This window comes from Capnocytophaga haemolytica, assembly GCF_001553545.1.
Classification (GTDB): Bacteria; Bacteroidota; Bacteroidia; order Flavobacteriales; family Flavobacteriaceae; genus Capnocytophaga; species Capnocytophaga haemolytica.
The window spans coordinates 2427975-2527500 of record NZ_CP014227.1 but is presented as its reverse complement, the minus strand read 5'-3'; the positions used below and the strand labels follow the sequence as shown (position 1 = coordinate 2527500).

The 99526-nt window shown below is 42.5% G+C and carries 76 protein-coding genes, 2 rRNA genes and 5 pseudogenes (1 of these 83 running past the window's edge); 55 read left to right on the top strand and 28 right to left on the bottom strand.

Annotation, left to right across the window (positions count from 1 at the left end):
* Together AXF12_RS11120 and rrf are read left to right on the top strand one after the other, a co-directional pair.
* A 23S ribosomal RNA gene (locus tag AXF12_RS11120) occupies positions 1 to 1823 on the top strand (it extends 1023 nt beyond the left edge of the window).
* Between the two features lie 112 nt (positions 1824 to 1935).
* Positions 1936 to 2043, top strand: a 5S ribosomal RNA gene (gene rrf / locus AXF12_RS11115).
* Between the two features lie 300 nt (positions 2044 to 2343).
* Here the strand turns inward: rrf and AXF12_RS11110 are convergent.
* On the bottom strand, positions 2344 to 3714 hold the full coding sequence (locus AXF12_RS11110) for a GH39 family glycosyl hydrolase (protein ID WP_066431238.1): 1371 nt from the start codon (positions 3712 to 3714) through the stop codon (positions 2344 to 2346).
* A gap of 427 nt (positions 3715 to 4141) precedes the next feature.
* Between AXF12_RS11110 and ligA the strand changes: the two genes are divergently transcribed.
* The 5 genes from ligA (at position 4142) to AXF12_RS11085 (ending at position 12021) form a co-directional block, all read left to right on the top strand.
* Complete coding sequence (gene ligA / locus AXF12_RS11105; protein ID WP_066431235.1) at positions 4142 to 6133, top strand: NAD-dependent DNA ligase LigA; 1992 nt, start codon at positions 4142 to 4144, stop codon at positions 6131 to 6133.
* A gap of 315 nt (positions 6134 to 6448) precedes the next feature.
* Positions 6449 to 9055, top strand: coding sequence for a T9SS type B sorting domain-containing protein (locus tag AXF12_RS11100; RefSeq protein ID WP_066431232.1), 2607 nt, complete (start codon positions 6449 to 6451; stop codon positions 9053 to 9055).
* A gap of 218 nt (positions 9056 to 9273) precedes the next feature.
* A complete protein-coding gene (gene hemN / locus AXF12_RS11095) occupies positions 9274 to 10638 on the top strand; it encodes an oxygen-independent coproporphyrinogen III oxidase (protein ID WP_066431230.1) in 1365 nt (454 codons plus the stop codon).
* A gap of 158 nt (positions 10639 to 10796) precedes the next feature.
* Positions 10797 to 11417 carry a recombination mediator RecR gene (gene recR / locus AXF12_RS11090; RefSeq protein WP_066431212.1) on the top strand — a complete coding sequence of 207 codons (621 nt, stop codon included), beginning with the start codon at positions 10797 to 10799 and terminating at the stop codon, positions 11415 to 11417.
* A 22-nt stretch (positions 11418 to 11439) separates the two neighbouring features.
* On the top strand, positions 11440 to 12021 hold the full coding sequence (locus AXF12_RS11085; RefSeq protein WP_066431211.1) for a DUF3109 family protein: 582 nt from the start codon (positions 11440 to 11442) through the stop codon (positions 12019 to 12021).
* A 111-nt stretch (positions 12022 to 12132) separates the two neighbouring features.
* Here the strand turns inward: AXF12_RS11085 and AXF12_RS11080 are convergent, their stop codons facing one another.
* Complete coding sequence (locus AXF12_RS11080) at positions 12133 to 14823, bottom strand: putative LPS assembly protein LptD (RefSeq protein ID WP_095114493.1); 2691 nt, start codon at positions 14821 to 14823, stop codon at positions 12133 to 12135.
* Between the two features lie 407 nt (positions 14824 to 15230).
* On the opposite strand from AXF12_RS11080, the gene nrfH reads away from it, so the two are divergent.
* The 8 genes and pseudogenes from nrfH (at position 15231) to AXF12_RS11040 (ending at position 24195) form a co-directional block, all read left to right on the top strand.
* Positions 15231 to 15884 (top strand): cytochrome c nitrite reductase small subunit, encoded by a 654-nt coding sequence (nrfH, locus tag AXF12_RS11075; protein WP_066431205.1) that lies wholly within the window; start codon positions 15231 to 15233, stop codon positions 15882 to 15884.
* Positions 15884 to 17382: pseudogene (nrfA, locus tag AXF12_RS11070) on the top strand (ammonia-forming cytochrome c nitrite reductase). Before nrfH ends, nrfA begins: the two are co-directional and overlap by 1 nt.
* A gap of 346 nt (positions 17383 to 17728) precedes the next feature.
* Positions 17729 to 18757, top strand: coding sequence for a rod shape-determining protein (locus tag AXF12_RS11065; RefSeq protein WP_066431202.1), 1029 nt, complete (start codon positions 17729 to 17731; stop codon positions 18755 to 18757).
* 114 nt (positions 18758 to 18871) lie between these two features.
* A complete protein-coding gene (gene mreC, locus AXF12_RS11060) occupies positions 18872 to 19705 on the top strand; it encodes a rod shape-determining protein MreC (RefSeq protein ID WP_066431199.1) in 834 nt (277 codons plus the stop codon).
* Positions 19702 to 20208, top strand: coding sequence for a rod shape-determining protein MreD (locus AXF12_RS11055; RefSeq protein ID WP_066431197.1), 507 nt, complete (start codon positions 19702 to 19704; stop codon positions 20206 to 20208). The genes mreC and AXF12_RS11055 overlap by 4 nt, the downstream gene beginning before the upstream one ends.
* The gene (gene mrdA / locus AXF12_RS11050) at positions 20205 to 22067 is read left to right on the top strand and encodes a penicillin-binding protein 2 (protein WP_066431194.1); all 1863 of its coding nucleotides are present in this window, start codon (positions 20205 to 20207) and stop codon (positions 22065 to 22067) included. Before AXF12_RS11055 ends, mrdA begins: the two co-directional genes overlap by 4 nt.
* An 84-nt stretch (positions 22068 to 22151) precedes the next feature.
* Complete coding sequence (locus tag AXF12_RS11045; RefSeq protein ID WP_143325068.1) at positions 22152 to 22616, top strand: hypothetical protein; 465 nt, start codon at positions 22152 to 22154, stop codon at positions 22614 to 22616.
* 811 nt (positions 22617 to 23427) lie between these two features.
* The gene (locus AXF12_RS11040; RefSeq protein ID WP_066431188.1) at positions 23428 to 24195 is read left to right on the top strand and encodes a DUF6261 family protein; all 768 of its coding nucleotides are present in this window, start codon (positions 23428 to 23430) and stop codon (positions 24193 to 24195) included.
* A gap of 72 nt (positions 24196 to 24267) precedes the next feature.
* On the opposite strand, the gene AXF12_RS11035 is transcribed toward AXF12_RS11040, so the two are convergent.
* Positions 24268 to 25554 carry a replication-associated recombination protein A gene (locus tag AXF12_RS11035; RefSeq protein ID WP_066431185.1) on the bottom strand — a complete coding sequence of 429 codons (1287 nt, stop codon included), beginning with the start codon at positions 25552 to 25554 and terminating at the stop codon, positions 24268 to 24270.
* A gap of 182 nt (positions 25555 to 25736) precedes the next feature.
* Here AXF12_RS11035 and AXF12_RS11030 point away from each other — a divergent pair, with 182 nt between their 5' ends.
* Positions 25737 to 26270 carry an autotransporter gene (locus tag AXF12_RS11030; protein WP_066431179.1) on the top strand — a complete coding sequence of 178 codons (534 nt, stop codon included), beginning with the start codon at positions 25737 to 25739 and terminating at the stop codon, positions 26268 to 26270.
* Positions 26271 to 26377: 107 nt separating this feature from the next.
* On the opposite strand, the gene AXF12_RS11025 is transcribed toward AXF12_RS11030, so the two are convergent.
* Together AXF12_RS11025 and AXF12_RS11020 are read right to left on the bottom strand one after the other, a co-directional pair.
* Positions 26378 to 26620: a type II toxin-antitoxin system HicB family antitoxin gene (locus AXF12_RS11025; protein ID WP_066431176.1), complete on the bottom strand. Its 243-nt coding sequence runs from the start codon at positions 26618 to 26620 to the stop codon at positions 26378 to 26380.
* A gap of 47 nt (positions 26621 to 26667) precedes the next feature.
* Positions 26668 to 28101, bottom strand: coding sequence for an ATP-dependent DNA helicase (locus AXF12_RS11020; RefSeq protein WP_066431173.1), 1434 nt, complete (start codon positions 28099 to 28101; stop codon positions 26668 to 26670).
* A gap of 124 nt (positions 28102 to 28225) precedes the next feature.
* Here AXF12_RS11020 and AXF12_RS11015 point away from each other — a divergent pair, with 124 nt between their 5' ends.
* The 11 genes from AXF12_RS11015 to AXF12_RS10965 all read left to right on the top strand — a co-directional run bounded on the left by AXF12_RS11015 (position 28226) and on the right by AXF12_RS10965 (position 38312).
* Positions 28226 to 28900: a hypothetical protein gene (locus tag AXF12_RS11015; RefSeq protein ID WP_066432016.1), complete on the top strand. Its 675-nt coding sequence runs from the start codon at positions 28226 to 28228 to the stop codon at positions 28898 to 28900.
* Complete coding sequence (locus AXF12_RS11010) at positions 28869 to 29714, top strand: DUF3822 family protein (protein WP_066431167.1); 846 nt, start codon at positions 28869 to 28871, stop codon at positions 29712 to 29714. Before AXF12_RS11015 ends, AXF12_RS11010 begins: the two co-directional genes overlap by 32 nt.
* Before the next feature lie 5 nt (positions 29715 to 29719).
* Positions 29720 to 30433, top strand: coding sequence for a hypothetical protein (locus tag AXF12_RS11005; protein ID WP_066431166.1), 714 nt, complete (start codon positions 29720 to 29722; stop codon positions 30431 to 30433).
* Positions 30434 to 30463: 30 nt separating this feature from the next.
* Entirely contained in the window at positions 30464 to 31165 is a 702-nt protein-coding gene (locus tag AXF12_RS11000; protein ID WP_066431165.1) for a DUF4197 domain-containing protein, read from the top strand.
* A 126-nt stretch (positions 31166 to 31291) separates the two neighbouring features.
* Positions 31292 to 33307 carry a M3 family metallopeptidase gene (locus AXF12_RS10995; RefSeq protein ID WP_066431163.1) on the top strand — a complete coding sequence of 672 codons (2016 nt, stop codon included), beginning with the start codon at positions 31292 to 31294 and terminating at the stop codon, positions 33305 to 33307.
* A gap of 169 nt (positions 33308 to 33476) precedes the next feature.
* Positions 33477 to 34481, top strand: coding sequence for a BtrH-related acyltransferase DarH (gene darH / locus AXF12_RS10990; RefSeq protein ID WP_066431160.1), 1005 nt, complete (start codon positions 33477 to 33479; stop codon positions 34479 to 34481).
* Positions 34482 to 34701: 220 nt separating this feature from the next.
* Positions 34702 to 34962 (top strand): hypothetical protein, encoded by a 261-nt coding sequence (locus AXF12_RS10985; RefSeq protein ID WP_066431157.1) that lies wholly within the window; start codon positions 34702 to 34704, stop codon positions 34960 to 34962.
* A 23-nt stretch (positions 34963 to 34985) separates the two neighbouring features.
* Positions 34986 to 35669, top strand: coding sequence for a nicotinamide riboside transporter PnuC (gene pnuC, locus AXF12_RS10980; RefSeq protein WP_066432014.1), 684 nt, complete (start codon positions 34986 to 34988; stop codon positions 35667 to 35669).
* Positions 35669 to 36208 carry an AAA family ATPase gene (locus AXF12_RS10975; RefSeq protein ID WP_066431155.1) on the top strand — a complete coding sequence of 180 codons (540 nt, stop codon included), beginning with the start codon at positions 35669 to 35671 and terminating at the stop codon, positions 36206 to 36208. Before pnuC ends, AXF12_RS10975 begins: the two co-directional genes overlap by 1 nt.
* Positions 36208 to 36684: a DUF6714 family protein gene (locus AXF12_RS10970; protein ID WP_066431151.1), complete on the top strand. Its 477-nt coding sequence runs from the start codon at positions 36208 to 36210 to the stop codon at positions 36682 to 36684. The genes AXF12_RS10975 and AXF12_RS10970 overlap by 1 nt, the downstream gene beginning before the upstream one ends.
* 80 nt (positions 36685 to 36764) lie before the next feature.
* Positions 36765 to 38312 (top strand): DUF4301 family protein, encoded by a 1548-nt coding sequence (locus tag AXF12_RS10965; protein WP_066431146.1) that lies wholly within the window; start codon positions 36765 to 36767, stop codon positions 38310 to 38312.
* A gap of 63 nt (positions 38313 to 38375) precedes the next feature.
* Here the strand turns inward: AXF12_RS10965 and flxB are convergent, their stop codons facing one another.
* The 3 genes from flxB to AXF12_RS10950 all read right to left on the bottom strand — a co-directional run bounded on the left by flxB (position 38376) and on the right by AXF12_RS10950 (position 41594).
* Positions 38376 to 39110, bottom strand: coding sequence for a flexirubin biosynthesis SDR family reductase FlxB (flxB, locus tag AXF12_RS10960; protein ID WP_066431143.1), 735 nt, complete (start codon positions 39108 to 39110; stop codon positions 38376 to 38378).
* Entirely contained in the window at positions 39107 to 40603 is a 1497-nt protein-coding gene (gene flxA / locus AXF12_RS10955) for a flexirubin biosynthesis tyrosine ammonia-lyase FlxA (protein ID WP_066431141.1), read from the bottom strand. The genes flxB and flxA overlap by 4 nt, the downstream gene beginning before the upstream one ends.
* Positions 40604 to 41159: 556 nt before the next feature.
* Positions 41160 to 41594, bottom strand: a complete 435-nt coding sequence (locus AXF12_RS10950; RefSeq protein ID WP_231909901.1) for an LIC11966 family surface protein — start codon at positions 41592 to 41594, stop codon at positions 41160 to 41162.
* 399 nt (positions 41595 to 41993) lie between these two features.
* On the opposite strand from AXF12_RS10950, the gene AXF12_RS10945 reads away from it, so the two are divergent.
* The 5 genes from AXF12_RS10945 (at position 41994) to AXF12_RS10930 (ending at position 50445) form a co-directional block, all read left to right on the top strand.
* A complete protein-coding gene (locus AXF12_RS10945; protein WP_066431138.1) occupies positions 41994 to 42938 on the top strand; it encodes an NAD(P)H-dependent flavin oxidoreductase in 945 nt (314 codons plus the stop codon).
* A 258-nt stretch (positions 42939 to 43196) separates the two neighbouring features.
* Positions 43197 to 43757: a carboxypeptidase-like regulatory domain-containing protein gene (locus AXF12_RS12590; protein WP_236853723.1), complete on the top strand. Its 561-nt coding sequence runs from the start codon at positions 43197 to 43199 to the stop codon at positions 43755 to 43757.
* The gene (locus AXF12_RS10940) at positions 43708 to 46491 is read left to right on the top strand and encodes a SusC/RagA family TonB-linked outer membrane protein (RefSeq protein WP_236853721.1); all 2784 of its coding nucleotides are present in this window, start codon (positions 43708 to 43710) and stop codon (positions 46489 to 46491) included. Before AXF12_RS12590 ends, AXF12_RS10940 begins: the two co-directional genes overlap by 50 nt.
* A 28-nt stretch (positions 46492 to 46519) precedes the next feature.
* Positions 46520 to 48271 carry a RagB/SusD family nutrient uptake outer membrane protein gene (locus AXF12_RS10935; protein WP_066431136.1) on the top strand — a complete coding sequence of 584 codons (1752 nt, stop codon included), beginning with the start codon at positions 46520 to 46522 and terminating at the stop codon, positions 48269 to 48271.
* A 29-nt stretch (positions 48272 to 48300) separates the two neighbouring features.
* Entirely contained in the window at positions 48301 to 50445 is a 2145-nt protein-coding gene (locus AXF12_RS10930) for a SusC/RagA family TonB-linked outer membrane protein (RefSeq protein ID WP_335338861.1), read from the top strand.
* On the opposite strand, the pseudogene AXF12_RS11965 reads toward AXF12_RS10930, so the two are convergent.
* From AXF12_RS11965 to AXF12_RS10920, 4 genes and pseudogenes are all read right to left on the bottom strand, one after another.
* Positions 50415 to 50654, bottom strand: a pseudogene (locus AXF12_RS11965) (DUF421 domain-containing protein); the annotation flags it as partial. The gene AXF12_RS10930 and the pseudogene AXF12_RS11965 sit on opposite strands and share 31 nt — an antisense overlap.
* A 40-nt stretch (positions 50655 to 50694) precedes the next feature.
* On the bottom strand, positions 50695 to 51477 hold the full coding sequence (locus tag AXF12_RS10925) for a DUF481 domain-containing protein (RefSeq protein ID WP_066431135.1): 783 nt from the start codon (positions 51475 to 51477) through the stop codon (positions 50695 to 50697).
* A 572-nt stretch (positions 51478 to 52049) separates the two neighbouring features.
* Positions 52050 to 52193: a hypothetical protein gene (locus AXF12_RS12745; protein WP_159429723.1), complete on the bottom strand. Its 144-nt coding sequence runs from the start codon at positions 52191 to 52193 to the stop codon at positions 52050 to 52052.
* 41 nt (positions 52194 to 52234) lie between these two features.
* Positions 52235 to 53050, bottom strand: a complete 816-nt coding sequence (locus AXF12_RS10920; protein ID WP_066431133.1) for a leucine-rich repeat domain-containing protein — start codon at positions 53048 to 53050, stop codon at positions 52235 to 52237.
* A 232-nt stretch (positions 53051 to 53282) separates the two neighbouring features.
* Here AXF12_RS10920 and AXF12_RS10915 point away from each other — a divergent pair, with 232 nt between their 5' ends.
* The 3 genes from AXF12_RS10915 to AXF12_RS10905 all read left to right on the top strand — a co-directional run bounded on the left by AXF12_RS10915 (position 53283) and on the right by AXF12_RS10905 (position 58706).
* Complete coding sequence (locus tag AXF12_RS10915) at positions 53283 to 54671, top strand: hypothetical protein (protein ID WP_066431131.1); 1389 nt, start codon at positions 53283 to 53285, stop codon at positions 54669 to 54671.
* A 58-nt stretch (positions 54672 to 54729) separates the two neighbouring features.
* Positions 54730 to 57021, top strand: coding sequence for a tetratricopeptide repeat protein (locus tag AXF12_RS10910; RefSeq protein WP_066431129.1), 2292 nt, complete (start codon positions 54730 to 54732; stop codon positions 57019 to 57021).
* 95 nt (positions 57022 to 57116) lie between these two features.
* Positions 57117 to 58706 (top strand): DUF5018 domain-containing protein, encoded by a 1590-nt coding sequence (locus AXF12_RS10905; RefSeq protein ID WP_066431126.1) that lies wholly within the window; start codon positions 57117 to 57119, stop codon positions 58704 to 58706.
* A gap of 128 nt (positions 58707 to 58834) precedes the next feature.
* On the opposite strand, the gene ilvA is transcribed toward AXF12_RS10905, so the two are convergent.
* The 6 genes from ilvA to smpB form a co-directional block, all read right to left on the bottom strand.
* Positions 58835 to 60022, bottom strand: a complete 1188-nt coding sequence (ilvA, locus tag AXF12_RS10900) for a threonine ammonia-lyase (protein ID WP_066431121.1) — start codon at positions 60020 to 60022, stop codon at positions 58835 to 58837.
* 125 nt (positions 60023 to 60147) lie between these two features.
* Complete coding sequence (locus AXF12_RS10895) at positions 60148 to 60801, bottom strand: porin family protein (RefSeq protein ID WP_066431119.1); 654 nt, start codon at positions 60799 to 60801, stop codon at positions 60148 to 60150.
* Between the two features lie 110 nt (positions 60802 to 60911).
* Complete coding sequence (locus AXF12_RS10890) at positions 60912 to 61715, bottom strand: leucine-rich repeat domain-containing protein (protein WP_074861033.1); 804 nt, start codon at positions 61713 to 61715, stop codon at positions 60912 to 60914.
* Positions 61716 to 61747: 32 nt separating this feature from the next.
* A complete protein-coding gene (locus AXF12_RS10885; RefSeq protein ID WP_066432012.1) occupies positions 61748 to 62560 on the bottom strand; it encodes a leucine-rich repeat domain-containing protein in 813 nt (270 codons plus the stop codon).
* A gap of 700 nt (positions 62561 to 63260) precedes the next feature.
* Positions 63261 to 64097: a leucine-rich repeat domain-containing protein gene (locus AXF12_RS10880; RefSeq protein ID WP_066431115.1), complete on the bottom strand. Its 837-nt coding sequence runs from the start codon at positions 64095 to 64097 to the stop codon at positions 63261 to 63263.
* A 135-nt stretch (positions 64098 to 64232) separates the two neighbouring features.
* A complete protein-coding gene (gene smpB, locus AXF12_RS10875; protein ID WP_009410605.1) occupies positions 64233 to 64688 on the bottom strand; it encodes an SsrA-binding protein SmpB in 456 nt (151 codons plus the stop codon).
* 76 nt (positions 64689 to 64764) lie between these two features.
* On the opposite strand from smpB, the gene AXF12_RS10870 reads away from it, so the two are divergent.
* Complete coding sequence (locus tag AXF12_RS10870) at positions 64765 to 65367, top strand: M15 family metallopeptidase (protein WP_053580750.1); 603 nt, start codon at positions 64765 to 64767, stop codon at positions 65365 to 65367.
* A 71-nt stretch (positions 65368 to 65438) separates the two neighbouring features.
* Here AXF12_RS10870 and AXF12_RS10865 read toward each other — a convergent pair whose 3' ends face one another.
* Positions 65439 to 66617, bottom strand: coding sequence for a glycoside hydrolase family 6 protein (locus tag AXF12_RS10865; protein ID WP_066432010.1), 1179 nt, complete (start codon positions 66615 to 66617; stop codon positions 65439 to 65441).
* 80 nt (positions 66618 to 66697) lie between these two features.
* The gene (locus tag AXF12_RS10860; protein ID WP_066431108.1) at positions 66698 to 67750 is read right to left on the bottom strand and encodes a glycoside hydrolase family 6 protein; all 1053 of its coding nucleotides are present in this window, start codon (positions 67748 to 67750) and stop codon (positions 66698 to 66700) included.
* Between the two features lie 557 nt (positions 67751 to 68307).
* On the opposite strand from AXF12_RS10860, the pseudogene AXF12_RS10855 reads away from it, so the two are divergent.
* Positions 68308 to 69223, top strand: a pseudogene (locus tag AXF12_RS10855) (IS982 family transposase).
* A 32-nt stretch (positions 69224 to 69255) separates the two neighbouring features.
* Here AXF12_RS10855 and AXF12_RS10850 read toward each other — a convergent pair.
* Positions 69256 to 70041 carry a porin family protein gene (locus AXF12_RS10850; RefSeq protein WP_066431107.1) on the bottom strand — a complete coding sequence of 262 codons (786 nt, stop codon included), beginning with the start codon at positions 70039 to 70041 and terminating at the stop codon, positions 69256 to 69258.
* 5 nt (positions 70042 to 70046) lie between these two features.
* Between AXF12_RS10850 and AXF12_RS10845 the strand changes: the two genes are divergently transcribed.
* Positions 70047 to 70940 (top strand): IS5 family transposase, encoded by an 894-nt coding sequence (locus tag AXF12_RS10845; RefSeq protein WP_231909903.1) that lies wholly within the window; start codon positions 70047 to 70049, stop codon positions 70938 to 70940.
* A 131-nt stretch (positions 70941 to 71071) separates the two neighbouring features.
* Here the strand turns inward: AXF12_RS10845 and AXF12_RS10840 are convergent, their stop codons facing one another.
* From AXF12_RS10840 to AXF12_RS10825, 4 genes are all read right to left on the bottom strand, one after another.
* Complete coding sequence (locus AXF12_RS10840) at positions 71072 to 71875, bottom strand: class I SAM-dependent methyltransferase (RefSeq protein WP_066431106.1); 804 nt, start codon at positions 71873 to 71875, stop codon at positions 71072 to 71074.
* 59 nt (positions 71876 to 71934) lie between these two features.
* The gene (locus AXF12_RS10835) at positions 71935 to 73158 is read right to left on the bottom strand and encodes a hypothetical protein (protein WP_066431105.1); all 1224 of its coding nucleotides are present in this window, start codon (positions 73156 to 73158) and stop codon (positions 71935 to 71937) included.
* An 11-nt stretch (positions 73159 to 73169) separates the two neighbouring features.
* Entirely contained in the window at positions 73170 to 73841 is a 672-nt protein-coding gene (locus AXF12_RS10830; RefSeq protein ID WP_066431104.1) for a DUF6796 family protein, read from the bottom strand.
* Between the two features lie 200 nt (positions 73842 to 74041).
* Positions 74042 to 76366 (bottom strand): TonB-dependent receptor, encoded by a 2325-nt coding sequence (locus AXF12_RS10825; protein WP_066431097.1) that lies wholly within the window; start codon positions 76364 to 76366, stop codon positions 74042 to 74044.
* Positions 76367 to 76669: 303 nt separating this feature from the next.
* Between AXF12_RS10825 and AXF12_RS10820 the strand changes: the two genes are divergently transcribed.
* Together AXF12_RS10820 and AXF12_RS10815 are read left to right on the top strand one after the other, a co-directional pair.
* Positions 76670 to 77626 (top strand): helix-turn-helix domain-containing protein, encoded by a 957-nt coding sequence (locus AXF12_RS10820; protein ID WP_066431088.1) that lies wholly within the window; start codon positions 76670 to 76672, stop codon positions 77624 to 77626.
* A 134-nt stretch (positions 77627 to 77760) separates the two neighbouring features.
* A pseudogene (locus AXF12_RS10815) lies at positions 77761 to 78676 on the top strand (IS982 family transposase).
* Positions 78677 to 78847: 171 nt separating this feature from the next.
* Here AXF12_RS10815 and AXF12_RS10810 read toward each other — a convergent pair.
* Positions 78848 to 79330, bottom strand: a complete 483-nt coding sequence (locus tag AXF12_RS10810) for a hypothetical protein (RefSeq protein WP_066431086.1) — start codon at positions 79328 to 79330, stop codon at positions 78848 to 78850.
* Positions 79331 to 79353: 23 nt separating this feature from the next.
* A complete protein-coding gene (locus AXF12_RS10805; protein WP_066431083.1) occupies positions 79354 to 80205 on the bottom strand; it encodes an AraC family transcriptional regulator in 852 nt (283 codons plus the stop codon).
* A 552-nt stretch (positions 80206 to 80757) separates the two neighbouring features.
* Between AXF12_RS10805 and AXF12_RS10800 the strand changes: the two genes are divergently transcribed.
* The 15 genes and pseudogenes from AXF12_RS10800 (at position 80758) to AXF12_RS10735 (ending at position 99222) form a co-directional block, all read left to right on the top strand.
* Positions 80758 to 81045: a hypothetical protein gene (locus AXF12_RS10800; RefSeq protein ID WP_143325035.1), complete on the top strand. Its 288-nt coding sequence runs from the start codon at positions 80758 to 80760 to the stop codon at positions 81043 to 81045.
* A 44-nt stretch (positions 81046 to 81089) separates the two neighbouring features.
* Positions 81090 to 81524, top strand: a complete 435-nt coding sequence (locus AXF12_RS12580) for a LamG domain-containing protein (protein WP_231909904.1) — start codon at positions 81090 to 81092, stop codon at positions 81522 to 81524.
* A 129-nt stretch (positions 81525 to 81653) separates the two neighbouring features.
* Positions 81654 to 81881 (top strand): LamG domain-containing protein, encoded by a 228-nt coding sequence (locus tag AXF12_RS12575; protein ID WP_335338860.1) that lies wholly within the window; start codon positions 81654 to 81656, stop codon positions 81879 to 81881.
* A 127-nt stretch (positions 81882 to 82008) separates the two neighbouring features.
* Positions 82009 to 83931 carry a beta-galactosidase gene (locus AXF12_RS10790; RefSeq protein ID WP_169792833.1) on the top strand — a complete coding sequence of 641 codons (1923 nt, stop codon included), beginning with the start codon at positions 82009 to 82011 and terminating at the stop codon, positions 83929 to 83931.
* Positions 83932 to 83962: 31 nt separating this feature from the next.
* On the top strand, positions 83963 to 87061 hold the full coding sequence (gene lacZ, locus AXF12_RS10785; protein ID WP_066431064.1) for a beta-galactosidase, LacZ type: 3099 nt from the start codon (positions 83963 to 83965) through the stop codon (positions 87059 to 87061).
* 126 nt (positions 87062 to 87187) lie between these two features.
* Positions 87188 to 91238: pseudogene (locus AXF12_RS10780) on the top strand (hybrid sensor histidine kinase/response regulator transcription factor).
* Positions 91239 to 91566: 328 nt separating this feature from the next.
* Complete coding sequence (locus tag AXF12_RS10775) at positions 91567 to 92619, top strand: NAD(P)/FAD-dependent oxidoreductase (RefSeq protein ID WP_066431057.1); 1053 nt, start codon at positions 91567 to 91569, stop codon at positions 92617 to 92619.
* A gap of 2 nt (positions 92620 to 92621) precedes the next feature.
* Complete coding sequence (locus AXF12_RS10770; RefSeq protein ID WP_066431054.1) at positions 92622 to 92957, top strand: 2Fe-2S iron-sulfur cluster-binding family protein; 336 nt, start codon at positions 92622 to 92624, stop codon at positions 92955 to 92957.
* A gap of 147 nt (positions 92958 to 93104) precedes the next feature.
* Entirely contained in the window at positions 93105 to 93734 is a 630-nt protein-coding gene (locus AXF12_RS10765) for a hypothetical protein (RefSeq protein ID WP_066431051.1), read from the top strand.
* Between the two features lie 78 nt (positions 93735 to 93812).
* Complete coding sequence (locus AXF12_RS10760; RefSeq protein ID WP_066431049.1) at positions 93813 to 94136, top strand: winged helix-turn-helix domain-containing protein; 324 nt, start codon at positions 93813 to 93815, stop codon at positions 94134 to 94136.
* A gap of 242 nt (positions 94137 to 94378) precedes the next feature.
* Positions 94379 to 95719, top strand: coding sequence for a cell envelope integrity protein CreD (gene creD, locus AXF12_RS10755; protein WP_066431047.1), 1341 nt, complete (start codon positions 94379 to 94381; stop codon positions 95717 to 95719).
* Between the two features lie 354 nt (positions 95720 to 96073).
* A complete protein-coding gene (gene ubiE, locus AXF12_RS10750) occupies positions 96074 to 96808 on the top strand; it encodes a bifunctional demethylmenaquinone methyltransferase/2-methoxy-6-polyprenyl-1,4-benzoquinol methylase UbiE (RefSeq protein ID WP_066431046.1) in 735 nt (244 codons plus the stop codon).
* A gap of 29 nt (positions 96809 to 96837) precedes the next feature.
* A complete protein-coding gene (porT, locus tag AXF12_RS10745; protein ID WP_066431044.1) occupies positions 96838 to 97548 on the top strand; it encodes a type IX secretion/gliding motility protein PorT/SprT in 711 nt (236 codons plus the stop codon).
* Positions 97549 to 97553: 5 nt separating this feature from the next.
* A complete protein-coding gene (locus AXF12_RS10740; RefSeq protein WP_082752996.1) occupies positions 97554 to 98177 on the top strand; it encodes a DUF2911 domain-containing protein in 624 nt (207 codons plus the stop codon).
* On the top strand, positions 98149 to 99222 hold the full coding sequence (locus AXF12_RS10735) for a DUF3810 domain-containing protein (protein WP_066431042.1): 1074 nt from the start codon (positions 98149 to 98151) through the stop codon (positions 99220 to 99222). Before AXF12_RS10740 ends, AXF12_RS10735 begins: the two co-directional genes overlap by 29 nt.
* Here AXF12_RS10735 and AXF12_RS10730 read toward each other — a convergent pair.
* The gene (locus tag AXF12_RS10730) at positions 99219 to 99515 is read right to left on the bottom strand and encodes a thioredoxin family protein (protein ID WP_066431033.1); all 297 of its coding nucleotides are present in this window, start codon (positions 99513 to 99515) and stop codon (positions 99219 to 99221) included. The genes AXF12_RS10735 and AXF12_RS10730 overlap by 4 nt on opposite strands.
* Positions 99516 to 99526: the final 11 nt, after the last annotated feature.

The following is a 99526-nucleotide window of genomic DNA, read 5'->3' as shown; positions in this document are numbered from 1 at the left end:
TATCAGCTAAGGTCCCCAAATATATGCTAAGTTGACCAAACGCGGTCTGATTGCAGCGACAGCTAGGATGTTGGCTTGGAAGCAGCCATACATTTAAAGAGTGCGTAACAGCTCACTAGTCGAGGAGTTAGGCATGGATAATAAACGGGCATAAGCATATTACCGAAGCTATAGACCTGTGCAATAGCACAAGTGGTAGGGGAGCATTCTATCGTCGTTGAAGCAGTGTTGTGAGACATTGTGGAGGTTATAGAAAAGAAAATGTAGGCATAAGTAACGATAAGGCAGGCGAGAAACCTGCCCGCCGAAAGATCAAGGATTCCTCAGCTATGCTAATCAGCTGAGGGTTAGTCGGGGCCTAACGCGAATCCGAGCAGGAGAAGTGGATGGACAACAGGTTAATATTCCTGTACTTTCATACTGATAAAAGTGACGGAATGAGGTAAGAGTTGCGTACTGACGGAATAGTACGTTGAAGGTGCTGTTATGGCACTGATAGTACACTAAGGCTTCGGCTGCGGTGATAATGCTCTAAGAACATTTCCAAGAAAAGCGAAGTATGAAACCCGTACTGTAAACCGACACAGGTGATCGGGAAGAGAATTCTAAGGCGCTCGAGAGATTCATGGCTAAGGAACTAGGCAAAATAGACCTGTAACTTCGGGAGAAAGGTCGCCTATTGCAAAACAATAGGTCGCAGTGAAAAGGTCCAAGCGACTGTTTAACAAAAACACAGGGCTCTGCGAAATCGAAAGATGAGGTATAGGGCCTGACACCTGCCCGGTGCTGGAAGGTTAAGAGGAGAGTTTAGCAGTAATGCGAAGATTTGAATTGAAGCCCCAGTAAACGGCGGCCGTAACTATAACGGTCCTAAGGTAGCGAAATTCCTTGTCGGGTAAGTTCCGACCTGCACGAATGGTGTAACGATTTGGACACTGTCTCGGCCATGAGCTCGGTGAAATTGTAGTATCGGTGAAGATGCCGATTACCCGCAGTGGGACGAAAAGACCCTGTGCACCTTTACTATATCTTCGTATTGGTCTTGGATAAGTGATGCGTAGGATAGGTGGGAGACTATGAGTTGTCTGTTCCGGCAGGCAAGGAGTCGTTGTTGAAATACCACCCTTTGCTTATCTGAGGTCTAACCCTGCGATGCAGGGGACAATTCGTGGAGGGTAGTTTGACTGGGGTGGTCGCCTCCAAAAGTGTAACGGAGGCTTCTAAAGGTTCCCTCAGCACGCTTGGTAACCGTGCGTAGAGTGCAATGGTATAAGGGAGCTTGACTGAGAGACGGACGTGTCGATCAGGTACGAAAGTAGAGCATAGTGATCCGGTGGTTCCGAGTGGAAGGGCCATCGCTCAAAGGATAAAAGGTACGCCGGGGATAACAGGCTGATCTCCCCCAAGAGCTCACATCGACGGGGGGGTTTGGCACCTCGATGTCGGCTCGTCACATCCTGGGGCTGGAGAAGGTCCCAAGGGTTGGGCTGTTCGCCCATTAAAGTGGCACGCGAGCTGGGTTCAGAACGTCGTGAGACAGTTCGGTCTCTATCTACTGTGGGCGTTAGAAATTTGCGTGGATCTGACTCTAGTACGAGAGGACCGAGTTGGACGAACCTCTGGTGCATCTGTTGTCTTGCCCAAGGCACCGCAGAGTAGCTAAGTTCGGAATGGATAAGTGCTGAAAGCATATAAGTACGAAACCAGCCACAAGATGAGATTTCTTTATAAGGGTCGTGGGAGATGACCACGTTGATAGGTTACAGGTGTATAGGTGGTAACACGTTAGCCGAGTAATACTAATCACCCGTAGACTTGCTGCGCGAGCTCTTACTTTGTTTTTTATCCTAATGTGTTAAAATATGATAGCGAAAGAGGGGTTGTTAGGTTGTGGTATACTCATACCCCATACCTCAAACCTCAGAGCTAAAGACTTAAGGTGGTTATAGCTAAAGGTCTCACCTCTTACCATACCGAACAGAGCAGTTAAACCTTTACGCGCAGATGGTACTATGCAAATGGGAGAGTATGTCGCCGCCTTCTTTTAAGAAGCCTTCTCATCTTGAGAGGGCTTTTTTTTTCGATATAGGTTCGTTGTGCGTTCGATTGGAGTGGTATAATCCTCATTGATATTTATTGGTGAGGATTTTTTGTTAGAAAAATGAGCTAAGATTCCTATAAAGCAAATCTCTAATGGGAAATTTTTAGTTTCTTCAAGAGATTAAATAATTACTTTATAGCGAAGTTGAGACTTCCAGTGTAACGTCAATAAGCAATTTTTATTATTACATTAAACAAAAGTTTATTCAATTTATCTTTATTTTTTGCACTAACTATTTGAGCTTATTTTATTACTAATGTAGTAACGCTATATGCTGGCAATGTATAAATTAGTTTTCCGCTTCGAATAGGGTGAGTTCCCTTATTGACTGGAGGGTCAAAAGGGTTAGTATGTGATGTCTGCCATATCTCTGCTACTGTTTCGCGGGGCAGTCCATCAAAATTGAAATGTACAGTTTTTGCCGAATTGGGGCTTTGATTGATTATTACCACATTTTTAGATTTGGAAGCAAATATGGCTACCTTGTTATGGGTTGTAGTTGCTTGCACAAATTCGTTTCCAAAATGCCGGAATAGATTTCCGCCAGTAAACATAAAAAGTCCCCAATAAATAGGATTTGGATCGTTGATATTTTTGCCAAAATGAGTAGCTTCTTCGCTGTTTCCAAAGGTAAGCCCCAACGCTCCATTCAAATCGGAATATTGAAAGCTACGTCCTCCATTTTTTGCAAAAAGTCCTGCTACTGTTGCTGCCCAAACTGTTGTAACCGCTTTATAGAATCGGTCATCACCTTTCCATCCTGGGTAGCCGTTGTCACGTCGGAACGACCAATTGTACTCACCCAGCTGGATCTCCATACGATATTCTGCTTCAGGGAGTTCTGCTTTGATCATATCGCGAATTTCTCTTATCTCGTTCTCATAATTACGTGTTTGCAAAAGCGCTTCTGCCTCGTCAAGAAAAGACTCGCCCATAGCATAGTGATGATAATCAACAATATCTGCTCGTGTGCCTGAAAGTTGTACAAAGGTTCTCAACGCATTTAGATCATACGATGCCCAAGCGGGGCCACCTACTTTGATAGTAGGATCTACGGCTTTCATTGCGTCGGCTATATTGTTAAACATTGCGCAATACTGTTCTATTGTAAGTCCGTCCAAACTTGGTTCGTTGCCAATAATCCACTCTTTGATAGGTGTTCCTCTATCTTTGAAGTAGCGAACCATATTGGCAGCATCTTCAGGATTGATGTCATTGTTTTTATGATTTCCACCAATTACAATTATCACTTTGGCTCCAATTTCTCTCAGTTTGGAAATCCATTCATTGCCAGAGATATTTTGCGGGCCTTCAACAGCAGAGGATACAATATTGCCGTTGTTCCACTTCATCGGAATCCGATATCCATCCAACCGAATATCTTGTAGACGTTGAAGTTGAATAGAGCCATTAGGTTGCGCAATGGCTGTTCTACCATAAGTTGAAATAGTTCCTCCGAAGCATATTTCGGCAGCTTTTCCATTTACTTGAAATCTGCTATCGAAGTTAATGTTGGCATCAATAGAAGGTTGATTTTCGTCGGAAGAGGTGCTGCAAGCATACAATGCCAATACCGCAAAAATAGCCAATATATACTTGATAATGTGTTTCATAATATATTCTATTTAATTGATTATTTTGTTGCTGCAAAGTTATAATTTTATTTCATATAACACAATATTTTTGACATAAAATTTCTCTTAAATCTTAATGAGAGAAATATTTGAAAAATCATTATTTTTCAGTATGTTTTTCTGTGATATTTATTTTCTTTAGTTTTGTGAATTTTAATTTTTAGGGTTTTATCTTGGCTTTAAGTCGGCTTTATCATTCATTAGAAAAAATTTCTATTGGAAGAGTCTTGATGCTAATAAGGGAAGTGCTTTTGCTCATTTGATAAGATGAAAAGGGATTGTCGTATATAACCCATTGTAATGAAATGAATTAGAGGTTTTGTTAAAAAAATATGATGATTATATTTCGTGAAGTCTTTTTTAAATCTTACATTTGCACTTTCAAGTTTAATATTAATTCGCATTTATGAAAGAGAGAATTGAACAACTTAGAGCAGAATTAAATCAACATAATTACAATTATTACATACTTGATGCCCCTACGATTTCTGATTATGAATTCGATCAGAAACTCAAAGAGTTGCAAGTGTTAGAGAATGCCCATCCTGAATTTTATGATGAGAACTCCTCCACAGTGAGGGTAGGGGGGACTATCACTAAGAACTTTAAGACAGTTGTTCACGAGTTCAGAATGTACTCCCTTGATAACTCTTATTCAAAGGAGGATTTAGAGGAATGGGAGCGACGAATTATAAAAACCTTAGGTAATGAGCAACTTTCTTTCGTTTGCGAATTGAAGTATGATGGGGCTTCTATTGATTTACTTTACGAAAAAGGGCGTTTAGCACAAGCTACTACTCGTGGTGATGGTATTCAAGGAGATGAGATTACAGCAAATGTCCGTACGATCAGGTCAGTTCCTCTACAATTAAGAGGAGATTTCCCAGAACATTTTCATATTAGAGGGGAGATCGTTCTCCCTAAGAAAGGCTTTGAGCAAATGAATAAAGAACGCATCGAAGCAGGAGAAGACCCATATATGAACCCTCGAAATACTGCCAGTGGGAGCTTAAAGCTACAGGATACTTCGGAAGTTGCAAAGCGTCCATTGGATTGTTTGTTATATGCCTTAGTGGGTAATACAGGGGTTAGCACTCAGTTTGAAGGTTTAGAAAAGGCAAGACAATGGGGTTTTAAAGTTCCTAAGGCTTCTAAACTCTGCCACTCGACTCAAGAGGTGATGGATTTTATCAATTATTGGGATACAGAGCGCCATAATCTGCCTTATGAAACTGATGGTGTGGTAGTAAAGGTAAATAGTTTCGCTCAACAGGAAGAATTGGGATATACTGCCAAGTCTCCTCGTTGGGCAATGGCTTATAAGTTTAAAGCAGAGCAGGTTGATACACTTTTAGAGAGCATTTCCTATCAGGTAGGCAGGACAGGGGCCATTACTCCTGTGGCAAATCTTAAACCTGTGTTATTGGCAGGAACTGTCGTAAAAAGAGCTTCCTTACACAATGCGGATCAGATAGAAAAGTTAGATGTCCGCCTTGGTGACTCTGTTTATGTGGAGAAAGGAGGAGAAATCATCCCAAAGATCGTAGGTGTAAACCTTGAAAAACGGGAACCTAACTCACAGCCCGTTCATTACATTACCAATTGCCCTGAATGTGGCACTGCCTTAGTGCGTAATGAGGGTGAAGCACAGCACTATTGTCCGAATACCTACCATTGTCCTCCACAGATTACAGGTAAGATACAGCATTTTATTTCACGTAAAGCAATGGATATTGAGGGCTTGGGAGAGGAGACCGTTGAGTTGCTTTTCAAGGCTGGAATTATAGAAAACTATGCTGATTTGTATGAAATTAAGATCTCACAGTTGCTTCCATTAGAGCGTATGGCTCAGAAGAGTGCAGAGAACATAGTTAAGGGGATTGAGAAGTCAAAAGAAGTCCCTTTTGAGCGTGTCCTTTTTGCTTTGGGTATACGTTATGTAGGTGAAACGGTAGCTAAAAAGCTCGCTAAACATTACAAATCAATTGACAATCTTCAACAAGCAACCTTGGAACAACTTATTGAGATCGATGAAATAGGAAATCAAATAGCCAGCAGTGTGATCAGTTTTTTTAAGGAGGAGTACAACCTGCAGCTTATTAATCGCCTTAAAGAAAAGGGGTTACAGTTTACTCTTTCTGGAAAATCTACAGAAGGACAGACAGATAAGCTTAAAGGATTAACCTTTGTGGTCTCTGGTGTTTTTCACCTATTTACTCGTGATGAGCTTAAAAATCTGATAGAGCTCAATGGGGGAAAAGTAGGCTCTTCTATCTCTGCAAAAACAAGTTATGTAGTTGTAGGAGAGAATATGGGACCAAGTAAAAAAGAAAAAGCAGAGAGCTTAGGAGTTAAAATGATTCCAGAAGAGGAATTCCAAGAGCTTATCAACTCATAGAACTAAAAGTTTAACAACTAACCCCCAAACACAATGACTACCAAGCATATTATTTTACTTACACTATTATTTTTAATAAGTTTACCACACTGGTCACAGTGTAGAGCGATCCCTACTGAGATTTCAGAAAATTGGGATAATAGAACGCATCGTAATGATAAAACAAACAAAGGTATTCCTATTAATAAAGAAAAAACCCGATCTTGTTGGGAAAGTACGACTTGGGCTGTAACCAGAGAGGATACCCGCTCGAGAGCTAAGAGTGGTAAGTATTTCTGTGCTTTAACCACTAACAGTGAATCTTTTTTTGAGTATATGACTTGCCCTGTCAAACTAAAAAAAGGTAGAAATACGATTCATTTCCATTGTTATGCTAAGCTTAATACCTATAACAAAAAAGATGGCACTGACGAGAACAAACTTATTGTATTTCTTATACCCAATAGGGCAAACCCCAGTTCAGGAGCTTCTATTCTTAGGCAAACGCCTATCAAAAAACACGAGCAATGGGTAGAACTAAAACCTGACGATCTAATCCTTGACCTTGATGCTGAGGCAACTTATTATCTCTCAATTGGAGGAAAAACACAAGATATTGCTACTCGAATCGCTGTCGATAATATCTCATTACAAGTACAAAACGCTCCAATTACCTGCGCCCAACCTTCTAACATTACCTACGCTTATACTACCACCAATACACTTCAAATCTCTTGGAAAGCTCCTTCTGAAACACCTTTGCAGTATGAATATGCACTTTCTGAATTAGATAAAATACCTACCTCAACACTTCAAACTACCGTGACTTCAACCTTCCAAACAGTAGATCCTACCCAAAACCACTACTTCTTTATCCGCTCCCTTTGTCAGAATGATAAAACCCAGTGGCAACGCCTTCTAATACTACCTTCTGTCTGTAATGCTCCCACTTTTTTATCTGTTGCGGACATAAAGCCTAACGCTTTTCGCTTGAATTGGCTGAGTACTTCACCTGGAGTTCAGTATTATATCAGTACTAATGACATCGCTACTCCACCTGAAACTCTTCCTAACTCAAATCCTACTGAGGGCATATTTACAGGCGTTGTAAACTACACAAATACTACGGAAATCTCCAACCTTTCTCCTAATACCCATTATTACGTATGGCTGCGTAACGTATGTGATGGCAACCTGAAAAGCAACTGGCTCAAAATGACCTCTCCCGTAATGACTATCAATGGTCTTTGCGAAGATTTTTCAGCACTCACACTTTCAGGTACTTATATCGTTGAAGATGCAAACCGCGATGGTCATCAATGGAATTTGTCAAAGTACCTCCAAGATCTTCAAGACAATCAAGTGATAAAAGTAACACCTAAAGCACGAGGTGCTAATAACGACTTCTTATTCATCCCTTTTCCCATTGAGAGCGAGCAACACCTTAACATCGCATTTAGCTACTTTGTTCCTCAGAGTGAGGGTAATGCACACCTTGATATCTACCTTACCGAGAAACCTAAAGCTACTTATGTGCAAGAAAAGAATAAAATATACTCACAACGTAATCTCAAAAAATCTTTTGATAATAACCTCTACACCGATGAAATTAGAAACATACCTACAACCAATGCCTTTCGCTACATAGCCTTCAAAGCAACGGGCAACGCCCCTCTGGCGCTTGATAATATCTGTATTACTGCGCAAGAAATGCCCTTGAAAACGCCCATTGTGTCAGTAGCTTCAGCTACTTGCGAGCATAGCGGTACACTATGCACGATTATCAATCCTCAAAAAGGAGTAACATACAAATTGAGCACCGAAGGAACCCTCTCTGACACTCAGTTAGCCTCTCCTTTTACCATTGAAGAAGGAAAAACCTATCAAGTTATAGCCCTTAGAGATAAAGATACAACAACTTCGACTATTTTTAACGCTAATACAGAGAAACCTCCTTTAAGTCCTATCGAATTTAGACTGAATGAAGTGCAATGTGGCGACACTTTTGTCTCGGTAGCGCTAAAAAGAGAGAAAGATACCCAATACAAGATCAATCAAACGCCTATCCTTAGTGGAGAAGAACTAAAACAGCTCTCTTTTAGTACAATTTATACCCTCACAGCTGTCAAAGGCAATTGCATAACGACCACTGTTTTTACTACACCCGCAGAGAAAATACCACTTCCACCTATTGCGCTCACACTGCATCCCGTACACTGTGGAGACCTCTATGCCACTGCCGAATTCATCCCTACAACAGAAGTGTATTACTTGCTCAATGGTCAAAACATCCCATCCGACGGGAAGCTTAACGGTTTGACATTCAGCACGGTATATACTCTTACTGCCCAGCGAGGCGAATGCAATGTCAGCACTACCTTCACAACCCCACAACGCAAGTCTAAGCCATCTCCGCCAACCCTTAGCCCAGTTACCTTGGGCGACCATCCTATCGTTGCCGATCTTCCTCAGAATGAAGGGCAATATCGTTGGTATAAAAGCCTCAATGCCCCCACCTCACTGATGCTTACCGACCCGATTACCACCTCCAAACTATACCTATCTATCGTAGAAGGCGACTGCGAAAGTAACAGAGTAGCAGTATCTATCCTTCAAACGAAAAAGGAACTCCTAACAAAATCTGAACCAACATTTTACAATGCTATAAGCCTTAGTGGAAATTCCAAAAATAATCTCCTCTATATTGATAAAGCCGAAAATTATCCACAGAATGAACTCACTATATATAGCTCTTCAGGAGTAAAAATATATGAGATAAAGGGCTACAACAACAAAGAAAGGGCATTCAGGGGCTTCTCAAACGTCAAAAATACTTTTTCTTCAAGCAACCGACTCATACAAGGCACCTACTTTTACTTATTCAAATACACAGATGGCACCAAAGTCAAACAGTCCAAAGGTTTCCTATACATAGCCGATTAGTCAGTAGAGTAGGGCGGTGTCTCCTGAAAAAACGAATCCCAATCGAAGAGATAACGGACAGATAACGAATCCTTACCCAACCCTGATCAGTACGCACTTTTGATGTCATTCTACTCCCAGTTGTAGCGTCTCCTTTCCCAAATAAAAAACATAAAATTTGCAAAAAGTATTTCTATAAATGAAAAAAGTAGTATCTTTGCACGATTTTTGAACCCAAAATGGCGCTATCACTTATCCAGAAATATAACGTGGCAGGTCCACGGTATACCAGCTATCCTACTGTACCTTACTGGGATAGCACATTGTTCAGTGCTGATAAGTGGTCAGAAAGTTTGCTAAAGTCTTATGCCGAGAGCAATCACACCGAAGGCATTAGTCTTTACATACATCTGCCGTTTTGTGAGAGTTTGTGCACCTTTTGTGGCTGCCATAAGCGTATTACGAAGCGCCACGAGATGGAGGCCCCCTACATTGATGCCGTGCTCAAAGAGTGGGAGCTCTACACTGATTTCCTTGTTGAGCGCCCCATCATCAAGGAAATACACTTGGGCGGTGGTACCCCTACGTTCTTTAGGCCTACTGAATTACAGCGGCTTATAGAAGGAATTTTCGCTCGTGCTACCAAGGCTGCTGAGCCCGAATTCAGCTTCGAAGGGCACCCTAATAACACCACCGAAGCACACCTGAGAATCTTATACAACCTTGGTTTTAGGCGTGTAAGCTATGGTGTTCAGGACTATTCACCTAAGGTGCAACAGGCGATCCACCGCGTGCAGCCTTACGAGAATGTCAAGCGGGTAACTGAGGCAGCCCGAAGTATCGGCTATACGTCTATCAGTCACGATTTGGTGTTCGGACTTCCGTTCCAAACTCTTGATGATGTACTCTATACCATTGATAGGAGCAATAGTCTGCGTCCTGATAGGATTGCCTTTTACAGCTATGCGCACGTCCCTTGGATCAAAGGCAGCGGGCAGCGAGGCTTTAAGGATGAAGATGTGCCCAGCGGCGATGTGAAGCGCCAGTTGTACGAAACGGGTAAAAAGCACCTCTTAGAGGCAGGCTACATTGAGATAGGTATGGATCATTTTGCCCTGCCCTCCGATAGTATGTACAAAGCCTTTGTGTCGCACAATCTGCATCGTAATTTTATGGGCTATACAGCCTCAAAAACGCAGGTGATGATAGGTTTGGGTATGTCGTCCATCAGTGATAGTTGGTACGGTTTCGCACAGAATGAGAAGGACTTAGAGGTATATTACGCCCGCCTTGAGAAGAATGAAATACCTGTATTCAGAGGTCATATCCTCAATGCTGAAGACCTTATCATTCGTAGGCATATCCTCAACCTGATGTGTAGTTTTACCACCTCGTGGGAAGAGCCTTCATTGCAATTCCCAGAGATAAACGAGGTTCTTGCACATCTCAAGGAAATGGAAAACGATGGGCTTGTTGAGATAGGGAAAAATCGCATTGAGGTAACCGATAGGGGCAAACCTTTTATAAGAAATATATGTATGGCATTCGACTTGCGTCTACAACGTAAGATACCTGATACTAAAATATTTAGTATGACGGTATAACCATAAAAAGAAAAGTCATAGTGATTGAGTTTTTTAGTTAGTGATTGAAAGGGGACAGTTGTGAAATTCGTCCTCTTTCGTTTTTTATACTCCTGAATCAAAAGAACACACACTATCCATTGTGCATTATGAATTATTCATTACCTTTGTACCCGCTTATGGAATTCTCATCAAAACTATTAGAAAACGCTGTCTACGAGATAGCACAACTGCCAAGTATTGGTAAACGCACAGCTCTCAGGCTCGCTTTGCACTTGCTCAAGCAGCCCGAAGGTCAAACTGTCCAACTGGCAAACGCCTTATTGGCATTGCGCACACATATCCAATACTGTAAAAACTGTCATAACATCTCAGACGTTGAACTCTGTGAAATCTGTGAAAACCCTACTCGCGATAATGGTCTCGTATGTGTGGTTGAAGATTTTAGAGATGTCTTGGCTATTGAGAACACGGCACAGTTCCACGGGCAATATCACGTGCTGGGAGGGAAAATTTCGCCCATTGATGGTATTTCGCCCTCTGATCTACATATACATTCTTTGGTAGAAAAGGTCAAATCAGGCAACATCAAAGAACTTATCTTCGCATTGAGCAATACCATTGAGGGCGATACTACAGGCTTTTACATCTACCAGCAGATAGAACCCTACAATGTTACTGTCTCTACTATTGCACGAGGGGTAGCCGTAGGATCTGAGTTAGAGTATACTGACGAGGTCACCCTTGGGCGAAGTATTGCACAGCGCATTCCATTTGAGAAGGCTATTAAAGCTGTTTAAAAACGTTTATAACGACTTTACTATGATTCAGATAGAAGGTACCATTATTTCAGAAGAAATTGTCGAAAACGACTTTGTCTGCAACCTCAATGCTTGCAAAGGCATCTGCTGTGTTGAAGGCGATGCAGGCGCTCCTGTAGATGAAAGCGAGCTCAATACCTTAGAGCGCATTTATCCCAAGGTAGCTCCTTACCTTACTGAGCAAGGGCGCAGAGCTATTGAGGAGCAAGGTGTTTACGTAAAAGGAGAAGATGGTGAATGGGAAACTCCACTGATTGATGGCGGAGAGTGTGCCTATGTGGTTCACAATGAAAAGGGTTGGGCACTCTGTGCAATTGAGCAAGCTTACAACGATAAGAAGATCGATTGGAAGAAACCCATCTCGTGCCATCTCTACCCCATTCGTTTGCAAGAGTACAGCTCTTTTACCGCAGTCAACTACCATCGTTGGCCTATTTGTGATGATGCCTGCACCCTTGGTAAAGAGTTGCAAGTGCCTGTCTATAAGTTTGTCAGAGAGGCTTTGATTCGTAAATTTGGAGAAGATTGGTATGATGAACTGGAAGCCTTAGCCGCTTATGTAAAGAAGAAAAAACGTAAATAATTAAATCAATTTGTGTTCATTTATAAGTAAATGAGAAGTCCTTTCTGTAACACAGAAAGGGCTTTTTTGTTATATACAGTTATTGATTTACGATGATGTGTTGAGCATTCACTACCTCAGCACTCTGTCTGGTGCCTTATTCTTCTCCCACTTCAAGTCAGAGAGCATCGATGCTTTGATACCAATGAAGAAATACCACGAGCTTCTGTAGCCAAAGGGCGTAAACTGAAAGCTCATCCTAAAGCTGTTCAAGTCGCGCTCAAAACGCAATTGGGTGTAAGTAAACCCTTGCTCTACAAAGTCATAACCACTAGATAGCCCCACTTGCCACTTTGGTGTAAGCGATACGTTGCCCGAGAACATCAACGAGTTGTTCGATATCCTATTCTCACGTGCCGAGTTCGAGTAGCTCAGCGAGTGTGCCAAGGTTAAATCCCAAGGGATCTTAGCACTGTAATAGGTCTTCTTCTCCTCAGCTTGCTCTTCCTCAGGCTTCTTCTCCCCAAACTCATTCAATGGTTTGGATGAGCCAAATAAGTCATCCGAGCGTCCTCCTGCAAGCGTACCCGTATCTTTCTGCTTCTTGTCTTTCTTATCCTTCTTATCTTTGTTCGAGAATGAGTAATTGGTCGAGATATTAGCATTAGTCAGTCGGAAGAGGCTACCCCCATTGTCGATATTCCACTTCTCCATCTGCCTGCCTGTGTTGTCGATAGCATAAGGATTGAGTGTTGCCCCAAAGTTCACCCCGAGCTTCCCGTCAAAGAAGGCTGTACCCCCCGTGATGTTCAGCGGGCTCCATTGCTTGTTTATCACATTGTAATTAGTACTCAGGTTAAAACTATTGAGCAGCATCACCTTCTTCGCTTCCTTGGCTGTGCTATCCTTTTGTTTCACCTTTGCCTCAAAAGTATTGGCAAGTGAAAACCCTATTGACTGCGACTCATTCAGCCCAGGGGTGCCGTAGATACCGTTTTCAAAACGCGTATACTCGCGTTGGGTGCCATAAGCATCTGCAATATAATAGTCGTAATACTGGTCAAAAGAAGGGGTATAGCCATAGCTCACCGAAGGGCGCATCACGTGGCGAATGGCTTGTATCTTAGCATTTTTTCCAAAGCGGAAAGTACCGTAGATGGTGGTTCCCAAGCTCGCACCCAAATTATAAGTCATAAAGCGGTCAAAACCACTCAGCGTATCAATAGGGCTTTTGCCTGTGGAACTGTTAAAGTCTCCACGCCGAATAGTCTTGAACTGCCAAGTCTCATTGATAGAAGAGTTGAGCCCTAAAGTAACGTATTTAAACAGCTTAGTAGTGGTACTAATAGGGATTGAATGCCGCACACCATTCTTAGCCTCGTCAAACATCTTCTTTTTAAAGAACAGACTGTCGTACGTAGAGAAGCGATTATCCGCCTGCACACTGTATTGGAAGTTCAAACTCTTGATAAGCCCTTTCTTAGCCTGCCCCTCACGGGCAAACGGGTAGATACGCTCCATACTTCCACGGAAGGAAGGCAGCGTCATATCAATGCTCTTTGTGTTGGTATTCTGCGAGTGCGATGCCGAGAGCGAGAGGTTAATCGACGGATAAGCAGGGAATGTCTTCGAGTACGATACCGATGACATCATCGTATTGTTCAAGAAGTTGGAGTTATTGATCTGGTTGTACGACTCCTGATAATAGCGGCTATTGCTCGATAGGTTCACCGATGCCGAGAAGTTAGAGTTCGGGTTCGCCTTGCTGTCCTTAGAGTGCGACCACTGGATGTTGTACATCGTACTGCCTGAATAATCAGGTAATCCCTTAATACTGTATATGTTATTCTCAAACGAAATATTGAAGTTCCCTGAGTATTTATAACGTCTCACATAAGCCGATTGTCCGCGCAGTCCATAGCTACCATTGGTGTAGTAATCGGCGGTGAGGGCTAAGTCGAAATTGTCGCTAATCACGAAGTAATAACCGAGGTTCTGCAAGAAATAGCCGCGGTTGTTCACCTCACCAAAGGTCGGAAAGATAAGCCCCGAAGTGCGCCCTGACACCATCGGATAGTACGCAAAAGGAATTGCCAAAGGCGTAGGAATATCCACGATGTACATATTGCTGAAGCCCGCAATAATCTTCTTCTTAGGCACAAACTTCGCTTTGCGCACACGGATGTAATAGTCAGGGTCGTCCAAGTCCTCAGCCGTGGTGATGATAGCGTTCTTCATAAAGTAAGTAGAGTCATTCTCCTTCTTGATGATCTCCCCCTTCACATTGTTCTCGTCTTGCTTGGTGTAGGCATTGCGGATAATCGCCTTCTGAGTGCGGTAGTTAAAGCGGATAGAGTCAGGCTCAATCACATCGCTACCTTGCTTAAAAACAGGATGCTGCTCGTATTCCCCCACACTGTCTTTCAGGCGCCCTGCGTACACCTCACCCTTTTCATAATTGATGACGTCAATCCCCGCAGTAATGTCAATATCAGTATATTGCACATTAGTTTCGTTGTAAAGCGTAATCTCGTTTTTTACCTTATTGAAGATGATACTATCCTTCGCCTTATACCGCACAATGTCCTCCAAAGCATTTTTAGGCTTCTTGATAGTGTCGTTCTTCAGCGTATCTTTCGTCTTTTCCACAGGTTTCTCAGCCCTACCACGGCGATGGCGACGGCGCAGAGAATCCTTCATTGACTCGGGCTTATTTTTAATCGTATCTTTAACAAAAAAAGACTCAGAACGCTGAAAGTGAAATGATCTAAAGGCAAAAACTTCAGCGTAATAAAAGCCACAAACAACGACTAATAAACTGATTATAAAAGTGATATGACGTCTATACGATAACAAAATAACTCGTTTACTCTTTATTGCGGGGTCAAAAGTACAACTTTTTTTTAAATAAGCCCCAACTGCAAGGTAGAAAATCTTTTTCTATTGAGGAGAGCCTCCCTCATTTGCCTTCCCTTTAATCGAAGTTTTGTGTTCTCTTTTGTTGGACGGTTACCTAACGGATCCATAACGAAACTTCATTACAGAAAAAACGCTTTTTTTACCCGACTAAATAGGGACTTTTATGTATTAATTGTTAGGTTAAAATCAACAAAAACAGCTATTTATACTATACACTTTATTTAGATTATGAATAAATTACGAAAAGTTACGTTTTGAGTGTACAAAATATGGAAAAAGATTGTATTTTTGTCCCATAAATAAACTAACAAATGGCAACTGATAAAAACACTAAAAAGAGGTTTTCTCTTCTTCCACCGAAGAAGTGGCGTCTACCCGCACTGATTGCTATCGGGGCTATAATAGGTTTTGGGCTATTCATCGTCTACTTTGGTAGAGTAACAGACTATATGTCGGACGACCCTAAGGCCTGTATCAACTGCCACGTAATGACGCCTCATTATATGACGTGGAATAAGAGTTCGCACCGCGAGGTGGCAACTTGCAACGATTGCCACGTGCCACACAACAGTGTTTTTAGCAAGTACTACTTCAAGGCAAAGGACGGGCTGTATCACTCGTATGTGTTCACCACACACTCTGAGCCACAAGTAATACGGGCTAAAGATGCATCTATTAAGGTGATACACGACAACTGTATCCGCTGCCACATCGAGATTGTAACCGATGGGCGCACTTCGGCTACGGTAGCGAATCATTTTCACGATCGCACCGATAGGCTTTGTTGGGATTGCCATAGAGGAGTGCCTCATAGCAAGCAAAGAGGCCTTTCTTCCATAGGTCTCCAAATAGAGCCTACACAATTCGACCCCGCTGAGAATCATAAAAATGTACCTCAGTGGCTCGAAGACGAATTAAAAAAAGAAAGTAAAGAAACTAACAAACAGATTAAAACTAACAAGTGATGAAGAACTGGGTATTATTTATTGGAACAATGATTATTGTGTTCGGTTTAGGTTGGCTTATTTCAGATATTGCCAGTCGCAAGGAAGAAGCAGTATTTGCCTATAAACCTAAGGTTGAAATCAGTACCGATAGGATTGAGCCTCGCGACTCAGTATGGGGGCTGAACTATCCGCGTCAATACGAATCGTATAACAAAACGATTGACACTACTTATATTATAGCGGTCCTTACCTTTCAAGTGGGCACCGCGATGCGCTGGCTGAAAACCCTGAAATGGTGATCCTCTGGGCAGGCTATGCTTTTAGTCACGACTACAACCAGCCTCGTGGGCACCGTCACGCTATTGAGGATTTACGCGAAAACCTTCGTACAGGCTCGCCAGGGATTGACGGCAATGGCGACCTTCAGCCTTCTACCTGCTGGACTTGTAAGGGACCTGATGTACCTCGATTGATGCAAGAGCTCGGCGTGAGAGAATACTATAGCAAAAAGTGGTCGGACTTTGGTAGCGAAGTGGTGAACACTATCGGCTGTGGCGACTGCCATAATGCGAAGACAATGAACCTGACCATTACGCGCCCTGCCCTCAAGGAAGCATTTGCCGCTATGGGTCAGGACATCAACAAGCAATCACACCAAGAGATGCGTAACTTAGTGTGTGCACAGTGCCACGTTGAGTATTATTTTGATAAGAAGAAGTACGAAGGGGCAGCTTACCTCACTTTCCCTTGGAAAAACGGGCTTACCTTAGAAGATGCTGAAAAGTATTATGATGATATTGAGTATTATGATTATATCAACCCACTGAGCAAGGCTAAGATTCTCAAAGCACAACACCCTGACTATGAGATCTACAAAACCAGCGTACACGCCAAACGCGGTGTATCGTGTGCTGATTGCCATATGCCTTACAAGACAGAAGGTGGACAGAAATTCACTGATCACCACATCGGTTCGCCGCTTACTAACATAGAGAACTCTTGCTTTGTATGCCACAGAGAAAAAACTGATGACTTAGTAAGCGATGTACACGAGCGTCAGAAGAAAGTGAAAGAAAGTACCGCTCAGTTGGCTCGCCAAACAGCCATCGCCCACATTGAGGCTAAAAAGGCTTGGGAAGTAGGGGCTACAGAGGCAGAAATGGAGCCTATCTTAAAGGCAATCCGCAGGGCTCAATGGCGTTGGGACTACTCAGTAGCTTCGCACGGGGCATCATTCCACTCACCTGTGGAAGTGCAGCGCTTGGCGGCGGCTGGCTTAGGCTTTGCACGTGAAGCCCGCTTAGGCTTAGCACGAGTGTTGGCTAAACACGGCTACAACCAAGAAGTGCCACTGCCTGAGTTCAAGAAAGACGTACTACAGAAATACATCGGTTTAGACATTCCAAAAGAACGCGCTCAGAAAAAAGAGTTTATGGAAAAAATTGTCCCTCAATGGATAAAGAAAGCCAAAGAACGTGAAGCCAAAATGGATGTAAAGCAGATCACAATGAAGTAACAACGAAGAAAAACACTATTATACAATCAAAGAGATACGTTGCGGCGTATCTCTTTTTCTTTTACCCCAAACAAACAATTTATTCGTTGAATTACCTGCTGAATTACTAAAAAATTTAAGACGCTGATAAATTTTAAGTAACATTGCAAACCAACTTATTCCCAATTACTTACAGCTCCTCTCAACCACTTCCATCAATCACTCGAAATAATAAAATTTTCTTAAATTTGCAAATAAATTTTGCCAGTCCAAATATTTTTCGTAAAATTGCACTCGCAAAATTAAGGCATATTTAATTTACAAGACACTGATTCACAATACATATACAATTTAGAAAGAGAATAATATGGGATTTTTTGACTTCTTGACAGAGGAAATTGCCATCGACTTAGGAACCGCAAACACACTTATCATCCACAATGATAGAGTCGTGATTGATAGCCCATCGATCGTGGCAATCGACAGAACCAACAGAAGAATTATAGCCGTAGGTAAGGAAGCACGGCTAATGCAGGGGAAAACACACCCCAATATCACCACCATCCGCCCCTTGAAGGACGGTGTAATCGCCGACTTCGACGCCTCAGAGCAGATGATCAGCTCACTGATAAAGAGCATCCCTGCCCTGCGCAAGCGTTTCTTCTCACCCTCGCTGCGTATGGTAGTGTGCATCCCCTCGGGCATCACAGAAGTGGAAACACGTGCCGTGCGCGAATCGTGCGAGAGGGTAAACGGCAAAGAAATTTACTTGGTGCACGAGCCAATGGCAGCAGCCATCGGTATCGGTTTGGACATTATGCAGCCAAAGGGCAATATGATCATCGACATCGGGGGGGGCACCACCGAAATCGCCGTGATTGCACTCGGAGGTATCGTCTGCGACAAGTCAGTGAAGATTGCTGGCGACATCTTTAACTCCGACATCGTCCACTATATGCGAACCCAACACAACCTTTACGTGGGCGAGAGCACCGCCGAGAATATCAAGATCACCGTTGGGGCAGCCACCGAGGACCTCGACCTTCCGCCAGAGGACATTATGGTGCAAGGGCGCGATTTGCTCACAGGCAAGCCCAAACAAGTGCAGGTATCGTACCGCGAGATGGTAAAAGCACTCGACAAATCCATCTTGCGCATCGAGGACGCCATAATGGAGACCCTCTCTCAGACCCCGCCAGAGCTCGCCGCCGATATCTACAACACAGGTATCTATATGGCAGGCGGAGGCGCGATGTTGCGCGGCTTGGATAAGCGCATCTCGATGAAAACCGACCTCCCTGTCTACGTAGCCGAAGACCCCTTGCGCGCAGTCGTACGAGGTACAGGCATCACCTTGAAGAATATCAACAAATTCAGAAGCATTCTTTTAAAATAAATGCAGAAATCAGAGGGCAGAGGTCAGCAGTCAGACGGCAATCACTCGTTGCATATTGCTCACCCCTGATCGCTGACCTCTGTTCACTGTTTACTGATCTCTAATTACTCACCTATGAATCAGATTATACAATTTTTCATCCGTACCAAGGACTTTTTCGTGTTCTTGGTGCTGTTTGTATTGTCTGTTTCGCTGGTGATGCGCGACAATTACTATCCGCAGAGTATCTACCTCAATTCCGCAAACGTCATTTCAGGGAAAATGTACGAATTCTCCTCTTATTGGGGCGAATATTTCGGGCTGAGAGATAAAAACGCCCTGTTGGCAGAAGAAAACAGAGCCCTCCGAGCCAAAGTGCTCGAATTGGAGGAGAAATTTCACCGCGCCGCCGAGACGGACTCCCTAACTTTCGGCAACGACAGCATCCCCTACCGCGTGATGAAGGCAAATGTGATCCGCAATAGCTTCCGTATGGATAAAAACTACTTTACCATCAACAAAGGAACCCGCGATGGCATCGGCGAGGATATGGGTGTGATCTCCCCTCAGGGCGTCGTAGGGATGATCTCGCGAACTTCGGGCAGATTTGCCACCGTTCAGAGCCTGCTCAACACAAAATCACTCATCAACGCAATGCTCAAACGCACAGAGCACTTCGGCACGCTCAAATGGGACACGAAACACCTGAACATCGTACAATTGGTGGAAGTGCCGAACATCGTTCCCATCCACAACGGCGATACCATCGTCACCGGAGGGCAGTCGCAGGTCTTCCCCAAAGGAATCCCCATCGGCAGAATCGTGCATTACGAGAAAACCCCCTCAGGCAGCTCCTACATTATCGACGTGAAGCTCTTCACCGATATGTCCAACCTCGACGATGTCTACATCATTGAGAATAAGGACAGAAATGAGATTAACAAATTAGAAAATCAAGACCCTCAATGACCCATCCACTTGTAAAACAAACCACACTCTTCGTCGCTTTGGTACTTTTGCAGGCGTGTATCTTCAATCACATTGAGTACTGGGGCTATGTGAACCCGATGATTTATATTCTGTTTATCATCGCGGCTCCCTATCGCGAGAATCGCACCCCTTTGATCTTTCTTTCGTTCTTCATTGGGCTAATGATTGATATGTTTTCCAATACGGGCGGCCTTCACGCAGCCAGCAGTGTGCTGATTGCCTACGCCCGCAAGCCAATTTTGGTAGTAGTTTTCGGGAAAAACTTCGAATACCAAGAGCTGAAGCTCACCGAATACCCCTTCACCAAAGTGCTCAGCTATACCACGATGATGGTTTTGCTGCACCACACCCTATTCTACTTTTTAGAAGTGTTCAATTTCGCCCACGTACTCATCACCCTGTTGAAGATAGCCGTGGCTTCCGTGTTCAGCATCACAGCGTGCTTATTATTCATCTATTTATTCGGAGGAAGTAAAAAATGAGGAAATATTTATTAGCATTTATCGTCCTTTTCTCAGCAGTCGTCATTATTGTGCGGCTGTTTTTCTTGCAGGTACTTTTCCATACCGAAGATCCTGCCGTAATCGACCCCATCGCCATCGAAACCGTTTATGATTACCCCGAGAGAGGCTACATTTACGACCGCAACGGCGAACTGTTGGTATCCAATCAGCCTGCTTACGACGTGATGGTCGTGCCCAGCGAAGTGAAAAACCTCGACACCCTCGAGCTCAGCCAATTGTTGAAGCTCGACAGGGCGTACTTCGTCGAGCAACTCAAAAAAGCACGCGACTATTCGAGCAAGAAGCCCTCGGTGGTCGTCCACCAGCTGTCGAAGGAAGATTACGCCGTGCTACAAGAGAAACTACATAAGTTCGACGGCTTCTACATCCAGAAGCGAATGCTCCGCAACTACCTCACACACAACGCGGGCAACGTGCTCGGATATATCAGCGAAGTAAACGATTGGGAGCTGAAAAACAACGCATATTACCTCGCCGGTGAGCTCATCGGGCGTCAGGGCATCGAAAAGCAGTATGAAGAATTTTTGCGCGGGAAGAAGGGCGTCCATTTTTTCCAGAAAGATAAGCACAACGCAGCCATCGAGCGTTATAAAAGCGGCGCGCTCGACACCCTGCCCATTATGGGGCAACCCTTGCAGCTGACGATCGACATCGGCTTGCAGGCTTACGGCGAACTACTGATGCAGCACAAGCACGGCGGCATCGTGGCGATCGAACCCAAGACGGGAGAGATCCTCGCGCTGGTATCTGCCCCCACTTACGACCCTAATTTGCTCGTCGGGCGCGAGCGTTCGAAGAACTACACCGAACTTTATAACGACTCCATCGCCAAACCCCTTTACGACCGTACGCTTTTGGCCGAATACCCCCCAGGCTCGCCATTTAAGGTGATCAATGCGCTGATCGGCTTGCAGGAGGGGGTGATCACGCCCGCCAACGTCTTCTCCTGCGGCGGCGGATACCGTTTCGGGGGTAGGATTATGCGCTGCCACTGTGGGCGCGCCTCCAACGACCTACTGCACGGCATTGCGCTGTCGTGCAACTCATATTTTGCCAACACTTACAAGCGCGCGATCGATCTCAACCGACCGTCAGCCGTGGGAATGGAGCGGTGGACAGCCCACGTGAAAAGTTTCGGGCTCGGCAGCTTCCTCGGCAGCGATTTCCCCACAGGGCGCGCTGGCAAAGTGCCCGACGTGGCGCTCTACGACAAACAGTACGGCAAAGGCAGATGGAACGGCACTACGAACATCTCAAACGCCATCGGGCAAGGGGAGATCCTCACCACGCCCATACAATTGGCGAACGTGATGGCGGCAATCGCCAACCGTGGCTACTTTTATACGCCGCATATCGTGAAAAAGATCGATAATAAGGTAACACCCTTCAGCGAATTTACCACCCGCAAGAACACCACCATCGCCCCCCGCCATTTTGAGCCCGTAATCCAAGGGATGCGCCTCGCTTACGACAACGGAACAGCCCGCGGCACCCACATTGAGGGCATCAACGTAGCTGCAAAGACGGGTACGGCGGAGAATTACGTGAAAATCAACGGTAAAAGAATGCAACTTACCGACCACTCAATATTTGTCGCCTTCGCTCCTGCCGAAGACCCTAAGATTGCCATTGCCGTCTTTGTTGAAAATGGCTATTACGGCGCGCGAGTGGCTGCCCCCATTGCTTCTTTGATGATCGAGAAGTACCTCAAGGGCGAAGTCTACCGTTGTGCCCTCGAAACGCGAATGCTTGAGACCAGCCTCGAACACGAATACGCCAAACCATACAGCGGACAGCCGTTTACCATTAATAGATAGTTTGTTTTTAGAGATCAGAGGTCAGGAAACAGAGGGCAGAGAGCAGTGAGTAGAGCGTAATGAGTAGAGAGTAGAGCGTAAAAAATGTTTGGACGTGTAAAGGACATAAATTTATCGGGATATCGACCGTTGGAGCGGGTGGAGAGTCGTTATGCGGCAGGGGTTTTGGTGTTTCTACTTCTATTTGCCTTAGTGTTATTGTTTTTATTGGGGTATACTATCTATGAGGGCAGATATATAAAAGCATTTTTGTTCTCACTGATTACAATAGGCGGTTATTGCGCGTTTTTTATCAATAGATACTACGAATATCCTCAAATACGGATGGAAAAAGAGCAAATTATATTAGATTGTAAAAACTTACACCCGAAGAGAGCGTATCCTATAAGTTATGTGGCTGATATTTATGTTGAGACGCTTTCTTTGCGCTTATTTGCATTTCGTCGCATTGTTTTTCAGGTCAATAGTACTACTCAATTTACAATTCCTAATACTATTTACAAGAATTACAGAGATATGGAACGATTTGTAATTGAAAATTACTTGTGATTGAATTTATTTTGAGTTACTAATAATGAAAAAAAGGGGTTACAGCTTTGTGGCTCCTTTTTTTTAATGTATAATGGATAGTGGATAATGTATAATTGGAGAACAACCCCCGCCTTTCAGGCACCGCCTTCAAAGGGGGATAAAAAACATACCGCATTTATACCTATTTATTATATAAGGTGCTTTTTCGGCACGTTAGCTCTCCCCCTTTGAAGGGGGTGCGCGAAGCGCGGGGGTTGTTTACATATATTTAAAAACAAAAAATGTTAAAGTTTTGTTAAACTTGTGGAACCTATGGTTATTTTATGTACCTTTGTACCGTAGTTAAGCATTGAGAGTATCAGGCTATTTTTGTTTTATAGTAGTTGATTACTTTTAAAGTGATAAATAGCAACTGTCGAGCGTATTTTAATGGAATGCTTTTTAAAAATATATAACTACGGAAGTGTTTTTATAGTTTTAGTATAAAAACATATAAATGTCGAGCGTAGTTGTAGCGTTTTAAATTGTGTTTATATAAATGTCGAACGTAGGTGGGTGGTTTATGAGTTTATTTATGTAAATTACGAACGTATTCTATGTGTTTTTGAGTTTATTTGATTAAAAAATACTCGTATTTTGATAGTTTTAGGGTGTATTTATATAAATGTCGAGCGTAGTTGTGTAGTTTGGAAGTTGCTTTATATAAATGTCGCTCGTAGTTGAGGTGTTTTAATGTATAAATGCTTTTACTACGAATGTATTTTAGTAGAATTGATGTTAAATTAAATAAAATTATATTATGACGAATTTAAAACTAACAAAATTGCATATGTCTCGCCTCCATCATACGGAGCTGGGGCAGTTGATTATTCGTTTTATCGAAGACTTTGAGGCACTTGGAAAGGATGCCAGCCAAGATGAAGACTTCAAAAAGTCGTTCGACTCGCTGAAGGAACAAATTGCGGTCTACAAATTAGCGCTGAACCAGATCAGAGGGCGTGAGGAGACTAAAAAAATAGCAAGCTACGACAAGGAGCGCGATGTGGCGTTCCAAGCCTTGAAGAATCTGATTAATGTCTACAAAACCTCGACCGACCCAGAAGAGAAGGATGCTTACGAGCAGTTAGCTACGGTGCTCAACACTTATAAAGACCTCACCAGCCAAGTGTATGAGAAGGAAACCCTCAATGTAGTGACGCTGGTGGAGAAATTGCGCTCCAAAGAATATGCGTCGTCAGTGAAATTGTTTAATTTGAAGAAGTTCATCGATAAGCTCGACGCAGCTAACACCCAATTTAACAAGGTATTTAGTTCGCGCTCACAGAAGGACGTGCAAAAAACGACCTACGAAATCCTACCACTGAAGAAGAAACTCATCGACGACTACCAAACTTTGGCGCTCTACGTATACGCTTCGGCACAACTCAAGAAAACGCCGTTCTATACGGAGATACTTGCCATCATCAACAACGGTAGAAAATACTTCGACACGATCATTACCATCCGACGCAAGAAGAAAAAGAATGGCGAGGGCGATGATGATAAGGACAACACGGGTGAAATGCCGCAAACGCCTCCTGAAGAAACAACAATCTAATTATTTTTTACTATTTATACTGGGCTCCTATCCTCGTTTGAGGGTAGGAGTTTTATTTTAAGGTGCGGAGGGTTAATATTCGTACTTATCTCCCCACATTCTTTTCAGGTACTCCCGAAGTGCGTTCTCCCGAGGGTTGTCGGAAGGGTCGTAGAACTTAGTGCCTTGTAGCGCATCGGGCAAATACTCCTGAGGGACGAAATCTCCTTCGAAATCGTGAGGGTATAGGTAGTCCTTTCCGTAATTGAGCTCCTTCATTAGCTTGGTAGGGGCATTGCGCAGGTGTATCGGCACCGACAGATCGCCGTGCTGCTTTACTGCCTGCTGTGCTTTGTTGATCGCTTTGTAGGCGGCATTGCTCTTTGGCGAAGAGGCGAGGTACGTAGCACATTGGCTGAGGATGATCCGCGATTCGGGGTAGCCAATCGTGGTGACTGCCTGAAAGGCGCTGTTAGCCATTATGGTAGCTGTGGGGTTGGCGTTTCCGATGTCCTCAGAGGCGAAGATCAACATACGGCGTGCAATGAATTTCACGTCTTCGCCGCCCTCAATCATCCGTGCCAGCCAGTAAACAGCCCCGTTGGGGTCGCTACCTCGCATTGATTTTATAAAAGCGGAAATAATGTCGTAGTGTTGTTCGCCTGTTTTGTCGTAAAGCACTGTATTTTGCTGGACGACGCTAAACACGAAGTCGTTGGTGATCGTAATCTCCTGCGGATTGGGTGCGGCGCCTACCACAAGTTCGAATGTATTGAGTAGTTTTCGTCCGTCGCCTCCTGAAAGCCTAAGTAGCGCCTCTGTTTCTTCCAAACGGATGTTCATTTGCTTTAACTTCGCATCATTTTCGATGGCGTTGTGCAGCAGTTGCTCTAAATCTTGCCGCGAAAAGGCGTTGAGCACATACACCTGACAACGGGATAGCAACGCTGGGATCACCTCGAAGCTGGGGTTCTCGGTGGTGGCGCCAATGAGGGTAATCCAACCTTTTTCAACGGCTTGTAGTAGGGAGTCTTGCTGTGTTTTGTTGAAACGGTGTATTTCATCGATGAATACGATGGGATTGCGTGCGGCAAAGAGTCCTCCACCTTGCTTGGATTGCTCAATCACCTCACGGACTTCCTTTATACCCGAGTTGATGGCGCTCAGGGTGAAGAAGCGGCGGTCGGTCTGCTGTGCAATGATGTTAGCCAGCGTAGTTTTGCCCGTCCCCGGGGGTCCCCAGAAGATCAGCGAGGGCAGTTGCCCATTCTCTATCTGTCGTCGTAGCGACCCGTTCTCGCCTACTAAGTGTTGCTGCCCGATGTATTGTGCCAGCGAGCTGGGGCGCATACGCTCTGCCAGTGGTGTGTTTGTCATCATTTGTAAAGGTGTTATCTTAGGTAGTTTGTGGGTGCAAAGGTACGAAAAAGATGTGATTTGCAGGGGTTTTTGAGTTGTAATAAAATTGGAAAAGTAAGTTTTTTGTAGATTTTTTATTGAAAAATTTTTGTAGGTAAGGAAAAAGTCGTACCTTTGCCGTGAATTTAAAAATAAGAGAATCAATGAAAAGAATTTTTTTACTTGCAGCAGTACTATTGGTATCGATAAAGGGGTTCGCTCAGAACGACGATTTTAAGAAGAACCAAGTAAACCTGAACATTCTTAATGCGATATGGCTTACTTCGGTGGAAATCGGGTATGAACGTTACGTAGCGCCTAATCAATCGGTAGAAGGTCAGATATTTTTTAACGACCGCTTTTCGGTATTCCCTAAGCGCAATGGTGAGAAGTACAACGCTACCAGCTTTTCGGTAGGCTACAACTACTATTTTGATGAGGACGGGGGCACGGGCTTCTATATCAACCCATTTATGAAGGTGCGCTCAGGATCTTATAAGGATAAGGATGGTGCTAAGACGAAACTGGATAGTTTTATCTTAGGTATCGGTGGTGGTTATATCTGGAACTATGACGACACTTTTATCATTGCTCCGTATGCGAATATTGGGCGTAATTTTGGTAAAGAGGTGAACGACAATAAGAAGTTCTGGGCGGTAGAGCCTAATTTTGGCATCAAGATTGGGTATAAGTTTTAGTGAAAGGCTAAAGTATTCATTTTTATTATAGATTTAAAATTTTCTACAAGGCTTTGCCAGAGGTATCTCTGGCAAAGTTTTTTTTGTTTTAGGAGGAGTTCTCAGTTTTATTGTGCTAAGACTTCTTCTTCATTTGTAATTCTCTCGAACTCGTACAACAATGTGTAGTTGTCATCTAAAACTGCAGGGTGGTTATTCTCTTTTTTGAGTAGTTCAATACATTCTAAGATGTTTTCTCTTGCCTCTGTTTCGGTAGCGCCAGCCCCAGTGAGTGCAGGTACATTTTCAGCATAAGCCCAGTAAAAGTCGTCTGAGCTTTGTTCGATCGTAATTCTAATGGTATGATTCATAAGAGTGATTTATTTTGTGGCTCCGTTGTCGGTTCGATTGCGGCGGTCTATTCGTCGAAGGGCTCAAGGAAGTCTTCTTCGGGGAAGCCGACGAGGTATACGCGCTTCTTGGCACGGGTGAGGGCGGTGTACAGCCATCGGAGGTAGCCTTCATCGATGCCATCGGGCAGGAAGGGTTTCTCAATGAAGACGGCATCCCACTGCCCACCTTGGCTTTTGTGGCAGGTCATTGCGTAGGCGTATTTTACTTGTAGGGCGTTGTAGTAAGGGTCGTTTTTGACGGCGAGGTAACGCTTGTAGGCGATGGGCTCGTCGGCGTAATCGGCGAGAACTTCTTGGTAGAGGGCTTGGCTTTCGGGGTAGGTGAGGGCTGGGTGCTCGCTGGTTAAGGTATTGAGAATGATAACGGTATCAAAAGGTGGCTGATTGGGGTAATCAAGCAGCTGCGCTGAAATTTCGGCAAAGCGGAATCCGTATTCTTCACGGAAGGCGTGGATGCGTAGCACTTCGAGGGTGTCTCCGTTGGCGATGAAGCTTATTTCACTGTTGTTTTTGAACCAAAAGTAGTTGTTTTTCACCACCATTAGCAGGTCGCCTGCCGATAGCTCGTCCTCAATGTCTAATATGGTGCGGCGTATTTGTTGGTTCCATATTACGGCGCGTTTGTTGGAGCGGACGATGATGGAAGTCTCGTCGAGCCCGTAGCGATCGTAGGCGTTGTTGACGGCGTCTTGCACTTCGCTGCTGTCGATGAGTTGGATGATATCTCTAAAAGGTTGCAAATCAAACTGAAATTGCTTGAAATATCCGTAGGAGAAGAGCTCTTCGCGCAGGGCTGTGGCGTTATATAGGATGCCTGACTTTTTCTTTTGTCGGACTACTTCGGTTAGTTCGATCTCGGTGACGTCTTTGTGGTATTGTCCTTCTAAATAACTGCTGTCGAGGGCTGGGCTGTTGAGTGCGCCGACGGGAGGAAGCTGGGCGGTGTCGCCCATCAGCAGGAGTTTACAGTTTTTTCCAGCGTAGACGTATTGCATCAGGTCGTCGAGGAGCGACTGTTGCCCAGAGAGTTGCAGGTCGGATTCGGCGATCATTGAGGCTTCATCGACGATGAAGAGGGTGTTGTGTTGGCGGTTGGGACGCAGGCGGAAGGAGAAGTTGCCTTGTTCGGATTTGGGGTAATAAATGTGTTTGTGGATGGTGAATGCTTGTTGGTTGGTGAAATGGCTCATCACTTTTGCGGCGCGACCCGTAGGTGCGAGTAGCACAAAATGGTAGTTGATCAGGGGCAAATTTTGAATTATGGTGACGGTGATGGAAGTTTTTCCCGTTCCAGCAAAACCTTTTAACAAAAAAAGTTTTTGAGAGGAATCGGGGCTTAATAGGAACGCCGCTATCATCTGTAATGCGTTGTTTTGCAAAGATGTAGGTGTATGTTTGAAGCCACTAATAAGGGCTTTGTAAAGGTGATTTTGATCCATTTGAGCGTGTTCTGAGAGAGCAAAATTATAAATTTTTTTTGAAAATATTTTTTCAGTACGAAAAATTATCGTAATTTTGCGCAATACCAGTCAAGAAGTTTATAATTAATACATTATTAAAATGATGAAAAAAATCTTACAAATCGTGTTTTGGGTGATAGGTTTAGTTTTCTGTTTCTTAATCTACAGATCCATTATGGCGCCCATTGAGTTTAATAAAGTGAAAACAGAGCGCTATACTGAGGTTATCAAGAAGTTGAAGGACATTAGGGCTGCGCAAGAGGCTTATTTTCTGATTAATGGGAAGTACGCTGATAATTTTGATGAACTTACTAAATTTATTGAGACAGCGCATTTTACGATTACGTCACAACGTGATACCAGCTGGAATGCGTACGACAATACATTTAAGATTGAAGTAATGAAGCAGGGGGTAGTGATTGATACGCTCGGGAAGGTATCTGTAAGAGATTCACTCTTTAAGGGCTCAGATCGTTATAAAGATTTGCGTTATTTGCCTGATTTTACGGGTAAAGGGGCAAAGAATGAGCAGTTTACACTGAAAGTGGGCACTGTAGAAACTAATGATGTGCAAGCACCTGTATTTGAGGTTTCTGTTCTAAAGGCGGATGTTTTACGTGGGCTTGATCCTGACTTAGTGAAGAAGGAAATTGATAAGAAGAATGACGTATCGGATGTAAAAGGAGAAAGTATTAAGGTGGGCTCTTTGGAAGAATTGAATACAAACGGGAACTGGCCAACTTCTTATGATGCAAAAATTGCCAAGAAACAACAGTAATTTAGGAACGTATTTTAAAGAATTGTCCATTCAAATCAACTTGGATGGACTTTCTTTTTGTGTGTTTAACCCTTTGCTGAACTTAGTAGAGACGATTTATAATTTTCCCATCAATTTTAACTACAAGAATAAGGAGGATATTGAACGCCAGATAAACTATATCATTGATTCAGAGGATGATCTTCGCCAGGATTTCGGTACGATACGGGTGTTGCACAATACGCCGAAGTTTACGTTAATTCCACAGGCTTTGTTTGGCAAGGATGAGGAAACGGTAGAGTATCTGAAGTACAGTATTGATGTGACGGAGGAGGAGCGCAGTACAGTGGAGCTGGATAAGATTAGTTCGATAGAAACTATTAATGCCTATATGCCTAATACATTAGTAAATAATGTGTTACTTAGTTATTATGGGCGTTTTGACTATCAGCATTTTGCCACCTCGCTGCTGAGGATGTTCCTGAAACACTACTCATCACACGCTTATGAGATAATGTACATTTATGCTGAGCAGGGGTCGTTTTACTTTGTAGTATTTAAGGCAAAGCGGTTGTACTATTTTAATCGATTTAGTTATGAGACTATTGATGACTTCTTGTACTATATTTTGTTCTCAATAGAGCAATTGGATATTGATACTGAACAGGTTCCACTATACATCACAGGTGAGTTGGAGCCTACGGCTTTGTTTTATGAGAAAGTGCGTAGGTATGTGAAGTATATCTATTTGATTAAATATCACAAGAATAATTTCCATATAGGAATGGATGAGGAACTTATTCGTCGGAACTTTGTATTAACACAATCATTTTAAGGGTTATGCTTTCTGTTTCAAATATATTGAATAATGCCTTAAGAGTGTATCAGCGGACATTCTCTGTGCATACACTTGGAATGCTTATTGCTTTTTTCATTGGTTTTGCGCTTTATTTTAGCTTACTCCCAGTGTTGTTTGAGATGAGTTTAGACCAGTTGAGCGCACTTTTTAAAGAGGGGAATGTACGGGCGATTGAAGGGCTATTGGACAAACCGTCGGTTCAACTGAAATTAGCTGTATTTGAATTACTATTATACTGTATGGCAATGCCTTTGACAGCAGGTTTTTATAAGAACTTCGACAATGTTTTACGAGGAAATCGGGCTACATTGCAGGTGCTATTCTCTTATTATAGATCGGTGTACACAGCGCGTATCTTGGGCTATACGGTGTTAGTGAACTTATTGAAGAGATTTTTAAGCTATGGATTGATATATTTAGGTTGGGATGCCTTTTCTTTTTGGATTCCGCTATTTGTTTCAATTGTGTTTGTATTAACGGTACCTTTTATTATTTTTCAAGATAAAAGTCTGCGAGATGCGATGGCTTTTAGTTATAAGAAAGTATTGTCATCTATTTTTACAATCTTTTTGTTACTTTCATTAGGTTTTATGATCTCAATGTTGGGAATTCTTTTTGTAGGAATTGGAATTGTTCTTACTTTCCCATTTTTATATGCGATAATTTATGCTATTTACAGAGAAATATCTGTGTAATAGTGTTGAAATGTTAAATAATAATTATATATGAAGAAAATTAGTTTATTGGTGCTCGTGGCACTATTCAGTTTCAGCAGTTGTAATGAGCTGCAACAGGTGTTAAACACTCAGCAGAATGGAGGAGGAGCAGGTTATAATGTTGCCAGCGGACTTAAGCAAGCCTTGGAAATGGGTGTGAGCAGTGGGGTAGACCTGCTGAGTAAAGATGGGGGTTACTTTAAAGACCAAGCGGTGCGCATTCTCTTACCTGAAGAACTTCAAAAGGTGGATAAAACGCTTCGCAGTGTGGGCTTGGGTTCGCTGACCGACCAAGGTTTGAAAGTGCTCAATGAAGCGGCGGAGAGTGCGGTAGCAGAAGCAAAGCCTATCTTTATTTCGGCAATTAAGAATATGAATTTCTCAGATGCGATGGGCGTCCTCAAAGGCGGAGATAATGCAGCTACTAATTACCTGAAGAGCAATACCTCAACAGCTTTGGTATCGGCATTTGAGCCCAAGGTATCGGCATCGCTCTCGAAGGTGGGGGCTGATAAGGTATGGGAGCAGATCATCACTCAATACAACCAAATACCATTGGTAAAACCTGTAAACCCTAATCTTACAGCGTATGTAACCCAGCAGGCAATCAATGGATTGTTTGTGAAGATAGGCGATAAGGAAAAAGAAATACGCACTGATGTGGCAGCAAGAACTACACCTCTGCTCAAATCGGTGTTTGCAATGCAATAACAGTAAGTGGCATTCACGAATATACAAGGCTTACAGAAATTAGCATCTGTAAGCCTTTTTTGTATACAAATACTTGTGTAGTTCCCACAAAAACCGTACTTTTGCACACAAATAAACGTTAAAAGAATGAGTAAACCAATATTTAATACACCATACCAGGCGGCTCCTTTTTCTGAGTATAAAACGGAGGACTATCGCCCCGCTATTGCTGAGGCTATCACAGAGAGCTTGGCTGAGGTAGACGCTATAGCACATAACACTGCCCCTGCAACTTTTGAAAATACTATCGCAGCTCTGGCATACAGCGGCGAGAAGCTCGACCGCCTCTCCTCAATGTTCTTTAACCTCAATAGCGCCGAGACCAACGAAATAATGCAGCAAGAGGCACAACATATTTCGCCTATGCTCACTCAGTACAGCAACGATATACTGCTCAATGCGGCTCTTTTTGAGCGCGTGCGTGCCGTGTATGAGCAGCGCGAGTGCTTGCAACTCTCGCCAGAAGAGGATACGCTCCTTACCAAAACCTATAAAAACTTTGTCCGTAATGGGGCATTGCTTTCTGAGGAAAAGAAAAGCGAGTTGCGCGCTATTGACAAGGAGCTATCGCTATTGCAGTTGCGTTTTGGGGAGAATGTGCTTGCAGAGAACAATGCGTATGAGCTCCACCTCACTGAGGAAGCTCAACTTGCAGGCTTGCCAGAGGCAGTGCGCGAGGTGGCGGCAGCTTTGGCACGAGAGCGCGGCAAAGAGGGCTGGCTCCTTACCTTAGATTTTCCCTCATACAGTGCTTTCATAAAATACGCCGACCTCCGCGACCTCCGCAAGCAGCTTTTTATTGCCTATCATAGCAGGGGTTTTCATAAAGAATACAACAATGAGGAGAATGTAAAGCAAATCGTAGCCTTGCGCCACCAACGGGCACAGCTCTTGGGCTATGCTACCTATGCCGATTTTGTTTTAGAGGAACGTATGGCTCAAAGTCCTGCTAAAGTAACCAATTTCTTAAGCGAACTCCTCGCTGCAGCTCTTCCTGTAGCGCAACGCGAACTCGAAGCACTTGCCGCCGCTGCTAAGGCTGACGGTATTACAGATTTGCAAAAATGGGACTTTCCTTATTATACCGAAAAGCTACGTCAGCAGCGGTTTAACATTGATGAGCAGGCCTTAAAACCCTATTTTGCTTTGGATAAAGTGCTTGCGGGGGTCTTTGCAATTGCAGGACGCTTGTATGGCTTGCAGTTTGAGCGCATTACCGATGTGGAGGTCTATCACCAGGAGGTAGCCACTTACAAAGTAACCGATGCGCAAGGGGCGTATGTGGCACTGCTCTACACCGATTTCTTTCCACGTGCAGGCAAGCGCGGTGGGGCTTGGATGACTTCCTTTAAGAATCAGCATAAGCGCGATGGAGAGAACGCACGTCCGCATATATCCATTGTGTGCAACTTCACCCGCCCGACAGTTACAGAGCCCTCTCTCTTGACAATGAATGAGGTGCGCACGCTCTTCCACGAGTTTGGACACGCCCTGCACGGTATGCTTGCCGATACCTCTTACCCCACCCTTAGCGGCACCAGCGTCCTTTGGGATTTCGTGGAACTGCCCAGCCAGCTAATGGAGAATTGGGCTTATGAAGAGGACGCCTTGCAGCTCTTTGCTTATCATTACAAAACAGGCGAACCGCTGCCAATGGACTACGTACGCAAACTCAAAGAAGCTGCCGTATTTATGGAAGGCTTGCAGACCTTACGCCAGTTGAGCTTCGGCTTCTTGGATATGGCTTGGCACACTGCCGACCCTGCTGCTATAAGTTCCGTACAAGCCTTTGAACGTACGGCTACTGAGAAGGCAGAGCTATTCCCACCAATAGACGCCCTCTGCATATCGACCGCCTTTTCGCATATCTTCCAAGGAGGCTATGCCGCAGGCTATTACAGCTATAAGTGGGCAGAGGTGCTCGATGCCGATGCCTTTGCGCATTTCACCGCGACAGGTATTTTCAATAAGGAAACCGCCAATAGCTTTAAGCACAATGTGCTCTCCCGTGGCGGTAGTGAACCTCCAATGGTGCTCTACAAACGATTCCGCGGACAAGAACCAAGCACCGCCGCACTGCTAAAACGGGCGTTTGGAGTGTAGAGTAAAGAAAAAATAAGCTAAGTACTACATATTTATACTATAAGAACAAAGTTTTCAATATGTATCTGTTCTGCATCTGATAGTTATAGAGGTAAAATAAAGGTGTGTTTTTAAGGGGCTATTGCGTTGTTGGGATTTTTTTGTATCTTTGCAAGATTTTAAAGCGCTTATGGAAGTAGATTTTCAGCATATACAGTCGGCACACTGTGAGAATGGTGTAGCTTCGAATTTACTGCGGTTCAATGGTTTACAACTTAGCGAGCCAATGATTTTTGGTATTGGGTCGGGGTTGTTATTTTTTTATTTTCCGTGGATCAAGGTAAATCAGGCGCCTGCCATTAGCTATCGGACGATGCCTGGACGCATTTTCAGCAAGGTTGCTAAGCGTTTGGGTTTTGGGGTGAAGCGAGAGAAGTTTTCTTCACCTGCGAAGGCTCAAGAGGCTCTTGATGCTAACCTGCGGCGTGGCATTCCTACGGGTTTGCAGGTAGGTGTATATCACTTGACTTATTTTCCTGATGAATACCGTTTTCACTTCAACGCACATAACTTGGTGGTCTATGGCAAAGAGGGGGATGATTACTTGATTAGCGACCCTGTGATGCCTACGGTAACACGGCTTACGGCTGCTGAACTTGAGAAAGTGCGTTTTGCTAAGGGAGCTCTTCCGCCTAAAGGGCACTTGTATTACCCAACGGCTATCCCTCGAGATTTTGACCTTAAGGAGGCGATTATCAAAGGGATAAAGGAAACGTGCAGCACGATGCTGGCGCCCGTACCTATTGTAGGTGTTCGTGCGATTAAGCGGCTAAGCAAAGCTATTGTGCGTTGGCGTGACAAGAAGGGGGTGAAGGTGACGAATCACTATCTGGCACAGCTAATCCGTATGCAGGAGGAAATCGGTACGGGTGGTGGAGGCTTTCGGTTTATCTATGGGGCATTCTTGCAGGAAGCCTCTGAGGTGCTGGGCTGTAAGGCGCTCAGGAGGCTTTCGGAGGAGATCACCGATATTGGCGATGCGTGGCGTGATTTTGCGGTGGCTATCGCACGCGTGTACAAGAACCGTAGTGACGATGCAGACGCATATAACTCATTATCAAAACAGTTGTACAACATAGCGATACGTGAAGAGGCTTTCTTCAAAAAGCTAAGAGCGGAAGTGCGCTCATTATAGCTTAGCGACTTATTTTTTCTTCTGATTTTTTTCTTAAAACATTCATAAAAATACTTATGCCGCTATTTTTGTTTTTTATAGCAAAAGTAGCGGCATTTACAATACTATGATATAAAATAAGTTAAGCAAAGGTAATTAATTTTTTCTAAAAATAATCATAATTTTATTTGGTAGGTTTCTTTTTATTTCGTAATTTTGGAGCGTAATTTTTTTAACAGAGATGGATATATCAGTAGAATTGACGCTCAGTCCGCTGCAGGACGATTACGAGCAGCCTATCATAAGGTTTATTAAGAAGTTGCGTGCCTCAGGGCTTACGGTGATGGAGAATCCGCTGAGCACTCAGGTGTATGGCGAGTACAACAAGGTGATGCAGGTGCTCACCACCGAAATAGAAGAGGCATTGGAGCTCATTGAGATTGGGGTGCTGTATATGAAGATTGTAAAGACGGATAGGCATACTTACGAGCCTCATTTTTAGCGCGTATGGGTACTATGGTGCTGATGAGTGGTGTTTTTCAGTGGCTTTTTTCTCAATATGAGGGAGTGCCTACCGAACAGGTATGGGCAGAGGCTATTGCGGTGGTCTTTGGGCTGCTGAGCGTGTGGTTTGCCAAGAAAGGGAATATCTGGGTGTATCCTACGGGGCTTATCAATACGATCACCTTTGTGTGGCTGCTGTGGGTCAATACGCTATGGGGTGATATGCTTATCAATGCGTATTACACGGTGATGAGCATTTACGGCTGGGTGCTATGGAGTAGGAATGCGCATCATAATGTGGTAGAAGTGTCGTGGGCTACACGCACAGAGTGGCGCATAGCAAGCGTGCTCGGGGTGGCAAGTGCAGTATTTGTGGCGGTGGTGTACTACTTAAAACCCTTTATCAAAAATGGTTTCTCAATGGAAGGGGTGCAGCTTGGTGCCCACAACTTTCGGTGGACGGAATGTGTGGACATTCTCACTACGGCGCTCTTCTTGGTAGGTATGTGGCTGATGGCTAAGCGCAAGGTAGAGAATTGGGTACTGTGGATCATTGCCGACCTGATTTCGGTGCCGCTGTACTACGTGAAGGGAATGAAGTTTACTTCGCTACAATATGCGCTCTTTACAGCTATAGCGGTGATGGGGTATATCTCCTGGAAGAAATCAGTGGTCAGTAGTCAGGGATCAGAACATAATGGATAATGTATAATGAACATATAAAAAAAATAGCATTTATAGGTCCTGAGTGTACAGGGAAGACGACGCTTTGCAATGCGTTGGCGGAGACATATCACACAGTGTGGGTGCCTGAGTATATGCGTACGTATTTGCAACGCAAATGGGACGAAGGGCGTGGGGTGTGCGAGTGGGACGACCTGCTACCGATTGCCGAGGGGCAGTTGCGCACAGAGCGCGAGGCTATGGAGCGGGCTGAGGGGTTTTTGTTTTGCGATACTTGCCTATTAGAGCTTGTCGTTTACTCCTATCTCTACTATGGCAAGTGCGACAGTTGGATAGAGGAGGAAGCAATGCGGCAGGTAGTGGGTTACGACAGGGTTTTCCTCACGTACGTAGACGTGCCGTGGGTCGCTGACGATCTGCGCGACAAGCCCAATGAGCGGCAAGAGGTGTTCGACTTTTTCAGACGGGAATTGAACAAGCGCGGAGTGCTATACAAAGTGATAAAAGGAACGTTGGAGGAGCGAAAGGCAGTCGTTAAGCATCTAATAACCAATGAATAATGGATAAAAAACAGTTGATAGAAGAAATAAAGCAGGCTTTTGCAGGGGTAAGGCTTGGCAGTGGCATAGGGCTGAGTGAAGGGGATGCTATTGATGATTATGCAGATGCCCAGCGCATAGCCGAGTGTAAGCGTAAGGATGAGCGTGAGGATTGGCAGCGCATTGATTCAGAAGCACTCAATGTGCATAGTGCGGCGTTGTCCTTTTTTGACTCTGATGGGATGCGGTTTCATCTGCCTGCCTTTATAATTGCTGATCTTAAAGGAGCATACCGCATTGGTGACTTGGTGTTTCATTTGACACAATTGGCAGCGAATGATGACTATAATCTTAGGAAGTTAAGTCTGCTTAGTGTAGCACAATGGGAAGCGGTAATACATTATCTGCAATGGGTGAAAGAGGAAGAACCCAATATGTATGATGAGGATATTGATGAAGCAATTTTGATGATTAATGAAATAAAAATGAGAAGTTAGAAATGAGAAGTTAGAAATTAGTGATGAGAGAGTGAGGCTGCTCTCTTGCTGCTGACCACTGACTACTAAAATATAAGTATATGAATGAATTAACACCAAAAGACAGACAATTGCTCGCAAAGAAGGGCATCACTGAGGAGATGCTTGCTGAGCAAGTAAGGCAATTCGAGCAAGGGGTGCCCCCTATCGTATTGCAAAGGACGGCAGTGCTTGATGATGGCATCTTGCCGCTCCCCAAAGAAGAGGCTGCTAAGTACTCAGCTATCTATCAAAAACACAAGAAGGGGCATAAGATTGTGAAGTTTGTGCCTGCCTCAGGGGCGGCGACGCGTATGTTTAAGTCGCTCTTTGCCTTTAGAGACGATTTTGAGCCTGAACGCGAGTCGTTGGCGGCTTACCTTCAGCGTACACGTAATAAGGACGTAAAAACGTTCTTTGAGGGCTTGGAGCGTTTTGCATTCTTTCCTATATTGAGGAAGGCGGTGCAGAAGTTACACCCTGATTTTGATACGCTCAATGAGGATGTGCAAAAGCATCTCTATGTGGTAACCCTATTGGGCGAAGATGGGCTTAATTACGGCAATATGCCTAAGGGCTTGCTGCCATTCCATCGCCATTCTGAGAAGATAGCCACACCTTTTGAGGAGCATTTCCGTGAGGCAGTGCTCTATGCTTCTGATGAAGAGGAAGCACACCTGCACTTCACCATTACCGAACAACATACGGAAGCCTTCCACAAGGAATTGGCACTGATAAAACCTCAATTGGAAGAGCGTTACAACATCAAGTTTGATGTGTCGTTCTCCTATCAGAAGCCGAGTACAGATACGGTTTCCGTTACTGAGGAGAACGAGTATTTCCGCGATGAGGAAGGCAATCTGCTATTTCGTCCTGCGGGGCACGGAGCTCTCCTGAGCAACTTGGGCGATATAGATGCGGATATTATCTTTATTAAAAATATTGATAATGTGGTGGTGAAGAAGTACACCGATGAAACCGTATTTTACAAGGAAGCCTTGGCGGGCAAACTATGTGAAGTGCAGGAAGAGGTGTTCCACATACTGCACCGCATTGATAACAACAAAGTGAAGAAGAAAGAGGTGAAGAAGATCTTAGATTACCTCAGAAGTATTAATATCAACGTGCCCGACTACTTGTATAAGTTCCGCCGTCAGTACGCTTTGGAGTTCGTTAAGGAAATGCTGCACCGCCCTATTCGCGTTTGTGGTATGGTGAAGAATGAAGGTGAGCCAGGTGGCGGTCCTTTTTGGATAAGGGAGAAGGATGGCAGCTATAGCCTGCAGATCATCGAGTCGGCACAGGTGAATATGGAAGATGCTAAGCAGAAGGAGATCTTTGCGCAATCAACACACTTCAACCCTGTGGACTTGGTGTGTGGCACTAAGGATTATCAGGGGAACAAATACGACTTGCAGCAGTACATCGACCCAGAGCAGGCGTTCATTACCTCGAAGACCTATATGGGCAAGCCGCTGAAAGCCTTAGAATTACCAGGCTTATGGAATGGCTCAATGGCTAAGTGGATCACTATCTTCGTGGAAGTGCCTATCATCACTTTTAACCCTGTGAAAATAGTAAATGACCTCTTGAAGAAGACACATCAATAATCATATCCTAACGACAAAAAAAGCGGCTCACAATTGTGAGTCGCTTTTTTATGTGTGTGCGTTCTATGAATAAATCCCGCCGTTGATATTGATTACTTCGCCCGTGATGTACGCCGCTTTTTTTGATACTAAGAAGGACACCAAGTCGGCGACCTCTTCTGCCTCCCCAAATCGCCCAACGGGGATGAGTTTTACCAAATCTTCCTCATTAAGCGAGGAGGTCATATCCGTGCGGATGAAACCTGGGGCAATAGCATTGACGGTGATGTGCCGCTTTGCCACTTCTTGCGAAAGCGCTTTGGTGGCTGCCACCAAGGCACCCTTAGCTGCGGAGTAATTTGTCTGTCCTGCGGTGCCTTTCACCCCAGAAACCGACGCAATATTGACAATCCGCCCGTAGCGATGGCGAAGCATCTTCTGAATAAAGAAGTTTGTAACGTTATAGAAGCCATTGAGGGTTGTATCTATCACCCTGCTCCACTCATTATAGGGCATCCACATAAACAATCCGTCGCTGTTAATGCCAGCATTGTTGATGATTACCTCAACCACGGCATCTTTGTTTGATTCTTGCCATTGCGAAAGCACTTTTGTGGTCTGCTCGTGGTCAGATACGTCAAATTGAAGTATTTCCGCCGCCTTTCCGAGCTTCTGCACGTGATTTAGCGTCTCCAATGCCGCATCTTTATTGCTCTGATAGGTAATTAATAGGTGATAATCGGTGTCGTGAGCGAGTTTTTCACAAATAGCACGCCCAATTCCTCTCGATCCACCCGTGATAATAGCAAATTTTCTCATTTTAGTAAGTTTTTAATGTCTTTTAAGTAAGGATAGAACACAATATCCTCTTTTACGAATGGGATACGCGCGCGAACGTCTTCGTACCAGCTCCTCGTTACTGACGAAAGTCCTTTTGCACCTAAAATATCAATTGCCTGAGCGATTGTAATAGCCTCTATGGCAAGCACTTCGAAGGCGTTCTCGATCACCTTATTAGTTAGGGTAGCCGCATTGGTGCCCATACTGACGATATCCTGATTGTCGTTGTTGTTCGGGATGCTATGCACGTACATCGGGTTAGAAAGGGTCTGATTTTCAGCCGTTGTAGAGGTAGCAGTGAATTGTACCCCCTGAATTCCGAAGTTAATCCCCAATTTACCCGCATTTACGAATGGAGGCAGCAAGTCGTTGATCTTCGGATTGAGAAGATAGTTCAACTGCCGCTCGCTCAGCATCGTAAGGCGCGTAATTACCAACTTCAATTTGTCCATCTCCAACGAAATATAATCGCCGTGGAAGTTACCCCCGTGGTACACCTGCTCAGTAGCCACATCTACGATCGGATTATCGTTGGCAGAGTTCAATTCGTCCAAAAATACCTGTTTAGTTTGCGCAATCGTGTCATAAACCGCCCCAAGTATCTGCGGAACACACCTGAGCGAGTAGTATTCCTGCACTTTTTCCTTAAAAACACGCTCGTTGTGGGTGCCTTTATAGAGATATTCCTCCCTTTTTTTAGTTCTGAGGCTATCAGAGAGGTAATTTCGCATTCTTTTTGCAATTTCGCGCTGCCCAGGATGCAATTTTGCATTGTTTAGCGGCTCCGAGAAGTGATCATCATACGATTGTACCAGTTCATTGATGGCAATCGAGAATTTTACAGCCCAATCCAGTAGGCGTTCAGCGTAATACACGTTCACGCCAGCAATTCCCGTCATCACAGAAGTGCCGTTGAGCACCGAAATGCCCTCGCGCAAACGGATCTGCAGCGGATTTAGCCCCAGTTGCTCAAAAACATCCGCCGTTTTGCGCCTTGCCCCTTGGTAGAACACTTCTCCCTCCCCAATTAAGGTGAGTGCCAAGTGCGCCAGCTGAACCAAGTCGCCACTTGCCCCTACGCCGCCGTGCTTGAAGATAAGTGGGGTTACTTTATTGTTGATCAGCTCCCTCATCAGGTAAATTACATCAGGATGCACCCCCGATTTGCCCTGAGAAAGGCTATTCATCCTGCATAAAATGGCTGCTCTGACGATTTTTTCATCAAAAGGCTCGCCACTTCCCGATGCGTGACTGCGAATCAGGTTATATTGCAACCGTTTTTGGTCGGAATCGTCGATCCGATACTGAGCCATCGGACCAAAACCCGTGTTTACACCGTAAATAATCTTATTTTTGGCGAATTTTTGCAAAAAACGGAAGCTTTTCTCAATAATTTGATCTGTTTCTTTGGAGATACTCACGTTAGCATCCCCAAAAACAATCCTTACAAAATTGTCGAAATTAAGTGCCATATCAGTTTGGTTAAATTTTTGAGGCAAATGTACGAAAGAATAACGAATCTACAAAGGAAAAAAGATAGATTTTTTTCATCATCTTGAGGGAAGAAAATATTTTTGTAAAAAACTGCATTTTCTCTCATCGGATGAAAGTCAGAATATTTTATTCTGAACTCTAGCGCGTGAGATGCCAGAACGGATCCGTTCCGAGGTTGAGTGGATGATGAGTCAGAATAAAATATTCCGAGCCTCAGCGCGTGGGAGGTCAGTACGGAACCGTTCTGGCGTGGATTTTTCAAAAGTAGACGAGTACGGATCCGTTCTTGCTCAAATTTCTCAAAAGTAACCAAGAACGGTTCCGTTATTTGGAGAATCACGAAAAAAGCACTCAAGTACGGAACCGTACTGACTTAAAATTGGGAATTTCACCCGAGAACGGTTCCGTTCTTGCGATAATCTGACACGTTTCAGCAAATATCAGTTCCGTTTTTAGGTATATTGAACCAAAAACGCTTCATTTCTGAGAAGAAATGAAGCGTTTTTTATTTTAAACTCACAAAAATATATTCGATTAATCCTCTTCGTCTTCGTATTTATCGATAAAATCATCGCTTACATCGTTAAATTCTTCTGTGAACTCAGCAATGAACTCATTATTGGCTGCCAACTGCGCCTTCTCGGCAGGTGTGCCGCGTTTTCCTGCCAAACGGAATTCGATGAGCTTTTTGTAACCGTCTTTCATCAAGCTATCCCAGTTAGAGAGCAATTTTTTGAAGGCTTTCAGCAAACTGTCGTCGCCCTTGTAAGCGCCGAGCTTATCAGCTTGCGCTTCCACCTCTTTTAAACCATCGATCCACTGCAAACGCACGGCTTCTGCACGCTGGAAATCCTCATCGTCCATCGCATCGTTCATCTCTTCCATCATATCGGTGTTGTAATTGCTAAGGCACATCAACTCGTTGTTGTATTCCACCGAATCATCAAACGAACCTTTGGCGTAGTACACACCTTCCTCAGCGTCCCAGCCGCCTTTTTCGGCACTTTAGTGGGCGTTCATTTGGGCTTCCATCTGTTTTTGCATCTGCTCCATCTGTTTGTTGATGTAGTCAGCGTTACCTCCCATCATTCCTTGGAGGTTTTTCATAAAATCTTCGAACATAAATTTTGTTATTATATTAATATCGGCGGCAAATATATAAAATTAAAATGAATTGTGTAGTTATGTTAGTGTTTTTTTCTTTTTTTAACAGTTTGAAGTTCGTTTTTGTGTTTTGATTTCTATATTTGTATAGTTACCTGTAAGGGTTAATGTTTTGTGTCAAATGTTAAAAACCGAAGAATGTTGGGGTAATATTATTAAAAATACTTATTTTTGCCAACTAATAATCATTATAGCAATCGTACGATGAACACACGTATTACACAGTTATTTGACATTAAGTATCCTATTATTCAAGGCGGAATGGTATGGGCAAGTGGCTGGCGCTTAGCCTCTGCCGTAAGCAACGCAGGCGGATTGGGCTTGCTCGGAGCAGGCTCAATGCACCCCGACACCCTCGCCGAGCATATTAATAGATGTAAGCAGGCTACCGATAAGCCTTTCGGGGTGAATATACCCATTATGTACCCCGAGATGGACAAAGCCATTGAGGTAATCCTACGCGAGAAGGTGAAGATAGTATTCACCTCAGCGGGTAATCCGAAACTGTGGACACCCATCTTGCAGAAGGAAGGTGTGAAGGTAACCCACGTCGTCAGCAGTAGCACTTTTGCCCTGAAAGCTCAAGAGGCAGGGGTCGACGCTGTGGTGGCTGAGGGTTTTGAGGCGGGCGGACATAATGGGCGTGAGGAAACGACCACCTTAGTGTTAGTGCCCGCAGTGCGTCAGCACGTCAGCATTCCGCTTATTGCCGCAGGGGGCATTGCCACAGGTAGAGCAATGCTCGCCGCGATGGCACTCGGCGCCGAGGGGGTACAGATAGGCAGTAGGTTTGTTGCTACCACCGAAGCCTCAGTACACGAGGATTTTAAGCAAAAGGTTGTAGCCTCAGGTGAGGGCGATACGCTCCTTACTCTAAAGGAATTAGCCCCAGTCCGTTTGCTGAAAAACCATTTCTTTGAACAAGTCAAAGCTCTTTATGATGCAGGCAACGCCACCCCTGAGCGCTTACGAGAGTTGCTCGGTAGTGGTCGCACCAAGCGTGGTATGTTTGAGGGAGATATGCAAGAAGGCGAACTTGAAATAGGGCAAGTGGCAGCCTTGATTAACAAAGTGCAACCCGTCAGTGAGGTCTTTAAAGAACTCCTCACTGAATATACCTCTGCCCTTGAAGGGCTACCCCAAGGGTAATAAATAAGATATGAACTATCAACCAAAACTTTATCATACCACTTCCGAAAAGGAAGTAATTCTTAAAAAATAACATTAAAAAATGTTAAAAAGAGTGTTAATAAAGCGTTTAAAATCAGTTAAATAAAAGATTTGATAAATAAACGAAAATAAATGATAAGTTATATTTTGGTAGTATTTCTTTAGTTTGCACTGTGAATTTTACTGTATACTTCAGTATAAAAGTGTTATAGGATAAAGAATTAAAACGCCAAAGCAATGTATAAATTGAAAACATTTATTGCGCTCTTTATAGGGGTTTGTATGGGGCTAACCTCTTTACAAGCAGCGCCCCTACAACATCAGCAAGTGAGCAAGAAAACCATCACGGGTAAAGTGCTTGATGAGGATAATATGCCGCTGATGGGTGCTACCGTGCAAGAGGTAGGCACCAAGAATGGTGTAGTAACCGACTTTGACGGTAACTACAAGATTACGCTCACCAAAGAAAATGCTACCTTGAAAATATCGTATATAGGCTACCAAACCGTTAGTGTGGCAGTCAAAGGACAGAGCGTTATCAATGTGCAACTCAAAAGCGAGTCACTCAACCTTGACCAAGTAGTGGTTGTGGGCTATGGCAAGCAGAAGAAAGAGTCAGTAACAGGCGCTATCTCCACAATGAAGGGTAAGGAAATTACGGAAAGCAATGTAGCTAACCTCTCCAACGCCTTAGTAGGGCGCATTGCAGGGGTAAGCTCAACCCAAGCCAGTGGCGAGCCTGGGCGTAATGCTACTACTATACGCATTCGTGGGGTTGAGCACCTACAACTCAGGTAGCCAAGAGCCTCTGGTGGTGGTTGATGGCATTCAAAGCTCAATGAGTGTGATCGACGCTATGGATCCTTATGAAATTGAGAGCATCAACCTACTTAAAGATGCTTCGGCTACGGCGGTCTATGGGGTGAAAGGTGCTAATGGGGTCATCATCGTTACTACCAAGCGAGGACGTACAGGCGCTCCTAAGGTGAATGCAACCTATAACTTTGGTATGAGTGAGCTCGCCACTCAAATGGAGCTGCTCAATTCTTACGAGTATGCTCTTTTCAGAAATGAAGCTATACGTAATGACAATGACCCGAGCAAGTTTGGTATGCTTTTCAGCGAAAGTGGCTTTCATAATGAGCTGTGGAAGTTCAAGAACAACCGCGATTACACTCCTGAGGAGGTAGAGGCGATGAACCTTACCCCTGAGCAAAAGCAGGCACTCCTCAACAGTCCAGCGCTTTACTATACGAGTCATAACTATTTTAAAGAGGCTTTTGGAGGTATTGCCCCACAAAACCAAGTGAACCTCAATGTGTCGGGTGGCAGTGAGAAGACGCGCTATTTCACCTCAGTAGGTTATATGAATCAAGGGGGTTCTTTCACCAATACTAAGTATGGAGGGGCTGACATCAACTCTAAATACCAACGCTATAATTTCAGGTCGAACTTTGACTTTGACCTTACCGACAACACCAACCTCACACTCGATCTCTCAGCGATTTCCTCAAAGATAGGCGGCATAATGGGGGGTGAAACAAATGATGAGACCAGTGAAGGATCGCGTAGAAAAGGGATGCTTGTGCACATATTGAGCAATCCTCCTTATGCAGGACCTGGGATTGTCAATGGTAAACTTGTGTACGACTTTGTAGGTGGAATGAACCCCTTGGCAGGCAAAGGAGGCACGGGTTACTCAGTGCTCTCGGCATTGCTTACACGTCCTTACCTGACTACCTACAACACCAACCTCAATATCAATTTAAAGCTAAAACACAAACTCAACTACTTGCTCGAAGGGCTTTCAGTCAGTGGTACTTTCTCGTATAACGACACCTACACAAAAGGGGTGCGAAGAGAGCGTACAGTGCCTACTTATGTAGCAACACGCAACCCTAATAACCCAAGTGAAATACTCTTTTTTGACGGAAAACTCAAACCGACCAACGTAACCGACAACTATTCGCAGTATAAATGGCGTCGTCTTTACTTTGAGCTTGCTACCAATTACGAACAGACTTTCGGCAAACACGGCTTCACAGCATTGTTATTGGCGAATGGTCAAAAAACACACGACCCAGGGCTTGAATACGCAGTTCCTGCGGGTTTGATGGGTCTTGCCGCACGTGCTACCTATGATTATGACCATCGCTACCTCTTAGAAGCAAATATGGGTTATAACGGCACTGAGAACTTTGCCCCAGGGAAACGCTTCGGTTTCTTTCCAGCCTTCTCACTGGGTTGGGTAGTGAGCAATGAAAAGTTCATCCCTGAAAACAATATTGTAACTTACTTAAAGATACGTGGCTCTTATGGTGAAGTAGGGAATGACCAAGTGGGAGGCAGGCGTTTCCTATATCAACCCAGTACTTGGGGCTATGGCTTTGAAGGGTATAAAAATCAAGATATGGGAGCTGGCGGTTACTATTTCGGTAATACAAACGGTAGTACTCGCGATCCCTTCTATATGGGAGCTTGGGAGAATAGAGTAGGCAACCCTAATGTTACTTGGGAAAGAGCTAAGAAAAGTAATTTAGGGGTAGAACTCAATATGTTCAAGGATAAACTTACCATAGTAGCAGATCTGTTTAGGGAAAAACGAGATAATATCTTGTGGAGTAGAGGTACTGTACCAGGTATTGTAGGCTCAGACCTGCCAGCAGTGAATATTGGTAAGGTAAGCAATTCAGGCTATGAAGCACAAGTACATTGGGCAGATAAGATAGGTAGTTTTACTTATGGAGTAGGTTTTAACGTCTCTTATGCCAAGAATAAAATTGACTTCCGTGATGAGCCTAATAATCCTTACCCGTGGATGAATGAGACGGGCTACTCCATTGGTCAGTACAAAGGCTTCCTTACAAATGGTTTTTATAACACTTGGGAAGAGGTAATGCAGCTTCCTTATTCACGCTTTGATGGCAATAAGGTGCAGCCTGGGGATTTGCGCTATGTAGACGTCAATGGTGATGGAGTGATTGATGAGAAAGATAGGGTGCCTATAGGCTATTCCAATCTGCCGCGTTATAGCTTTGGAGCCAACCTCAACCTTGGCTATAAGGGTTTTGGACTTGCAGTGCTCTTTACAGGTACAGCTCAGGGCTCTATGCCTATTGATTACTATATGCGTTCACCTTTTGAACAAGGTAAAGGGGCAGCTTTTAAATACCAGTATGAAGGCAGATGGACACCAGAGAAAATACAAAAAGGAATTAAGCCTACCTACCCCCGTGCTTCATTGCGTACAGAAGATAATATCAATGGGAAAGCGAGCGATTTTTGGTTGCAATCCACCGACCATATTAGACTGAAAAATGTAGAACTGAGTTATCTCTTTGAGAAAACCCAGTGGTTACAGAAGAATGGTATTACCTCTATAAAACTCTCGGTAAGTGGTAATAATCTCTATACGTGGTCAAATATGATAGCAGGCTACGACCCCGAGCAGCAGGACTCAAGCGATGCTGCTAAGGGCTATCTTTATCCGATGATGAGGACTTATAGCGCAGGGCTTAATATACAATTCTAATGACACATAACGATAAAACTATATAACGATGAAAAGGCTATTATACATATTTTTAATACTCGTTGGCAGTCTACAGTTTTTCTCTTGTGCTAATGAGGATTATTTTCTTGAAAAGCGTTTGGGAAGTGATGTAATAGTTGATTCTATCTTTACTACCAAACAGAAATCAATGGTGGCTATTGCTCAAGCCTACGCAATGAGTTTGCAGTCAGGCATTACTATAAAACAATGGGATAATAATCGCACCAATGGACTTCGAGGAGGTACTTTATCGCATCTCTCAGGAGAAGTGAATGCCTTGAAGTTTAGCTGGCAAGATGCTTGGAAAATACAACGTTCAGGGATGACAGCCAATGAAGGTGATGGTAAGCCACTAAGCACTGACGGTTTTGTATTCAATTATCAAACAATACGTCAATGTTACCTTGTCATTGATAATATTGATAAAGTGGTAGATCTCACACCAACAGAAAAGAAAGCAGTAAAAGCCGAAATGCTTACCCTTATTGCTTATAGATATCAGGAAATGTTTAAAAGATATGGAGGGGTGCCTATTGTAGATAAGCTCTTGGATGTGAACTCTCAAGCTATTCCACGCGCTACACTAAAACAAACTCTTGACCATATCATAACCCTCTGCGATGCAGCTCTAACCGATTTGCCTGATACGTATAATAGCACCAATAAAGGGCGCGTTACCAAAGGTATTCCCCTCTGTATCAAAGCAGAAGCACTGATGTTTGCCGCACGTCCGTTATTTAACACCGCTACGCCTTATATGAGCTTGGGGGCAAATAACAACTTGATTTGTCTTGGCACAGAAGACCCTTCACTGTGGCAAAAAGCTGTTGAGGCAAACCTCGAAGTACTCAATTGGGCAATAGCTAATGGCTATGCAATTATCAATACGGGTAATCCTTTTAAGGATTATGGCACCGCAGTAGCTACCCCCAATAACCAAGAAGTACTCTTAGCATTCAAGTCGCAACAACGGATGAATGACTACGACCCTCATACCCAAGAAGGAGGTGCCAATGCAATGAGCTATTTACAGCTTACCCATTATTACAAAGCCGATGGCACTGAACAACAATGGGCAGCTGAACAATGGCAGCCTTATAATGATTTTGTGCAGAAAGCAGGCGAAATGGAAGCACGCTATAAAGTATCGGTAGCCATTGCAGGGCAACAGGCTTGGAATAATCCCGATTCATATAACTGGTCTACTCACGCACTCTATAACGCCTCAAACTGGGATGGTGGTAGTGGGGGTACCGAAGGTGCTGGCAGACGTGTAAAATTCTACTATATGGCTGACACTCGCGATTGGTTTGAGTTCCCGCTCTATCGTTTGGCAGAGTTCTATCTAAATCTCGCTGAGCCTTATAACGAATTAGGTAACCCCTCAAAAGCCCTTGAATATCTCAATGTAATACATACCAGAGCTGGCTTACCTGCAATTACAGAAACCAATAAAGAAAAACTCAGAGCTATTGTGCAACGCGAATGGGCAATTGAATTCTATGAAGAAAACCATCGCCTCTTTGATGTAAAGCACTGGAAACTAAACAACCTTGGTGATGGGGTTATCGGGGGAGATAAAAAAGGAGTTGTTTTTCAGTATGCCTCAGGACGAAATAACGGTGAAAATCCTTGGGACTACCTCTCTTATGCCGTTAGAACCGTCTACGTAGGCTATTGGGCAAACAATCAATACCTCGACCCTTTCCCCATAGCAGAAATCAATAAAGGCTATATCATTCAAAACCCTGGCTATTAATCAGAAGGAAGTGTTTTATTTGAAGACAAATGTTAAAAGATACCAAAATGAAATATATAAATAACATACGATACGGTGTGTTGATAGGCTGTATACTTTTAGGCTTGTACGCCTCAGCTCAAAATGCCAATACACTCTTTATACCTGACTCTACCTATGTGCCCGCACCTCTGCTAAACGTGCCTAAAACGTTGCCTACCAGTTCCTATGCGTCAGCCTCTGGTGAGCAATTAGCTAAGATGCCAGCATCTAACTTCACCAATAGCCTCTTTGGCTTACTACCAGGGCTTACAGCACTACAAGGCTCAGGCGAGCCAGGGGCAGGCAATGCCTACCTTACCATCCGAGGGTTAGGCTCGTATAACTATCCTGCAATGACTTATTGCATTGATGGCTACCAAACTGATTTGATGAACTTATCACCCTCTGAAATAGAGTCCGTAACTATTCTTAAAGATGCAGCCGCTTTAGCACCCTTCGGTATGAAAGGGGCGCACGGCATTGTCTGGATTACCACCAAGAGGGGGGTAGAGGGCAAGCCTGTTATCAGCTTAGAGTTCCAAACAGGGCTCCAAAAACCAACCGTGTTGAGCAAACCTCTTTCAGCCACTGACTATGCCCAGCTCTATAACGAGGCGTATAGCAACGATCTCGGTGCGTGGAACAGCTATTATAAAATACCTGAGGATATAAAACACAACACTAATTGGTATGACAAAGTCCTCAAAAGCACGGCTCTCATAGACCGTAAAGACGTAACTATACGTGGAGGTTCACCTCTCGCTAAATACTTCGTTCTCTTAGGGCACTCACGCTCCGATGGGCTTTACAGAGTAGGCAACGACGACTCGCACTCTAATGCTAAGTATGACCAGTACATCATCAAGGCTAATCTCGATTTTAGTATGCTCAAATTCTTTGAAGGGCGCGTCAATATCAGTAGCCATATCGAAGATAGAAGCAACCCTAACTATGATACCACCAAACTGTGGAACAACTTAGCGAGTTATCCTAACCTTATCTATGAGCCTATTAACCCCAATGGCTCTTATCCAGGAACGGCTACTTATTCCGACAATCCCTATGCTTCTATCCGTGCCTTAGGCTTAAAGACAATGCACGACAGAAACCTGATAATTAACTTCGACCTGAAGGAAAAGCTCGACTTCATCACCCCCGACTTATACATCAAGCAAGGAGTATCATTCAGCACTTGGACGCGAGACACACGCATCGTTAGTCGTAACTATTCAAGGATTATTGACGGTGTAGCCCAAACCACCGACCGCGATAGCAACTACGAAGTGAAAGACGATTATGGCACCAACCAATGGAACCGTTTACAGTTTAAGCTCGGGTTAGGCTACTCACACGATTTTGGTGATAGTCGCCTCAACGCTGCTGTTGATTACCTTCAATATCTCTATCATATTGATGCCAACCTCAATGGCAAGGCAGGTCTTAGCAATGACTATGCCTTCCAAAACATAGGAGGGCGTATCTATTACAATCTCCGCAATCGCTATGCTGCTGAGCTTGGCTTTGCCATCAGCGGCTCTGATAACTACAAAAAAGGGAATCGCTTTGGCTTTTACCACGCCCTATCCTTTGCGTGGAATATCTTTAATGAGCAGCATCCCGCTACCAACAAAAATATCAATCTATTGCGCTTGCGTGCCTCTGTTGGCACCACAGGCAACGACCAGTACAACGGTGAGCGCTACCTCTACCAAAAATACTATTCCTCTATCGGTGGTGGAGGCTTTGCCACAGGTAATGACGACCCCACTTGGCACACCGCTATTGGGCTACGTAGTATCCCAAATGCAGATATTTTCGCTGAAAAAAGCTATAAGTATAATCTCGGTATTGATGCTGAGTTCTTCAAGCACTTAAACGTAACTCTCGACGCCTTCCTGAACAAACACGAGGGCATTGTAACCCCCGATAATAGCCTCTCATCCGTATTCGGGGCAACGCCGCCTTACCGAAATATTGGCAAGGTAACCAACAAAGGCTTTGAAATAGCGGCTAACTACACCTCCTCAATCGGGCGGCTAACTTACACACTTGGTGCTAACGCCTCTTACGCTATCAACAAAATTGATGCAATGGCAGAGTACGATGCCCTTACTGAAGCCTCAGCCCAAATAGCCAATACGATAGCAAACTGAAAGATACTCACCGATGGACTGTAAATCACACCTCCTATAATACCCCCAAGTACGTAATTTTGCACCTGATCCATTGCCGAACTCGGTGCCAAATTACCCTTGCCCGACTTGTTGATGATTAAGGCAAGAGCCAACAATCCTAAAAGCAATTTTAGGAATACATCCAAATAGAAAAATTCCTCGGATTCAATATAAGGAATTGTATACATAATGTTAATCAGAAAATTAGTAAATTAGCAAATGAGGAAATTAGAAAGAAATATTAAGCCCTACTTCAAGCGAATGATAGTCTTTTTTTATAGGTACAATAGGGGCAGAGTCGTAAATAAGTCGGTAGGTACCAAGTATACCTATGGTAGGCGTAATATTGTATTTGAGGTCGATAGCCCCACCATAGCGCGCTTCCTTAAAAGTACTATCAGGTCTAGTTTGATGAATGGCAGTAGTGGTAAGCTCCCATTTTTCACCTATTCGAAGTTTATAACTGAGCGACAAATGACTTTTGATACTGCGACTGTAAGCATAAGTAGCCTCAACGTTATCGGGAGCAGGATATTCCCATTTTTCGTATTCAAAGAAGAAGCCCACCGCAGCAAACATCAGCGAGGATTGAGTATTCAGCAACCGATAACGCGATTGTAAGCCGGTAGAAATCTTGTGGTTCATTCCCCTGCTCTCTGCCCATTGCGACTCAGCATAAGGATACACCTCAAAAGCGTGGTCTAACAGATAGCGGTACTCCATATGCACATACCCTCCACTTAATATTATTTGACTACCATAAGTAGATAACTCAAACTTGTTAATTACATTAATAACCCTATTGCAATTGATAAGCAAGTTGAGATTAGCCGTATTTTTAAAAGTGAAGACATCTTCTTTTTCGGTTTTAAAATCCAAGATAGGCATTAGGCTCCCTTGCAGAGTTTTGGTGCTGTCTATCGTCATAGTAAGATTTTCCGAAAAAAGCATTTGTGAATAGGCAGAAGCCGAAGACAATAGCGCCAATAACATATAAAGTAATCGTTTCATCGTTTTTAAGCATATATTTAATAAGGCGCAAAAGTAGAAAATCAATCGCGAATACACAAAAAAATCTCATTTAAAACCAATGCTTCATACCTTTTTTATAACAATTTTCCAAGAGAAGTTTTTCACCACATTACCCTCATCATTTGTCTTTTGCTACTCGTCATTTCTTCCCTTTTTCCGTCACTACACTCCCCCTTTGGAGGTAGAAAGCGACAGCTGGGTATGTGCACCGCGAGAGCGGGGTATGTGAATAGGGGGGATGTTATCCCCTAGTGCCTATGCCCTAAGACCTCACACTTCCCCATTTTCTCATTTCCAAATTTGCTAATTCTCTAATTTCTCTTCCCTTTTCCGTCACTACACTCCCCCTCTCCTTGGGAGAAGTCTCCGAATAGGAGAGTATGTGAACGGGGTGAGAATTCCCTTTTCTTTCGCCTCGAAACCCCGTTTTTAATATTTTTAGCCTTGTTGTATTATACTATTAATCAATTTTTTACACACCCTTTCTATACCAATCGTCCAAGATTCGTATAAGCTTCCTATAAGCTCTCTATAAGCTAACCCCACCCATCTTACACCCTTTTTTCATCAAAACTTCTCTCAGCTCTCTTCCGTTCTTTTCCGTTTCCTTCCGAATCCCTCAACCTCTCCTCTGACCTGTCCGACCCGTCCATTTCCCTTGCTGGTATTATTGGCATTTCTGGTATTATTGGCATTTACTCCATTTTCTCATTTCCAAATTTCCTAATTCTTTAATTTAATTAATTGCCTGAATCTTCTCCGCAAAATCTTTCCAGCCTGCCGCTTTTTTGTATTGTTCTACCGAACCCTTAGGCACATAAATGGTAGGTATCACACTTTTATCTTTCGTACCAAAAATACTATTAATATGTAAAGTAGGCGGATTTACCGCTTTAATAGTAATCTTTTTCAGCACTTTGCAATCCCAAAAAACATTCGACTGTATTTTGGCAAGCGTCTCGGGTAATGTAACCTCTTTTAGTTTCCACATTACCTCAAAAACGCCATATCCTATTTCAGTAAGCCCTGTTCCCTCCAAGTTAAGCGTAGTAATATTGATGTCACACAAGAAAGCATAATCACCTAATTTCCCTACTTTGTTAAAAGTAACCTCTTCCAAATCACTACAAGCTGAAAAAGCGTTGTTACTTAACACGCTCATATTGGGGAGCTTTATTTTTTTCAGATGCGTGTGATAAAAAACCCTTTCGCCAAAATCAACGGTAGCTTTCGTGTTAAAGACAACCTCACCGTTGAGGTTTGCCTCCTCAAAAGCACTCTCTTCTATCTCCTTCAAGTTATTCGGAAATGTAATCGACTGTAAGTTCTGATGTTCTTTAAAAGCCCCTTTCCCGATAGTGTTCACATTTCTGAGTTTTTCATCAGCTTGCATATCAAGCACCGTAGTATTCGCATTTTTCCATTTTATGAGTGTACGCCCATCGGCACTAAGCTCATAATCAGCGGTAGAGTTACCGTTGCTGTCATCATCACTCTTCCGACAGCCCACCAAAGCAACCACCGCCAAAGCCAATAATAAAACTTTCTTCATTGCATAGACATTTTAAAATTCAATAACGTCACAAAAGTACAAAAATGTTTTTATACTTAAACAACGAAAAGACAATTTTAACGGCTATTCCATATAACACTATTTTTCATTCGTCTTTTTGCCCCTACATTCCCCCTAATAATCTTTTTTATCGACATTTCCGGCATCATTGCACTAATTTGGCATTATTTTCGTATACGTTCTCTTAGAAACACAAAAACTATATTCCAAAATGAAAAACATATCTTATTTTTTATTGTTATGCCTCGCCCTACTCATAGGAGCTTGTGGCAACCGAAACGCTTATAAACGCGTTGATCGTGGAAGCAGTACCACCGAATACCCATATGAAAGCTCTGTCACCGAATACCGAGAAGAAAACCGAGAAGAAAGTAGTGGCGAATTAGCCGAGATAGCCGTAGTTGGCTACGGCGAAAAGAGCACTAAGAGAAAACCCTTTAAAATAGCAGGCGATGTTAGCAGAAGTGACGAAAGTACGATGTCGGCTAAAATGTCGGTAGAAAAAGATGTAGCAACCAGCAAACCAGCAAAACACACTGAACCTAAGCACCCTAAACGTCGCCCCGAAAGCGACCCCCAACCTCAGTCCGGCTTGGTAACTGCCGGCGAGTGGAATGACCTCAATAGTTGGGATTTCTACCAAAAAACGCTCAATAAAAATGAATTTGCTTCTTTCCCCGAACATTGGCAAATGTACACCAATCACCGTATAGCGGTACTTGTAACCGCTAATGGTAAGCCTGCTGTGAATGTTACCGTTGCGCTTTATCGCAACAATACCCTGCTATGGACAGCTAAAACCGATAACACGGGTAAAGCTGAACTATGGGTGAGTGCCTTCCAAAAAGAAAAAGAGCTTAACACCGAGCATTTGCGCCTAAAAGTAAACGACCAATGGGTGAGCACAGAAAAAGCAATTAGCGAAAACACACTCAACCGTATTGCGCTTAAAAATGAGGTAAAAAAAGCATCAAACGAAGTACAAATTGCCTTTATGGTAGATGCTACGGGCTCAATGAGCGATGAGTTAGAGTTTCTAAAAATGGACTTAAAGAACGTAATTAGCAAGGTAGAAGAAGGAAATAAAAACCTCAAAATAAGCACCGCTACGGTCTTTTATCGCGACGAAGGCGATGAGTATGTAGTCAAACATTCCGATTTCACTAAGGATATCAATAAAACCATTCAGTTTATTAATAGCCAAAAAGCTGATGGTGGTGGCGACTTCCCCGAAGCAGTACACTCAGCCCTCAACCAGCTCAACAAACTCCAATGGGACGGCGAGGCACGCACACGTATTGCCTTTTTAGTACTCGATGCCCCTCCACATCACGAAGATAAGGTACTCAAAAGCGTACAAGCATCAGTAAAAACCGCTGCCGAGAAAGGTATCAAACTCATTCCTATCGTAGCCAGTGGTATCGATAAGCCCACCGAGTTCTTAATGCGTTTTATGGCAATATATACCAATGGTACCTATGTCTTTATCACCGACGACAGCGGTATAGGTAACGCCCATTTGGAACCCAGTGTAGGGGAGTATCAAGTCGAAAAACTCAGCGACTTAATGATTCGCCTTATCAAAAAGTATACAGAATGATCTGGCTCACTTTTTGCTACACAAGTCTCAGCTTTTTAACTCTTAATTTTTTACTCAAATGAAAGCACTTCCCCTATTAGCACTATTTCCGCTATCTCTCATAGCCCAAAATCCTATTCCTGCTGGCTCTTACAATGCTAGCTCTCTTGGCAATGCTTTGGAGCTTAGGATTGGTAATAACAACACTTACGAATTGGTAGGCGCTTCGGGCAACTATACCTTAAAGGATAAAAAAATAGAGTTCTCTTCCGATGCGTCGTCTTTTTTGGTTGAGAAGAAACAGAGCAATAGCTCTCAGTTGCAAATTACCTTTAAAATAGGAACAGGGCTCTTTGGCGACCCACATTTCTTATATGTAGGCTACGAAAATAACAAAGGAGAAGTGGAATATGTGTGTGTACATAACAAAATCACTTCATTGGAAAATGTAGAAAAAACAAAAGACAGCAATGGAGTTGGTTACTATGTATTAGAAAGTTTTGAAGTGCCACGTACTGAAAACCTTTACTTAGTGAATGCCCATTCAGTAGCTTTCAACAATAAATCCAAAGAAGTAATTATTGAGAAATATCCTATCGGAAAGACAACCAATGCCGTGGAAGTAGAATTTTTAGGAACCAATAATATGCTTAATTTAAAAGGCACTTACAACCCCGATAAAGGAACGATTTCTCTTACCGAAGGTGATTCCGATAACGCAATTCTGTTCAGTAACAAGGCAAGCACTCCTAATCCAGCAAAAGTAGCCCGTAGCAATAAGGAAAATGTAAAGAATTGGAAATATCTCATCGCTTTTGAGGAAGAACAGGATATCCCCGAATATAATCCTGAAAAAAAAGCTAAGCAGAAAAGCCAAGCAGATATATCACTACCCAAGAACTTGAAAGCTGCCCTCGCTTCAGCCGATAAATATAGCCGTTTGGTAATAGTCTTCCAACAACCCGATAACAAAGAGGCTCAACAACAATTCGCTACCCTTTTTGCCAAATATAAAGAAGAAGGCGGGAGCAATGGCTATCAATTTAATGATAACGAACAATATAAAAGCTATCCGTATGAACTCTATTTGGCTACTACCAAAGATATGAAAACCCTCAAAGCCAAAGGCGTACCTACAGGTAACCAAATGGCTGTGCTTGACGTAGCCGGTGATCTGCTCTACAATCAGCCCTCTACTATCGAAGAGGTTGCCAATGACGAAATAGTAACAAGTGATTCTTACGGACAGCAGTTCGGTACAATAGCAATGGCTCGTGCGCTCGACAAAGCTTTGGGTAACCCTAAACTCTCTGTAAAAGACCTACAAGCTATTTTTACCACTTTCCTCAAAAAGGACAGCCAGCGTGTGTATTTGTTAGCTAAAAATCGTCCCGTGCAAAAAACAGGCGATGCTAATGAGGAAGAAGCCTTCGACTATATAGCGCAAGAGCAAGAAGATTACTTCTCCGATTTCAAAAACCCAAAAGGCATCTACCAAATGCAACTTACCCCCGAGCAAGTAACTACCCAATGGCAGCGCATCGTAAACGCTCATAAAAACGATAGCAAACTCGATTCCGCATATGCTTTCTTGCTTGCTCTTAATAGCAATGATAGCGATTATTATTACCGAATTTTCAATGCCGAAAAACCTGCTTCCCCTGCTGATGTAAATGCTATCGCTTATTTGGTGAAGTTCAGCGAGGAAATAAAAGCTCATAACGAAAAACTCATTCCTAAAAACGATGACTATACAGACTATCAACAACGCTTGGAGAAAGGCGTAATAGAAGCAAACTATGGACATTTCAGTACTCTTCTCGACCGCCTTGTATTCAACGACAAAACTCTTTTTGAACCTGTAAAAGCCGTTTATATCGAAGGTATCAAAAAGAACGTACTTACCGCTGATGATTACATCGATTTTCTCTATGAAAACAACATAGAAGAAGCCAGTGCTTATTTCGGCGAATACTATAAAAGCCTATTGAAGAGAGATAGTAACCTCATTGCAGCACTCGATAAGGCTTTTTCCGAAAACGATGAAGAAAACAGTTGGAAGTATTACAAAATGCGCTTTGCTAACCGCGCTAATAACATCGCTTGGAAAGTGTACGAAGAACATAAGCACGAGCCCGCTAAATTAGCAGAACCCTATCAGTGGGCAAGCTCAGCAGTACAGTTAGAACCTGAAAATCCTTATTACTTAGATACCCTTGCTCACCTCTTGTACACACGGGGTGAAAAACAAGAAGCTATTAAGCTCGAAGAAAAAGCCGTAAAACTCCTTTCAAAAACTAATGATGAATTTGAATCCCAACGCCAGGAGGTAAAAGCTAATCTCGAAAAGATGAAACGAGGAGAGATGTAGTACCTCATTTTCTCATTCCCTTATTTGCTCATTTGCTAATTACGTCTTATCTTTGCACTCTCTAATAGCAAGCAATTCAAAAAAATTTATCTACAATGAAAAAATTGTACGTTTTATGCATCTTGCTCATCGCTTTTGCGTGCAAGAAAGACAATGATGAAACGCTCCCACTGAGCGCTGAAAAAGACATTCTTTCGTTTGTCTTTACCGTAGAGGGTAACACTTATAGTGGTACTATCAGCAATACCGCTATCACCGCCCAATTACCTGAAGACACCGATGTCGCCTCCCTTACTCCTACCATCACGGTTTCTAAGGGCGCTACCGTAAGCCCCAATACAGGGATAGCACAAAACTTCTCTAAGGAAGTAACCTACACTGTAACCGCCGAAAACAAAAGTACTAAAACCTACAAAGTGCTGGTTACCACCGAAAAGACCGAACAACCGAAAGTCCCAATAGAAATTGGGTACGTTCCTAATGAATATACGGTAAACAAAGCAGGAGGTGAGGTGATTTTCTTCGAGGTAAACACACTACCCGTCAAAAAAGAGCAAATAAAAGTAAAGCTCCTTAAATACAGAAGCGCTCTCTCTTACGATCTCAAAGTACAAAAGATTGACAAAAAAGAAAGACGTGTATATGTGGTCTTGCCTGCGACTTATAAAAACGGTCAATACCGCTTTAAAGCAACCTTCGACAAAGAAGAAGTGGAAAGTGGTGTTTTTACCTTAGATAGTAGTGAAATAGTAATGCAGGTTTTAGATAATTTTCCTATGAGTGGAAAGTCTGTTACCTCTTTAGCAACCACCGATGTGCAAACTTTTAAAACACTGATATATGCTAACGCCGAAGCTTTAAAGAAATACACTTATTACTTGCGCAGAAACGGACAAGATTACCCGCTTACTGTAAAAGATATCTCAGGTTACAACCTCGAATTTAAGATGTTCAATACTCCTACTGGAGCTTTCAGCGGAGGTAATGACTTTAAGTTTGTAGTAAAAGGGGGTGCTAAAGAGCAAGTGCTTCCTTTTGTAAACAGCGACGGACAAGCGATAAACATAGTGCCTACCTATGCCCCAGTAATCAAATCACTTTCGAAGACTTTCCTAAAAACAAAAGATGAATTAATAGTAATAGGAGAAAACTTTGCCTATAGCAGTATGGATGATAATAATGATTACAGATTTTGCACCTTACTATTGATGCAAAATGGAGAAGAAAAAGCAACGCTTTTTGCTAATCATAAAACACCTACTGAGGCTACCTTTAAAATAGAAGACGATGTGCCTTCAGGTACTTATAAAGTAGTCTTCTCTTCACAAATAAAAAAGAAATCAGAGGTTTTTGGTCAAGAGATTACTATTCAAAAAGTTGTTCCTGAAACTCCTCCGCGCTTGAAAGTTAAAGGTACTGCTGAGCTTATAGACAAAGACGCCTCTTCCTACGCTAAACAAATTAATATTTTCTTTAATGAAGAAATAGGTAATGCTACTATAAAAGCTATTGTATTTCCTAATCTGAAAATAGAAAATATGACTAGATATCCAGCAGCAGTAAGTACACGTAGACTATCTGATAGTGAATACGACTATTTATTAAAAGACCTGCCCAAAGGCTATGTACTCATAGAAGAAAACGGCAAAGAATATAAAGCAGAATTCTCTTTGAGAAAAGTCTGAAGTCAATAAGTCCGTATATAGCTTAACAGAAAATAAAAAGACTTTGCCAAGGGGTTAATAGCCTGTCGTGCTATGACCCTTTGGCAAAGTCTTTTTTAGTAATCTAAAAGCGTTTGTTCTACTAACAACTACTTAGCAGTAATTTCGTACCCTTTATCTTTAAAAGCTCTTACCAACTGCTGGATATGGTCGGTACCGTTGGTCTCTACCGTAATAAGCACTTCTTTATCGCGGAAACGTGAGAGGTTCTTAAACTGGTTGTGGGCGAGTTTAACTACATTAGCTCCCACTTCTGCAATAATTTGAGTAATCTTAGCGAGTTCACCAGGGCGGTCAGGAATGCTTACCGAGAAGTTGAAAATACGGTCTCTGCTCACCAATCCCTTGCCTATCATCGAAGATATCATTAGCACATCTATATTGCCCCCACTTACTACAGGCACAACGTTCTTACCGCGGTCGGTGAGTTTTTTGAGTGCTGCCAAAGGTAATACGCCTGAGTTCTCAGCGATAAGCTTGTGCTTTTCTGCCAATAGCAAGAAAACTTCCGTAAGTTCATAGTCATCTACGGTCACCACCTCGTCTACATACTTCTTGATATACTCAAAATTAAGCTCTCCTATGCGCTTTACAGCAGTTCCATCAGCAATGGTATTGGCTTCGGGTAGGGTAACAAGCTTATTCTTTTTCAGTGCTTCAGTTGCCGAAGCAGCTCCTGAGGGTTCTACACCTACAATCTTAATATCGGGTTTAATCTGTTTAGCAGCGCAAGCAATCCCCGAAATAAGTCCGCCACCGCCTATAGGCACGACTATCACATCGGTGTTAGGCAGTTCTTCCAATATCTCTAAGGCAATAGTACCTTGTCCTTCCACCACATCAGGGTCGTTGAAAGGGTGTACAAACACGTAGCCTTCTTTCTCTTCCAGCTCTTTCGCTTTTTGGTAAGCATCGTCGTATACATCGCCGTAGAGCACTACTTCAGCACCGTACTTTTTAGTAGATTGCACTTTGATAAGAGGTGTAGTTTTAGGCATTACAATCACGGCTTTGATGCCCAATTCACGTGCTGCGTAGGCAACGCCTTGTGCGTGGTTTCCTGCTGAAGAAGCAATAACTCCTCTTTTTTTCTCTTCCTCAGTGAGTTTAAGGATTTTGTTATAAGCGCCACGAATCTTAAAAGCTCCTGTCTTTTGAAGGTTTTCGGGCTTGATGTAGATTTTGTTGCCAGATTCTTCTGAGAAGAGCGGACTATAAATAAGGTGTGTAGGGAGGAGCACACTCTTGAGGTGCTCACGTGCTGTGGTAAAGTTCATAATTAATTTATCAATTAGTCAATTAGCAAAATAAGTCAATTGTATTATTAGGGACAAATATATGAAATAGTTTTCAATTCACAATTACAAATGAAAAAATAACCAGTGGAAAGTGATGTACAAATTTAAAACTTATACGCTATACCTGAGGAAGTACTAAAAAAGTAAAACTTCGCTTTACTGAGGTCTAAAAACTCCTTGTTGTTATGCTCCGACACGTTAAACACGCTCATAGAAAACCGATGATCAAGAGTGAAAATCCAATGCTTACGCTCAAAGAGAATGCCTGCCCCTATATGCCACATCAGCAAGCTCTTCTTAAAACGACGGGTATCAGCAAACGAAATATCATAAGAGCTATCCAAACTAACCTCGCGCATCAAATAAAATTTAGGTGAAAAACCTGTTTGTACAAAACCTCTAATAGGTCGCTTGCCTTCATATTGTAACAAAAAAGGCATATCAAAATGCACAAAACGGTAGCCCGAATGAAAAGAACTACCTTGATATTTACCGTCAAAATCTACTTCGGCAATACTAAACATTCCTTCAATTTGGAATGTTAATCTTTCTTGTAGAGGAATCCTAATAAAACCTCCCGCATTTAAGTAATTTCTAAATTTACCAAAGCTTACAGATGAAGATGGTACATTTGGGGTAACAGGACGCATACTTTGTACCATAGTAAAAGGATAGGAAAAGCGTACTCCTATAGCCACTTGTGAAAAACCTATCGAAGTGATACTTAAAAAAGCAATAACAGTCAAAAAGCGTTTCATATAGTTTTGGATAAAAATTACAGAATTTAAAAATACCTAATAAATATCTAAGTCAAATACATCAATATAATCTTAATCTTTATATATGATATACCCCCCTCAATTATTATTTATTGTGCTTTCGGATATATCTTATCAGAAAAAGCACTCCAGAAAGTAGCTCTTTTGTATTGCTCTACCGAGCCTTTAGGTACGTATATCTTTTCTATACGAGTAGTCCTAAACGGGTTATTTACTAAGGCAGGAGGGTTTACAGCATTAATCGTTACTGTTTTAAGCTGTTGGCAATACCAAAAAGCATCATACCCTATAGTCTTCAGTGTTGCAGGCAAGACAACACTCTTCATCTCCGTACACCCCGAAATTCCTACAGTTTCTATATCAGTGAGTCCAGTATTTTCTAAGTTAATTTCTTTTAGATAATTCCACCCAATAGCGCCAAATCCTAATATTTCTACTTTATTGAAGTGTAATTCTTCGAGATTATAAGACATTGACAATACGCTATAGGGCAGTCTTTTTACATTAGGAAGGGAGAGTTTTCTAATTTTTGTTTTGAAGAAAGCTTTATCGCCAAAAACTACTGTAGCATTGGTATTGAAAGTAACAGTACCACTAAGGCTAGCTTCTTCAAAAGCGCTCTCTTCTATCTCCTTCAAGTTATTCGGAAAAGTAATCGACTGTAAGTTCTGATGTTCTTTAAAAGCCTCTTTCCCGATAGTGTTCACATTTCTGAGCTTCTCATCAGCTTGCATATCAAGCACTGTAGTATTCGCATTCTTCCATTTTATGAGTGTACGCCCATCAGCGCTGAGCTCATAATCAGCGGTAGAGTTACCGTTGTTGTCATCATCACTCTTCCGACAGCTCACCAAAGCAACCATCGTCAAAGCTAATAATAAAACTTTTCTCATTTTCAAATTTCCTAATTTTCTCATTCTTTAATTTAATTAATTGCCTGAATCTTCTCTGCAAAATCTTTCCAGCCTGTCGCTTTTTTGTATTGTTCTACCGAACCCTTAGGCACATAAATAGTAGGTATCACACTTTTATCGTTAGTGCCAAAAATACTATTTATATGCAAGGCAGGTGGATTTACCGCTTTAATAGTAATCTTTTTCAGCACTATGCATTGCCAAAAAGCATCTGATTCTATTCTATTAAGCGTCTTCGGTAAAGTAAGCTCTTTTAGCTTCCACATCCCCACAAAAGCCCCGTGCCCTATTTCAGTAAGCCCCGTCCCCTCGAAGGTAAGCGAGGCAGCATTGCAATCTCTCAGCGCAAAATCACCTAATTTCTTTATTTTGTTAAAAGTAACCTCTTTTAAATCCCTACAAACTGAAAAAGAATTGATACCTAACACACTCATATCGGGGAATGTTATCTTTTTCAGATGAGTGTGGTAGAAGCACTTTTCGCCAAAATCAACGGTAGCTTTCGTGTTAAAGACAACCTCACCGCTGAGGTTTGCATCTTCAAAAGCACTCTCTTCTATCTCCTTCAAGTTATTCGGGAATGTAATCGATTGGAGGTTCTGATGTTCTTTAAAAGCCCCTTTCCCGATAGTGTTCACATTTCTGAGCTTCTCATCAGCTTGCATATCAAGCACTGTAGTATTTGCATTTTTCCATTTGATAAGCGTACGCCCATCAGCGCTGAGCTCATAATCAGCGGTAGAGTTACGATTGCTGTCATCATCACTCTTCCGACAACTCACCAAAGCAACCATCGCCAAAGCTAATAATAAAACTTTTCTCATTGTATAATTATTTTTTATAGTATTTATCAATTTTTGTAAGCTACTAATTTTCTCTTTTTTCAAATTTACTAATCCACTAATTTCTCATCTGCTCGTCGCGCTATAACCTCACATTAACTCCGTCATTCGTTTCTTGTCATTCGTCATTTCTTCCCCTCCGCTGGCGCGAGCTTTTAGCTCGTGCTCTCCCTTGCTAATTTTCTAATTTGCTAATTCTCTAATTACCCCTTCTCCTTTCCGTCACTACATTCCCCCTCTCCTTGGGAGAGGGACGGGGTGAGGATTCTCTTTCTTTCGCCTCGAAACTCCGTTTTTACCATTTTTAATGGTGTTGTATTATAGTATGAATCAACTATTTATACACCCTTTCTATACCAATCGTCCAAGATTCGTATAAGCTTCCTATAAGCTCTCTATAAGCTAAGACCACCCTCCTTATACCCTTTTTTCACCAAAATCTCTCTCAGCTCTCTTCCGTTCTTTTCCGACATCTTTCGAAAGCTCCTAACAGTCCCAGCATATCACTTTTTCATCTCAAACTTTGGCAAAGTTTTAAACTTTGCCAAAGTTGATTATCGGTAGGTATTATTAACATTTCTGGTATTATTGACATTTACTCCATTTACTAATCTGTTAATTTCCTCATTTTCTAATTTTCTCATTCTCTCATTTCTCCCCCGTCTGTGTGGCTCGCACCTAATTATTTTGGTATCAACTGAATCTTATCAACTAAATTTTTCCAATTGTTATCTCCTTTGTATATATCCAATAAATCCTTAGGTTTTCTGGGGATATAAAAAGTAGGAAACTTAGTTTTAGCTATTCCAGAAAAAGGCTCTCCCTCTAAATACGGCGGGTAAAGCGCAAGAATAGTAACATTCTCTAACGAAGTACAGTTCGCAAACGATTTATCTCCTATCGTCTTTAAGTTCATAGTTACCGAAAGGATTGCCTTTTTTAAAAGTTTACAGTTAGCAAAAGCCTCTTTCCCTATATGAGTAACTCCCGCATCTGTTAAATCTACTAATTCAAGAGTTCCACAAGACGAAAAAGCCCCATCGCCTATAATACCCGTCCTTTTAAAAGTAACTTCTTTTAAGTTTCTACATTCAGCAAAAATCCGGTTAGATAACGCTTTAGTATTGGGGAGTACCACTTTTCTAATATTCGAACGATAAAAAACCCTCTCGCCAAAAACAACGTCTGAATAAGAGTTGAAGTTTACGCCATCACTGAGGTTTGTTCCTGAAAAGGCATCAGAACCTATTTCTTTTAAATTGTCCGAAAAAGTAATCGCTCTTAAACTTTTAAGGTCTTTAAAAGCATTTTCGGCAATAGTGTTTACTTTCCGCAAATTGCTATCCCCTTGCATATCAATAGAAATAGTACTACTATTAGTCCATTTTATTAAGGTAAGACCATCAGCACTGAGAGTGTAGTCATTAGGCGATACGTTTATCTCGTTACCGTTGTCATCGTTCTTACGACAACTCACCAAAGCAATAGCCACAAAGGCAAAAAAGAAGATTTTTCTCATTGTAAAATCATTTTTATGATGTTAAAGACGCCACAAAAGTACTAAATAAAGACCAATTAGCAATGAATAAAGACCAATTTTAATCACTAATCATTAACCATTAACCACTAATCATTAACCATTAATCATTAACCATTATTTCTTCATTAGCCTATCCAAGTTTCTCTTGTTATCACGGTCTTTAATAGTTTCGCGTTTATCGTACAATTTCTTACCGCGTACTAAGGCTATATCCATTTTAGCCAAACCTTTTTCGTTAATAAAGAGTTTGAGAGGTACAATAGTAAGCCCGCTATTTTTCACTTCTTTATTGAGTTTGCGAAGTTCTTTTTTCTGCAAAAGCAGTTTGCGTTCGCTTTTGGGGCGGTGGTTGTAATAGGTGCCAAAGTCATATGCTTCAATGGTAGAGTTAATTACGAAAAGCTCTCCTTTATCGTTAAACTCGCAAAAACTCTCAGCTATCGAGGCTTTTCCCATTCGTATAGACTTTATCTCGGTACCCACGAGCACAATCCCCGCCGTGTATTTGTCGAGGATTTCATATTCAAATTTTGCCCGTTTGTTGAGTATTTGTACTGTTTTCTGAATCATAGCACAAAAGTAGTAAATTTGTTACATATAGCAAGCTTTTTTAAGTTTTTTTGTACTTTTGCCGAAAATCACTCTTATGAAATACCTCTTACAACTTTTTATATTATTATCAGTGTCCTCACTTTTAGCGCAGCAGAATGATTTTGTGCTTCTCAGAAGTCTTTCTAATGACTTTGTATTCGATATGAAATACGCCACCCCCGATAATTTCCTCAAACAAGCAGTATATGATTGTGGTGAGTGTTATCTCCGCAAGAGTACTGCAAAGGCTTTGGTCAAAGCTAATGAAGAGTTTAAATCGTTGGGATACCGCATTAAATTGTTCGACTGCTACCGACCGCTTTCGGTACAGAAAAAGATGTGGAAGATACTTCCAGGTACCCACTACGTAGCAAACCCCGCGAAAGGCTCTAAACACAATCGCGGGGCTGCTGTCGATCTTACCCTTGTAGATGCACAAGGCAAGGAATTAGATATGGGTACTCCTTTTGATTTCTTTGGTAAAAAAGCACATCACACTTGCACGACCCTCCCTAAAAAGGTACTTGAGAATCGCAAGTTGTTGAAGGATGTACTCAATAAATATAACTTTAAATCTATTTTCTCAGAGTGGTGGCACTATGAGTACCGTCCCGAAATGCAATCTAAAGTCGAGGACTTCCAATGGCAATGTAAATAAAATGTCTCTTCTGTCGTGATACGACTCTTCACACACTTTGCCAAAGTTTCTAATTGCTTGCCGTGCTACGACTATTTTAAGTTTTGAGGTACTTCCAAAATCTCTATACTTTTTACTCTCATAGCGTTTTGCACCAAGTGTCTTGTATATTCAGGATAAGGAAGTCCCGCTGCGGGGGCTCCCATATTACATTCACCGTCAGAGCCACCTCCTCCGTTAATCCACAAATAAGCATCGGCGTGTGCACCTGTGGTTTTGGTAGTGCTACGTGGACCTAAAGCTGCATTAAAGTTATTGCAAGAGTTATAAGGAGCATTTGCATTTTGGTGTTTAGGTCTATTAATACCACTGCGCCCTGTGTCAATCACGTAATGTACATCTTTAAAACCTTTAGAAGCTAAGTAAGTTACAAATCTTTCTGCTCCTGCTTGTTCTTCAGCAGTGCCTCCTAAGCCCGAAACATTCAGTGCGAAACCACGCATATATTTTAAACCTCCATCTATAATGGCATTGGCAACAGCTTCAGGGTGTTTTGTGACCAAATCAGAATTCCCAGCGTGAATATAGCTCACTACATTAGGGTTGTTCTTATTTAGTTTTTCGGCGGCATAATTAAGCAGTTCAGCACGCTCATTGTATTTAGCTGAGCCTCTTGGGTGACCGCAGTAGTTAATGGCATCAGGTTCAATAATAACCACCGCACGGCGTTGTCCAATAATGGCACTTACACGGTCTATCCACTCTTTGTAAGAAGCAGCATTAGGGTGCCCTCCTTTTGAAAACGACCCACAATCGCGATTGGGAATACCGTAAAGCACCACAATAGGCGTTTTGCGGGCGCGTTCAGCTCCTTCAACGAAGTTTTTAAGCCAACGGTCATTTTTCTCTTTACCACCACTACCAGGACTAACACCGCCGTCATACCAACCTCCGCAGGGCGTACCATACACTTGGTAATACAGCTTTTTCAACTCGGCATTTTTTTCTTTTTTTACTACGTCTAACCGAGAGGGCTCCAAGTAAAAATCCCAGTCATAAGCTACCGGCTTTTTACCTTGTGGTGGGTTAGGTGGAATAGGAGGAGTAACCGGAGGTGTAATAGGAGGTGTAGTAGGGGTCTGAGTAGTAGGAGTTTGTGTAGTAGAGGTTTGCGTTGTTGGAGTCTGTGTAGAGGGGTCGCTCTCTTCCCCTGATTTTTCACAGGCGGTCATTACCCATAAAAAAGCTACTAAGGATAGTAATTTATTCATAATCATTAATCTTATTTATCTGTATTATTCTTATCTTTGCAATGATAAAGGTTATTTTATAATTGCCTGTCGTGTTACGACTATTTTAAGTTTTGAGGTACTTCCAAAATCTCTATACTTTTCACTCTCATAGCGTTTTGCACCAAGTGTCTCGTATATTCAGGATAAGGCTTTCCCGCTTTTGGGGCTCCCATATTACATTCACCGTCAGAGCCACCTCCTCCGTTAATCCACAAATAAGCATCGGCGTGTGCACCTGTGGTTTTGGTAGTGCTACGTGGGCCTAAAGCTGCATTAAAGTTATTGCAAGAGTTATAAGGAGCATTTGCATTCTGGTGTTTAGGTCTATTGATACCACTGCGCCCTGTGTCAATCACGTAACGCACTTTGTCAAAACCTTTAGAAGCTAAGTAATTTACAAATTTCTCGGCTCCTGCTTGTTCTTCAGCAGTGCCTCCTAAGCCCGAAACATTCAGTGCGAAACCACGCATATATTGTAAGCCTCCATCTATAATGGCATTAGCAACAGCTTCAGGGTGTTGGGTAACCAAAACAGAATTCCCAGCGTGAATATAGCTCGCTACATTAGGGTTATTCTCTTTTAGCTTTCTTGCACAATAAGTAAGCAAATCAGCGCGTTCTTTGTATTCAGCCGAGCCCTTTTTATGTCCGCAGTAGTTAATAGCATCGGGTTCGATAATTACTACTGCACGGCGTTGTCCAATAATGGCACTTACGCGGTCTATCCACGCTCTGTAAGAAGCAGCATTAGGGTGTCCGCCTCCTGAGAACGACCCACAATCGCGATTGGGGATACCGTAAATCACCACAATAGGCGTTTTGCGAGCGTGTTCAGCTCCTTCAACAAAATTCTTCAGATAGAGGTCGCTATCCTTACTGTTTGGGTTAATTCCATCATACCAATCTCCGCAGGGCGTACCATATACTTGGTAATACAGTTTTTTCAACTCGGCATTTTTTTCATTTTTTACTGCATATAACCGAGAAGGTTTCAAATAAAAATCCCAATCATAAGGTATTTGAGTTTGCGTATTTTGGGGCGTATCTTCCCCTGATTTTTCACAGGCAGTCATTACCCATAAAAAAGCTATTAAGGCTAGTAATTTCTTCATAATCTTTAATCTTATTTATGTCTTAATTTGGCAAAGATAGGAATTTATTTTCATTTACCCAAAATTATTTTCTAATTAATTTTTCCAGTCATTTTCCTCCGTTTGCTCTTCGCTTTTTCACCACCTTGTCTCTACTTTTCCTTTGTTCATTGTCTATCTGCCGTATGGCTCGCACCGTCATTTATCCGTTTATATGTACGAACTTTGCCAAAGTTTCAAAATTTGCCAAAGTTGAAATCTACTAATAACCCTCTTTTTATTTCTATCTTAGCTTTAACTTACTTTCATTTTTTCTCCCTCATTTGTTCGTCATTTGTTCGTCTGCCCGTGCGGCTCGCACCGTCATTTGTTCGTTCATTGTTCGTTCATTGTTCGTCTTTCCTATAAGCTCTTTATATCTACATTATTTTATTCTCCCGCCCCCATTTGCTAATTGACTCATTTACTAATTTAACGTGAGTTCGACGTAAGAAAAGTTATTTTTTATTTGCAAAAAAGGGATAGTTTTAGTAACTTTGTAGTTTGAAAATCAAAAGTTTAACTAAAAATCTATCCCTATGTTATCAAGCCACAAAGTTACGGAAATTTTCTTTATAATAGACGAATTTGACAAGAATTTTGAAAAAATAGTCTCTGACCATAGCCTTGTGCAAAATACTGACTTAAAACAGAGAAATCGTAAATCAACTTTATCTGATAGTGAGGTTATGACTATTCTAATTCTCTTTCATTCAGGTCATTATAGAGATTTAAAACATTACTATATCAATCACATAAAGAAGCATATGAAAAGGTGAATTCCCACAAACTGTATCCTACAATCGATTCGTTGAATTGCAAAAGAAAGTAGTTGTAAAATTAGCTATATTCTTGAAAATGTTTTGTTTAGGAAAATGTACTGGCATTTCGTATATTGATTCTACCCCCATAAGAGTTTGTCATATCAAATGTGAAAAACAACATAAAGTATTCAAAGAATTTGCCCAAAAAGGACAATGTTTTTTAGGCTGGTTCTATGGATTTAAGTTACATCTAATCATTAATGATAAAGGTGAAATACTTGATTTTATAATAACACCAGGCAACATAGATGATCGTAAACCTCTGTCTGATATGAACTTACATAAGAGAATCTTTGGAAAACTCTTTGGAGATAAGGGGTATATCAGCAAAGATTTATTTGAACAATTATTTATTGATGGGGTACATTTAATCACTAAGATTAAAAAGAATATGAAAAATAGCTTGATGCTCTTACAAGACAAAATAGCACTTAGAAAACGTGCTTTGATAGAAACAGTAAATGACGAATTAAAAAACATTTGTCAAGTAGAGCATACAAGACATCGTTCTTTTGATAATTTTATAACTAACTTATTATCAGGACTTATAGCTTATTCTTTCTTTGATAAAAAGCCTTCTATTAATTTGCAAGAAGACATTGTTGATCTAAAAAGACTCGTTGCTGCTTAAATCGAACTCACGTTAATATATGTTGTTAAAAATTAAAATTCTTGCTTTTGTACATTAGCCTCAGCAGGAATACTGTCATTCGTCACTGTTGGGAGCTCTTCCTGAGGGAGAGTCCTTTCTAAAGGCAATGCTTTCTTTTTAAAAGGTTTGTAACCTACTCCTAAAGAAAACGCAAAATAATAGCTTTGCGCCTTACTGAAATCAATATCAGGGGTGTTCTTTTCAGAAGTAAGTGGTGTAAGGTTGGTAGCGAGTCTTCCATCAGCAGTAAAAACCCAATCTCTTCTGTTCCATAAAACACCTCCCCCAACATTTAAATTGAGAACAACCCTATTAAAAAAGCTCGTAACATTATGGTCGCCTTTTTCTAAAACAGCAGAATATTTTGCTGAAGTTAAGAATTTAGGAGCAATGCCTAATTGTACAAATCCTCTTACGGTGCGTTTCCCTTCCCATTGTAACAGGATAGGAACCTCAGCATACCAAAATTCGTATGTTCCGCGATCAGAGAGAAGTTCTTCTATTGTTTCCTCTTGATGAAAAAACCAAACCCCTTCACGTTTGAACAACGCCTCTGTTTGCAGTGCCCAATGTGTTTTTAGAGGCACACGCATAAAAGCCCCTATATTAACCACTCCCATATAAAACTCACCAAAAATACCTCCTCCATTTCTAATTCCCTTAGGTGTATTTGCAATTTGATGTTTCATTACATTAACTGCTATAAACGGATTAGCAACTTTCACCCCTACGGCTATTTGGCTATAGCTAAATGCCGAAATACTTAAAAGCATAGCAGTAATTAAAAAACGTTTCATAATATATGTTAAACCTGTTTAAACTTTTCAAAAATAAAGAAGTTCCAGAATTTTTAGTACTTTTGTATTGTCAAACTAAAAATCTAAAAAAAACTGGAACTATGTGCAAAGATACAATAATTAATTGGATTATACCTTTTTTGAGTGTAGGAAAACGAGGATTTTCTTCAAAATTCTGTCTTATGAAAATTATTACACTGATTTTTAAGAGATTAAAAACAGGATGTCAGTGGAGAGAAATTCCTATAAAAGAGCAATTTGAAGAGGGAGAAATCTCTTGGAACACCATCTATTACTACTTTAACAAGTGGAGCAAAGACGGCTCATTTCAGAGGGTATGGCTTAATATTTTAGAGAAAAACAAGAGTAAGTTAGATCTTTCTTGTGCTCAAATAGATGGTAGCCATAGTAAGACAAAAGGAGGAGAAAGTAGAGGGTTTCAAGGTAGAAAAGCAGCTAATACGACAAATACTATTTTCCTTTGTGATAATCAGGGACAAATGTTAGCAATGAGTCCTCCAATGGCAGGAAATCATAATGACCTGTACGAAATAGAGAAGAATCTAAAGGCTATTTTTGAGTTCTTAGAACAGGCTGATATAAATACAGAGGGACTATTTATAAATGCAGATGAAGGTTTTGATAGTCAGTCAGTTAGAGATTATTTAGAGAGCAAAGATATTGTTGCTAATATCAAGGGAAACCCAAGAAATGGAGGTGAAAGAGATAATTATTTTGATGAAAAGTTATACGAAAGAAGATTTACAATAGAAAGGGCTAATGCTTGGATAGATGGGCAAAAAGCTTTATTGGTCAGATATGAAAAGTTAGATGTCAATTGGGTGGCGATGCATCTATTAGCATTCAGTTTTTTCTTCCTTAGAAAGATAAAAGTTTAAACAGGTTCAACTAAAATTTCTGTTTTGAAAGCACAAAAGTAATAATAATTATTTAATCTCCTAATTTTTTTACTACTTTTATTTTCTATATATTATCTAAAACGTTATATATCAAACATTTATTATGTTATTTACCTTATCTCTAATCTCACCACTCTCTGGTTAAATCGCCTATAAAAATACGGAATCTTATATAGCATACGGAAGATAAATGGGTAGCGTCCTTGGTCGTACTTACTCATAAAGTACTCTTTCGCCACGTGCAACTTAGGGTGCCACTGCTCCATCGCCTCGCTATACTTTTCACTCCATTGAAATTCAGGGCGCCTGTCTTTATCCATTGCTTTTAGTGTATCGTGGTTCTTAGCGTGCCCTACTAAGGCATAAGCGAGCATATCAAAAAGAATAGTAGCTTCAGTAAATGCTTCACAGAGATGTATCATAAAATCTTTTACCTCAAACGGAGGGAAATACATCAGCACCCCCTCAACAATAATGAGTATCGGTTTGTGGTGAGCTTTTACTTTCTCTATCCATTCAGTATTAAAGAGAGACATTTCTAAAAAACTACGTCTTTCACTCTCCTCAAAAAACTGACGCCGGATAGCAATCACCTCAGGCAAATCGAGGTCGTACCAAAGGGTAAGTTCCGGACAGCCCAAACGCTCATAACGAGCATCGAGACCCGTCCCCAATTGTATTATTACTGCATCGGGGTGTTGCTCTATAAAAGCACGTGTTTCTTCGTCTATCAGGTGAGCGCGCACACACACGCCTGCTTGGGAGAATTTACCTTTCTTGAACCGGCTAAAATCATAGTCTATTTTGTTTATAATCTCAGCAGCCTTCTCATCGCGCAACAGCGGTTGAGGTTCTTTATTTTCAGTAGCTTTTGCCCATAAAGTAATGAGCATTGTTTCGGGTATTTTGTTCATAGATGTTAGAGGTTAGAATCAGACCTGTTCGACTCGTTCGACAGGTCTGATTCTAAAAATTAGAACTCGTGAAAGAAAGCGGGATTTCCAGTAGTGCTAAGCACTTGTTCTACGGTTTCGGTAGCAGGATTGAAATCGAATAAGCCTCTTTTATCAGTGCCGAAAGCGCCAAAGAGTACTCTATCTTTCAGTTTGGTGATGAGAATACTATGTCCGTCAGTAAGCGGAACGCCCCTTATCTGGCTAATAGATTTGTTGTTGAAATTTATGAGTACTGCCATAGCGTTTTTAGCGGTGTAGGGGTTTGCTCCGTTGAGTTCTATTATACCTACATAAGCTACTGCTTTACCTCCCCCTATATACAAACAGTTGTACACGCTAGCAGGCTTGTAATTAGTGCCTGCAATAGGGGTAGTAGAAATATCCCACGATTTGCTACTGTCGAATTCAGTCTTGCCTTTGGGAATACAGAGGAAACCGCATTTAGTATTGTCTTTGGAATATCCAAAATAACCTGCGGTAGCTATATAAAGGTCACCTGCTTCATTGGTAAAGAGCATTCCTTTACATTGTGCCATAGGGCGAGTGGGAAAAGTGAGTTTGGTAGTGGTTTCCGATACTACTTTCTCTACCATATCAGTTTGAGGGTCGATGATAGCCACATCACACTGTTGGTAGTCGGCGTAAGGTTGCCAACCTGCTCCAGGGTTGATTTGGTTGAGACATAGGTAATACTTGCCATCGCGAATAATCCCCATAGCAGGCTCAGGACTACTGTCGCCGTGAGCGTATTGGGCGAGATTGATTTCTCCTGTTTTTTGCATTGTCTGTGGGTTGATAATCCACACCACGCCTTGTGTGTACATAGGTACATAGGCTTTGGTAGCACTTACTTTTTCGAGATGACCTACCATCGAATTAGAAAGCCCTGCGAGATTTGCTCCTTTGGTGAGCTTTTTGGTAGTAGGGTCGTAAGTATATTGGGTGATACCGCCGACACCTTTCATAGTGTCGAAAAGATAAACACTTTTCCCTTCTACTTGTATCGAAGAGCCAAACTCTATTTGTTCAGCTTGCAAATTATCAATGCTTCCCGATAGCTTGCTAAAGAGCTGCAAGTAAGAGCTACCGCTCATGCCATCAGGATTCTTTACCGAAGTTTCCAAGAGGTATTTACCACTACCTCCTTTTAGAATATTTTGTGTGGTGTTGTTGTCGTCTTTCTTGCAACCCACCGTGAGAAGTGCTAAAGAGCACACAGTTAAAAATACTTTTGAATACATAAAATTAGTTTTTAATTATTATTATTAGTTGTTAGACTTGTCTGACCTTTAAAAAGTAGCAACCCTATAAACATCAAGGCATTACCCAAGCTGATAGCCGATACATTCAATCCGTTTTTAATAGCCGAATCTGGTAACAAATAGGCTATAAGATGAATGATGCCAATACCTATAAACATATTGAAAAAGGCTGCTACGCGAGGATAAACGGTCTTTTTCCTTACAAAAGCTATGAACTGTGAGATGTTCATCAGTAGGAAAAAGACGATAAAAATGTAATAGCAAGGCACTAATACATTATTAGAAAAGGTAGTAGCTATATTGTGAGCTAAGGTTGCATCGGTGGGGTAAAGCTGTTTGTAGATAAGCATCACCACAGCACAATTAAGGTGCACCCCACAAGCTGCCATTACCAGCCACCCCCAGATACCTACTTTGTAAAGCTTTGAGAGCGTTTCACTACCTTCTTTCATCAACTTGTAAATTTGCCAATACCCTATGCACTGCAGAGGGATACCTATCACACCTAAGAATCCTCCCCACATAATGCGTGATAGGGGTAAGGTAAGTGAGAAGTTCATCAGTGATTTTTCAGGGTTTTCTACCTGAATGTACCCCAATAGCATATCACCGGAGAAAGTAATAAGTGAGGCTATTAAGCCTAAAATAAATCTTTTTTTCATATATAATTGTTTTTCATCTTTTGCTTCACTTTTTATAGCCAGCCAATCAGAATTGGTTTGTAAAATTTTCGTCCTACACTTTAAATTCGCTTTAGATTCGCTTTTAATTTATTGTAGAGCCACTGTAGAGCCACTGTAGACCCACTGTAGACCCACTGAAAGTATAGTTAAAGTATATTTTTGGTTCGGACGAGAGGGTGTTAGAATATTACTCTTAGCTTCACCCCTCCATTGATTCCCATTAATGGGCGGTTGAATTCTGATAAGGTCTTTTCATTCGTTATATTCCGCACTTTCCCCGAGAGAAATACTTTATTATTCAAGAAACTGTGCTCAAAACCTATATCAATAGTTGTACTGCGCGGAATGCGGCGTTTCTGCAATTGCGTCATTTCAAAATCGTAATAGTATTCTTCTACGAAAGCGACATCGGCAAAAAGGCGTGTGTTTTGCCCTGTGCCACCAAAGAGGTTCTCGCGGTGGAACTCCAAGCCTGCATTCGCCATTAAGTATGGTATATTAGGCATACGTTTGTTTTTAGTAGGGTTAGGCACGGTGCTTTCTGGCTCGTAAGCACGTGTATCGCGCAGGTCTTGATAAGTAGTGTTGCCGTATAGATAAAGCGAAGGCAATACATCGGCTTTGGCTTCAAACTCTACCCCAAGAGTACGCATCTCACCAAAATTCTGGTATTGTGCCCCTATGAGTCCGGCAGTATAACGTATCATATCTTGCAAATACATATAGAAGAAGTTCATTTCTATCTGAGCATTGGTAGGGTGCTTGCCTGTAAGGTCGAACAGCAAACCAAGGTTAGCGCTGAGATTACGCTCTGGCAATAAATCAGGGCTGGGGATTACGGCTATACCATCGCCTAAGAGTTCCGTTTCCGAAGGAATACGCACCTCATAACCAGCAGAGAGTTTCCCCATTAGCGAAGGCAGGAAGCGGTAACGCATCGCATTATTCACCCCAAAATCGCTTTTGCTTACATCTACATCGTACTTACCGGGGACGAAGAGTGGCGCCATTTGGGTGTGCATAGTGTACATATAATGGCGTACTGTGAGCGAGTTCAAAAACACGTCGTTAAGCGTACGGAAGTCGTATGTAAGTCCGCTTATCCAACTGCGCATTTGCGAATCGAAATTCACTTGCTTGCCCAGACTCAAGGTTTTTAAGTCGTCTTTGGGCGTACCGTTTGCCATAGAAAACACACTGTTGATATTCAGCGAATGGCGTTCAGTAAGAATGTACTCCAAATTGGTTTTATTAATAAAAGTGAGCTTTTTATCGTCAGAGTCCGATGGGTAGTTATAACCTGCCTCACCGCCATAACGCGAAGGGGTAGGGTAGGAGCTACCGTCCCACTCATAGCGACGGGTGGCTTTGTCGATGAAGTTCATTTTGGTAAGTACCAATCCGTTGAACATATCGAGGTTTAAGCCTTCTGTAAGGAAATTATCTTTCTCGAGTTTGTTAGAAAGCCCCGTCATTAGCGACTGACTATGGGCTTCTCGTATATCGTATTCGATACCTTGAATTTCCTTATAGGTTTTGACGAACACGGGTTCTAACTCTACTTCGTCGAACCACCATTTCTTTGCTTTGAAGCTCCCGCCAATGATGAGCTTGCGGTACTTATCGTGGTTGCGGGTGATGCGTAATCCTTCTTGAAAAGGGGAATCGAAAGTGTAGTTATTATCCGATGAAGTATAGCCCCCACCGATACCGAATACCAATCCGCGCTGTTTGAGGTTGCGTTTGAATACCCCTTGTGCCTTATGGGTGTTGTAACTTTCATATCCATAACTGAGGTCGGCATATTTATCGGGGTATTCGCGAATAACGATATTGATAGCTCCTCCAAGCGATGAGCCCCCGAAGCGTGCTGGTACGACTCCTTTGTAAATCTCAATACGGTCAATCATATCTATGGGGATATCATTGATATCGATATAATCTGTCTGCTCACCTAAGGGTAATTCGTCTATAAAAAAGCCAATGCGCTTGCCTTCTAATCCTCTTACTGAGATACGTGAACTACTACCTACCCCTCCCGAAGTGCGCAAAGTGATACCTACGGTTTTTAGAAGAATGTCCTGCACACTGCTTACCGTACCTCGCAGGTTACTCATATCAATTACCGTTACGGGCATACTTTGCTCTTTCTTTTGGTGAGCGACACTCTTACCCGAAACGGTTACTCCGCTTATTTCTTCGGCTTGTTCTTTCAGCGATACATCTGAACGTACTTGTCCTTTCACACTGATTTTCTTCCCAAAAGTTTGATAACCGAGGAAACTAAACCACACGATATAATTCCCTTCGGGCAAGTGTGCCAATCGATATTGACCGCGTGCATCGGTGCTCACGCCTTTGTTTAGTTCTTTGATGTAAACATCGGCACCTATCAAAGGTTGGTGAGTTACTTTATCGGTAACCGTACCAATGAGTTCGGCAGTGTTTTGAGCTGATATAGAAAGACTGAAGAGTAGTAGTAAAAGAAAAGTTTTGTTTAACATAGATATCGGTTTTTGCGTTTCAAACTTTGGTAAAGTTGAATTACCTAATAATCAGTATTTAATCGCTTGCTAACTGCTAACGACTAAAAAACTAATACTTAAAATATTTGGTGGTTTGAAATATGTTATTTACTTTTGTTCTAAACAACAGATTTCAGAGTGCAAAAATACAGCAAAAAGGAAGTACGATTGTTTAATTTCCTTAGCAAAGTTTTATATTTGAATAGCAAATTTAGTGATTAGTTGTTCGTAGTCGGCTGGTGGTGCTGACGACAAACAGCTTATGAACTTGATAAACAACAGATGAATATGATAAACGAAATAACATTACCTTTGGCAACCAACGAAGAAGAGGTACAAAATTATTACGAAAGAGTGAATGAACAAATGGGGGTATTCCAATTGGAACAACAAACCTTAGGCAATCATACTTACTACCGATGGCAAGTACAAATGAAGGAGGAAGTGACTTTTGTGGGACGTATGGATATCCCCTCAGTGCGTCTTTATTTTGTAACCCGAACTCACAAAGGTATGGCGGTGCAGATAGACGGGCGAAATTGTATCAGTAAGGCGGGGACTCACAATATCTTTTTTGGTAAAGAAGAATGCTTGGGCAAAGACTTGTTGCATAAAGATGATATTATAGAAGTGATTACGGTTGCTATCAGTGCTGAGCAATTTGCGCAAATAGCTACTCAATACCCCGAAACTTTTATGGCGTGGTACCAGCGCTATGAGCGGGGTGGTAACTTTATTCTTTCGCCTGAACAATCACTTCCTACTGACTTTGCTATGCAAACTACCCTTGACCAACTGCAACACGCTTCTCTTTTGGGCAAGGCAGCACGACCTTATGCCGACCTAAAAGTGCAGGAACTTTTTTTGTTACAATTACATCAATACGAACAGCAACAGCTACAAGTATACCAATACTGCAAAACCCAAACCGACGTGCGGAAGATGTACGAAGTGCGCGACCGCCTTACGGCTCAGTTGGACGTTACGCCTTCGATAGCTGAACTGGCACGTGCCGTAGGTGTGAACGAAAAGAAGTTGTGTTATGGTTTTAAAGAGGTATTTGGCACTACTGTTTTTGGTTATCTATACGACTATAAAATGAAGTTGGCACAACAACTGCTCCTTCATACCGATAAGAGTATAAGTGAAATCGCTCTCACTTGTGGATATGATTATATATCGCATTTTTCGACTGCCTTTAAGAAGAAGTTTGGGAGGAGTCCGAAAGAAATTAGGTGAGAGGCGTGAGCCGCACGGGCAGATTAATTAACGTGAGTTCGACGTAAGAAAAGTTATTTTTTATTTGCAAAAAAGGGATAGTTTTAGTAACTTTGTAGTTTGAAAATCAAAAGTTTAACTAAAAATCTATCCCTATGTTATCAAGCCACAAAGTTACGGAAATTTTCTTTATAATAGACGAATTTGACAAGAATTTTGAAAAAATAGTCTCTGACCATAGCCTTGTGCAAAATACTGACTTAAAACAGAGAAATCGTAAATCAACTTTATCTGATAGTGAGGTTATGACTATTCTAATTCTCTTTCATTCAGGTCATTATAGAGATTTTAAACATTACTATATCAATCACATAAAGAAGCATATGAAAAGGTGAATTCCCACAAACTGTATCCTACAATCGATTCGTTGAATTGCAAAAGAAAGTAGTTGTAAAATTAGCTATATTCTTGAAAATGTTTTGTTTAGGAAAATGTACTGGCATTTCGTATATTGATTCTACCCCCATAAGAGTTTGTCATATCAAACGTGAAAAACAACATAAAGTATTCAAAGAATTTGCCCAAAAAGGACAATGTTCTTTAGGCTGGTTCTATGGATTTAAGTTACATCTAATCATTAATGATAAAGGTGAAATACTTGATTTTATAATAACACCAGGCAACATAGATGATCGTAAACCTCTGTCTGATATGAACTTACATAAGAGAATCTTTGGAAAACTCTTTGGAGATAAGGGGTATATCAGCAAAGATTTATTTGAACAATTATTTATTGATGGGGTACATTTAATCACTAAGATTAAAAAGAATATGAAAAATAGCTTGATGCTCTTACAAGACAAAATAGCACTTAGAAAACGTGCTTTGATAGAAACAGTAAATGACGAATTAAAAAACATTTGTCAAGTAGAGCATACAAGACATCGTTCTTTTGATAATTTTATAACTAACTTATTATCAGGACTTATAGCTTATTCTTTCTTTGATAAAAAGCCTTCTATTAATTTGCAAGAAGACATTGTTGATCTAAAAAGACTCGTTGCTGCTTAAATCGAACTCACGTTATTTTAATAAAATAATTCACCATTAGGCAAAAGTTTGTGAAAAATTTAATTATTCCAATTTTTTAGGACAAACGAATATTGCTCATAAATTAAAAAGGTGCAATCTCACCACTGTGAGATTGCACTTTTTTTTACAATCAACAAACCTTATAGTATTTTAAGCTGTCATTTGTAAGAGATTATTAATTTCCTGTGCGTGGGTGCGGCAGTAGTACATCACAAAAGCAATGTAAGGCACGAATAATAGTATGCTCCACAACAAGCCTTGTGCAAAACCTTTGTAATCAGCGATGCGGTAAAGGGTGTAGCCTGCCCATAGCAAGTTGAGCGTCATTGTGATATGCGACAGTTGGGCAAAGATATTGGCGCCATTCCACGTGAATGTGAAGAGTCCCATAGTGCCGAAATAGTATATCGGCAGGAAGGCAAGGGGCAGCCAAAAGCTCTTTTTGGTGAGCCAAAAGGCGATAAAGCCAACTAAATACACTAAGCTGCTGGGTGAGCAAGCGTTATAAGCAAGCCATTGCACGAAGTTTACTTTCAAAGTGAAGAAGAAATAACCACTCCCTGAAAGTGTGAGCAATAATAAGAGGATTGCCAAAACAATCCCTGTGGTTTTTTCAGTTTTTGTAAGAATCATAATGTTAAAAATTAGCAAATTAGTTAATTAATCGGGATATAAACTTCTGTTTTTAGTTTTTCTTCAGGGGTACGGCGAGAGTCATTAAGGTATTTCTCAAAGAGAGGTTCATCTCTTAGTTCGTATTCGCTTTCTACCACCCAGCGCATAGCCACATCATCTACAGCTGCCAGATGGCTGTAACTCCCTTGATAGAAAAAGACGGCATACTTGCCTCCCGCCAAGGTCTTGCAACTCACCTCACCTTCAGGATGAGCAGGCTTGTGAATGGATAGACAAATTTCTGAACGTTGCAGGGAGGTTTCAGTGATTTTTGGGTCGTCATAGAATACACCTATAGACTCGATGCCTTTGGTAAAGAGTTTTTGCGATTTTACAACCGCCCACAATTGTTCGTAGGCTTTGCCGTAGTCTAAAGTCCCATATTTGCCAGTGAGGGCTACATAGATAAGATTTTTAGGCTCGAGTTCTATTATTTTAGGAGCTTTGAGAGCCAAATCGGAGTTGATGATTTCTTTTCTCATAATGTAAATATCTTTATTAGTTCTGTACTCGGTAGGGGTAATGCCATATTGGTTTTTAAAGGCTTTAGAGAGCGATGCAGGGGTTTCATAGCCTATATTGAAGGCTATTTGCTCTATAGGGAGGGTAGAGTAGCGCAGCAGTTGGGCAGCGGTTTCTATGCGCAAACGTGCGATAAAAGCAATAGGCGATTCACCTTTCAGCACTTTGAAAATCCTACAAAAGTGAAAATGCGACAAGTGAGCTATATCAGCTAATGTTTTCAGTTCGATAGGCTCATCGAGGTGACGGTTGATGTATTCCGCTACTTTGTTGATGCGCTGGGTGTAATCGTTATGAGTTATGGATTTCATAGGGTGTGATTTGAATTTCTGGGGCAAAGATACGGCAGTTTTTTGAAGCGGACTTTTCCTATATTGCTTTATTGTTTGTTGTTACAATACAAGTTGGGGGGGAAGCGGACAAGATTGAACAAGATTGAACAAGGTCAGACAAGTCAGACAACTCTGACAAGTCAGATGGGGGGTCAAACAAGGCTGTCAAAAGTATCTTGTAATTCCTAACACCTGACCCCTAATGTAGTGCCAAAAAAGAAAGTATCTAAAAAGTGTATTCATTCACTTTTTAGATACTTTTTTATAGACTTTATCAAAGGTGCGAGCCGCACGGGCAATTAAGGACTTTGCCAAAGTGTAGCAACTAACTTCTGACACCTGACACCTAAGACCTGACACCTAAATCTCCCCTTTCTTCATTTTTTCAAAATTGGTTTGAATTTCTGATCTTTCATCATCGCCACCATATTCGGCTTTAGGGAGGTTTTTAACGGCTTTCTCTTGTATTTCTAAGGCTTTTTGCTTTTCACCACGTGCGTACAAGAGGTAGGCAAAACCTATGTCTACGATATGATGCTACACATTAAAGGCAAAGCTTGGGGTTGGATAGAGACCTACATAAGCCAGTATGAGCCTGTTAAGGGGCAAGACTTCAAAGACAACCAAGTCTACGCTATCAATAAAGATTACTCTCCTGAAACCAAAGGTTTGATGTCAGCCTTGTCCACTGTCACTGATAAAAAGGAATTCACCGCAACAAAGACAGGGACTATCTACTTCGTTATCAAGTTAGGTAGCTGGCAAAACAACCTTGAAGATGCAACCATTAGCGATCTCTATTTCAGAGAAAAGAAATAGATTCTCATTTAAACACATAATAAAAACATTAAAAAACACTTAAAATGAAAAATATATTTAAACTCTCATTGACTCTACTAACGGTATCAGTATTCATCTCTTGTAAAGAAGATGACTCAGGTATCAACGATACCCCAGAACCTAATATGCCCCCTACCCAGCCCGTAGAGTGGGTACTCGACTTTGAGGACAATTCCAATGATACTGAGCTCAATAAAGAGCATTGGGCAATCTACGACAATGCAGGCGACCCCGACCCTGAGCATATGCGTCGGGTAGAGGCGGTACAAGTAAAGGACGGTATCCTCAATTGTGTGATTGATAAGCATCCCACCGAAGCTAACCGCTTTATGACGGGTGGGGTAGCCCATCGCAAGAACTACCTCTACGGTAAGTTTGAGTTTAAAGTGCGTATGGATAACGACCCCAAAAGCGGTACAGGCGGAGTGTGTCTCACTTGGCCTGAAAGTGAAACTTAGCCTAAAGATGGTGAGAACGATATCTATGAAACAGAGTACCAAAATAACCATTGGAACACTTGGATTCACTATGGCAAGCTCGGTAATGATGGCAAGTATAACGACGAAAAATACCAGTATAGCTACTCCTTGGATAAAACTCAATGGCACATCGTTGCTTTAGAGTGGACTCCTGATGCTATCAAAACCTATGTCGATGGTAAATTGATGTTGATTCTTCGTGATCCCGAGGCAATTGCCAAAGCAAAACACCATATCTGCTTTCAAGTGGAAAAGAACTCAAAAATAGCACTCGAAAAGCCCATAAGGCTACAAGTGGATTGGGTGAAAATCTACACCCGTGTTGAAAAGAAATAAGAGCTTAATTGGGAGGAGGAATCTTATGAAATTCAATAGACTAAAACTTTATAAAACCTTTTTTATCACTACTTTTGTCTTGTTCTCTGCATTGATGAGGGCTCAGGAGCGCAAAACTGATCCACTGATGTTTGGAGCTGAAATCTTTATCGAACCTGGACAATCAGATGCAATTGTCGAAGGCTGGTTCAAGACTCTCAGCGAGCACAATATGCACCTGACGCGTATCCGTATGCTCGAAAGTTATATGAAGGATGCTCAAGGCAATTGGGATTTTACCTTGTTTGACAAGGCGTTTAGATATGCTGAGAAGTACAAGGTAAAAGTCTATGCCAATCTATTTCCTGCAACTGACTTTAAGGATATCGGTGGTTTTAAATTTCCTTATGATAGGGCACATCTCACTCGTATTGCCGAGTACATCAAAGTGGTAGTACCTCATTTTAAGCAATTTAAGTCATTCTATGGCTGGGTACCTATCAACGAACCAGGAGGTGGGCATCTGTACGACCCTCTAGCGAAAGAACTCTTTGCACAATGGCAAGCCTCACAACCTAAAGTGTCAAACCATCCACTCTCTCAGGTGCCGCACTTCTCATTTGATAATGAAAAGTTCTTGATGTATTACAACACTTGGTATCTTAAATGGTTGGTAGAAGAAATACGGAAATATGATAAGTCAAGTCCTATCCACGTCAATACACATCAGATCTTTGACAATGTGGCACAGTACGATTTTCGCGATTGGCGCAGTTTCCTTACTAGTCTGGGAGGCTCTGCGCATGCCAGCTGGCACTTTGGTTATTTTCCCCGTGAGAAATATGCCTTAGCGATGTCAGCCAATAGTGAAATTATTCTCTCAGGAGCAGGAAGCCTTCCTTGGCTGATGACTGAGCTACAAGCAGGGAATAACATTTACAGTGGCTATGCACCTTTCTGCCCTACAAAGGAGGAAATTGCTCAATGGCAGTGGATTTCAGTTGCCACAGGTAGCAAAGGGGCTATTTTTTGGTGCTTGAACCCACGTACATCAGGCTTCGAGGCAGGCGAGTGGGCAATGCTCGACTTCCAAAACAAACCTTCAGATAGGCTTACTGAGGCAAGTAAAATTGCCAAAGTAATTGCCGATCATCAAAAATTGTTTGCTACGGCTGTTCCTTTAAATAGTAAGATACACATCCTTTACAACCGAGAGTCACTTTGGGTCGAAGATAAGATGAAACCTGAAGGTAACAAGGATAAGTACGAAGTCCGCAATACAGGGGCGGTGATGAAGTCGGCTATCAGCTATTTTGAAGCGCTCTCAGGCTTGGGATTGCAGCCTACTTTTAAGGAATTGAGAGAATTTTCTTTTACTGAAAAGGATTATTCAGGAGAAACTATTATCTTTGCACACCAGATAGCACTTCCTGAAGCGTATTACGCTAAGTTACGCTATTTTGTAGAACGAGGAGATACGCTGCTTATTGATGGACTTACAGCTTTTTACAATGAGAATGCTGTAGGGAAAATGATCAATACCTTTCCACTGGCAGACCTTTTTGGAGGGAGTGTTGCTGAGTTTACCTTTATTGGTGATACCTTCAGCCTTGATATAGCGGGAAGGAAACTTGCATCACACGCACTAAGAGGTGTTATCAATCCGCTGAGCAATGTAAAGGTAATAGGCACAGAGGGTACACAAGCACTTGGGGTAATCAATACCTTTGGCAAAGGTAAAGTGATATGGATACCTTCACTGATAGGTTTAGGGGCACGCAAGGCGAATGATTACCAGTCGCTGCTTGCATTTCTTGCACCTTATCTCAATACTCAGGATACATTGCATTTTGACAGCTATCACGAGGGCTTACTGATGAAGACCCTCAAATCAGGCAAACATCTCATCACCGTAGTGATCAATAAAAATAAGACCACTATTCAAGTACAGTTAAAAGGTTTTTCTCAGTATAAAACGCCTACACTATTGTACACTAACAAAAGTAGTAAAATCAATGGTGAGAAGCTCACCGTAGAGAGTGAAGATGCCTTAGTTATTTTATGGGAATAAAAGAATATTATAGAATATAAATCAAACTGTTATGAGAATATATACTACCTTATTACTATTTATTTTTGCACTGTTGAGCTCTTTGGGTTATGCACAGAAGCACGATTGGGAAAACCTCTCGGTAAGTGCTATCAACACCGAGAAGAACCACAGCTATTATGTGCCTTTTGAGCGTACCAATTGGGAGAAGAACGACCTCGGAAGCTCTTCGCAAGTAAAGCTCCTCAATGGTGGTTGGCAATTTGCTTACTTTAAACACCCTTCAAAAGTGCCTTCAAAGTTCTATGCAGGGGCTATCAAGCAGTGGGACGTGATAAAGGTGCCTTCGAACTGGCAATTACAAAGCAATAAGTATGATCCCCCCGTCTTTACCAACGTGCAGTATCCTTTTAAGGCTAATCCACCCTTTATACCTAAGGATTATGGTCCTGTTGGGATTTACAAAACCAGCTTTTCACTGCCTTCTCAATGGACAGGGCAGGAGGTTTTTATCCATTTTGCAGGAGTACAGTCAGCGATGTATCTGTACATCAATGGCAAGAAAGTAGGCTATCACGAGGACGGTATGCTGCCAGCGGAGTTTGACCTTACTCCCCATCTGAAAGCGGGCGACAACGAGATGATCGTACAAGTCTTCAATTGGTCAGATGGAACTTACCTTGAGGATCAGGACTTCTGGCGGCTGAGTGGTATCTATCGCGATGTATACCTCTTTGCAACTCCCAAGGTACGTATGCGCGATTTTACCGTAACTCCCGACTTAGATAGCCAGTACAAGGATGCAACACTCAAGGTCGAGGTAGATGTGCAGAACTTGGCTAATAAAAACGAAGAAAATCTCTCTCTACAAGCTACTCTAAAAGATACTGAAGGTAGGGTGGTAACCACTGAGAAGCTCCCTATCGCCAACCTCAAAGCACAGGGTGAACAGCATATAGATGCTGTATTTTCTTTGAAGAACCCCCTAAAATGGACAGCTGAAACGCCTAACCTTTACAAACTTGGGATGGAATTGCTCACCTCCGACGGTAAACCACTGCAGGCTCTTACGCAGAATGTAGGGTTCCGCAAAGTGGAGATAAAAAATGCGCTTCTACTTGTAAATGGCAAACCTATCAAGATTAAAGGGGTAAACCGCCACGAGTTTGATATGCGCAATGGGCGAACCGTAACCCGCGAGGATATGATAAAGGATATTGTGATAATGAAAACCCACAATATCAATGCCGTGCGTACTTCACATTACCCCAATACCCCTGAGTGGTATACACTCTGCGATGTTTATGGGCTTTATGTGATGGATGAGGCTAATATTGAGAGCCACGGTCTCTGGGAGGGAGGCTACTACACAGGCGAGCGCCCTGAGTGGCAGCAGAATATCGTGGAGCGCAATGTCAATATGGTAGCTCGTGATAAGAACCACCCTTCTATTATCTTCTGGTCAATGGGTAATGAATCAGTCTGGGGTAAGAACTTTGATGCAGCTTATAAGGCTATGAAAGCCCTTGACCCTCAGAAGCGTCCTGTGCATTACGAGTCAAAGATTCCTGCCTACGCCAACGTGCTCTCACACTACGATATTATATCCAATATGTACACCCGTCTTACTCAGATTAACGACTTGTTCCACAGCGATACAGCTCGCCCTGTGATTGTGTGTGAATACGCTCATTCAATGGGGAATAGCTTAGGAAACTTTCGTAAGTATTGGGATTTGTTTAATAGTGATGTACGCTACCAAGGAGGCTTTACGTGGGACTTCAAAGATCAAGCCATCCGAATGAAGAATAAGGATGGAAAAGAGTTCTGGAATATTATCAACTATATTGATAAAGCCAACGTTAATGACGGACTCGTCAATGCTGAAGGCACTCCACAACCTGAGATGCACGAGTTAAAAAAAGTATACCAATACTTTAATGTCAAAGATATAGATATCAACACGGGCTTAGTACTTATCTCCAATAGCAATTACTTTGTAGGGGCTGAGGATATATACCTCACTTGGCAACTCCTTGAGAATGGAAAACAGATAGATTTAGGCACAATGGAGCAACTCAGCCTTGCCCCTCAATCACAAAGGGCGATTACGATTCCTTTTAAGCAAGAACTTGTAAAAAATGGCAATGAGTATTTTATGAACTTCCAGTTCAAGACCAAGAAAGCAACTCTTTGGGCAGACAAGGATTTTGAAGTAGGCAGTGAGCAGATAGCTTTCCCGAATAGTATTTCAACAAAATGGGTAGCATTGCCAGCCTCTAAGCCTATTCACCTAAACGACAAAGGCGATGTAGAGCTTATAGGCGATAACTTTACCGCCCGATTTAGCAAAACCAACGGCAGCCTTAATAGCCTCACTTACGGAGGTAAAGAGCTGATGGTAGCCCCTCTTATTTCTTCTTTCTGGCGAGTGCCTACCGATAATGATGAAGGGGGCTTTGAGCGTTCCTATGCAGCTCGTTGGCGTAAGGCAGGCTTGGATAAAACAACCCTTATCCCTGTCAGTTTACAAGCCTTTAAGATAGGAGAAACTCAAGTGAAGGTTGTCGCTGAGAACCAACTAAAAACCGCCAGTGGCACTATCATTCAAAGGGCAACTTACCTGGTGAATGGCAATGGGCTAATAGAAATACAACAGGATTTCACTGTTCCTAAGGAACTTCCTCCATTGGCAAGAGTCGGGCTGCAAATGGCTCTTGATAAAGCCTTTGATAAGGTAGAATGGTATGGCAAAGGCCCTTTTGAATCGTATGACGATAGAAAAGAAGCTGCCTTTGTAGGAATTCACAAAAAAGAGGTTAAAGATATGTTCTTCCCTTATGTAATGCCCTCTGAGAATGGTAACCGATCTGACACCCGTTGGCTCAAGCTTCTCTCGGATAAAGCAGAGCTACTTGTCTTCTCTGATGAATTGTTTAACTTCAACGCTCAGAATTACAGTGATACAGCTCTGAATAAGTCAAAAGAGACCCAGGAGCTCCCAAGAGGTGAGGCTACCTATCTGCACATCGACAAAGCACAGATGGGTTTAGGAGGTGATGATAGTTGGACTCCACGTGTACACAAAGAGTACATACTTGACGACGCTTCGTACAGTTATAAATTCTCAATAATTCCAAGAGCAAGATAATAAATAAAATGGTTCTCATTACGGTTTTCCTTATTTCTATCATTCACTAATTTTGCAACAAAGGAAGTGCTTTTCTCTATTGGCAGAAAAAGCCTTACCTTTGTTGCTCTTTTTTTAATGAGCACTATGAAGAAGCTACTTTTGCTATACTTTCTAACTTTCTCTTTCCCATTATGGACACAAGAGCTGGCTTACTTTACCCAGCTTACAACCCGCAACGGTCTTTCCAGCAGTGAGGTTACCAGTATTTTGCAAGATAGCAAAGGTTTTATATGGATAGGCACTGATGACGGCTTGAACAAGTTCGATGGAAATGACCTCACAGTCTATAAGTACAACCCACAAGTGGCGAACACCATTGGGGGCAATTCTATACGCTGTTTATTTGAGGACAGTCGCCACAACCTTTGGATAGGCTTAAAAGGCGACGGATTGTGCAAACTGAACTTGCAGACAGGAGCTTTCAAAACTTATAAAAAGAAAAATGGCAATGGATTAAGCTATAATGACGTAGCAGGTGTCGTTGAGGACGAGCACGGGATGATCTGGATTGCAGTAGATAGAGGAGGTTTGGATATGCTTAACCCTGTCACCGAGCAATTTGTACATTACGAAGTGCAGGATCAACATACTTCACAACACTTGAACAACGCTCTTACAGGCATCATCACAGTGGGCGATATGTTTGTGCTTAGCTCGTGGGGAGGTGGTGTTTATTGTTTTGATAAGAAGCATAAAAAGTTTTCACTACACCCTTATTGGGCTGCTCAAAAGCCCGATAAAGAGCTCTGTAAGCATATCTTTAGCCTATATAAGGATAAAGACAAACGTATATGGGTGGTATCGGCACACGGAGGCTTGTATAGTCTTGATGAGCAAAGTAAGTCCTATAAGCATTACGACCTCTGCAAGATAGCAGCTAATTGCGAAGATAATCTCAGTGTGCGCGCTGTCTCCGATGATGGCAAAGGCAATCTGTGGATTGTAACCAGCACAGGACTAAGGCTCTTGAATAAAAAGAACGGTAGTATCACTACCTTAGAAACCTCACACCTCACGGGTGAAAATCTAAAATACACCTATACCGATAACGCTGGGCTAATGTGGTTAAGTGTTACTTCAGGGGTATACTATTTTAGCCCCACTTCCACACAGTTTAAGTCGCTGAAAATCAAAGGATCTTTCGCTGAAAAACAAGTGCTTTCTGTGTTCAAGGACAGTAAACACAATCTTTGGGTTGGAGGGCTCAATAGTTTTCATAAAATAGCTCCAGATAGAAAGACGATCATCACTTATAGCAATCGCCTTTACAATAAAAACACTTCCCTATACCAAGCAATATGCGAAGACGCTGAGGGTAATATCTGGATTGGCAATTATTCTAACCAGCTTATAAAGTACAACCCGCTCACACAAACGTTTACACAGATTGACATTCCTCCACCTACGGGTACAAATTACGCCTACCACAATCTCTACAACATTACCCTTGATTGGGATAACTCGCTCTGGCTCGCCACCGAGTTAGGTGCCGTCAATTACAACCCTACCACCCAAACCTTCAAGCCGCTTTTTGAGAGTAAGAACATCATCTACCCTGAGGATAAAACGCGTGTTATCTACCGCGACCAAGAGATGCAGCTCTGGATCGGTAGTGAACGCGGACTGAAGCGCTATACTAGAGACCTCCGACTGAAAAAGGTCTATACCGCTAAGGAAAACGACCCCAATACACTCTCTAATGACTTTATTACCGCTATTCTCGAAGATCACAAAGGCAACCTCTGGATAGGCACCAAGGAAGGGCTACATCGCTTTGATAAGAAAACGGAGAAGTTTGAGCTTCTCCGTCGTACCGATGCGGCTTATGGCGACCCAATCTTTGGCTTAGCCGAGGATGGTAAAGGCAACCTCTGGATGAGTACGCCTTCGGCAGTATTGCGCTACAATATAAGTGAGAAAAAGTTCCAGACCTTTAACGAGTACGACGGTTTGCAGAGTGCAGGCTTCCAGCTCGGTGCTTTTTCACAAGCAAAGGATGGCGAGCTGCTCATAGGGGGCAAGGAAGGGCTTAACACTTTCTACCCTCAGAGCCTTACTATCAATAGGCAGCCTCCTAAAGTGGTCATCTCCGACTTTCAGATCTTCAACAAGTCGATTAGCCCAGAGCAAGGGGGTGTACTTACGCGCCTCATCGACGAGACTTCTGCCATCACTCTAAAACATTCTCAGTCGGTGATATCCTTCCGTTTTTCGGCATTGAACTACAAGGCTTCCGCCAAAAACCAGTATGCCTATATGCTTGAGGGCTTCGATAACGATTGGACGTACAGCTCCTCTCAGCGCATTGCTACTTACACCAATCTCAACCCTGGTACGTACACCTTTAAGGTGAAAGCCGCTAATAACGACGGCGTCTGGAACGATACCCCCCACCACCATAAAGCTCACCGTTACCCCGCCCTTTTGGCGTACTCCTTGGGCTTACACACTCTATGTGCTCTTGGGTATTGCTATTATCGTGTTGATTGTCAAATATTACACTTCCAAAGAAAGAGATAAACAAAACTTGAAGATTTCACAGTTAGAAACCCTCAGATTGTACGAGATTAACAAGATGAAAACCAAGTTTTTCTCCAACATCTCACACGAGTTCAAAACACCACTATCGCTCATCATAGGTCCTCTCACTCAGATCGTTGAGGAAGACAATATCTCAGAGCAGCATAAAAATCACTATAAGATGCCGATGATGTTGCGAAATGCCCAAAAACTAATGCGCCTCATCAACCAACTTTTAGATTTCAGAAAGTTAGAAAAGAATAAGTTAGAGCTCAACTTGCAATACGATGATGTGGTGAAGTTTATAAAAAACGTCAGTGAGATGTTCTCCTATCTCACGCTCGAAAAGCACATTCAGTACACCGTGAAAAGCACTGTCCACAGTCTTTGGATGCCTTTCGATGCCGATAAGCTCGATAAGATACTGTACAACATCATAGGCAACGCCTTTCAGTACACTCCTGAAGGGGGACAGATAACGGTTCTTATCGCTATCGCACTGCGGAAAGATAAACGCTTTTTGCAGATACAAATTAGCGATACAGGCATTGGGATTTCTGAGGAAGAAAAGCAACACCTCTTTACCATCTTCTCCCAAGGAGAACGCCAGAAAGCAATGCGCAATGAAGGGTCTGGTCTCGGGTTGGCATTTACTAAGGATTTGATCGATCTACACAAGGGTTTTATTAAGGTGGAAAGCCAAGTAGATAAAGGGTCTACTTTTACAGTGCTGCTGCCTATCGAAGAGGTACCACAATTACACGGAGAGGACTCAATTACCCTGCAGCAGTTCGATGTCCAGCCTACTACTAATGAATTAGAAGTAACTCAAAATCAGGATAAAGAGTTGATCCTTATCGTGGAAGATAATGAAGATATGCGCAGCTATATCCAAAGTGTTCTCACACCTGATTTTCAGCTACTTCTCGCCCGTGATGGAGAGGAAGGGCTTGCGATGGCTCAGCTTCATATCCCCGACCTGATCGTGTCCGACATTATGATGCCCAAAATGGATGGCATTGCAATGGTAAAAGAGCTCCGCAATAGCGAGAAAACAAACCATATCCCTATCATCATCCTTACTTCCTTAGATAAAGAAGAACAAATCATCGAAGGCTACACTTTGGGTATTGAGGATTATATCACCAAACCCTTCTCAGCAAAGATATTGTGTAAGAAAATAGAGAATATACTCCTTTTGCGTAAAAAACTCTGGAAACTCTACAATGCCACTGGCGATATCAATGCTTATAAAGAAAAGTTAGCCGACAACCCTTGGAAACAAGAGTTTATAGATAAAATCAGCGCGATAGTGATGCAACATCTCAGTGAACCTGAGTTCAGTATAGAAACAATTGCCGACGAACTTAATATGAGTGTGACCCAACTCTTTAAGAAAGTAAAAGCCATTATGAACACCACACCTTATAATGTGATTGTGCAAATACGAATGACTGAGGCTACTCGCCTAATCGCACAAGGCAATCTCAATATCTCAGAAGTTGCTTACCAGTTGGGCTACCAAGAGCTCTCCAATTTCAGTCGCGCCTTTAAGAAATTCCACAGCATCTCTCCCCGCGACTACGCTAAGAAAATAAGCGATGAGGCTTTATAGAATAGAGGGACAATTGTACGAAAATACGACTTTATGAAGATACAAAAAGTGTAAAAAGCTCGTTCTTCTCTGCAATCATAATTATACTAAACCTGATACAGAAGTAATATTTTCCTTTGTGATGAACGGAGGGCAAACGGAAGCGGAACGGTTAGCGAGCCTCAGATCCAACCAAGATTAGCGGTACTTTATTGGGTAAATAGAGAAGGCAAGGCGTAAATTTCGTGCCATTGACCTAATAGAATAAGAGAAAGAAAAACAGCTGATCTGCCTTCCAATTTGGTCAACTCGAAAAGTATTCATACTTTTGCACCAAAATAATTACTAAATGCATCAGACAGATATTATCATCATAGGGGCAGGACCCACAGGGTTGTTTGCCGTTTTCGAGGCAGGATTGCTGCGCCTCAAATGCCATCTCATTGACACGCTTCCTCAGGTAGGTGGACAGCTGGTTGAACTCTATCCTAAAAAACCAATATTCGATATCCCAGGCTACCCCAGCGTCGAGGCTTCAGAGTTGGTGGATAACCTTATGGAGCAAATAAAGCAGTTTCAACCGCAGTTTGCCTTAGGTGAAACCGCTATGACTATTGATAAAAATGACGATGGTACTTTTGTAGTAACCACTGATAAAGGCACTCAGGTGAAAGGCAAGGCAGTGGCTATCGCAGGAGGCTTAGGCACTTTTGAGCCTCGCAAACCTGAGCTTACTAATATTGAGTTCTATGAGAATAAAGGGGTGGAGTACTTCGTAAAACAACCTGAACGCTATGCAGGCAAGCACGTAGTGATTGCTGGCGGTGGCGACTCTGCCCTCGATTGGAGTATCTATTTGGCTGAGGTGGCTGCCTCACTCACTTTGGTGCATCGCCGCAATGAATTCCGTGGAGCCTTAGCCTCAGTCGAAAAGGTCAAGGCACTCAAAGAGGCAGGCAAAATAAACCTCAAAACACCTTATGAGGTAGTAGGGCTTGCTGGTGATGAAAAGCTGGAACACCTCATCTTAGAAAAAGACGGCGGTGAGCGAGAAACAATCGCTGCCGATTACTTCATACCCCTTTTCGGGCTTACCCCTAAGCTGGGACCTATCGCTACTTGGGGCTTAGAAATTGAAAAGAATGCCATAAAGGTAAACAATGCCCTTGACTATCAAACCAATATAGAAGGTATATACGCCATTGGCGATGTGAATACTTATCCAGGGAAGCTCAAGCTCATCTTGTGCGGTTTCCACGAGGCTACCCTAATGTGTCAGAGTGTTTACAACCGCTTATTCCCCAATCGAAAATATGTATTGAAATACACTACCGTAGCAGGAGTTGATGGCTTCGACGGTAGCCGAAAGGAAGCAGAGAAAGCAGTAGTGAAATCCATCTAATAATGACTGACATACACTTAAAAATAACAGACCGCGACGGATTGCTCTATGAGGTAGAGGCTCCTACAGATATGAATATGAGCCTAATGGAAGTAATGCGCGCCTACGAGATTGCCCAAGATGGTGAGATAGGGGTCTGTGGTGGGATGGCAATGTGTGCTTCTTGCCAGTGCTATGTACTCAATGAGCAGGAGGTTACCCTCCCAGAGATGTCCGCAGAGGAAGAGGCAATGCTTTATGAAGCTTCCAATGTAAAGCCAAACAGTCGCTTAGGTTGTCAAATACCCATTACAGAAGCCATCAATGGCTTGGAAGTAGTGTTAGCCCCTTGGAGTTAGACAAAGAGGTTGATATTACAGATACTTAGTAATGAGTGTGTTATCAGTTCTCTGAATCTTAAAAAATGTTAAATAATGAAAAAACTGCTAAAAATATTTGGCAGTTAAAATATTATGCCGTTACTTTGCAGCGCAAAGCACTTTACTATGGAAGACAAAAACTATATTCAAGACCTGCGTGAGATACGCTCGATGATGCGCCGCTCCTCACAATTCCTGTCCTTCAGTGGACTGTCGGGGGTGTTGGCAGGGGTTTATGCACTTGTGGGTGCGTATTTCGCACACCGCATTCTCAGTACGCACTATATTCATTACCGCTATGTGATTGTCGAAAGTCCTACTTTCCGTGCCTTGATGTACATTGCGCTGATTGTGCTGGTGGCATCGTTGCTGACAGCGGGTTTCTTCTCGTATCAGAAGGCTAAGCGACGTGGCGAGCGTTTGGTGAGTAGCACCTCGAAGCGCGCAGTCTACAACTTTGCCTTGCCACTGCTCACAGGTGGGGCACTGAGCTTGCTGCTCATCAATGCGGGCTACTACGGACTTATTGCCCCGATGACGCTCATCTTCTACGGATTGGCGTGTGTGAATGTCAGCAAATACACCTTTGGCGATGTGCATTACCTCGGCATTACGGAGATTGTACTCGGTTTGCTCTCGGTGTATTTTGCTGGCTACGGATTGGAGTTCTGGGTAGTAGGCTTTGGCGTATGCCATATCCTCTACGGCTTGGTGATGTATTTTAAATATGAGAGATCAGAAGAGAGAAATCAGTAATCAGTGCACAGCTCTCAGTGCTTAGTGCACAGCACTATGTACTGACTTCTGACCTCTGATTTCTGACCTCTAAAAAAGATGAAAGCCATTCTTCAACATATCAATAAGGTGTTTGACAACCGTATACGGCTGGCGATAATGTCGGTGCTGATGGTCAATGAGCGTGTGGATTTCAATACGCTCAAGGAGCTGTTGGACGTTACCGATGGTAACCTTGCCAGCCATACGCGTGCACTTGAGAATGAGCAGTACATCACCGTAGAAAAGAGCTTTGTAGGACGCAAAACCAACACATCGTATAAGGCTACTGAGAAAGGTAAACGCGCCTTTACAGAACATATAGACGCCTTGGAACAAATCATTAATCAGAGAGTAATGAGTAATGAGGACTGTGAACTATGAACTGAGTATTACTCTCTACTCATTAGTATCGCCTCTTTTTTTTAGGCGTATGCTTTGAAATACAAAGTGCTTTACAGTGTCAGTACAGAGCACTGAGAACTATACACTATACACTATGCCCTCTGCCCTCTGCCCTCTAAAAAAGAATGTTTAACTCGTCAGTATCCAGTGCTATTCTGATCTTTGGTCCCTGATCACTGATCCCTGATCTCTGGCTACTGACCCCTAATACTAATTATACAATGGATTCGCAAAAATCAACTATCGCAAACCTGTTACAGTCCAACACTGTACGCTTACTTATGATTGGGTTTCTGACCCTTATACTGCTCATTCCGCTCTACTTCGTGCAGGACTTAGTCCGCGAGCGCAAATACCGCCAGAACGATGTAGTTGAGGAAATCAATAAGAAGTGGGGCGAAGAGGTCTTCTTTTACGGACCGATCCTCAAAGTGCCCTACAACACTTACGACGCTAAGAATAAGACATATAACTTGCAGTACGCCTACTTCTTCCCCGAGCTCTTGCAGAACACCTCTAAGGTGAAAACCGAGACCAAGAAGCGCAATAACTACGAGTCGGTGGTGTTCAACGCTACGATGGACTTCACAGGGCGTTACGCCGCTCCCGACTTCTCGCCAATGGGGATTGCCGAGGAGAACATACAGTGGGATAAGGCGACCATCCTCATCCGCACTACCAACCTCTCGAGCGTTAAGAACAATGTCGCCATTAAGTTCGGAGGTAGGGAGTTGCCTTTTGAGCCTATCTATGAGCGCACCGACAATAGCGATAGGGAGTATGCGGGAGAGGAGTACAACTACAACGCTACCTCCTCGCTTGAAACCCGCTTCTTCAATGCTAAGGAAGCACTTTCGCGCCCCGACTTCTCCTTTACGGTGCAATACGATGGCAGCAAGCGCATCAGTATGGTGCCCATAGGGAAGGTTACCGAGAGCACGATGAAGTCCAACTGGCCTGATCCGAGCTTCACAGGGCACTTTTTGCCTTTCCAGAAGAAGATTACCCCCAATGGTTTTGAAGCCTCGTGGCGTGTGTTGCACATCAATCGCGCTTTCGGACAACAGTCCTTTGGCAGTCTGCCCAACATCAGCGAGTACTCCTTTGATGTCGATTTCGTTATCCCTGTCGATGAATACCAGCAGAACGAGCGCGCCACCAAGTACGGCTTCTTGGTTATTGGGCTTACCTTCCTGATATTCTTCCTCATACAGAGCATCAGCAAGATAAAGATACACATCTTCCAATACACGATGATAGGCTTAGCACTGATTATCTTCTACAGCCTACTCATCTCCATTACCGAACACACCAACTTCTCGCTGGCGTACCTCATCGCCTCGGTGATGGTAGTGCTACTGATCAGCCTTTACTCCGTCTCGATACTCAAAGGCAAGAAGTTCCCGCTTTTCATAGGGCTATCACTTTCAGCCCTGTACGGTTTCATCTATGTGATTATCCAGTTAGAGAACTACGCGCTATTGGTAGGCAGTATCGGCTTGTTTACCATCCTCGCTATGGTGATGTACGTATCGCGCAAGATCGAGTGGTCGCAGAACTAATTTCAGAGGAAAATCCACATCAGTAAAATTTTCTAACGGCAGCAGTACGGATGAGGTACGGTATCAGTACGGTACCAGTACGGATGGAGACAAGTGATTTTTAGACTTGTCTAAAAACGGCACTTCTTTAAAAACGTAGAAAATATATCTAATAAGTTGACTTAATGTAGATAATCTTAAAAGGTGGTTACTATGCCGTAGTGACCACCTTTTTTTATCTCCTCGGAGAGGGGTGAAAACGCCGCTTTTTCAAGCCTATTTTCTACAAAAATGATAAAAATATTGTAAATTATCGCAATTAGTTTGCATACTTGCACTGAATTGTATACCTTTGCCGAAAATTTCAATCATACGATGGCTGAGCGTGTAGTAACACCCTATGATAATTCGCAGCAAGGCAAGAAGCAGCAGGTAACGGAGATGTTCGATAATATTTCAGGAACTTACGACGGGCTTAACCGCGTAATCTCTTGGGGCTCAGACGTTAAATGGCGAAAGAAAGTAGTGGCGAAAGTCGCTGAGGTGCACCCTTCGCAGGTGCTTGATGTGGCTACGGGCACAGGCGATTTGGCAATCGCTCTGACGGCTATCAAAGGGGTAAAAGTTACAGGGTTAGACATCTCAGAGGGTATGCTCGCCGTGGGGCGGGAGAAGGTCGCTAAGCGCGGGCTCACCGACCGCATTGAGATGCAGCAAGGCGATAGCGAACACCTGCCCTTTGCCGATGCTACCTTCGATGCGGTAACCGTAGGCTTCGGAGTGCGCAACTTCGAAGACCTCAACCAAGGACTCTCCGAAATACGTAGAGTGCTCAAACCCCAAGGCAGACTTGTAGTTTTGGAAACCTCAGTGCCTGAGCGTTTTCCCTTCCGACAAGGCTACTTGTTCTACACTCACTATATGATGCCCCTGATAGGCAAGCTGTTCTCAAAGGATAAAGCCGCTTACAGCTACCTCTCAAAATCGGCAATACACTTCCCTTATGGGAAAAAGTTCAAGGCAATATTAGATGAAATAGGCTACCGTGATACGGCTTATTATCCGCAGACACTCGGCGGGGTAGCCACCATCTATGTAGCTAATAAATAAGGTAATACACTATTAAATATAAAAAGAAAATGCTTAGAAAAATAACTTTATGTATCTTTTTGATATTAGGTATAAAAGGCGCGTATGCTCAGTTTAAAGAGCCATTAGAAAACTTGGAGCACTTCGATGAAAAGCCCTTCCAATGGGGCTACTACTTCGGTGCCAACGGTTTCGACTTCAAGATTGATTACAAGGACTTGAACTACCAAACCTCACGCCTACGCGAAATACAAATCGACCGCAACCTTGGCTTCAATGTGGGGCTTACGGGCTCAGCGCGGCTTATTGACTTTATCGATTTGCGCATCGAACCAGGCTTGGTCTACAACAAGCGTGTGCTCGTATTCCCAGGCTTCAACAACGAGAACGATGCCAAGCGCGAAGTGCAGTCCACTTACATCTACATCCCTTTGCTGTTCAAGTTCAGTGCTAAGCGTTGGTACAATGTGAAGCCTTATATCACCGCAGGGGGCTCGATGGTGTTCAACCTCAGCAGCAATGCCAACCTGAATATCGACAACTCCGAGAAAACATTTAGGGCTACACGCAACGTATTCTTCTATGAATTTGGCTTGGGGCTCGACCTCTATACGCCTTATTTCAGAATGTCGCCTTCACTGCGTATGCTCTTCTCGCTCAATAACGAGCTTACCCCCGACCGCGACCCCAATAGTCCGTGGACAAGCAACGTGAACAAGATACAAACAAGAGGTTTCTTAATCAATCTTAATTTCGAATAAAGAATATGAAACAACTGATTATCATCGCACTATTCTTAATCGGAAGTGCCACTTATGCACAAGGCTTTACCTCCCCAATGGCAAGCCCTCGGCAGACCATCACTCAACAGTTCTCCATAAGCCAAGTGCGCGTGGACTACGGTCGCCCGAGTGTGCGTGGACGTAAGATTTTTGGTGAATTGGTGCCTTATGGAAAGATTTGGCGCCTCGGAGCGAATGAGGCTACCAACATCACCTTTCAACAACCTGTGAAGTTCGGTGGAAAGCCCGTAAAGAAAGGCTCGTATGCCATCTTCGTAACCCCTGAAGCCCAACAGTGGACAGTAGTGCTCAACTACGATGCACACGCATGGGGGGCTTACAGCTACGACCCTAATGAGAACGCCATTGAGTTCAAAGTGCCCGTAAGCCAAACCAAAGACCTGCAAGAAGCACTTGAATTTTCGTTTGAGAGCATTTCTAACGATAAGATGAACCTTGTAATCCGCTGGGAATACACCAAGGTTGAAATCCCTATTGAGGTTTATAAGAAGGAAACTACCGATAAGATCATCGACCTTCTCAAAGACGTAAAGCAATTTGAAAGAGAGTTAGAAGGCGATGACCAGCAGAAGCAGCAAGCTAAATAAATTTAGTTTAAAATACGTATTCTATACCGTGCTGATAGGGTTGTGGGGGCTCTCTCGCAACTATCCCACACTCACTGAGCGGCTATATAGTAAAGGTATCTATCCTAACATTGCAAAAGTAGAACACTTTTTGTTAGGATGGATATCTTTTTCTATGGGTGATGTGTTTTACACACTCTTTTTTGCGTATATCATCTACCTTTTTGTCAAAAATATTAAATATCTATGGCAAAAACCCTTGCTATGGCTCGATAAAACCCTATTGCTGCTGATGAGCACTGCCTGTGCTTTCTTTTTTCTCTGGGGGTTTAACTATTTCAGAGTGCCATTGGCAACCACTTTGGGGGTCAAAACCACTTATACCGAGGAGGAACTGTACAGTGCTACTGAGCATTGCTTGCAGAGGGCAATAGCATTGCACCAGCAATTAGCCCCCAACGATAGCGTAAAAGTAGATTTTAACCTATCCAATAAAGAGATTTATGCCCTTGCCCATAAGGCTTATCCGCTGGGGATAACCGGCATTAGCGATTTTAGCAGTTGCAAGAGCGTGAAGTCGTCGCTTTATAGCACCTTGCTCACTTATATGGGCTACAGTGGCTACCTGAACCCTTTCACTAACGAGTCGCAGATAAACGGTAAGATGGTCGGCTACTCCAAGCCCGTAACCGCCTGCCACGAAATTGCCCACCAGATGGGCTATGCCGCCGAAGAAGAAGCCAATTATTTAGGTTATTTAGCCGCTGAAAAAGCCGATAGTCCTTATTTTAAGTACAGTGCAGAACTGTTTGCGTTGCGTCATTTCCTGAATGAAATAGCGGTAGTAAACCCTGAGAAATACAAAGAAATAGGCATAAAAATACCCCAAGGCATTCTTGAGAATTACCGTGAGGTGCGCCGCTTTTGGCAGCAGTATGAGAATAAGGCTGAGCCCGTCTTCAAGGCGAGCTATGACGCCTTCTTAAAAGCCAATAAACAACAGCAAGGCATTGATAGTTATGACTTGGTCGTAGGGCTGCTCATTCACCACTACACTGCCCCTTAGAAGAACTTGTTGAGTTCCATCATCAGCACTTCGCTGTCTTGGAAACCTTCACTGCGCCATATCAAGCTCTGTTTGTTGAAGATGATCGTAGTGGGCAAGTTGTTCACTTTTAAGGCTTTCGTGAGCTCTTTATTCTTATCCACATCAATCTTTACCACCTTCACACGGTCGCGCAAGATGGTAACTATTTCACGTAGCACAGCATTCATATACGTTGACGCCTCGTTCCATTCTGCATAAAAACAAATTAGCACAGGCGTTTTTACATTGATGACGTCTCCAAATTTTTCCATAAAATTCTATC

Bases quoted from the DNA above. Each gene is read 5' to 3' on its own strand.
- AXF12_RS11110 (WP_066431238.1), bottom strand. From the start codon at position 3,714: ATGAAACACATTATCAAGTATATATTGGCTATTTTTGCGGTATTGGCA.
- ligA (WP_066431235.1), top strand. From the start codon at position 4,142: ATGAAAGAGAGAATTGAACAACTTAGAGCAGAATTAAATCAACATAAT.
- AXF12_RS11100 (WP_066431232.1), top strand. From the start codon at position 6,449: ATGACTTGCCCTGTCAAACTAAAAAAAGGTAGAAATACGATTCATTTC.
- hemN (WP_066431230.1), top strand. From the start codon at position 9,274: ATGGCGCTATCACTTATCCAGAAATATAACGTGGCAGGTCCACGGTAT.
- recR (WP_066431212.1), top strand. From the start codon at position 10,797: ATGGAATTCTCATCAAAACTATTAGAAAACGCTGTCTACGAGATAGCA.
- AXF12_RS11085 (WP_066431211.1), top strand. From the start codon at position 11,440: ATGATTCAGATAGAAGGTACCATTATTTCAGAAGAAATTGTCGAAAAC.
- nrfH (WP_066431205.1), top strand. From the start codon at position 15,231: ATGGCAACTGATAAAAACACTAAAAAGAGGTTTTCTCTTCTTCCACCG.
- AXF12_RS11065 (WP_066431202.1), top strand. From the start codon at position 17,729: ATGGGATTTTTTGACTTCTTGACAGAGGAAATTGCCATCGACTTAGGA.
- mreC (WP_066431199.1), top strand. From the start codon at position 18,872: ATGAATCAGATTATACAATTTTTCATCCGTACCAAGGACTTTTTCGTG.
- AXF12_RS11055 (WP_066431197.1), top strand. From the start codon at position 19,702: ATGACCCATCCACTTGTAAAACAAACCACACTCTTCGTCGCTTTGGTA.
- mrdA (WP_066431194.1), top strand. From the start codon at position 20,205: ATGAGGAAATATTTATTAGCATTTATCGTCCTTTTCTCAGCAGTCGTC.
- AXF12_RS11045 (WP_143325068.1), top strand. From the start codon at position 22,152: ATGTTTGGACGTGTAAAGGACATAAATTTATCGGGATATCGACCGTTG.
- AXF12_RS11040 (WP_066431188.1), top strand. From the start codon at position 23,428: ATGTCTCGCCTCCATCATACGGAGCTGGGGCAGTTGATTATTCGTTTT.
- AXF12_RS11035 (WP_066431185.1), bottom strand. From the start codon at position 25,554: ATGATGACAAACACACCACTGGCAGAGCGTATGCGCCCCAGCTCGCTG.
- AXF12_RS11030 (WP_066431179.1), top strand. From the start codon at position 25,737: ATGAAAAGAATTTTTTTACTTGCAGCAGTACTATTGGTATCGATAAAG.
- AXF12_RS11025 (WP_066431176.1), bottom strand. From the start codon at position 26,620: ATGAATCATACCATTAGAATTACGATCGAACAAAGCTCAGACGACTTT.
- AXF12_RS11020 (WP_066431173.1), bottom strand. From the start codon at position 28,101: ATGGATCAAAATCACCTTTACAAAGCCCTTATTAGTGGCTTCAAACAT.
- AXF12_RS11015 (WP_066432016.1), top strand. From the start codon at position 28,226: ATGAAAAAAATCTTACAAATCGTGTTTTGGGTGATAGGTTTAGTTTTC.
- AXF12_RS11010 (WP_066431167.1), top strand. From the start codon at position 28,869: ATGATGCAAAAATTGCCAAGAAACAACAGTAATTTAGGAACGTATTTT.
- AXF12_RS11005 (WP_066431166.1), top strand. From the start codon at position 29,720: ATGCTTTCTGTTTCAAATATATTGAATAATGCCTTAAGAGTGTATCAG.
- AXF12_RS11000 (WP_066431165.1), top strand. From the start codon at position 30,464: ATGAAGAAAATTAGTTTATTGGTGCTCGTGGCACTATTCAGTTTCAGC.
- AXF12_RS10995 (WP_066431163.1), top strand. From the start codon at position 31,292: ATGAGTAAACCAATATTTAATACACCATACCAGGCGGCTCCTTTTTCT.
- darH (WP_066431160.1), top strand. From the start codon at position 33,477: ATGGAAGTAGATTTTCAGCATATACAGTCGGCACACTGTGAGAATGGT.
- AXF12_RS10985 (WP_066431157.1), top strand. From the start codon at position 34,702: ATGGATATATCAGTAGAATTGACGCTCAGTCCGCTGCAGGACGATTAC.
- pnuC (WP_066432014.1), top strand. From the start codon at position 34,986: ATGAGTGGTGTTTTTCAGTGGCTTTTTTCTCAATATGAGGGAGTGCCT.
- AXF12_RS10975 (WP_066431155.1), top strand. From the start codon at position 35,669: ATGTATAATGAACATATAAAAAAAATAGCATTTATAGGTCCTGAGTGT.
- AXF12_RS10970 (WP_066431151.1), top strand. From the start codon at position 36,208: ATGGATAAAAAACAGTTGATAGAAGAAATAAAGCAGGCTTTTGCAGGG.
- AXF12_RS10965 (WP_066431146.1), top strand. From the start codon at position 36,765: ATGAATGAATTAACACCAAAAGACAGACAATTGCTCGCAAAGAAGGGC.
- flxB (WP_066431143.1), bottom strand. From the start codon at position 39,110: ATGAGAAAATTTGCTATTATCACGGGTGGATCGAGAGGAATTGGGCGT.
- flxA (WP_066431141.1), bottom strand. From the start codon at position 40,603: ATGGCACTTAATTTCGACAATTTTGTAAGGATTGTTTTTGGGGATGCT.
- AXF12_RS10945 (WP_066431138.1), top strand. From the start codon at position 41,994: ATGAACACACGTATTACACAGTTATTTGACATTAAGTATCCTATTATT.
- AXF12_RS12590 (WP_236853723.1), top strand. From the start codon at position 43,197: ATGTATAAATTGAAAACATTTATTGCGCTCTTTATAGGGGTTTGTATG.
- AXF12_RS10940 (WP_236853721.1), top strand. From the start codon at position 43,708: ATGCTACTACTATACGCATTCGTGGGGTTGAGCACCTACAACTCAGGT.
- AXF12_RS10935 (WP_066431136.1), top strand. From the start codon at position 46,520: ATGAAAAGGCTATTATACATATTTTTAATACTCGTTGGCAGTCTACAG.
- AXF12_RS10930 (WP_335338861.1), top strand. From the start codon at position 48,301: ATGTTAAAAGATACCAAAATGAAATATATAAATAACATACGATACGGT.
- AXF12_RS10925 (WP_066431135.1), bottom strand. From the start codon at position 51,477: ATGAAACGATTACTTTATATGTTATTGGCGCTATTGTCTTCGGCTTCT.
- AXF12_RS12745 (WP_159429723.1), bottom strand. From the start codon at position 52,193: ATGCCAATAATACCAGAAATGCCAATAATACCAGCAAGGGAAATGGAC.
- AXF12_RS10920 (WP_066431133.1), bottom strand. From the start codon at position 53,050: ATGAAGAAAGTTTTATTATTGGCTTTGGCGGTGGTTGCTTTGGTGGGC.
- AXF12_RS10915 (WP_066431131.1), top strand. From the start codon at position 53,283: ATGAAAAACATATCTTATTTTTTATTGTTATGCCTCGCCCTACTCATA.
- AXF12_RS10910 (WP_066431129.1), top strand. From the start codon at position 54,730: ATGAAAGCACTTCCCCTATTAGCACTATTTCCGCTATCTCTCATAGCC.
- AXF12_RS10905 (WP_066431126.1), top strand. From the start codon at position 57,117: ATGAAAAAATTGTACGTTTTATGCATCTTGCTCATCGCTTTTGCGTGC.
- ilvA (WP_066431121.1), bottom strand. From the start codon at position 60,022: ATGAACTTTACCACAGCACGTGAGCACCTCAAGAGTGTGCTCCTCCCT.
- AXF12_RS10895 (WP_066431119.1), bottom strand. From the start codon at position 60,801: ATGAAACGCTTTTTGACTGTTATTGCTTTTTTAAGTATCACTTCGATA.
- AXF12_RS10890 (WP_074861033.1), bottom strand. From the start codon at position 61,715: ATGAGAAAAGTTTTATTATTAGCTTTGACGATGGTTGCTTTGGTGAGC.
- AXF12_RS10885 (WP_066432012.1), bottom strand. From the start codon at position 62,560: ATGAGAAAAGTTTTATTATTAGCTTTGGCGATGGTTGCTTTGGTGAGT.
- AXF12_RS10880 (WP_066431115.1), bottom strand. From the start codon at position 64,097: ATGAGAAAAATCTTCTTTTTTGCCTTTGTGGCTATTGCTTTGGTGAGT.
- smpB (WP_009410605.1), bottom strand. From the start codon at position 64,688: ATGATTCAGAAAACAGTACAAATACTCAACAAACGGGCAAAATTTGAA.
- AXF12_RS10870 (WP_053580750.1), top strand. From the start codon at position 64,765: ATGAAATACCTCTTACAACTTTTTATATTATTATCAGTGTCCTCACTT.
- AXF12_RS10865 (WP_066432010.1), bottom strand. From the start codon at position 66,617: ATGAATAAATTACTATCCTTAGTAGCTTTTTTATGGGTAATGACCGCC.
- AXF12_RS10860 (WP_066431108.1), bottom strand. From the start codon at position 67,750: ATGAAGAAATTACTAGCCTTAATAGCTTTTTTATGGGTAATGACTGCC.
- AXF12_RS10850 (WP_066431107.1), bottom strand. From the start codon at position 70,041: ATGAAACGTTTTTTAATTACTGCTATGCTTTTAAGTATTTCGGCATTT.
- AXF12_RS10845 (WP_231909903.1), top strand. From the start codon at position 70,047: ATGTTAAACCTGTTTAAACTTTTCAAAAATAAAGAAGTTCCAGAATTT.
- AXF12_RS10840 (WP_066431106.1), bottom strand. From the start codon at position 71,875: ATGAACAAAATACCCGAAACAATGCTCATTACTTTATGGGCAAAAGCT.
- AXF12_RS10835 (WP_066431105.1), bottom strand. From the start codon at position 73,158: ATGTATTCAAAAGTATTTTTAACTGTGTGCTCTTTAGCACTTCTCACG.
- AXF12_RS10830 (WP_066431104.1), bottom strand. From the start codon at position 73,841: ATGAAAAAAAGATTTATTTTAGGCTTAATAGCCTCACTTATTACTTTC.
- AXF12_RS10825 (WP_066431097.1), bottom strand. From the start codon at position 76,366: ATGTTAAACAAAACTTTTCTTTTACTACTACTCTTCAGTCTTTCTATA.
- AXF12_RS10820 (WP_066431088.1), top strand. From the start codon at position 76,670: ATGAATATGATAAACGAAATAACATTACCTTTGGCAACCAACGAAGAA.
- AXF12_RS10810 (WP_066431086.1), bottom strand. From the start codon at position 79,330: ATGATTCTTACAAAAACTGAAAAAACCACAGGGATTGTTTTGGCAATC.
- AXF12_RS10805 (WP_066431083.1), bottom strand. From the start codon at position 80,205: ATGAAATCCATAACTCATAACGATTACACCCAGCGCATCAACAAAGTA.
- AXF12_RS10800 (WP_143325035.1), top strand. From the start codon at position 80,758: ATGATGCTACACATTAAAGGCAAAGCTTGGGGTTGGATAGAGACCTAC.
- AXF12_RS12580 (WP_231909904.1), top strand. From the start codon at position 81,090: ATGAAAAATATATTTAAACTCTCATTGACTCTACTAACGGTATCAGTA.
- AXF12_RS10790 (WP_169792833.1), top strand. From the start codon at position 82,009: ATGTTTGGAGCTGAAATCTTTATCGAACCTGGACAATCAGATGCAATT.
- lacZ (WP_066431064.1), top strand. From the start codon at position 83,963: ATGAGAATATATACTACCTTATTACTATTTATTTTTGCACTGTTGAGC.
- AXF12_RS10775 (WP_066431057.1), top strand. From the start codon at position 91,567: ATGCATCAGACAGATATTATCATCATAGGGGCAGGACCCACAGGGTTG.
- AXF12_RS10770 (WP_066431054.1), top strand. From the start codon at position 92,622: ATGACTGACATACACTTAAAAATAACAGACCGCGACGGATTGCTCTAT.
- AXF12_RS10765 (WP_066431051.1), top strand. From the start codon at position 93,105: ATGGAAGACAAAAACTATATTCAAGACCTGCGTGAGATACGCTCGATG.
- AXF12_RS10760 (WP_066431049.1), top strand. From the start codon at position 93,813: ATGAAAGCCATTCTTCAACATATCAATAAGGTGTTTGACAACCGTATA.
- creD (WP_066431047.1), top strand. From the start codon at position 94,379: ATGGATTCGCAAAAATCAACTATCGCAAACCTGTTACAGTCCAACACT.
- ubiE (WP_066431046.1), top strand. From the start codon at position 96,074: ATGGCTGAGCGTGTAGTAACACCCTATGATAATTCGCAGCAAGGCAAG.
- porT (WP_066431044.1), top strand. From the start codon at position 96,838: ATGCTTAGAAAAATAACTTTATGTATCTTTTTGATATTAGGTATAAAA.
- AXF12_RS10740 (WP_082752996.1), top strand. From the start codon at position 97,554: ATGAAACAACTGATTATCATCGCACTATTCTTAATCGGAAGTGCCACT.
- AXF12_RS10735 (WP_066431042.1), top strand. From the start codon at position 98,149: ATGACCAGCAGAAGCAGCAAGCTAAATAAATTTAGTTTAAAATACGTA.
- AXF12_RS10730 (WP_066431033.1), bottom strand. From the start codon at position 99,515: ATGGAAAAATTTGGAGACGTCATCAATGTAAAAACGCCTGTGCTAATT.